The sequence below is a fragment of the Marinitoga lauensis genome (assembly GCF_004135675.1).
Lineage (GTDB): Bacteria > Thermotogota > Thermotogae > Petrotogales > Petrotogaceae > Marinitoga > Marinitoga lauensis.
In genome coordinates this window covers 57,672-173,014 of the sequence record NZ_QHLX01000003.1, presented here as the reverse complement: position 1 = coordinate 173,014, position 115,343 = coordinate 57,672, and the positions used below count along the sequence as shown (strand labels likewise).

At 28.5% G+C, this 115,343-nt stretch carries 112 protein-coding genes, 18 pseudogenes and 1 riboswitch (2 of these 131 cut by a window edge); of the genes and pseudogenes, 51 read left to right on the top strand and 79 right to left on the bottom strand.

The window, feature by feature from the left end; translation table 11 throughout:
* The 3 genes in view from DJ007_RS05955 to DJ007_RS05945 are tightly spaced (at most 2 nt apart) and all read right to left on the bottom strand, a layout consistent with a single transcriptional unit that may run on beyond the window.
* A protein-coding gene (locus DJ007_RS05955) for a lactate utilization protein (RefSeq protein WP_129408748.1) crosses the window boundary here: on the bottom strand, positions 1-554 show its 5' portion. The gene continues 88 nt to the left of window position 1, outside the view; only the first 554 of its 642 coding nucleotides appear in the window; its start codon is at positions 552-554; its stop codon lies beyond the left edge, outside the window.
* Positions 551-1,447 (bottom strand): cation diffusion facilitator family transporter, encoded by an 897-nt coding sequence (locus DJ007_RS05950; protein WP_206076165.1) that lies wholly within the window; start codon positions 1,445-1,447, stop codon positions 551-553. The genes DJ007_RS05955 and DJ007_RS05950 overlap by 4 nt, the downstream gene beginning before the upstream one ends.
* A gap of 2 nt (positions 1,448-1,449) precedes the next feature.
* On the bottom strand, positions 1,450-1,779 hold the full coding sequence (locus DJ007_RS05945) for an ArsR/SmtB family transcription factor (protein ID WP_206076164.1): 330 nt from the start codon (positions 1,777-1,779) through the stop codon (positions 1,450-1,452).
* Positions 1,780-1,920: 141 nt separating this feature from the next.
* On the opposite strand from DJ007_RS05945, the pseudogene alr reads away from it, so the two are divergent.
* The 7 genes and pseudogenes from alr to DJ007_RS05915 all read left to right on the top strand — a co-directional run bounded on the left by alr (position 1,921) and on the right by DJ007_RS05915 (position 7,186).
* Positions 1,921-3,026: pseudogene (gene alr, locus DJ007_RS05940) on the top strand (alanine racemase).
* A gap of 1 nt (position 3,027) precedes the next feature.
* The gene (locus tag DJ007_RS05935) at positions 3,028-4,065 is read left to right on the top strand and encodes a 3'-5' exoribonuclease YhaM family protein (RefSeq protein ID WP_129408745.1); all 1,038 of its coding nucleotides are present in this window, start codon (positions 3,028-3,030) and stop codon (positions 4,063-4,065) included.
* Positions 4,065-4,211: a toprim domain-containing protein gene (locus DJ007_RS15660; RefSeq protein ID WP_206076161.1), complete on the top strand. Its 147-nt coding sequence runs from the start codon at positions 4,065-4,067 to the stop codon at positions 4,209-4,211. Before DJ007_RS05935 ends, DJ007_RS15660 begins: the two co-directional genes overlap by 1 nt.
* Before the next feature lie 29 nt (positions 4,212-4,240).
* Positions 4,241-4,759 carry a DNA topoisomerase gene (locus tag DJ007_RS05930; protein WP_206076159.1) on the top strand — a complete coding sequence of 173 codons (519 nt, stop codon included), beginning with the start codon at positions 4,241-4,243 and terminating at the stop codon, positions 4,757-4,759.
* A 40-nt stretch (positions 4,760-4,799) separates the two neighbouring features.
* A pseudogene (locus DJ007_RS20040) lies at positions 4,800-5,623 on the top strand (DNA topoisomerase); the annotation flags it as partial.
* Between the two features lie 3 nt (positions 5,624-5,626).
* Positions 5,627-6,292, top strand: coding sequence for a topoisomerase DNA-binding C4 zinc finger domain-containing protein (locus DJ007_RS20035; RefSeq protein ID WP_368359573.1), 666 nt, complete (start codon positions 5,627-5,629; stop codon positions 6,290-6,292).
* Positions 6,293-7,186 (top strand): D-alanine--D-alanine ligase family protein, encoded by an 894-nt coding sequence (locus tag DJ007_RS05915; RefSeq protein WP_129408742.1) that lies wholly within the window; start codon positions 6,293-6,295, stop codon positions 7,184-7,186. It begins immediately after the preceding gene.
* Between the two features lie 265 nt (positions 7,187-7,451).
* On the opposite strand, the gene DJ007_RS05910 is transcribed toward DJ007_RS05915, so the two are convergent.
* Genes DJ007_RS05910 through DJ007_RS05900 form a run of 3 tightly spaced genes read right to left on the bottom strand, consistent with a single transcriptional unit; the run spans position 7,452 to position 8,841 of the window.
* Entirely contained in the window at positions 7,452-7,781 is a 330-nt protein-coding gene (locus tag DJ007_RS05910) for a GGDEF domain-containing protein (RefSeq protein ID WP_240739355.1), read from the bottom strand.
* A gap of 20 nt (positions 7,782-7,801) precedes the next feature.
* Positions 7,802-8,302, bottom strand: a complete 501-nt coding sequence (locus tag DJ007_RS05905) for a hypothetical protein (RefSeq protein ID WP_129408740.1) — start codon at positions 8,300-8,302, stop codon at positions 7,802-7,804.
* Positions 8,303-8,343: 41 nt separating this feature from the next.
* Positions 8,344-8,841, bottom strand: coding sequence for a hypothetical protein (locus DJ007_RS05900; RefSeq protein ID WP_129408739.1), 498 nt, complete (start codon positions 8,839-8,841; stop codon positions 8,344-8,346).
* Positions 8,842-9,351: 510 nt separating this feature from the next.
* On the opposite strand from DJ007_RS05900, the gene DJ007_RS05895 reads away from it, so the two are divergent.
* The 4 genes and pseudogenes from DJ007_RS05895 to prfB all read left to right on the top strand — a co-directional run bounded on the left by DJ007_RS05895 (position 9,352) and on the right by prfB (position 13,932).
* The gene (locus DJ007_RS05895) at positions 9,352-10,119 is read left to right on the top strand and encodes a hypothetical protein (RefSeq protein WP_129408738.1); all 768 of its coding nucleotides are present in this window, start codon (positions 9,352-9,354) and stop codon (positions 10,117-10,119) included.
* A 251-nt stretch (positions 10,120-10,370) separates the two neighbouring features.
* A pseudogene (secA, locus tag DJ007_RS18960) lies at positions 10,371-12,094 on the top strand (preprotein translocase subunit SecA); the annotation flags it as partial.
* Between the two features lie 77 nt (positions 12,095-12,171).
* Positions 12,172-12,818, top strand: a pseudogene (locus DJ007_RS20030) (hypothetical protein).
* A 4-nt stretch (positions 12,819-12,822) separates the two neighbouring features.
* A complete protein-coding gene (gene prfB / locus DJ007_RS05885; RefSeq protein WP_129408737.1) occupies positions 12,823-13,932 on the top strand; it encodes a peptide chain release factor 2 in 1,110 nt (369 codons plus the stop codon).
* A 20-nt stretch (positions 13,933-13,952) separates the two neighbouring features.
* On the opposite strand, the gene DJ007_RS05880 is transcribed toward prfB, so the two are convergent.
* Genes DJ007_RS05880 through DJ007_RS05865 form a run of 4 tightly spaced genes read right to left on the bottom strand, consistent with a single transcriptional unit; the run spans position 13,953 to position 16,666 of the window.
* Positions 13,953-14,177: a hypothetical protein gene (locus DJ007_RS05880; RefSeq protein WP_129408736.1), complete on the bottom strand. Its 225-nt coding sequence runs from the start codon at positions 14,175-14,177 to the stop codon at positions 13,953-13,955.
* Positions 14,159-15,301 carry a hypothetical protein gene (locus tag DJ007_RS05875; protein ID WP_129408735.1) on the bottom strand — a complete coding sequence of 381 codons (1,143 nt, stop codon included), beginning with the start codon at positions 15,299-15,301 and terminating at the stop codon, positions 14,159-14,161. Before DJ007_RS05875 ends, DJ007_RS05880 begins: the two co-directional genes overlap by 19 nt.
* Position 15,302: 1 nt before the next feature.
* On the bottom strand, positions 15,303-16,307 hold the full coding sequence (locus DJ007_RS05870) for a bifunctional 5,10-methylenetetrahydrofolate dehydrogenase/5,10-methenyltetrahydrofolate cyclohydrolase (RefSeq protein WP_165974039.1): 1,005 nt from the start codon (positions 16,305-16,307) through the stop codon (positions 15,303-15,305).
* A gap of 20 nt (positions 16,308-16,327) precedes the next feature.
* Positions 16,328-16,666: a DUF1292 domain-containing protein gene (locus tag DJ007_RS05865; RefSeq protein ID WP_129408733.1), complete on the bottom strand. Its 339-nt coding sequence runs from the start codon at positions 16,664-16,666 to the stop codon at positions 16,328-16,330.
* Positions 16,667-16,797: 131 nt separating this feature from the next.
* On the opposite strand from DJ007_RS05865, the gene DJ007_RS05860 reads away from it, so the two are divergent.
* The 16 genes from DJ007_RS05860 (at position 16,798) to DJ007_RS05805 (ending at position 30,820) form a co-directional block, all read left to right on the top strand.
* On the top strand, positions 16,798-19,410 hold the full coding sequence (locus DJ007_RS05860; RefSeq protein ID WP_129408732.1) for an SMC hinge domain-related protein: 2,613 nt from the start codon (positions 16,798-16,800) through the stop codon (positions 19,408-19,410).
* Positions 19,411-19,415: 5 nt separating this feature from the next.
* Positions 19,416-19,565, top strand: coding sequence for a hypothetical protein (locus DJ007_RS14655; RefSeq protein WP_165974038.1), 150 nt, complete (start codon positions 19,416-19,418; stop codon positions 19,563-19,565).
* A gap of 200 nt (positions 19,566-19,765) precedes the next feature.
* Positions 19,766-20,068 carry a hypothetical protein gene (locus DJ007_RS05855; RefSeq protein ID WP_129408731.1) on the top strand — a complete coding sequence of 101 codons (303 nt, stop codon included), beginning with the start codon at positions 19,766-19,768 and terminating at the stop codon, positions 20,066-20,068.
* 26 nt (positions 20,069-20,094) lie between these two features.
* Positions 20,095-20,337 (top strand): hypothetical protein, encoded by a 243-nt coding sequence (locus tag DJ007_RS05850; protein ID WP_240739311.1) that lies wholly within the window; start codon positions 20,095-20,097, stop codon positions 20,335-20,337.
* 248 nt (positions 20,338-20,585) lie between these two features.
* Positions 20,586-21,452, top strand: a complete 867-nt coding sequence (locus tag DJ007_RS05845; RefSeq protein ID WP_129408729.1) for an FAD binding domain-containing protein — start codon at positions 20,586-20,588, stop codon at positions 21,450-21,452.
* Complete coding sequence (locus DJ007_RS05840; RefSeq protein ID WP_129408728.1) at positions 21,452-21,922, top strand: (2Fe-2S)-binding protein; 471 nt, start codon at positions 21,452-21,454, stop codon at positions 21,920-21,922. The genes DJ007_RS05845 and DJ007_RS05840 overlap by 1 nt, the downstream gene beginning before the upstream one ends.
* The gene (locus DJ007_RS05835) at positions 21,922-24,276 is read left to right on the top strand and encodes a xanthine dehydrogenase family protein molybdopterin-binding subunit (protein ID WP_206076157.1); all 2,355 of its coding nucleotides are present in this window, start codon (positions 21,922-21,924) and stop codon (positions 24,274-24,276) included. Before DJ007_RS05840 ends, DJ007_RS05835 begins: the two co-directional genes overlap by 1 nt.
* Before the next feature lie 110 nt (positions 24,277-24,386).
* Positions 24,387-25,619, top strand: a complete 1,233-nt coding sequence (locus DJ007_RS05830) for a uracil-xanthine permease family protein (protein WP_206076155.1) — start codon at positions 24,387-24,389, stop codon at positions 25,617-25,619.
* 11 nt (positions 25,620-25,630) lie between these two features.
* The gene (locus DJ007_RS14650) at positions 25,631-25,801 is read left to right on the top strand and encodes a hypothetical protein (RefSeq protein ID WP_165974037.1); all 171 of its coding nucleotides are present in this window, start codon (positions 25,631-25,633) and stop codon (positions 25,799-25,801) included.
* An 11-nt stretch (positions 25,802-25,812) separates the two neighbouring features.
* Positions 25,813-26,301, top strand: a complete 489-nt coding sequence (locus tag DJ007_RS05825) for an oxamate carbamoyltransferase subunit AllH family protein (protein ID WP_129408727.1) — start codon at positions 25,813-25,815, stop codon at positions 26,299-26,301.
* Positions 26,302-26,303: 2 nt separating this feature from the next.
* Entirely contained in the window at positions 26,304-26,630 is a 327-nt protein-coding gene (locus DJ007_RS15655) for a hypothetical protein (RefSeq protein ID WP_206076153.1), read from the top strand.
* A gap of 11 nt (positions 26,631-26,641) precedes the next feature.
* Complete coding sequence (locus tag DJ007_RS15650; protein WP_206076151.1) at positions 26,642-26,824, top strand: hypothetical protein; 183 nt, start codon at positions 26,642-26,644, stop codon at positions 26,822-26,824.
* 11 nt (positions 26,825-26,835) lie between these two features.
* Positions 26,836-27,843, top strand: a complete 1,008-nt coding sequence (locus tag DJ007_RS05820; RefSeq protein WP_206076150.1) for an AllF/FdrA family protein — start codon at positions 26,836-26,838, stop codon at positions 27,841-27,843.
* A complete protein-coding gene (locus tag DJ007_RS05815) occupies positions 27,840-29,243 on the top strand; it encodes a YlbE family protein (protein ID WP_129408726.1) in 1,404 nt (467 codons plus the stop codon). Before DJ007_RS05820 ends, DJ007_RS05815 begins: the two co-directional genes overlap by 4 nt.
* 11 nt (positions 29,244-29,254) lie before the next feature.
* Positions 29,255-30,049, top strand: a complete 795-nt coding sequence (locus DJ007_RS05810; protein WP_129408725.1) for a cyclase family protein — start codon at positions 29,255-29,257, stop codon at positions 30,047-30,049.
* A 51-nt stretch (positions 30,050-30,100) separates the two neighbouring features.
* Positions 30,101-30,820 (top strand): N-acetyltransferase, encoded by a 720-nt coding sequence (locus tag DJ007_RS05805; RefSeq protein WP_206076148.1) that lies wholly within the window; start codon positions 30,101-30,103, stop codon positions 30,818-30,820.
* Positions 30,821-30,987: 167 nt separating this feature from the next.
* Here DJ007_RS05805 and DJ007_RS05800 read toward each other — a convergent pair whose 3' ends face one another.
* Positions 30,988-32,622 (bottom strand): IS1634 family transposase, encoded by a 1,635-nt coding sequence (locus DJ007_RS05800; protein WP_129407806.1) that lies wholly within the window; start codon positions 32,620-32,622, stop codon positions 30,988-30,990.
* Positions 32,623-32,834: 212 nt separating this feature from the next.
* On the opposite strand from DJ007_RS05800, the gene DJ007_RS05795 reads away from it, so the two are divergent.
* Positions 32,835-33,206: a hypothetical protein gene (locus tag DJ007_RS05795; RefSeq protein ID WP_206076144.1), complete on the top strand. Its 372-nt coding sequence runs from the start codon at positions 32,835-32,837 to the stop codon at positions 33,204-33,206.
* Between the two features lie 14 nt (positions 33,207-33,220).
* On the opposite strand, the gene DJ007_RS05790 is transcribed toward DJ007_RS05795, so the two are convergent.
* The 15 genes and pseudogenes from DJ007_RS05790 to DJ007_RS05720 form a co-directional block, all read right to left on the bottom strand.
* Complete coding sequence (locus tag DJ007_RS05790; protein WP_129408724.1) at positions 33,221-34,375, bottom strand: MFS transporter; 1,155 nt, start codon at positions 34,373-34,375, stop codon at positions 33,221-33,223.
* A complete protein-coding gene (locus DJ007_RS05785; RefSeq protein ID WP_129408723.1) occupies positions 34,376-36,046 on the bottom strand; it encodes a phosphoenolpyruvate carboxykinase (ATP) in 1,671 nt (556 codons plus the stop codon). It lies immediately after the preceding gene.
* Between the two features lie 181 nt (positions 36,047-36,227).
* Positions 36,228-37,304, bottom strand: a complete 1,077-nt coding sequence (locus tag DJ007_RS05780; RefSeq protein WP_129408722.1) for a hypothetical protein — start codon at positions 37,302-37,304, stop codon at positions 36,228-36,230.
* A 12-nt stretch (positions 37,305-37,316) separates the two neighbouring features.
* Positions 37,317-38,144 (bottom strand): glycosyltransferase family 4 protein, encoded by an 828-nt coding sequence (locus DJ007_RS05775; RefSeq protein ID WP_240739310.1) that lies wholly within the window; start codon positions 38,142-38,144, stop codon positions 37,317-37,319.
* A 96-nt stretch (positions 38,145-38,240) separates the two neighbouring features.
* Positions 38,241-39,760, bottom strand: a pseudogene (locus DJ007_RS05770) (polysaccharide biosynthesis protein).
* 329 nt (positions 39,761-40,089) lie between these two features.
* The gene (locus DJ007_RS05765) at positions 40,090-41,358 is read right to left on the bottom strand and encodes a DegT/DnrJ/EryC1/StrS family aminotransferase (RefSeq protein WP_129408721.1); all 1,269 of its coding nucleotides are present in this window, start codon (positions 41,356-41,358) and stop codon (positions 40,090-40,092) included.
* 52 nt (positions 41,359-41,410) lie between these two features.
* Positions 41,411-43,566 (bottom strand): annotated as a pseudogene (infB, locus tag DJ007_RS05760) (translation initiation factor IF-2).
* Positions 43,559-43,894 (bottom strand): L7Ae/L30e/S12e/Gadd45 family ribosomal protein, encoded by a 336-nt coding sequence (locus DJ007_RS05755; protein ID WP_129408720.1) that lies wholly within the window; start codon positions 43,892-43,894, stop codon positions 43,559-43,561. Before DJ007_RS05755 ends, infB begins: the two are co-directional and overlap by 8 nt.
* A gap of 128 nt (positions 43,895-44,022) precedes the next feature.
* Positions 44,023-45,264 (bottom strand): isoamylase early set domain-containing protein, encoded by a 1,242-nt coding sequence (locus tag DJ007_RS05750; protein ID WP_129408719.1) that lies wholly within the window; start codon positions 45,262-45,264, stop codon positions 44,023-44,025.
* Between the two features lie 11 nt (positions 45,265-45,275).
* Positions 45,276-45,659 carry a hypothetical protein gene (locus tag DJ007_RS05745; protein WP_129408718.1) on the bottom strand — a complete coding sequence of 128 codons (384 nt, stop codon included), beginning with the start codon at positions 45,657-45,659 and terminating at the stop codon, positions 45,276-45,278.
* Entirely contained in the window at positions 45,635-46,651 is a 1,017-nt protein-coding gene (locus tag DJ007_RS05740) for a hypothetical protein (RefSeq protein ID WP_129408717.1), read from the bottom strand. The genes DJ007_RS05745 and DJ007_RS05740 overlap by 25 nt, the downstream gene beginning before the upstream one ends.
* Positions 46,648-47,313, bottom strand: a complete 666-nt coding sequence (locus DJ007_RS05735) for a hypothetical protein (RefSeq protein WP_129408716.1) — start codon at positions 47,311-47,313, stop codon at positions 46,648-46,650. The genes DJ007_RS05740 and DJ007_RS05735 overlap by 4 nt, the downstream gene beginning before the upstream one ends.
* Before the next feature lie 294 nt (positions 47,314-47,607).
* Entirely contained in the window at positions 47,608-48,150 is a 543-nt protein-coding gene (locus DJ007_RS05730) for a hypothetical protein (RefSeq protein ID WP_129408715.1), read from the bottom strand.
* A gap of 180 nt (positions 48,151-48,330) precedes the next feature.
* A complete protein-coding gene (locus DJ007_RS05725) occupies positions 48,331-48,693 on the bottom strand; it encodes an enolase-like domain-containing protein (protein ID WP_129408714.1) in 363 nt (120 codons plus the stop codon).
* The gene (locus DJ007_RS05720; RefSeq protein WP_129408713.1) at positions 48,672-49,262 is read right to left on the bottom strand and encodes an enolase-like domain-containing protein; all 591 of its coding nucleotides are present in this window, start codon (positions 49,260-49,262) and stop codon (positions 48,672-48,674) included. The genes DJ007_RS05725 and DJ007_RS05720 overlap by 22 nt, the downstream gene beginning before the upstream one ends.
* 79 nt (positions 49,263-49,341) lie before the next feature.
* Here DJ007_RS05720 and DJ007_RS05715 point away from each other — a divergent pair, with 79 nt between their 5' ends.
* The 7 genes and pseudogenes from DJ007_RS05715 to DJ007_RS05695 all read left to right on the top strand — a co-directional run bounded on the left by DJ007_RS05715 (position 49,342) and on the right by DJ007_RS05695 (position 54,309).
* Positions 49,342-51,072, top strand: a complete 1,731-nt coding sequence (locus tag DJ007_RS05715; RefSeq protein ID WP_129408712.1) for a SpoIIE family protein phosphatase — start codon at positions 49,342-49,344, stop codon at positions 51,070-51,072.
* Positions 51,073-51,101: 29 nt separating this feature from the next.
* Positions 51,102-51,647, top strand: coding sequence for a SiaB family protein kinase (locus DJ007_RS05710; protein WP_129408711.1), 546 nt, complete (start codon positions 51,102-51,104; stop codon positions 51,645-51,647).
* A 12-nt stretch (positions 51,648-51,659) separates the two neighbouring features.
* Positions 51,660-52,036: pseudogene (locus DJ007_RS05705) on the top strand (DUF1987 domain-containing protein).
* Positions 52,037-52,055: 19 nt separating this feature from the next.
* The gene (locus DJ007_RS14645; protein ID WP_165974036.1) at positions 52,056-52,211 is read left to right on the top strand and encodes a hypothetical protein; all 156 of its coding nucleotides are present in this window, start codon (positions 52,056-52,058) and stop codon (positions 52,209-52,211) included.
* Positions 52,212-52,228: 17 nt separating this feature from the next.
* Positions 52,229-52,642: a hypothetical protein gene (locus DJ007_RS14640; RefSeq protein WP_165974035.1), complete on the top strand. Its 414-nt coding sequence runs from the start codon at positions 52,229-52,231 to the stop codon at positions 52,640-52,642.
* Entirely contained in the window at positions 52,633-53,625 is a 993-nt protein-coding gene (locus DJ007_RS05700; RefSeq protein ID WP_206076142.1) for an ATP-binding protein, read from the top strand. The genes DJ007_RS14640 and DJ007_RS05700 overlap by 10 nt, the downstream gene beginning before the upstream one ends.
* A 33-nt stretch (positions 53,626-53,658) precedes the next feature.
* Positions 53,659-54,309 carry a response regulator gene (locus tag DJ007_RS05695; RefSeq protein ID WP_129408709.1) on the top strand — a complete coding sequence of 217 codons (651 nt, stop codon included), beginning with the start codon at positions 53,659-53,661 and terminating at the stop codon, positions 54,307-54,309.
* Here DJ007_RS05695 and DJ007_RS20025 read toward each other — a convergent pair.
* The 7 genes from DJ007_RS20025 to DJ007_RS05670 form a co-directional block, all read right to left on the bottom strand.
* Entirely contained in the window at positions 54,253-54,798 is a 546-nt protein-coding gene (locus tag DJ007_RS20025) for an amino acid--tRNA ligase-related protein (protein ID WP_368359570.1), read from the bottom strand. The genes DJ007_RS05695 and DJ007_RS20025 overlap by 57 nt on opposite strands.
* A complete protein-coding gene (locus DJ007_RS20020; RefSeq protein ID WP_368359475.1) occupies positions 54,750-55,301 on the bottom strand; it encodes an amino acid--tRNA ligase-related protein in 552 nt (183 codons plus the stop codon). Before DJ007_RS20020 ends, DJ007_RS20025 begins: the two co-directional genes overlap by 49 nt.
* A 245-nt stretch (positions 55,302-55,546) precedes the next feature.
* Positions 55,547-57,433: a DNA mismatch repair endonuclease MutL gene (gene mutL, locus DJ007_RS05685; protein WP_129408708.1), complete on the bottom strand. Its 1,887-nt coding sequence runs from the start codon at positions 57,431-57,433 to the stop codon at positions 55,547-55,549.
* Positions 57,434-57,437: 4 nt separating this feature from the next.
* A complete protein-coding gene (locus DJ007_RS17305; RefSeq protein ID WP_240739354.1) occupies positions 57,438-57,800 on the bottom strand; it encodes a 23S rRNA (guanosine(2251)-2'-O)-methyltransferase RlmB in 363 nt (120 codons plus the stop codon).
* 32 nt (positions 57,801-57,832) lie between these two features.
* Positions 57,833-58,156, bottom strand: a complete 324-nt coding sequence (locus tag DJ007_RS17300; protein WP_240739306.1) for an RNA methyltransferase substrate-binding domain-containing protein — start codon at positions 58,154-58,156, stop codon at positions 57,833-57,835.
* Positions 58,157-58,579, bottom strand: a complete 423-nt coding sequence (locus DJ007_RS05675) for a Mini-ribonuclease 3 (RefSeq protein ID WP_129408707.1) — start codon at positions 58,577-58,579, stop codon at positions 58,157-58,159.
* A gap of 135 nt (positions 58,580-58,714) precedes the next feature.
* The gene (locus tag DJ007_RS05670) at positions 58,715-60,802 is read right to left on the bottom strand and encodes a HAMP domain-containing methyl-accepting chemotaxis protein (RefSeq protein WP_129408706.1); all 2,088 of its coding nucleotides are present in this window, start codon (positions 60,800-60,802) and stop codon (positions 58,715-58,717) included.
* A 270-nt stretch (positions 60,803-61,072) separates the two neighbouring features.
* On the opposite strand from DJ007_RS05670, the gene DJ007_RS05665 reads away from it, so the two are divergent.
* Together DJ007_RS05665 and DJ007_RS18945 are read left to right on the top strand one after the other, a co-directional pair.
* Complete coding sequence (locus DJ007_RS05665) at positions 61,073-63,184, top strand: hypothetical protein (protein WP_129408705.1); 2,112 nt, start codon at positions 61,073-61,075, stop codon at positions 63,182-63,184.
* Between the two features lie 22 nt (positions 63,185-63,206).
* Positions 63,207-64,400 carry a flagellin N-terminal helical domain-containing protein gene (locus tag DJ007_RS18945; protein ID WP_129408704.1) on the top strand — a complete coding sequence of 398 codons (1,194 nt, stop codon included), beginning with the start codon at positions 63,207-63,209 and terminating at the stop codon, positions 64,398-64,400.
* Positions 64,401-64,425: 25 nt separating this feature from the next.
* Here DJ007_RS18945 and DJ007_RS05655 read toward each other — a convergent pair whose 3' ends face one another.
* The 4 genes and pseudogenes from DJ007_RS05655 to panC all read right to left on the bottom strand — a co-directional run bounded on the left by DJ007_RS05655 (position 64,426) and on the right by panC (position 67,612).
* A complete protein-coding gene (locus tag DJ007_RS05655) occupies positions 64,426-64,899 on the bottom strand; it encodes a chemotaxis protein CheW (protein ID WP_129408703.1) in 474 nt (157 codons plus the stop codon).
* Entirely contained in the window at positions 64,889-65,836 is a 948-nt protein-coding gene (locus DJ007_RS05650; protein ID WP_206076141.1) for a methyl-accepting chemotaxis protein, read from the bottom strand. The genes DJ007_RS05655 and DJ007_RS05650 overlap by 11 nt, the downstream gene beginning before the upstream one ends.
* 342 nt (positions 65,837-66,178) lie before the next feature.
* Positions 66,179-66,625 (bottom strand): PDC sensor domain-containing protein, encoded by a 447-nt coding sequence (locus DJ007_RS05645; RefSeq protein ID WP_129408701.1) that lies wholly within the window; start codon positions 66,623-66,625, stop codon positions 66,179-66,181.
* A 145-nt stretch (positions 66,626-66,770) separates the two neighbouring features.
* A pseudogene (panC, locus tag DJ007_RS05640) lies at positions 66,771-67,612 on the bottom strand (pantoate--beta-alanine ligase).
* Positions 67,613-67,808: 196 nt separating this feature from the next.
* On the opposite strand from panC, the pseudogene DJ007_RS05635 reads away from it, so the two are divergent.
* A pseudogene (locus DJ007_RS05635) lies at positions 67,809-71,608 on the top strand (glucodextranase DOMON-like domain-containing protein).
* Between the two features lie 91 nt (positions 71,609-71,699).
* Here DJ007_RS05635 and DJ007_RS05625 read toward each other — a convergent pair.
* From DJ007_RS05625 to DJ007_RS20770, 10 genes and pseudogenes are all read right to left on the bottom strand, one after another.
* Positions 71,700-73,154, bottom strand: coding sequence for an NAD(P)/FAD-dependent oxidoreductase (locus tag DJ007_RS05625; protein WP_129408698.1), 1,455 nt, complete (start codon positions 73,152-73,154; stop codon positions 71,700-71,702).
* A 42-nt stretch (positions 73,155-73,196) separates the two neighbouring features.
* Positions 73,197-73,655 carry a hypothetical protein gene (locus DJ007_RS05620; protein WP_129408697.1) on the bottom strand — a complete coding sequence of 153 codons (459 nt, stop codon included), beginning with the start codon at positions 73,653-73,655 and terminating at the stop codon, positions 73,197-73,199.
* A 12-nt stretch (positions 73,656-73,667) separates the two neighbouring features.
* A pseudogene (locus DJ007_RS05615) lies at positions 73,668-74,782 on the bottom strand (NADH:ubiquinone reductase (Na(+)-transporting) subunit F).
* A gap of 9 nt (positions 74,783-74,791) precedes the next feature.
* Positions 74,792-75,388 carry an Rnf-Nqr domain containing protein gene (locus DJ007_RS05610; protein WP_129408696.1) on the bottom strand — a complete coding sequence of 199 codons (597 nt, stop codon included), beginning with the start codon at positions 75,386-75,388 and terminating at the stop codon, positions 74,792-74,794.
* Positions 75,388-75,988: pseudogene (locus tag DJ007_RS05605) on the bottom strand (NADH:ubiquinone reductase (Na(+)-transporting) subunit D). Before DJ007_RS05605 ends, DJ007_RS05610 begins: the two are co-directional and overlap by 1 nt.
* Before the next feature lies 1 nt (position 75,989).
* On the bottom strand, positions 75,990-76,139 hold the full coding sequence (locus DJ007_RS15640) for an FMN-binding protein (protein WP_206076138.1): 150 nt from the start codon (positions 76,137-76,139) through the stop codon (positions 75,990-75,992).
* Between the two features lie 217 nt (positions 76,140-76,356).
* The gene (locus DJ007_RS15635) at positions 76,357-76,527 is read right to left on the bottom strand and encodes a hypothetical protein (protein WP_206076137.1); all 171 of its coding nucleotides are present in this window, start codon (positions 76,525-76,527) and stop codon (positions 76,357-76,359) included.
* Positions 76,518-76,709, bottom strand: coding sequence for a hypothetical protein (locus DJ007_RS15630; RefSeq protein WP_206076136.1), 192 nt, complete (start codon positions 76,707-76,709; stop codon positions 76,518-76,520). The genes DJ007_RS15635 and DJ007_RS15630 overlap by 10 nt, the downstream gene beginning before the upstream one ends.
* A 12-nt stretch (positions 76,710-76,721) precedes the next feature.
* On the bottom strand, positions 76,722-77,459 hold the full coding sequence (locus tag DJ007_RS05595) for an RnfABCDGE type electron transport complex subunit D (RefSeq protein WP_206076135.1): 738 nt from the start codon (positions 77,457-77,459) through the stop codon (positions 76,722-76,724).
* Positions 77,460-77,470: 11 nt separating this feature from the next.
* A complete protein-coding gene (locus tag DJ007_RS20770; protein WP_206076134.1) occupies positions 77,471-77,611 on the bottom strand; it encodes a hypothetical protein in 141 nt (46 codons plus the stop codon).
* A 383-nt stretch (positions 77,612-77,994) separates the two neighbouring features.
* Here DJ007_RS20770 and DJ007_RS15620 point away from each other — a divergent pair, with 383 nt between their 5' ends.
* Positions 77,995-78,204, top strand: a complete 210-nt coding sequence (locus DJ007_RS15620) for a hypothetical protein (protein WP_206076133.1) — start codon at positions 77,995-77,997, stop codon at positions 78,202-78,204.
* A 23-nt stretch (positions 78,205-78,227) separates the two neighbouring features.
* Positions 78,228-78,446 carry an Hsp20/alpha crystallin family protein gene (locus tag DJ007_RS15615; RefSeq protein WP_240739305.1) on the top strand — a complete coding sequence of 73 codons (219 nt, stop codon included), beginning with the start codon at positions 78,228-78,230 and terminating at the stop codon, positions 78,444-78,446.
* A 98-nt stretch (positions 78,447-78,544) separates the two neighbouring features.
* On the opposite strand, the gene rpsO is transcribed toward DJ007_RS15615, so the two are convergent.
* The 14 genes and pseudogenes from rpsO to DJ007_RS05520 all read right to left on the bottom strand — a co-directional run bounded on the left by rpsO (position 78,545) and on the right by DJ007_RS05520 (position 87,221).
* On the bottom strand, positions 78,545-78,820 hold the full coding sequence (gene rpsO, locus DJ007_RS05585) for a 30S ribosomal protein S15 (RefSeq protein ID WP_129408695.1): 276 nt from the start codon (positions 78,818-78,820) through the stop codon (positions 78,545-78,547).
* A 114-nt stretch (positions 78,821-78,934) separates the two neighbouring features.
* Entirely contained in the window at positions 78,935-79,819 is an 885-nt protein-coding gene (locus DJ007_RS05580) for a DUF1385 domain-containing protein (RefSeq protein ID WP_129408694.1), read from the bottom strand.
* Entirely contained in the window at positions 79,797-80,051 is a 255-nt protein-coding gene (locus DJ007_RS05575; protein ID WP_129408693.1) for a hypothetical protein, read from the bottom strand. The genes DJ007_RS05580 and DJ007_RS05575 overlap by 23 nt, the downstream gene beginning before the upstream one ends.
* An 18-nt stretch (positions 80,052-80,069) precedes the next feature.
* A pseudogene (locus tag DJ007_RS05570) lies at positions 80,070-80,353 on the bottom strand (stage V sporulation protein S).
* Positions 80,354-80,711: 358 nt separating this feature from the next.
* Positions 80,712-81,870: pseudogene (locus DJ007_RS18940) on the bottom strand (2-oxoacid:acceptor oxidoreductase subunit alpha).
* Positions 81,863-82,030, bottom strand: a complete 168-nt coding sequence (locus tag DJ007_RS05560) for a 4Fe-4S dicluster domain-containing protein (protein WP_240739352.1) — start codon at positions 82,028-82,030, stop codon at positions 81,863-81,865. Before DJ007_RS05560 ends, DJ007_RS18940 begins: the two are co-directional and overlap by 8 nt.
* Positions 82,031-82,101: 71 nt before the next feature.
* A pseudogene (locus DJ007_RS05555) lies at positions 82,102-83,239 on the bottom strand (sodium ion-translocating decarboxylase subunit beta).
* A gap of 158 nt (positions 83,240-83,397) precedes the next feature.
* On the bottom strand, positions 83,398-83,637 hold the full coding sequence (locus DJ007_RS05550) for a hypothetical protein (RefSeq protein ID WP_129408692.1): 240 nt from the start codon (positions 83,635-83,637) through the stop codon (positions 83,398-83,400).
* Positions 83,610-84,200 carry a type I phosphomannose isomerase catalytic subunit gene (locus DJ007_RS05545; RefSeq protein WP_165974034.1) on the bottom strand — a complete coding sequence of 197 codons (591 nt, stop codon included), beginning with the start codon at positions 84,198-84,200 and terminating at the stop codon, positions 83,610-83,612. Before DJ007_RS05545 ends, DJ007_RS05550 begins: the two co-directional genes overlap by 28 nt.
* A 10-nt stretch (positions 84,201-84,210) precedes the next feature.
* Positions 84,211-85,592: pseudogene (gene aglA, locus DJ007_RS20015) on the bottom strand (alpha-glucosidase AglA).
* A gap of 71 nt (positions 85,593-85,663) precedes the next feature.
* Positions 85,664-85,909: a hypothetical protein gene (locus tag DJ007_RS05535; RefSeq protein WP_206076132.1), complete on the bottom strand. Its 246-nt coding sequence runs from the start codon at positions 85,907-85,909 to the stop codon at positions 85,664-85,666.
* Positions 85,910-85,947: 38 nt separating this feature from the next.
* Entirely contained in the window at positions 85,948-86,463 is a 516-nt protein-coding gene (locus tag DJ007_RS05530) for a hypothetical protein (RefSeq protein WP_129408689.1), read from the bottom strand.
* 47 nt (positions 86,464-86,510) lie between these two features.
* Positions 86,511-86,858 (bottom strand): hypothetical protein, encoded by a 348-nt coding sequence (locus DJ007_RS05525; RefSeq protein ID WP_129408688.1) that lies wholly within the window; start codon positions 86,856-86,858, stop codon positions 86,511-86,513.
* 111 nt (positions 86,859-86,969) lie between these two features.
* Entirely contained in the window at positions 86,970-87,221 is a 252-nt protein-coding gene (locus tag DJ007_RS05520; protein ID WP_129408687.1) for a hypothetical protein, read from the bottom strand.
* 201 nt (positions 87,222-87,422) lie between these two features.
* Here DJ007_RS05520 and DJ007_RS14610 point away from each other — a divergent pair, with 201 nt between their 5' ends.
* A complete protein-coding gene (locus DJ007_RS14610; RefSeq protein WP_165974031.1) occupies positions 87,423-87,581 on the top strand; it encodes a hypothetical protein in 159 nt (52 codons plus the stop codon).
* A gap of 40 nt (positions 87,582-87,621) precedes the next feature.
* Positions 87,622-88,980, top strand: a complete 1,359-nt coding sequence (locus DJ007_RS05515; protein WP_129408686.1) for an HD-GYP domain-containing protein — start codon at positions 87,622-87,624, stop codon at positions 88,978-88,980.
* Here the strand turns inward: DJ007_RS05515 and DJ007_RS05510 are convergent.
* Together DJ007_RS05510 and DJ007_RS05505 are read right to left on the bottom strand one after the other, a co-directional pair.
* Positions 88,970-89,965 (bottom strand): MFS transporter, encoded by a 996-nt coding sequence (locus tag DJ007_RS05510; RefSeq protein ID WP_129408685.1) that lies wholly within the window; start codon positions 89,963-89,965, stop codon positions 88,970-88,972. The genes DJ007_RS05515 and DJ007_RS05510 overlap by 11 nt on opposite strands.
* Positions 89,965-90,159, bottom strand: coding sequence for a hypothetical protein (locus DJ007_RS05505; protein WP_129408684.1), 195 nt, complete (start codon positions 90,157-90,159; stop codon positions 89,965-89,967). Before DJ007_RS05505 ends, DJ007_RS05510 begins: the two co-directional genes overlap by 1 nt.
* A gap of 130 nt (positions 90,160-90,289) precedes the next feature.
* On the opposite strand from DJ007_RS05505, the pseudogene DJ007_RS20010 reads away from it, so the two are divergent.
* From DJ007_RS20010 to DJ007_RS05485, 3 genes and pseudogenes are all read left to right on the top strand, one after another.
* Positions 90,290-90,918 (top strand): annotated as a pseudogene (locus DJ007_RS20010) (purine nucleoside phosphorylase YfiH/LACC1 family protein).
* Positions 90,885-91,091, top strand: a complete 207-nt coding sequence (locus DJ007_RS18915; RefSeq protein WP_129408681.1) for a laccase domain-containing protein — start codon at positions 90,885-90,887, stop codon at positions 91,089-91,091. The pseudogene DJ007_RS20010 and the gene DJ007_RS18915 overlap by 34 nt, the downstream one beginning before the upstream one ends.
* 45 nt (positions 91,092-91,136) lie before the next feature.
* On the top strand, positions 91,137-92,495 hold the full coding sequence (locus DJ007_RS05485) for an MATE family efflux transporter (protein WP_129408680.1): 1,359 nt from the start codon (positions 91,137-91,139) through the stop codon (positions 92,493-92,495).
* A gap of 12 nt (positions 92,496-92,507) precedes the next feature.
* Here DJ007_RS05485 and DJ007_RS05480 read toward each other — a convergent pair whose 3' ends face one another.
* The 7 genes from DJ007_RS05480 to DJ007_RS05450 form a co-directional block, all read right to left on the bottom strand.
* Positions 92,508-94,409 carry an HD domain-containing phosphohydrolase gene (locus tag DJ007_RS05480; protein ID WP_129408679.1) on the bottom strand — a complete coding sequence of 634 codons (1,902 nt, stop codon included), beginning with the start codon at positions 94,407-94,409 and terminating at the stop codon, positions 92,508-92,510.
* A gap of 47 nt (positions 94,410-94,456) precedes the next feature.
* Entirely contained in the window at positions 94,457-96,115 is a 1,659-nt protein-coding gene (locus DJ007_RS05475; protein ID WP_129408678.1) for a methyl-accepting chemotaxis protein, read from the bottom strand.
* Between the two features lie 399 nt (positions 96,116-96,514).
* The gene (locus tag DJ007_RS05470) at positions 96,515-97,525 is read right to left on the bottom strand and encodes a mannose-1-phosphate guanylyltransferase (RefSeq protein ID WP_129408677.1); all 1,011 of its coding nucleotides are present in this window, start codon (positions 97,523-97,525) and stop codon (positions 96,515-96,517) included.
* Complete coding sequence (locus DJ007_RS05465) at positions 97,522-99,171, bottom strand: hypothetical protein (protein WP_129408676.1); 1,650 nt, start codon at positions 99,169-99,171, stop codon at positions 97,522-97,524. The genes DJ007_RS05470 and DJ007_RS05465 overlap by 4 nt, the downstream gene beginning before the upstream one ends.
* 35 nt (positions 99,172-99,206) lie before the next feature.
* Entirely contained in the window at positions 99,207-100,133 is a 927-nt protein-coding gene (locus DJ007_RS05460; RefSeq protein ID WP_129408675.1) for a hypothetical protein, read from the bottom strand.
* Positions 100,134-100,153: 20 nt separating this feature from the next.
* Positions 100,154-100,513, bottom strand: a complete 360-nt coding sequence (locus DJ007_RS05455; protein WP_129408674.1) for a hypothetical protein — start codon at positions 100,511-100,513, stop codon at positions 100,154-100,156.
* 304 nt (positions 100,514-100,817) lie between these two features.
* Positions 100,818-102,239: a hypothetical protein gene (locus tag DJ007_RS05450; RefSeq protein WP_129408673.1), complete on the bottom strand. Its 1,422-nt coding sequence runs from the start codon at positions 102,237-102,239 to the stop codon at positions 100,818-100,820.
* A 367-nt stretch (positions 102,240-102,606) separates the two neighbouring features.
* Here DJ007_RS05450 and DJ007_RS20005 point away from each other — a divergent pair.
* The 4 genes and pseudogenes from DJ007_RS20005 to DJ007_RS05430 all read left to right on the top strand — a co-directional run bounded on the left by DJ007_RS20005 (position 102,607) and on the right by DJ007_RS05430 (position 105,363).
* Positions 102,607-103,813: pseudogene (locus DJ007_RS20005) on the top strand (ammonium transporter).
* Between the two features lie 115 nt (positions 103,814-103,928).
* Positions 103,929-104,327, top strand: coding sequence for a MarR family winged helix-turn-helix transcriptional regulator (locus tag DJ007_RS05440; RefSeq protein WP_129408672.1), 399 nt, complete (start codon positions 103,929-103,931; stop codon positions 104,325-104,327).
* Positions 104,328-104,371: 44 nt separating this feature from the next.
* Positions 104,372-105,049 (top strand): NAD-dependent epimerase/dehydratase family protein, encoded by a 678-nt coding sequence (locus tag DJ007_RS05435; RefSeq protein WP_165974030.1) that lies wholly within the window; start codon positions 104,372-104,374, stop codon positions 105,047-105,049.
* A gap of 17 nt (positions 105,050-105,066) precedes the next feature.
* Positions 105,067-105,363, top strand: a complete 297-nt coding sequence (locus tag DJ007_RS05430; RefSeq protein WP_129408670.1) for a Rossmann-fold NAD(P)-binding domain-containing protein — start codon at positions 105,067-105,069, stop codon at positions 105,361-105,363.
* A gap of 347 nt (positions 105,364-105,710) precedes the next feature.
* On the opposite strand, the pseudogene DJ007_RS20000 reads toward DJ007_RS05430, so the two are convergent.
* The 9 genes and pseudogenes from DJ007_RS20000 to DJ007_RS05395 form a co-directional block, all read right to left on the bottom strand.
* A pseudogene (locus DJ007_RS20000) lies at positions 105,711-106,455 on the bottom strand (acyltransferase).
* Positions 106,452-107,537, bottom strand: a complete 1,086-nt coding sequence (locus DJ007_RS05420; RefSeq protein ID WP_129408669.1) for a Gfo/Idh/MocA family protein — start codon at positions 107,535-107,537, stop codon at positions 106,452-106,454. The pseudogene DJ007_RS20000 and the gene DJ007_RS05420 overlap by 4 nt, the downstream one beginning before the upstream one ends.
* Positions 107,538-107,558: 21 nt before the next feature.
* Positions 107,559-108,899: a nucleotide sugar dehydrogenase gene (locus tag DJ007_RS05415; RefSeq protein ID WP_129408668.1), complete on the bottom strand. Its 1,341-nt coding sequence runs from the start codon at positions 108,897-108,899 to the stop codon at positions 107,559-107,561.
* A 380-nt stretch (positions 108,900-109,279) separates the two neighbouring features.
* Positions 109,280-109,549, bottom strand: coding sequence for a PadR family transcriptional regulator (locus DJ007_RS05410; protein WP_206076128.1), 270 nt, complete (start codon positions 109,547-109,549; stop codon positions 109,280-109,282).
* Between the two features lie 111 nt (positions 109,550-109,660).
* Positions 109,661-110,398, bottom strand: coding sequence for a uridine kinase family protein (locus DJ007_RS17250; RefSeq protein ID WP_240739350.1), 738 nt, complete (start codon positions 110,396-110,398; stop codon positions 109,661-109,663).
* Positions 110,399-110,478: 80 nt separating this feature from the next.
* Positions 110,479-111,114 carry a hypothetical protein gene (locus DJ007_RS17245; RefSeq protein WP_240739301.1) on the bottom strand — a complete coding sequence of 212 codons (636 nt, stop codon included), beginning with the start codon at positions 111,112-111,114 and terminating at the stop codon, positions 110,479-110,481.
* 229 nt (positions 111,115-111,343) lie between these two features.
* Complete coding sequence (locus DJ007_RS15595; protein WP_206076127.1) at positions 111,344-111,532, bottom strand: anion permease; 189 nt, start codon at positions 111,530-111,532, stop codon at positions 111,344-111,346.
* Between the two features lie 73 nt (positions 111,533-111,605).
* Complete coding sequence (locus DJ007_RS05400) at positions 111,606-112,619, bottom strand: ArsB/NhaD family transporter (RefSeq protein WP_206076126.1); 1,014 nt, start codon at positions 112,617-112,619, stop codon at positions 111,606-111,608.
* An 85-nt stretch (positions 112,620-112,704) separates the two neighbouring features.
* Complete coding sequence (locus DJ007_RS05395; RefSeq protein WP_129408667.1) at positions 112,705-113,682, bottom strand: thiamine ABC transporter substrate-binding protein; 978 nt, start codon at positions 113,680-113,682, stop codon at positions 112,705-112,707.
* 69 nt (positions 113,683-113,751) lie between these two features.
* Positions 113,752-113,860: riboswitch (TPP riboswitch) on the bottom strand.
* A gap of 520 nt (positions 113,861-114,380) precedes the next feature.
* Between DJ007_RS05395 and DJ007_RS05390 the strand changes: the two genes are divergently transcribed.
* Together DJ007_RS05390 and DJ007_RS05385 are read left to right on the top strand one after the other, a co-directional pair.
* Positions 114,381-114,965, top strand: coding sequence for a TetR/AcrR family transcriptional regulator (locus tag DJ007_RS05390; protein WP_129408666.1), 585 nt, complete (start codon positions 114,381-114,383; stop codon positions 114,963-114,965).
* A 13-nt stretch (positions 114,966-114,978) separates the two neighbouring features.
* Positions 114,979-115,343 carry the beginning of a radical SAM/SPASM domain-containing protein gene (locus DJ007_RS05385; protein ID WP_129408665.1) on the top strand. The gene runs 1,081 nt beyond the window's last position, so the window shows 365 of its 1,446 coding nt (coding positions 1-365); the start codon lies at positions 114,979-114,981; its stop codon lies off the right edge, out of view.

Below are 115,343 nucleotides of genomic sequence, written 5' to 3'. Positions count from 1 at the left end.
ATTCTCTCAGGAGACATACAATCATCACATTTTCCTGTATAAGTACATGGTGTATCGAAATTTAAACGCTTTGAATTCATAGGTGAAATATATTCAATCCTCTTATTTGCACTTTCAATATCCGGTACTACTTTATTCATTCCTGCTACAATAATTACATGTTTGGGACCAAATATCATAGGAGCTACTCTTGTGCCGTTTCCATCTAATTGCACTATTTTTCCATCCTCGGTAATGGCATTTGCACTACATAGAAAATAATCTGCTCGAAACATATTGTAATAAATTTCTTCTAACTCCTCTTTTGATTTTACATTGTACCTATCTAAGAAATTAAAATTCCCTTCTCTTAAAAAATCTAAAACCCCACATTCTGTTAATGTTAAACTACCACCTACAGCAACTGTTGAATTCTCTTTCATTATTTCCTTTAATAACGGAATGACACCTTCTTTTCTTTCAACAAGATATGCATCATGTTTTTTTCTTTTTAAATTTGAAACAACCTTTTCTCCTAACTTTTGATACTTCCAATCCCATAGTTCTTTTCTCATTTATTTCCCTCCTTACATAAACTCTTCTCAAATTGTATTGTTGTATGACTTATTCCAAACTTTTCATTTAAAATATGATTTAATTCTTTTAAATACTCATCTAAATTATATTCAATATCTTCTTTTAAAGATACATGACATTCAAGATATTTATCCTGACCATCTGTTGTCCAGATATGAATATGATGTGCATCTTCTACATAATTCAATTTTTCTAATTCTTTTTTTATTTCATTTATCTCCATACTTTCTGGAGTACCCTGAATTAAAATATTAGCACTCTCTTTTAATATATGATATCCTTCAAATAAGATGTAAGCACTTATTAACATAGTAAATATAGGATCTAAAATATACCAATTGTATTTATATATAAAAATCGCACCAATAATAATCATTACAGATGATAACGTATCACTGGCAATATGAACAAATGTTGCTTTTACGTTTAAATTTTCCTTAGAATCTTTAAACAATAAAACTGCAGTTATTAAATTCCCAATTAATCCTATTATTGATATAACTAACATTAACTTTCCATTAATGATTTCAGGATTATAAAATTTCTTTATACTCTCAATAATTAAAAATATTGCAATTGCAAACAAAAAAATCGTATTTGTAAAAGCTGCTAAAATTTCTACACGTTTATAACCATATGTTCTTTTTTCATCTTTCGGTTTTTTTGAGATTTTTCGCGCAATATAACTGAGAAGTATAGCCACTGTGTCATTTAAATTATGCAATGAATCTGAAATTAATGCTAAACTATGGGAAAAAATTCCACCAAATATTTCTGACAATGTAATGATAAAATTGAATACCACAGAAAATAATAGCTTCTTATCCGTTAAGTCATTTCCATGATTATGATTATGATGTTCATGTGACATAATTACTCTCCTTTCTCTTTTAAATGTTCAAATACCATACCAATAATTTTTTCTATATGTTCATCTTTTAGTGAATAAAATACATTTTTACCTTGTTTTCTATACTTTACTATATTCATTTGTTTCAATATACGAAGCTGATGCGAAACTGCCGACTGTGAAATCCCAGCCACTTCAACTATTTTTGATACGCAAAGTTCATTCTCCAATAAAGCTAATAGTATTCTTAATCTGGTTTCATCAGCAAATATTTTATACATTTCAACAGCATTTAGAATCATCTCTCTTTCTGGTAATTTATTAATGAAATTAATTCCACTACAATTTTCCATTTTAACACCACCTACATATGAGCATTTATACATATATAAACTATATCATCTTTTTCTATATTTGTCAAGAAGCTCTGTAACTTTTTTTTAATATTTATACATTATTATTATATAGCTTTATTTTAAACAGGGGGTGCAATAATGTTTGACAGAAAAACATTTGCTGAAATAAACATTAAAAATTATTTGTATAATATTCAATTAATTCAAAAAAGAACTAACACAAAGATTATTCCTGTTTTAAAAGCTGATGGATATGGACACGGTGCTGTTCCTCTGGCAAAAGCTGTATCTGAGTATGGAGTTGATTTAATAGCTGTAGCTTTTTAGGAGAAGGCGTTGAAATTAGAAATAACGGAATTAATATTGAAACACTGGTATTTAATTATGCTACACCCAAATCCATTGAAGAAAATATTGAAGGATATATATATACACTGGGTTCATTGGAACAATTAAAAGAATTGATAAATTATTTTGGAAAAAATATTAGTAAAATCAAATTTCATATTAATATAAACACAGGTATGAATAGAATGGGAATAAACACCGAAGAAATTGATGATATTATCAAACTAATTAAAGATTACAATTTAAATATTGCAGGTGCTTATTCGCATTTTGCAACTGCTGATAATCTTGATAACTTTGTTAAAGAACAATATAAAAAGTTTATAACTATTCTAAAATATATAGAAGATTCAAATATCTCTATTCCAGTAAAACATATATGCAACTCTGCTGCTTCTTTATATTTTCCTGAATATGCACTTGATTATGTTAGACCCGGAATTGCAACATATGGATTACAACCTTCTGATATAAAAACTGAAAAAGAATTAAGACCTGTTTTGACCTGGAAAAGTACAGTTGCAAGAATCGGTATTTTAAAAGAAAACGAAAGCGTTAGTTACGGTAGAACATATTTTGCAAGTAAAAATATGCCTACAGCTACAATACCGGTTGGTTATGCTGATGGATATTTCAGGCAGTTGTCCAATAAAGGATATGTATTGATTCAAGGGAAAAAATGTAATATAATAGGTAGAGTATGTATGGACCAATTTGTTGTTGAAACAACACAACTTTCAAATGTAAAAATTGGAGAAGAGGTTGTTTTAATAGGATCACAAAATAATAATTTTATATATGCAGAAGAATTGGCAAAATTAGCGGGAACAATTAATTATGATATTACGTCCAAAATAACAAAAAGAGTTCCACGTATTTATATAGAGGAGGAATAAAATGAAAAATAATGGTGTAAATCTTGGTGACCTGTTAAAAGAAAAAGGGCAAATATTCAATGAAATAATAGAGGAAGTTTATATTTCTGATCTCAAACCAAATGATAATAAGGAAATTGAAGGAAAAGTTTTGAGTAAAAGACTTCAAACAACAAAAGATGGAAAAGAATTTTTACTTTTTACAATAGGTGACAAAAGTGGTACATTAAGAGCTATTGATTGGTTTAATGCTAAAGAAAATTCAGAAAAAATCAATATTGGAGATATTATTAAAGTGAAAGGTAAGATTGTAGTTTTTGAAAATCGATTACAATTAAATGTAGAAAAGAATTATGAGATATGTAAATTGGCAGAAAATGATATAAATCCAGAGAAATTTATTAAATCATCTCAAAAAAATGTTCATCAATTAAAAACCGAGTTAATTTCTTTTATTGAAGCTATAAAAGACGAATATATAAAAGAGTTGTTAAAATATATTTTTTTAAAAGATAAAAAGTTTGCAGATTCATTCTCATATGCTCCTGCAGCTATTAATGTCCATCATGCATACAAACATGGATTGTTAGAACATACTATTGATGTTGCGAAGTTGTGTAACTCTATAGCTGATAATTATAAAAATATAGTAAATAAAGATTTATTAATTGCTGGAGCATTACTTCATGATATTGGAAAAACTAGAGAATACAAAATTACTCCTGCTGGCATTGAAAAAACAGATGAGGGAGAATTAATAGGACATATAGCATTAGGAATACATATGGTTTCTGATTATTCTAAAAAAATAAATAATTTTCCAAAACATATATTAGATGAAATTTTACATATGATTGCCTCGCATCATGGTGAATTAGAATGGGGAAGTCCTATATTACCCAAAACAATTGAAGCGTTTATATTACATTTTGCCGACAATTTGAGTTCGAAAGTTGAACAGGTAAAAAGTCATATTGAAGAATCAAATAATGAACATTGGACAGACTATAATAAAAATCTCGGTAGAAAAATAAAAATAACAAAAATGGAGGATAAATAATGCCAAAAACTGCTAAAAATATCGTAATTGTTGAGTCTCCTGCAAAAGCAAAAACCATTGAAAAATATCTTGGAGCTGATTATAAAGTAGTTGCTTCAAAGGGGCACATTAGAGATTTACCTCAAAAAAATTCGGTGTTGATATAGAAAATGGATTCGAACCAGAATTCGAATTAATGCCGGGTAAAGAAAAAGTCGTTTCTGATTTAAAGAAAATAACAAAGGGTAAAAAAGTATATCTCGCACCTGATATGGATAGAGAAGGTGAAGCTATTGCCTGGCATTTAAGCTATTTACTCGGATTAGATGAAAACGAAGAGAATAGAATAGTTTTTTCAGAAATCACAAAAAACACAATTTTAGAATCCATAAAATCTCCCAGAAAAATTGATAATAAAAAAGTTGGTGCTCAACTGGCTCGAAGAATTCTTGATAGAATTGTTGGTTATAAAATAAGTCCCATATTATGGAGGATATTAAAGGATTATAATACAAGTGCCGGAAGAGTTCAATCTGCAGCTTTAAAATTGTTGGTAGATAGGGAAAGAAGTATTTTTAAATTCAAACCAAAAGAATTTTATAAGATTTTTTTGAAATATATGAATCAAGAAATCCCATTAGTAAAAGTCAATGGAAAAAAATTTAAAAAAGATAGTATTAATGAAAAAAGAAAAATGAAATACTCAAAGATTTAGAAAATGCTTCTTTTTTGTTGAAAATGTTCAAGAAAAGGATATAAAACGAAATCCTCCTCAACCGTTTATAACAAGTACATTACAACAAAGTGCAATATCAAAATTTGGATGGTCGTCAAAGAAAACCATGCAAATTGCTCAAAAATTATATGAAGGTGTTGATACATCTGAAGGCCCTATAGCCTTCATTACATATATGAGAACAGATTCTACCAGAATTTCAGAAGAAGCTCAAAAAAAGCTCATGAATATTTAAATTCTAATTTCGGAAAAGATTATACAGGAACATTTAAGGTTAAAAAATCAAAAAAGAAAATCCAGGATGCCCATGAAGCTATTAGACCAACAGATGTTTTTATCGATCCAAAAAATGCAAAAAAACTTATTTCTGGTGATTTATTAAAATTATACACATTAATATGGAATAGATTTGTTGCTTCTCAATCATCCGCAGCAATATATACAGAAAAAACTTATTCCATAACAGATAGTTCAAAAAAATATACATTCGAAGCAGTTGGAAGAAAAAGAAAATTTGAAGGTTTTGAAAAATTCTGGTCTTCTTCTACCAGTGAAAAAGAATATGAACTACCTGAAAAAGGTGAATTGAAAGATATAGAATTAAAAACAGAAAAAGATGAAACAAAACCTCCAGCAAGATATACAGAAGCATCACTGGTAAAAGAAATGGAAGCAAAAGGCATTGGAAGACCTTCAACCTATGCAACGATAATAACAACTTTACTTAACAGAAAGTATGTTATTAAAGAAAAAAGCAATTTAATTCCTACGCTTGTTGGGTTTATTGTTTCCGATCTATTAGAAAAAAATTTCCCGGAAATTGTTGATATTAAATTTACTGCAAAAATGGAAGAAAGTCTTGATAAGGTTGAATCCGGAGAAATGAATTGGAAAGATTTATTAAATGAATTCTATAATGATTTTCAAAAGTTTCTAACAAATACAGAACAAAAAATGAAAGAAAAAGCACTTGATTTCTATTATAAGTCCAATATAAAATGTAAAAAATGCAATGTAGAAATGGAATTGCAATTTGGAAGATATGGATTATTCTTAAAATGTCCTGAATGTGGCGATAACAAGAGCATTCCAAAAAGCGCTTTAGGTGTTACCATTGATAATATAGTTCATTTAAATGAAGAGGATATTGTAGTTGAAAAAGGTAAAGAAGAAAAAACAGGAGAAAAATGTCCTAAATGTGGTGGAGATTTAATTATAAAAAATGGTAGATTTGGAAAATTCATTGCATGTTCAAATTATCCAGAATGCAAATATACTGCACCGTTACCTGCAAGAGGAAAATGTCCTAAATGTGGTAGTACCGTTCATAAACTTAAAAGCAAAAAAGGAAAAATTTATTTTAAATGCTCTGAATGTGGTGAAATGTTCTGGATGAACCGTCTGATTATAGATGTCCTTCATGTAATGGACCATTATTTTATAAAAAGAAGAATAAAGAAGAAATGTTATATTGCCCAGAAGAAAAGAAATACTTTAAAGAGAGTGAGTTGAATGAATTATAATATTGCTTTAATATTTGGCGGAAATTCAAACGAAAGAGATATTTCTATATTGAGTGCTCAAAATGTTGAAAATGCCATTAAAACACTTGGTTATAACCTTTTTAAATATGATTTAAAATATGATTTAAACAAATTTTTATCTGAATATAAAAATATAAATTTAGTATTTAATGTAGTTCATGGATTTGAAGGAGAAGATGGCACATTACAAAAAAAGTTAGAAACCTTAGGTGTCAAATATATTGGTTCTAATTCAACCGTTTCTGAACAAACATTTGATAAACTAGTTTTTATGAAAAAAATAGAGAAGGATTTCTCTATTCCAGAATACGTTTCAACACAAAAATATATAACTCCGCCTTTTGAATTTCCTTTGATAATCAAACCAAGAAAAAGTGGGTCCAGTTTGGGAATACATATCTGTCATAATATTGAGGAATATAATAAATTTTTAATTGAAGAATTGAAAAATTATGGTGAGATGATCATTCAAAAATTCATAAAGGGCAGAGAAATTTCTGTTAGTATTATAGAAAAAAATAAGGAGATCATTGTACTTCCAATACTTGAAATCAAGCCAAAAAAAGAATTTTATGATTATGAAGCGAAATATACAGAAGGTCTGACAGAATTTGAAGTACCTGCAAGGATCAATAAAGAATTAGAAGAGAAAATTAAAAATGATTTCAAACAAATTTTTAAAGAATTACATTTAAAAGATTTTGCACGTATTGATGCTATCATAAAAGATAATAACTATTATATACTTGAAGCAAATACTATTCCAGGTATGACTGAATTAAGCGACTTACCTCAATCAGCATATGCCTATGGTTTATCTTTCGAGGAATTAATTGATATACTAATAAAAAACAATATCTGACACCTCATTATGGTGTCATTTTTTATATCTGTAAGTTCAAAATATAATATAAGGAAATAAATTATAAAAGGAATAAAAAAATAAAACGAAAGGAGACTCGCAGATTGCCTGAAAAAATCATGAATGGAAGCGGTCAAAAAAACAGGATGTTTTTTTGAGTGAAGCTTTTGCATGGAAGCAAAATCTGAACGACCGCTGGGAATGTATGATTTTTTCAGAAAAGCAATCAAGCGTCTTGAATGAGTTTTATTTTTTATTCCATTGGTTATATTTTAATTAATATTTCTCCTTTAGAAGCTTTTTTTACTTCATATAACAAATCATCAGATTTCTTCAAACATTGATATATTTTAGATGATTCTTTGCATATAGTTCCGCCCGATGAGAATGTATATCCTGTTTCTTTTTCAAATTCATTATTTATTCGGAAAATAATATCAAATAAATTTTCATTATTTATCGAATCAAAAATCAAAACAAATTCATCACCGCCATATCTAAAAGGTTTATCTTCCCTTCTAATATTCCTCAATACAATATTAGAAAAAATCTGTATAATTTCATCTCCTCTGTCATGCCCAAAAGTATCATTAATCTTTTTAAAGTCATCAAGATCTATAAAAACAATTCCATATTTTCTTTAATCGCTAATGTCATTGTTTCTATGTATTTATCAAGGCTTCTTCGGTTATAAAAACCTGTCAAAAAGTCTTTTTCTGCTTCAAATTTTAAAGCATCAATAAATAATTTATTCTCCCATAAAATTACTGTTTGTTTTGAAAAATAATCCAGAATATATAATTGATCTCTCGTAATAGGTTTAAGATTATATCTATTATCTGCTATTAAAAAACCAAAATCTTTGTTTTCACTTTTTAAAGAACAAATTGCACATTCACCAATAATATTTAAAGCATCTGAAACTTCAGCAGGTAAAACGGATACAGGAATATGCATAGCTTTACCAGAGTTTAACATCTCTTCAAATAAAGGATTTTTTGATATAGTATTCTCGCTTATTTTAAATGTTTTTATTTCTTTTTCCAATGAGCTAAAATACTCGCTGTTTTCATAATTTTTTATTTTTTCTTTAAAATCTATATTAGCTTCTTCCATATATTTCCAAATTTCATGTGCTTCTTTTTCATCTTTAAATCCTAATGCTCTGAAAACTTCATAATTTTCTCCTTTTTTTGAAATAATATAGCTCTATTAAAAGCTCCTCCCATATTTACAGTAATTGCAGTTAAATAAATAAATATTAATTTATCTATATTTGTTTCTTTTTTAGCAGCTTCTTCTAAAAATTCTCTTGAATTAAGCATTACATATGATAAGCCACTACCTTTCAATAAGGTTGAAACCATTTCTAATGAAATTAAAGGAGATGCTTTTGAAATAATATGATACATTATTTCGCTTTCAGATTTTAGCAATAATTCATAGTTTAATTTTAAAATTTTTTCTTTATATACTAATTCCACTCGTTGTCTTTTAACTCCTTTTAAAATGGTTATTTTTCTTATTCTAAAAAAATTGAAAATTCCTGATATTCTGATGATTTTGAATAAATTCTCCGGTACAAAATCAGGATTTTCACAAATATAAATATCTACATCTATTGATTCAATAAATTTACTAATGTTCTCAATCAAAAATAAAAACCAATATCAAATTGAGTGTTATTTATATATTTTTCATATAATTTTAATTTTTCCCGAATATTAACCTCCATAATTATCACCTTATTTAAATTGTAATTAAATTTTTAAGACATAAATAATTAAAAAAATTTTTTCTGTTATAATTATTATAACAGAAAATGGGTGATTACATGAAAAAATATTATTATTTCTATTTTTACTATTTCAAATATTCATTTTTTCCTTTAATTTATTAAATAATTATGATTTTTATTTCTATTTTCACAACCCTAAATTATTTTATCACAATTTATATAATAATGTTTCATTTTTTAGATATTTATATTCAAAAGAAGGTGCTGGTCAGGAATCATTATATGAATATTTAACAAAAATCTTAATGAAAATGAAGTAAAAGATGTTCAAAATCTGATCTCATCAGATTTTCTAATTATATCCAATAATTCATTTGATATTCAAAATTTTTTCTGGATAAATCCCATACAGGATATCATTAAATTTTTGAAGAATTTTAATGGTTATATAATAACAGATTACAATAATCAAGAAAAATTAATTAATTTGATAAAAAATCTTTTTAGTTATAAGGTAGAATATATAAATGGAGAATATTTTATAAAAGATCTCAATTTAAAAATATATACTATAGGTGGACATATTATTTTATACAACAATAATATTTCTCTTGAAAAAATATTTAAATTGCTTGATGATTTTAATTCTTTAAAATCAAAGATTAAAGATACTATATACATTTCTTTTAAAAATAATAAGTTTAACTATTTGATAGAACCATTTCAAAAAGCATATATGTCAAAATATTCAGAAAATGATTCTGGTAATGTAAGAATTAATTATTCGAACAAGGAAATAATTATTAATATCAATAGTTCATTAAAAATTATAAATATTTCAAAATTCAATAGTGAGTATAAAATTTTCGGTGATTCATTAATTTTTTTAAGCCTTAATTCGCCATCTGAAATATATAACGTCATTTCAAGGATTTTTGTCCCACAGGACAATTATTCTCAGAATTCTTTAAAATATATTTTATCTGCAATTGAAAATAATGGTAATTTATATTTAAGTGAGTATTTTTCCAGGAAGGGTGATGGGCTATCTATTATTATTCCTGGGAAAGTAAATCTGGAAAAAATAGAAGAAAAAATAAAGCATTGGGTATTAGGAAAAAAGTTCTTGGAAATTATTATTATTATAGTATTTATTATAAAAATATCTATTCCCTTTATATTTATATGTAAATGAAAATAAAATGATTATTTCATCAATATCCCCATCACTAATGAAATATTTAATTGTAAATTCCAGAAAATTCTCAAATATAAAAATATTTAGTTCAAATGATATACCAAAAAATATATTATATATATGGTATTCCAACATTAATTCTTTTTTGAAGAATATATAGGAAATTCTGTTCCTGGTGAATTTATAATAATAAATGCTTCTGATAATAATAAATTTATTGAGAAAATAATATTAAGGTAGGTGTTTAAATGAGTATTTTAACAAAGATTTTCGATAAGAATAAAAGAATTTTGAACAGATACAAAAAAATTGTTGAAAAGATAAATGCTTTAGAAGAAAAATTTGAAAAATTAAACGATGAACAATTAAAATCAAAAACAGATGAATTTAAAAAAAGACTTAAAGACGGTGAAACTTTAGATGATATTTTAATTGAAGCATTTGCAGTAGTACGAGAAACAGCAAAAAGAGTTTTAAAAATGAGACATTTTGATGTTCAATTAATGGTGGTCTGGCATTACATGAAGGAAATATTGCTGAGATGAAAACAGGTGAAGGTAAAACATTAGTTGCAACATTGCCAGTATATCTAAATGCTTTAACTGAAAAAGGCGTTCACTTGGCTACACATAATGATTACCTTGCAAAAAGGGATGCACAATGGATGGGTCCGGTATATGAATTTTTAGGACTATCTGTTGGATTTATTCAGGCTGGCATGGATAATGAGGACAGAAAAAAAGCTTATCAATGCGATGTAACTTATGGAACTGCTAATGAATTTGGATTTGATTATTTGAGAGATAATCTTGTTTATGATCTAAATGATAAAGTACAAAGAGGCCATCACTATGCTATAGTTGATGAAGCAGATAGTATTTTAATTGACGAAGCGAGAACACCATTAATTATTTCTGGCCCATCTGATACACCTTCACACTTATATACAAAATTCGCATCAATAGCCAGAAAATTAAGAAGAGATGAAGACTTTACATTAGATGAGAAAAGCAAGGCTGTAATCCTTACAGATGAAGGAATATCCAGATTGGAAAAAATGCTTGGTATAGAAAATTTATATGATCCAAAAAACATACATTTTTTATTTCATACATTAAATGCATTAAAAGCCTTACATTATTTTAAACGAGATAAAGACTATATCATACAGGATGGAGAAGTTATTATAGTTGATGAGTTTACTGGAAGACTTATGCATGGCAGAAGATACTCTGAAGGATTGCATCAGGCAATTGAAGCAAAAGAAGGAGTAAAGGTTAAAGAAGAATCATTAACATACGCAACAATCACATTCCAGAATTATTTTAGAATGTATGAAAAGTTAGCTGGAATGACTGGTACAGCAAAGACTGAAGAAGATGAATTTAAACAAATATACAATTGTGAAGTTGTAGTTATTCCTACAAATAAACCTGTTATTAGAAAAGATAAAAACGATTTAATATATAAAACCCAGAAAGAAAAATGGAATGCTGTTATCAATGAAATAAAAGAGAGATTTAAAAAAGGACAACCTATGTTGGTTGGAACTACTTCTATTGAAACCAGTGAATTACTAAGTCATATGCTAAAGAAAGAAGGTATTCCACATAATGTATTAAACGCTAAATATCATGAAAAAGAAGCTGAAATAATAGCTCAGGCCGGTCAGAAAGGCATGATAACTATAGCTACAAATATGGCAGGTAGAGGTACTGATATTAAGTTAGGTGAAGGCGTTGTTGAATTAGGTGGTTTATATGTTATCGGTACTGAAAGACATGAAAGTAGAAGGATAGATAATCAATTAATAGGACGTTCTGGAAGGCAGGGTGACCCTGGAGAATCACGATTCTTCCTATCTTTTGAAGATGACCTATTAAGACTGTTTGGTGGAGACAAATTAAAAAATATAATGAACACCTTAAAAATCGAAGATGGACAACCTATAGAACATGGAATATTGAGTAAAATAATAAGAGACGCTCAAAAAGAGTTGAAGGAATTCATTTCTCTATAAGAAAAAGACTATTTGAACTTGATTCTATTATGGATTATCAAAGAGCTTCCATTTATTCTCACAGAGATTGGATTCTTGGTCAGGATGATTATGATGAACACTTAAAAGAAATATTTGAAGATGTTGTAGATAGATTGGTAGAATCATCAATTAACGAAGAAGAGTTAGTGAATAAAGAAGAACTCTCAAAAAAACTATTGGCTTTTGGTGTTGTTGAAAAAATTGATTATGCAAATATAGAAGAATGTAAAGATAAAGTATTTAAAATACTATGGATAAATATCAGTCTAAAAAAGATGAATTTGGAGAAGAATTCCAAAAAATTGCTAAATTCATAATGTTAAGAATAATTGATGAAAGATGGAGAAAACATCTTGAAGCAATAGAACACTTAAAAGAAGCAGTTAGTTTAAGAGCCTATGGTCAAAAAGATCCTGCTATGGAATTTAAAAAAGAATCTTATATTTTGTTTGAAGAATTAATAAATACAATTTATGATGATACAGTATCTTATCTATTGAGGATTATAAAAGTTGATACATCAAAAGAAGAAGAAGAAACAAAGAAAAAAATTAATCAATTAAATTTTGTTCACAATGATGGCAGCGTTATTAATAGAGCAGAAAAAAGAAAAGAAAAGAAAAAAACACATAAAAGAATTAGAGTAAAGAGGTGAAACAATGCTTGATTATGAGGTTAAAGTTAAAATAGAGGAGTTACATGAAAAATTCAATAATTTAAAAAATCTTTTTAATATAGAAAAAACTACCAGAAGAATAAATGAATTGGAAAATACAATGACAGATCCCAACTTCTGGAATGATCAAAAAAGAGCAGAAAAAATTTCAAGAGAATTGCAGCATTTAAAAAATGAAAGAGAGGAATTTAATAACCTCCAGGGATTGTTTGAAGACCTTGAAGTTGCTATGGAATTTAGTGAAGAAGATCCAACAATGGACGAACAGGCACTTGAAATATTACAGGAAATAGAAAAAAAAGTAAAAGAGTTTGAATTAGCCATGTTATTATCCGGAAAATATGATTCAAATAATGTATTTTTAACTATTCACCCGGGTGCCGGTGGAACAGAATCACATGATTGGGCTGATATGCTCTTGAGAATGTATACCAGATGGGCCGAAAAAAACTCATATAAAATAGATATAATAGATTATTTACCAGGTGATGAAGCAGGAATAAAAAGCGTTACAATAAAAATTAATGGTTCTTTTGTATATGGGAAACTAAAGTATGAATCCGGTGTTCACAGATTGGTTAGAGTTTCACCATTTGATGCTGCTAACAGAAGACATACTTCTTTTGCATCTGTTTCTGTAACACCTGAATTAGATGAAGATATTGATATAGAAATAAGACCAGACGATTTAAAAATAGATACATTCAGAGCTGGTGGAGCCGGTGGGCAACACGTTAATAAAACTGATTCTGCAGTTAGAATCACACATTTACCAACAGGTATAGTTGTAGCATGTCAGAATGAAAGATCACAACACCAAAATAAAGCAACTGCTATGCAAATATTAAAAGCTCGTTTATTTGAATTAGAGATGCAAAAAAAGATGGAAGAAAAATTAAAACTCATGGGAGATATGAAGGATATATCCTGGGGTAATCAGATAAGATCTTATGTGTTGTACCCATATAAAATGGTAAAAGACCATAGAACAAATTATGAAACTTCTAATGCTGATGCAGTTTTAGATGGCGAATTAGACGGATTTATAGAAGCAGAACTATTATACTTTGCAAAATTGAATAAAGAAAATTAAAGGCCTCACACAGAGGCCTTTTAAAATTTATATTCAACACCCAGTTTTATATTATAATAAAATTCACTTTCATTTGATGGCTTAAATATCTTCATATCATAATTATCAGTCTCCGCTGTATCAACCAACTCCAATTTATTTTTCGTATATCTCAGGTTTAATCCATTATATATTTTCAACCCATAAATTGAATAATCGATATTTATATTAAAATCATATTTATGTTCTAAAATATCATCATCCAAAAATTTTGTACCCTGACCACCTTCACTCCATGTTGCATATTCACCCATGGATTCGCTGGCGATTTACTTCCTGATATAACATATTCCAATGAACTATTAATAATACTTCCATTCAGATTATTAGAATATGTTCCCATAAACGCTAAATTATTTTCTCCATTATAATATCCTATATAATTTTCTTCAGGTAATATTGTTCTTTCACCATTATAATTATAAGTTACATCTGGATAATATGTATATCCATAATAAAGATTTTGCCCATTTCCAGAAGGTTGGAATGTATATTTTGTTGCTCCTGCACTATATAATCCAAATTCTCCAAAGTTTGTTTTTACTTTTCCTCCAAAACTCCATGCGATTTTATCAGGATTTTGATATGAATCTGGAGCTAATATCCTATTGGTATTAATATCATCAACGAGAATTTGCCCATAATAATAATGACTATTATCTGTATAATCCAATGAAAAACCCATTATTGAATTTGCATTATACCCATGAGTCCATGGTTTACCATATGAAATATTCACATATTGAATAAAAAAGTTTGGAATAACATTGGTAAAATATTCAATATCAAATGACGTATTAACATACACTGCAGATTCTTCATATGCAAATCTAAAATTACCAAATTTTATACCATATGTTTTTAAGTTTGCTCCTCTATCAGGATAACCAATGGTAGATTCCCTATTTAATTCAATATAACGCGTTTCATAGAAAAAATTATCATCTTCATAATTAAAATCAAGTATAACTGCAGGCAAGCCTTTTGAAGAAATAAAAAGCGAATAAGGCGAATCAACAATATCGTAATGCTGTAATCGCCCAAAAGATACTTTATATCTATCAAAATCCAGTATTATCCCACCATTTTTCATATAAAAATAAAAACCTTTATAATACGTTTCACCCATGGAGGATTTATATTTCCCATCATTATATGCGTTAAGTTCTCCTAAAAATGTAAATCCTTTATAATTATGATTTATTTTAAAAGTTATTCCCTGATATGTTTTTACATTGTTTATATTATCATCTATTCTTATAGAAAAATCAAAGCCATATACTATTAAAGAGAATATTATTATTAATGTAATAAAAAATACTTTCTTCAACTCAAATCCCCACCTTTTGAATATTTCTTTCAAATTCTTTTAATTCCACAAGATCTTCTGAAGGTAACTTCCTATTTATAAGATAAAATAAATTAGAAATCAGTCTATGTAATGTCATATCATTAATTCTATTACCTTTTTCCACCAGATTCCATTTTGGAGATATTTTATATACTTTATTAAAAATATCCGGATATTCAAAATTCCCTTCAAAGGCTATATCAAAAACTATAGAATCTTCTGGAATATATTTTGTTGGAATTTTGAATTTTTCTGATGGAACTGCAGAAATTATAATATCTGAAATAGATACGAATTTCAAGATATCATCATAATCTGTATATTTCTGACATACTCTCACACTTGCATTTTCATTTAACATCATCAAAGCCAATGATCGTCCTACTGCCAGTGAATCATTGATAACGACAACTTTTTTACCTTCTAAATTAAATGGATTTTCTTTTAAATTATCAGGATACTTACCATGACTTTTATAATAATTTTCATATACAATATAATTTCTTTTTAAAACATATAATATTCCTTTTGCCGTTGGAGGGATTATTAATTTTCTTAAATTCTCTTTATCACTGTAAAACTCATGTTGAACGAGATACCCCATATATTCATGATTTAATCCCTCCACATCCTTTTCAACAGATATAAGATTCATAAAATATGTGTCTTTTACTTCAAAAGGTGTGGGATACATAACAATAATACCGTCAGTATCCTTATCGTTGTTATAAAAATCTATTTTTTCTTCTAATTCTTTTTTACTCTCACATTTTTCTAAAATAAAATCAACATTATATCTTCTACATATATTTTTTATTCCCTTAGCATAAGAAATACTTCCTGGATCATCAGAAGTAAGAATACAAGTTAATTGTAGTTGTATATTATTTTTTCTATATAGCTTCACATTTCTTTCAAAAATAGGTTTATCAAAGTTTTCAATCAAGAATTTAATATCAAATAACTTTTCTTTATTAAACTCCAACACCCCCATATTTTTAAAAATTAATTTTCATTATTATCTTTTATTTCATCTTCATCATCAATCATTATAAAATCTTCATTTTCATCAATATCAACATCTTCCATAATCTTTTTCCATTCTTCTTCGACCTTTTCCAATTCATCATCATCTTCTACTGCATCAAGAAATAGTTCGCCATTATTTTCGCTAACCTTAAAAGCCACAGTATCTCCTAAAACAATGTCTTCACTATCTTCTTCTTTGAAAGCCTCATAACAAATCCAATACTTTTTACCATCAATTTTTAATTCTTCAACAAACATAAAATTATATTCATTTCCATCTTCACCAGTAATTGTAAAAAATTCTAATCTTTCCATAATTTTCCCTCCTCAGTCTATTATAAACACATTTACATCATACTTTTAATTTTAAAGTATAAATATGAAATTATGGTGTCTAAAAAGTATAAATATGATATAATATAAAAAGATGTAAGGGGGTTATAACTTTGATTTTACTGGAAATGCGTATTAAAGGTTTTAAGAGCTTTGCAAAAAATACCACATTAAATTTAAATTCAAATATTGTCAGTATAGTTGGACCAAATGGTTCTGGAAAATCCAATATAGTAGATGCTATAAGATGGCTTCTTGGTGAACAATCTTCAAAGCAAATTAGAATATCAGAAAAAGCTGATGTTATTTTTAGTGGTTCGGAAAAATTCCCTCCTGCAAAGAAAGCTGAAGTTTTTCTAAAAATAAAAGATGATAATGGAAAAATTAGAAATATAGGAAAAATATTGACCGCTGATGGAAAAACGCAATATAAAATCGATAATAAAAATGCTCGGTTAAAGGATATTTTTGAAATTATCGGAGGCGCTGGAGTAGGAAAATCTTTTTATTCAATAATCTCACAGGATCAGGTAAGAGAACTCGTCTCTGCTTCTTCTGAACAATTAAGAGTAATTATAGAAGACGCCGCAGGTATAAAAACATACCTTAATAAAAAAGAAATTGCCTTAAAAATGTTAAATCAAACAAAAGAAAATCTGGAAAGGTTAAATGATGTATTATATGAAGTTGAAAAAAGGGTTCGTTCTCTTTCAAATAGAGCATCAAGGGCTAAAAAATATGTTGAATATAATGAAGAAATGAAGTCTATTGGAATTAAATATTTTGGCGCAAAAAGTCTTGATATAGACAGGAAAATAAAAGAAATTGAAAATTCTATCAAAGAAAACAAAGAACAGATAAAAATTTATCTTTCTGAAAGTTTTGAAATTGAACGATTATATAAAGAACTAAAGAAGGAAATAGAAGAAAAAGAAGAACAACTCTCTATATATGGCGAAAAGATTGAAAATTTCAGACAACGATTAAAATCTTATGAAGAGATGAAATCAAGATTAGAAAAGGAAATAAATGAATTAAATTCAAAAATCGTTGAAAAAGATTGGGAAAAGAAAAAGTTTGAGGAGGACCTTCAAAAAAACGAAAAAAGATATGAAGAAGTTAAAGATTTACTCAGCAAATACGATACTGAAATCAAAAAATATATTGAAGAAATTAAAAATATAGAAAATGAAAAAAAGAAAATTGAAAATTCAATTTCAGAAGAAATGCATAAATTGACTGAATTAAAAGAAAATATAAAAAAAGCAAATCACCATATGAAGGATTTAGAAAATAAAAAAAATAAATTAATTAATGAATTAGCAGATAAAGAAGAAAGATTAAAGTTTTTAAATACTGAAAAAACAAACCTTGAAAAACGTATAAAATCCTTAGATGAAGAGTTAAGAAAACTTGAAACAGAATTGGACTCAATGAATAAAAAAGAAGAAAATATGAAAACCAGGATATATGAAAAGAAAAATCTCGTTGAAGATTTGCATTCACAGTTGTCAAATACCTATAATTATCTACAAAAATTAAAACATGAAAAAGATTTAACCGAAAGAAAAATACAAAATCTCTCTTTACAAATTACTGAATATGAGGGATTCTCATTTGCTATAAAAAAACTTTTCGAAGCATTTCATAAAGAAGATAATTTAATTGATGTTGTGCTAAATTTAATTGAAGTGCCTGAAGAATTAGAAACCGCAGTAACAATGATTGCAGGATATAGATTACAAAATGTTGTTGTAAAAAATTCAAATCATATATCTTCATATATAAATTATTTAAAAGCAGAAAAAGCTGGTCGAGTTACATTCCTACCGCTTGATTTGATATCTTCCAGAGTTAGAAGATATAAAGAACTGGAAAATGAACCTGGTTTTTATGGTTATATAATTGATCTTATAAAATATAACAAAGAATATGAAAAAGCTATTCATTATGTTTTCAGCAATTCAATAGTAGTTGATAGCTTAAATACTGCTTTAAATATCAAAAATAGATATAGAAATATATCTTTAACTATAGCGACTACAGATGGTGAAATAATCAATACTTCTGGTGCTATTACAGGTGGTATATTAAAAGGAAACAATCCAACATTGTTACTTACAAGAAAAAGAGAATTGAAAAAATTAAAAGATGAATTAAAAGAGCTGAATATTGAAATTAATGAATATGAAGAAAAATTGAAAAAAATAGAATATGAATATAAAAAGAATTCTTTAGAATTAAGAAAACTCGAAGAGAAATTAAATGAAATAAAATATAATAGACTAAATGGAGCAAATTCATATAAAGAATTTAAAAATAATTATGATTCATCTCAAAAAAGATACAATGAAATTATCAGTAGAATAGACTCATATGAAGAACGTGAAGAGGAAATAAATGTAGAATTGAAAAATATAGATATTGAAATTGAAAAAAGTAAAGAACAGATTACATTATTAGAAAAAAATATTGCTAATATAGAAAAAAACAATGAATCTATCCATGAAGAATTACGCTTAAAAATAGCAAAATTAAATGAATTAAATCTTTATAAAAATTCCATCAATGAAAAAATTAGCAATTATAGATATGAATACTCACAAATAAAAAATAACATCAGCACAATAAAAAATACAATAGAATCAATTAATAATCTTCTAAAAGAATTAAAAGAAGATATAAACAAAAAAAGGTGGACCTTAGTGAATACGAAAAAGAAATAAAGTCAATGAATACAGAAATAGAAGATGCATTTAGAATGATGAAAATGAGTAGAGAAGGAAAAAGCGAAAAATTTGATGAACTTGAAAGATATGAATTAAAAAAGAATGAATTAAAAGATAAGATCGATGAGTTAAAAAATTCCTCCACCAATTAGATCTGGACATTCAAAATTTAAAACATGAAAGAGAATTTTTAACGGAAAAAGCCAAAAATATAGGTATTGATCCTGAAGACTTTATTTACGAGGAACTATCAGAGGCAGAAATTTTAGCATTAGAAAGAAGAATATCAGATATTAAAAAAGCTTTAAAACACATTGGAAGTGTAGATCTTGGGGTATTAGATGAATATGAAATGGTAAAAAAAGAACTGGATGATAGACACAAACAAAAAGAAGATATTTTACAATCGATAAAAACATTAAAAGAGGGAATTGAAAAAATAGATAATGAAGCTGAAGAAAAATATTTAAATACGTTTAATCTGGTAAATCAAAAATTTGGTGAATTTATAAAAGAATTATTTGTTGGTGGCGATGGCGTTTTAAAAATGGTAGGCGATGGAAAAGCTTTTGAAAAAGGTGTGGAAATTTCTGTAAAAAAACCCGGGAGAAATTTTCAAAATTGCAACTTTTCTCTGGTGGTGAGAAAGCATTAATAACTTCTGCATTTTTATTTGCACTAATGAATGTAAATCCCAGTCCTTTTTATTTACTCGATGAAATCGATGCACCACTTGATGATATCAATGCTGGAAAATTAGCTAATCTAATAAAAAAACATTCTGACAAAACACAATTTCTAATTATTACCCATAATAAATTAATGATGGAAATTGCAGAGATTTTTCATGGAATCACAATGAGATATGGAGTTTCACAGGTTGTTCCTGTTGACTTTAAGTTTATAGAAAGTTTGGACGAATAATTCAAAAGCGCCTTTATGGCGCTTTTTTCTTTTTTAAAAAAGAAAATGAAAATTTTCTTTTTAATGAGAAATTACAATTGATTAAATAAGATTATACCTGATTATTATTTATAGTTTAAATATTCCTTTATGTTATGTTACTTGTAATATAGAGAAAATAAGCATATAATATATTCATAACAAGTTAATATCCGTTATATAAAAAAACTTTTTTAAGTTTTTGATTTTATTTTAAAAGGAGGGAAATCATGATTACTTTTAGCTATGATTACGTTAAACCTAAAACGCTTAATGAAGCTTTAGACGCGCTTAATGAAGATGATGCATATCCTATTCTCGGTGGAACTGACTTAATCGTAAAAATGCGTGCAGGTAGAGTTAAACCAAAATTAGTTGTAGATTTAAAAAGTATTGATGAATTATTTCATGTTGACTTTTCAAAAGAAAGTGGATTAACTTTTGGTGCTGGATTAAAATTAAACGTCTTAATTGAGGAATTTGATTATGTTAAAGAGTATTATCCTACACTTTATCAGGGAATTCGTGTGGTTGGTGGTTATCAAACACGAAATAGAGGTACTGTTGTTGGCAATTTATGTAATGCTTCACCTGCTTCCGATACTGCTCCTGCTTTATTAACTTACAATGCAGAATTAAACTTAATATCTAAAAACGGAGAAAGAACCGTAAAAATCACTGAGTTCTTTACAGGACCTGGAAAAACTGTCCTTGAAAAAGGCGAAATAGTAAAATCTGTCCATATCCCTTTCGAAGGTGAAAATATAGGAAGATATTACAAAGTTTCAAGAATTAAAGCTGTAGACCTTTCAACAATAGGAATGGCTTTAACGATTATTGATCCAGATGGGACACGAGATATTAGAGTAGCTCTGGCTTCTGTAGCGCCAACACCTATAAGGATATTTAAAGCTGAGGAATTTATAAAGGGTAAAGAACTAACAATGAAAAATGTAGAAGAATTTGCTCAAATTATCCATGATAGCGTTAACCCAATAACTGACGCAAGAGGAACAGCAGAATATAGGAAAAGAATGGCTAAAATATTACCAATAAAATTATTAAGGGAAATGAAAATGATAAAGGAGGGATTATAATGAAAATTACTTTTACTGTAAATAATGAAAATGTAGAAGTGGATGTAAAACCTAACGAAACCCTCCTTGATGTTTTAAGAGAAAAATTATATTTGACAGGTGCTAAAGAAGGTTGTGGAAATGGCGAATGTGGTGCATGTACTGTAATTTATAATGGAAGGCCAGTTAATTCCTGTTTGGTTCTTGCACCAGAAGCTGAAGGTGCAGTTATTGAAACAGTTGAAGGTTTAACAAAAGGAAATAATTTACACCCTATTCAAGAAGCCTTTTTAGAAACAAATGCATTCCAATGTGGATATTGTACTCCAGGATTTATAATGTCAACAAAAGCCATGCTTGAAAAAGTACCTAATCCTACTAAAGAAGTTATTGTTGAAAGATTAGCAGGAAACTTATGTAGATGTACTGGTTATACAGTAATACTTGATGCAGTAAAATTGGCTGCCCAGAAAATGGGAGGTGCAGAATAATGAAATATAAATATCAATCACCAATAAAATTTCAATATGTTGGAAAACCTATGAATAGAGTTGACGGAGTTGAAAAAGTAACCGGACATGCAAAATATGTGACAGATATGTTCTTTCCAAATATGCTATATGCCGCAGTTAAAAGAAGTCCTATTCCTCATGGAATAATTAAAAAAATAGATACATCAAAAGCAGAAGCTTTAGCAGGCGTAAGGGCTATCGTTACCGGAAAAGATGTTCCATATAGACAGGGAATATATTTAGTAGATAGGCCTATTATTACTCCTGATAGAGTTAGATATGTAGGAGAACCTGTTGCTGCTGTTGCAGCAGACACATTAGAAATTGCAAGAAGAGCTGTTGAATTGATAGAAGTTGAATATGAAGAATTACCAACCGTTCAAGATCCAAGAGAATCAATGAAAGGTGAGGTCTTAATACATCCTGATCTTGCAAATTATGAAAGATTACCAATTTATAATATTGAACCAGAGAAAAATGTATTTCATCACCACAAAACAAGAAAAGGTGATGTAACAAAAGGTTTTGAAGAAGCTGATGTTATCGTTGAAGGAGACTACTCTTTACCTCAAATGTATCACGCTCCACTTGAACCACATGCTGCTATATCTTATTGGGAACATGATGGAAAGCTTACAGTCTGGTCAAGTGCTCAATCTCCATTTACATTAAGAAATTTAATTGCATATGCATTTAAATTACCAAGACACAAAGTTAGAGTAATTGCTCCATATGTTGGTGGAGGTTTTGGGGGAAAAGCTGGTATTAACATGGAAGGTATAGTAATAGCCTTATCAGAAAAAGTAAAGGGAAGACATATAAAACTGGTATACACAAGAGAAGAAGATATCTCAACTGTTGTAAGACAGGGAATGTTCGCTCATATAAAAACTGGTGTAAAAAAAGATGGTACTATAGTTGCTATGGAAGCTACTTTAATTTTCGATGGTGGCGCTTATGCAGAATATGGAACTAATGTTGTTAGAGCAGCTGGTTATACATTACCCGGGCCATATTATGTTCCTAACCTCAAAACAGATTCCTATGGTGTTTATACAAATCATTTCTTAGGAGGAGCATTTAGAGGTTTTGGACATGGTGAATTACATTGGGCAACAGAAAGAAATTTAGATGAAGTTGCACAAACATTGGGAATAGATCCTTTAGAATTAAGACTTAAAAATGTTTTAAAACCAGGATTAACAAATTCAATGGGGCAAACAATACACCATGATACAGGCAATGTTGAGGCCTGTTTAAAGAGAGCAGCTGAATTAATAGAATACGATAAAAAATCAGAACAACCAGAAAATTCAAGAAAGGTTAGAGGTAAAGGTATTGCCGGCTTGGTAAAAGCTCCTGCCATGCCTACTAATGCTGGTTCTGCAGTAATAATTAAATTCCACGAAGATGCAACAGTTACATTACAGGCAAGTATTCAGGAAATCGGTCAGGGCTTCAATACTGCTGTTACCCAAATGGCTGCTGATGCCTTACATATATCACCAGATAAGATACATTTTGTTATGCCAGTTGACACAGACGTTAATCCATATGAATGGCAAACTGTTGCCTCAAGAGCATTATGGACAGTAGGAAATGCCTTATATAGAGCTGCTGAAGATGCATTGAATCAAATTAAAAATATAGCTTCACAGGTACTTGGAGTTGCACCATACAATTTGGAAGTCGAGGATGATAGAGTATATGTTAAATATAGACCAGAAAAATATATATTATTAAAAGACATTGTTATGGGATATACCTACCCAGATGGTCATTCGATAGGCGGCCCTGTAATTGGAAGAGGAAGTTTCACTCCTGAAATGCTAACCAATCTTGATCTTGAAACAGGACAGGGGAATGCTGCTGCTGAATGGACTTTCGGGGCTCAAGCTGCCGAAGTTGAAATAGATCTTGATACTGGCGAATTAAAAATGCTTCAATTGGTTGGTGTTTTTGATGCTGGAACAATTATAAATCCAATAACAGCTGGAGGGCAGGTAGTTGGTGGAATGATTCAGGGTATGGGACCTGCTCTATTTGAAGGAGTAAAGTATAACGATAAGGGATATCCATTAACTGTATCCTTCACTGATTACAAAATCCCAACTATTGCTGATATTCCTGATGAAATAAAATACGATTTCGTGCAAACATTCGAAGAATCTTCTCCATTTGGTGCAAAAGGAGTTGGAGAACATCCTATGATTTCTGTTCCTCCTGCAATAGCTTCAGCCATCTATGATGCACTTGGGGTGAATGTAGATGAATTACCATTAACAGCAGATAGAATATTAAAAGCTTTAGAAAAAAAGAAAAATGACAATTAATAAATAAACGTCTATCCAAATCTTTTTTAGGAGGGGAGAAACATGAGCGAAAGCGAATATTTGAACATCGTTCCACAGGAAGACCGAAGTGAGGGTATGGGAGCTGGGGATTGATATTATTGGGCTTGCAACATACCTTCACCATGTTTGGAGCAACTGTATTGGTACCTTACTTGACAGGGATACCTGTTAATGTTGCTTTATTTACTGCTGGACTTGGAACACTATTATTCCACTGGATTACAAAATGGAAGGTTCCTGTATTTTTAGGCTCAAGTTTTGCATATATTGCACCTATTGTTGCTGTAGTTATGCATTATATGAATCAGGCCGGACTTGGATATAAAAATATACAGGATGCTGTAGCTGCTGGTGCTGATTTAAAACCATATCTGGCATATGCTACAGGGGGAATTTTCTTAGCTGGTCTTGTTAAATTTGGTTTTGGTATTTTAATCAAATGGATAGGTATCAGACGATTTGAAAAATTATTCCCACCAGTAATATCAGGAACAATGATTATATTGATTGGTTTAATTTTAAGTCCTGTAGCAATAAACATGGCAAGTGGAAATTGGTGGATTGCAATGGTATCTCTTGGTACTGCAATTATAGTTAGATTATATACAAGAGGATTTAGTAGATTAATTCCTGTAATTTGGGGTATCATTGTTGGATACGTTGTTGCTGCAATAACAGGTAATGTACACTTTGCTGAAGTTGGAACCGCAGGATGGATAGGATTTCCTGATGTATACTTACCAAAGTTCTCATGGTATGCTGCTGCTGCAATTGTACCTGTAGCTATAGCACCATCTGTAGAACACTTTGGTGACGTATTTGCAATATCTGCAGTAGTAGGGAAAAAATTCTATGAAGATCCTGGAATGCATAGAACATTAATGGGTGATGGACTTGCAACATCTTTAGGTGGATTTTTTGGTGGCCCTGCAAATACAACATATAGTGAAAATACAGGTGTATTAGCATTTACAAAAGCTTTCAATCCATGGATAATGAGAATTGCAGCATTTTTCGCTATATTGTTATCTCTCGTACCAAAAGTTGGCGCAATAGTAAGATCAATACCTGTACCAGTAATGGGTGGAATAGAAATATTGTTATTCGGTATGATCGCAAGTATTGGTGCAAAAACATTGATAAACAATCAGGTAAAAGTTGAAGGAAGGAACTTAGTAACGATGTCATTGATGTTAGTAACAGGCTTAGGTGGAGCTGTATTTAAAGCTGGAACTTTTGCTTTAGAAGGTTTAGGTTTGGCTGCTGTTGTTGGTATTATTGTTAATGGCATTTTAGTTTTAACTGGAGCTTCTGATGAATAATATGGTGAAAAATGGTTGAAGTTTCTAAATTGATTTTTTTGAAAGAAAATCATACTGCTAAAGAATTTTTTAAAACCAATCATACAAAATACTTTTTGTTTAATGATGAAGACATTTTTACTTTAACAACTTATGATAATAGGGTTGGGGCACTAGGAATGTCCGCCCTTCCCATTTCTTAAACTTTTCAACATTGAAAATTGAAAATAATAGTTTAATTTTTGATAATACATATTTAGTTGAAAATCCTATAATATATGATCCAAAAATTTCATCTGTTACTTTTTATGAACATACAAAAAACATAATAGAAAAATTAATACCATTGGTTGATAAAAGAATATTAAACAGAATAGATACTCATCTTAAATCCTACAATTTTACAGATTTAATAGGATTTGGCCCTGGATTAACACCGTTATTTGATGATGTATTATCCGGTATATTATTGATTAATTCTATTACAAAAAAAATAGATGATAAAAACATTTTAAATGTTGCAAAGAAAAAAACAAATAAATTATCTTATTTTCAGATGTATTATGCTGCTAAAGGATATGCACCTAAACCGGTAAAACAGTATTTAGAATCAAAAAATATACTATCATTATTAGATATGGGAGCCACTTCAGGTTTAGGTTGGATGTGGGGAATTTCATTTTTCTTTGATTTGGAGGGATAAACGTGGTTTACAAAATGATTAAACCAAATTCATATTATGATTCAGTTACACTTATGCTTATTACTGAAGATATTAAAAAAAGAGATGATGTAGAAGAAGCATTAGTTGGTATGGGAACAGATACAAATAAAGAATTTTTAAAAGAACTAAACATGTTGGATGAAGAATTGGAAAAAACTACACCTAATGACTTACTAATAGTCATAAAGGGTGAAAATATTGATATGGACGAAATCGAAAAAGAAGTAGAAAATCTTCTTAAAGCAGAAACACAAGAAGACGAAGGAGAAAAGTTTTACTCTTCATTAGAAAGTGCTGTAAAAAATTAGATGGTGCAAATATGGCAGTTATTTCTATCGCTGGAGAATATGCCGGATTAGAAACACAAAAAGCTTTAGATTTAGGATTAAATGTTATGTTATTCAGCGATAATGTACCTATTGAAACTGAAATAGAATTGAAAAAATATGCTTTAGAAAAAGGATTATTGGTAATGGGCCAGATTGTGGAACTGCTATTATAAATGGTGTTCCTATGGCATTTTCAAATGTAGTAAAAAGAGGAGAAATAGGTATAGTCGCTGCTTCTGGTACAGGTGCTCAGGAGGTTTCCTCTATAATTTCCAATCTTGGTTGTGGAATTTCTCAATTAATTGGAACGGGTGGAAGAGATGTCAAAAAAGATGTTGGCGGTTTAATGTTTTTAGAGGGTATTAAAAGATTAATAGATGACGATGAAACAGAAATTATCGTCCTTGTATCTAAACCACCTTATCCTGAAGTAGTTCAAAAAGCCGTTGAGCTATTAAAGAAAACCAATAAAAAACATGTTGTTCACTTTGTTAATGGAATAGTTGAAGATCCTACTATTACAGTTGGCTATACTTTAGAAGATGCTGCTATAAAAGCTGCCTTATTATGTCAGGGTAAAAACATTGATAAAAAGGAATATACATACTTTGACTTCCTTGAAACCTTTGATTTTGATAATAAAGTTAAAGAAGAAGCATCAAAAATCAAAGAAGGAAAGTATATAAGAGGTTTATATTCCGGAGGAACTCTTGCTGATGAAACTATGGTTCTGTTGAGTAAAGAAATAGGTCCTGTATATTCTCCAAAACCATTAAATCCAGATTACTTGCTTGAAAATATAAACGAAAGTAAAGAACATACTGTAGTTGATATGGGAGAAGATGAATTTACTGTTGGAAGACCTCACCCAATGATTGATTTTACTATGAGAAAATCAAGATTAATAAAGGAATATCTCGATAAAGATACTGCAATTATAATGGTTGACGTTGTTTTAGGATGGGGTTCCCACATGGATCCTGCAGGTGAAATTGCAGAAGCAGTAAAAACTGCAAGAGAAACGACGGATAAATATAGATGTGTAGTAGCAAATATATGTGGTACCTATGAAGATCCTCAAAAATACTATGATCAAAAGAAAAAGCTGGAAGATGTGGGTGTCATAGTCTTCCCAAGCAATGCAAGTGCGGTAAAATTTGCAGTTAATGTTTGGAAGGAGTTGGGAAGATGAGTTTATTTAAAGAAGAATTGAAAATAGTTAATATAGGCCTAAAATCATTTTATGAAGACTTAAAAAAGCAAGGTGCAAATGTTGTTCATGTAGATTGGAAACCTCCATTAGGCGGAGCAAAAGCCGTTAAATTATTAAATGATTTTTCAAAATTAAATATTGATGTAGATAAAGCTAACAAAGAAGCTGTTGAAAGAATAATGAATTCTCAACCAACACTTGTAGGAATGGGAATTGCTCGTGATGTTGTTCCAGGAATGAAGAATAATATGATATTACACGCAGGTCCTCCAATTACATGGGATAGAATGTGTGGCCCATTAAAAGGTGCTGTTATAGGTGGTTTAATATATGAAGGAAAAGCCAAAAATGAGAAAGAAGCTATTGAGTTGATAGAATCTGGCGAAATAGAATTCGATCCATGGCATCATCACGATGGTGTTGGTCCAATGGCTGGTGTGGCAACACCTTCTATGCCTGTTTTTATAATTGAAAATAAAACTTATGGAATAAAAGCCTATTGTACAATGAATGAAGGATTAGGAAAGGTTTTGAGATATGGCGCCAATGGTCCTGATGTTATTAAAAAATTAAAATGGATGGAAGAAGTATTATATCCTGTATTAAAAGAAGCTATTGAATTAAAAGGAGAAATAAATTTAAAGAATTTAATTGCTCAAGCTGTTCAAATGGGTGATGAATGTCATAATAGAAACAGAGCTGCTACATCTTTATTTATAAGGGAAATAGCTCCTGCTATTTTAGATACAGGTTTTTCAAATGAAGAAAAAAAAGCTGTTATAGAATTTATTAATTCCAATGACCATTTCTTCTTGAACTTATCTATGCCAGCTGCTAAATCAGCAACATTGGCCGCTGAAGGTATAAAAGGTAGTACTATTGTTACGGTAATGGCAAGAAATGGAACGGATTTTGGTATTAGAGTCGCAGGGTTACCTGGCAAATGGTTTGTTGGCCCTGCTCAGGAAGTAGAAGGTCTATACTTCCCTGGTTTTACCAAAGACGATGCTAATCCAGATATTGGCGATAGTACCATCACAGAAACTGGAGGATTTGGAGGATTTGCAATGGCAGGTGCTCCTGCAATAGTTAAATTTGTAGGTGGAACCGTTCAAGAAGCCATTGAAACCACATTAAAAATGTATGAAATAACTGATGCAGAAAATAATACCTATAAAATTCCATTCTTAAATTTCAGAGGTACTCCTACAGGATTAAACGTAAAGAAGGTAGTGGAAAAAGGTATATTACCAAGAATAAATACAGGTATAGCACATAAAGAACCAGGTATAGGTCAGGTTGGAGCAGGTTTAACCTATCCACCTATGAACATATTTATAGATGCATTAGAAGCATTTATTAAAGAATATTTAGATTAAGGGGGAACATCATGGCAGGTATTAAAGTGTATGATTTAACTCAAAAGATAGGTATTACAACACCACCTTGGCCAGGTTATGAGCCAATGAAATTGTGGTATTTCAAAAGAATGATGCTTCAAAAAGTTAACGGTCAAATAGTTCAAACGAGTATGCATAACGGTACTCATCTTGACGGTCAAAGACATTTTATGACAGGTGGAAGAGATATAGCATCATTGCCATTAGATGGTTATTTATTCCATGAAGGTGTAATTTTAGATATTTCTAAGGAAGTTGGAGACTTTGATATTTATACACCAGAAACATTATTAAAGGTTGCAAAAGAAAACAACCTTGAAATTAAAAAAGGAGATATTATAATTATCAATACTGGTTATCACAAATATGCCTGGGATCAACCAGAGGCTAATGAAAATAAATATTATTATTTCCATCCAGGTCCTGATCAAAGATTTGCTGACTGGTTGAAAGAGATGGAAATTAAATGGGTTGGTGTTGACTGTGGCTCTGCAGATCACCCAATGAATACTATATTAAGAGAATACAGACCTGAATTCGCTGCAATGGCAGATAAACATTTCAGAGAAAAATATGGAAAACCACTCGATGAATACTTTAATGATGAAACATATCAATTGATGCATATTGATTTATTCCCACACTTAATTCTTCATGCAGAAAACCTTGGTGGAGAAATTGATAAAGTATTAAATAGAAGAATGTATATTGGTATATTCCCATGGAGATTGGTTGATGGTGAGTCAAGTATTGCTCGTGTAGCTGCTTTTGAAATTGAAGAATAATATTTATAAAACAAAAAACTAAAAATCATATTAAATTTGGAGGGAAAGATTATGTGGAAAGAAATACCAGAAAAAGTATCACAGGAACAAATTACATTTGATGTTAGAGAATTAGAACCTATTTTGTCAGGTCCATCATTAAAATTACCACCTTATGAACCAGAAATGGCAAAATTAAAAGATGGTAGTTATTTATACATAAGACCTTTAGAAAAAGATGAAGTTCCTAAATTATTACCTTTTATAAAGAAATTATTGGATGTAGATCATGACTTTTATGATATTGTTGGTGTAAGGGTATATGGTGAATTATTAGGATGGTACAGAAATAGATTAAAAGATCCATATTTCATGATTGGAACTATTAATGGTAAATTAGCAGGTTTTGCAAATGCAAGAGTTATGAATAATGGCATTCATATCAGTCTTCACTCAATGGCATTTGTTAGAGGTTTAAGAGTTGGAGCAATTATGTATTATGCAAAGGCTAAATATGCATTTGAAAAATTAGGAGCAAAAGAATGGTGGCAACATATGAAAGTTATAACGGATTTAAGAGATGGGTTTAGGTATGGCACAACCATCATACCATGGCCAGATGTACAACACGAACTTGGTGGCGCAAAAGTATATTACGTAACAAAAGAATACTGGGATTTATCAATTAAAGATTATCTAAAACAATTGGTAAAAACAGAACTTGAACCAGCATCTGCAGAAGTTGCTGAAGCCAATAAAGAGTTAATTATTCCAGACAGTCCCGTCGTTTAAATAAAGTGGGCAGGTCATATGGCCTGCCATTTTTTCCTGAGTTTGACACTATTATTATCAACAAAATTCTAAAAAGTAGAATTATTCAAAAAAATAGCTATTGTTAACTTTTTATAAAAAGAGAAATTAGCCACACACATCCTCCTTTTTGGCTTTTCATGCGTGTTTTAGGAGATTATTTTTTTAAATTCATCTAATTCCATCATTTTTTTCGGTTTTTCTATTTTTAATGTTTTTAATATGGCTTTTTGAAAATCGTTTAAATTGGCTCTTAATGCAAATAATTTGTCTTTTAATCTTATTTCAGAGTATTCCATTTTTTTTATAGCTTCTCTTATTTTTTCATGAGAGTATTCAATATTATTTTTTTCCAGTTCTAATTCTAATGTTCTTTGAATTATGTAAGATATGAAACTCATTACAATATGTCCTTTTATTCTTTTCGGTGTCCAATGAAATACCGGTCTTGTTTCAAGATAATTTTTTAATGTTCTGAATGTTTCTTCTACTTTCCATAATGTATGATATTGTTCTAATATTTCTTTTGGAGATAGTTTTGTGTTTGTTATTATTCCATAGTATCCATCGTATTTTTCATCATTTTCTATTTTTTCTATGTCCAATATATAATTTTGTTTGTTCTGTTCTTTTAAATATTTTTTCGCTCCTCTTTTACTTTTTGAATCTATATTTCCTTCTTCTAACATTTTTTTCGCTTTTTCTATTAATCGTAGTCTATCTGCTCTGTCTTTTTTGGCTCTTTCTTCTGAATATATTATGAGTAATCTTTTATTTTCATATTCTACTTCTCTATATTTTATTCCTTTTGCTATTTCTATGAATTCTCCTTCAAATATATTTACTTTTTTTAACTGTTTTATTGATTTTCCTACTATGAATTCATAATTAGAATTTTCTACTACTTCTATATTTTTTTTACTCATCATTCCTCTATCTGCTACTACTATTACTTTTCCTAATTGATATTCTTTTTTCATTTTTTCTATTGAATCTTTAAATGTATGCCCTTCAAATGTATTTCCTGCATATATATCAAAACTAACTGGCATTCTATCCTGATCTATTGACATCCCTAATACTACTTGCGACTCATTAAATTTCTTATCCTTTGAATATCCCATTTGTAATATTTCATTTGTTTGTTGTGTTTCAAACGCTAATGTTGTTACATCGTAAAATACTAAATCTACCGTTGTATTAAACAAACTTATCCTTTGATTATACATATGTTTTTCTATCGACTCTTTATTATCTGCTAATATATCCAATGTTCTGTATAACCAGTGCAACATTACATCTTTTTCTTCCAGGTCTTTTTCTTTTTTAACTTCCACTTTGTTATATCCAAAATACTCTAAATTATTAAATATTCCCAATTTACTCTTCGGTTCTACTATTCTATTCATCACCATTATTTTTAACATTTCTTCTGCATTGTATTTTATTTCTTTATCCAGTCTTTCAAAATATCTTTTCATCTCATATCTTTCAAATATCTTATTTACTATTACTTTGGCTCCGTAATTTCTTCTTGCTATTTCTTCCATTAAATCATCTTCTATTTTTTCATATTCATCTATTTCAAATATTTTAAAAAGACTATCTACAAGTTTTGTTATATCTTTTTTACTATACTTATCTATATTTCCAAAATTTATTACTGTATGCTGTTTCACTTTTCCATTTTCTCTTTTGCTTTCCATTATCCTTAAATATCTTTTTCCTTTCACTTTTGATATTTTAGGATACATTTTAAAACATCTCCTTTCAGTGGTTGTCATATATATTATACCACCAAAAGGACTAATATATTACTAATTATAGTTAATTCTCTGTAACAAAAGTTAGCCACACAATTTTTCGACTTCCTGAAAAATACACGCCTCAAACCCGCATTCTACCGTTCCATTTCACTTAAAATCGCCAAATTGCTGTCAAAGGCAGGATTGGAACTATTAATGGTAAATTAGCAGGTTTTGCAAATGCAAGAGTTATGAATAATGGCATTCATATCAGTCTTCACTCAATGGCATTTGTTAGAGGCTTAAGAGTTGGAGCAATTATGTATTATGCAAAGGCTAAATATGCATTTGAAAAATTAGGAGCAAAAGAATGGTGGGCAACATATGAAAGTTATAACGGATTTAAGAGATGGGGTTTAGGTATGGCACAACCATCATACCCATGGCCAGATGTACAACACGAACTTGGTGGCGCAAAAGTATATTACGTAACAAAAGAATACTGGGATTTATCAATTAAAGATTATCTAAAACAATTGGTAAAAACAGAACTTGAACCAGCATCTGCAGAAGTTGCTGAAGCCAATAAAGAGTTAATTATTCCAGACAGTCCCGTCGTTTAAATAAAGTGGGCAGGTCATATGGCCTGCCCATTTTTTTTAATGAGTATAAAAGTTAATATAATTCCTCCTATACCAAATATCCATAAACTGTTTAAAATGAAGGGAACATTGTTTCCAAAAAAGAAGGAATATATTGTTATTAATACATTTCCCATTGCACGGGTGAATCCCATAAGCGCTCCAGATGCAAAACTCTTATTTTCCGGTAATAATTGTTGTGCATAATGCACATTCACTGACATTGTTAAGAACATAAAAGCATCTGCTAAAATATAGGATACTGCTAAAATCCATATATTTGTTGAAGTAGCAAATAAAAATACTAAAATTGAAAAGGCTGAAAAATAAAGCATATTAACAAATCTCACACTTGTTTTTTCTTCTAATTTTGCTCCAAGCAAATTGGAAAATGTGCCTGCCAGGAAACCCAACGTTACCAATAAACCTCCAACTGTCAAATCATAACCCAACATCCTTGATTTTATAGGGACATAAGATCTGAACATTATACTTATAAATGCCCTATGCACTGTTAAAAACCAAATTGGAGCTATATATTTAAATCCTTTAAAGCTCTCAAAAAATCTGCTTTTTCTATTTTTTGGTTTTAAGTGCTTATGCGTTTTGAAATAATTATAGGCAAAATAAAACAACACTGTATATAACAATATTCCAATTATACCAATATATGTTGCATTTTTTAAATTATAATGACTCACAAAATAGGTTATAAATATTGGTCCTAATGCATATCCAAATGTGCCACCAACCATAAATACAGCGAGTGTTGTGCTTTTTTCCTTTCCTATTGTTCCACTAATACCAGCACCTAACGGTTCCTGTGCAGCACTTCCCATATATCCTATTAAAAATATTATAAATAGAAACCATATACTTTTCACATATCCTAAGAAAAGTATTGGAACCATAGTTATTATTACAGATAAATATAAGAATTTTAATTTCTTATTTGATTTATCTGCTATATATCCGAAAAATATCTGGCTAAAAGATGAGATAAGCGTCAGAATTGACGCCATCATAACAAACACTTTTGGCTCGTTTACATTAAAATATTCCATAAAAAATGGAATTAGTGGTTTAAAATATGATTTAAAAAAACTCGTAAAAAAATTGGTAAATGTTATATATAATGCTAAAGGTTCCATTTATTCCTCCAATATATCCTTTTTATTTTTTTGGCATACATTAATTATTTCTTCTATAGATTCTCTACATTCAGAAGGCAATTTATCTATTCCACCTCTTTCTATTTCACGAGATTTTATAAAATCCAATCTTCTTTTCATCGAATTTATAAAATTATTGATATATTCTTTATCTGCCATATCAGGAACAAAACCCTCTATATCCATTATTTCTATATTATTTGCCCATTCCTTGAATTCTGCTTTACCTTCAACAACAGCTTCAATAACGGATAATGTGATTTCTTTTGTTATTTTTTTATCTATAAAATGACCTGTATTTAATATATAACATTCAACACCTTTTTCAAATAGTTTTTTAAAACTATAATAATCATCCGAAAGTGGGTATGTTCTAAATGGATTTGCATATGGTTCAAATACTAACGCATCTGGATCTACGCCCTCAGCTAGCTTTTCTGCTGATGTTCTTTTGGTAGCTAAAGTTGCTCCAAGTGTAGAAGCTAAAACAGGATCATTGATTTTTAATATTGGCGGTAAAACAGGATCTTTCATTAACCAGAATATTGCATTTATTGGTTCTTCGATTTTATAAACTCTATTTGGTGACCATAGTTTTGATTTTAACGCTCTACCATTTCCATTTCTAATATCTTCTGTTACAGGAATAACTCTCCCCTCTTCATCAAGAGTAGCACCACAATTTTGAATAGTCAACAAATATTTGTTATCCTCTGAATTTACAGGATAATCTGCTGTTTTATCAAAATATGATGGTTCCAATGATATTGTAGATCCATCAGCCATCGAAATTATAAAAGCATCATCGTGCAATACCGTAATTTCATATTTTCCATTATGTTTTGCATGCGTTAATGTGGATTTTCCAGAACCAGATAATCCAAAAAAGGCTGCAACATAACTCTCATTGTCTTTTAAGGTATACTTTTTCAATCCACCATGACAGGCAGCATATCCATTTCTATTTGCAGTACCCCAACCAAGTGTTAATGTACCTTTCTTAAATTCTCCAAAATATCTCATTCCAAGTATTGCAGCACAATTATGTTGAGGATCAAAAAACGATAACCCTAATGGGAAATCAGGATGTTTCCAATCTGGATCTGAAAAAATATATATATCTCCTTCATTTAAAATCCTGGATTTCTCGTATATTTTTATAAAATCTACAGTTAATGGTTGAAAATTCAAAAGCCAATTATATAAGATATTTTCATGACCTTCTGGAATTAATAAATGATTTTTCACTATAAAATCTTCATGTAGTCCTGTAAATGATATTGCATGATACATCTTTTTAAATCTTGTATTATATACTGCTTCTCTAATAATTTCTGCATATTTGTTTTCATCAACCCCAGGTTCTCCAATAATTCTCCTTCCTGCTGCGTATCTTCCTGTAACTGCGCCATCATTAAATATTAATATCTTTGTTCCTTCATCTAAAGCTAATAATTCAGGCTTATAAACATTTATATCTGTTACTATTGTTCCTGGAGAATTTTTAGCAAGTTTATAAGCCTCTTTAGGTGAATCAACTTTTATTACGTTATTTCGGTAAAAAGCTGTCTCAATAGTTGTCCTGATTCTCGAAAACATTGGATTTGTATAGGTTATCTCATCTTTTGTGAAAAAACTCTTAGTCGCCAATTTTCATACCCCTGTGAAAAAATTATCAAAATAAAATAAACCCAGAACTAAATCCGGGTTTATATTATTTGGTTTAAATTCTTTCCTAATTTTTTCATTATTTTTTTATACCATTTTTTATATTCCATAATAATTCCTTCATCTGAGTTTTTCAAATATTCTTCTATTATTTTTTCTATATCTATATTTTTAAAATCTTTTTTAATCTTTCTTTTAATTCATAAATCGTTTCTATTCCATATATTAATATTAAGCTTTTTAATAACTTTTCTTCCTTCTTGTTATCATCTTCATCTAAAACTTTTTTATTAAATACTTCATAACTTTTTTGTATTTCATTGTATATACTTTCTAATTTTTCTTCTTTTGTTAAAATAAAATCCTCATCCGTTTCTTCACCTTCTAACATATTTTTTATTTCCTCTTCTATTTCATCTATTATTTCCCATAACGTTTCGTTTTCATCATTTTCTTCCTCTTCTTCCATAAATATTTCTATATCTACATCGTCATTTTCTATATCTTTTTGTTTTCTCATTTCAGCAATAAAGTTAGTAAATGCCTTAAGAGCTTCATCAGAATTGCTCAAAGACATACTCTTATTTAGATTATTAATATTATATAATTGAAATATATTATCTTCAATATTTTTAAGTTCGTTATAATTCACAATTTTAATTCTTTCTGAGATATGTTTTAAAAATGCCTCCTGATTTATTATTTCTGGTAAAACATTTAATCTAAACTTATTAAATTCATTTATCAAACTTTTATAAAACCTTTTTATTTCTGTCATTGTAGTTTTTACATTTACATCAAAAACACTTTGATAGTCATATCTTGAAAAGATAAAATGATGTTCATAATATCTTCCTGTTTTATTTAAATAAACTGCAGAAAAATCAACACTTTCATTTATAGTATAAACCATTAATTCCTGACTGATAATATTTTCAGTAAGCATTAAAGAATCTGTAGAAAGAAAAGAAAAAATACTTTTCATTCTACTATTAAAATACTTATTTAATCTAAATATAGTTAAAAGTGTTGGTATATATTCCAGTTCCACATCAATAGAATCAGCTAATTCAACACTAAACTCATTTGGCTTCCATACAAAGTCTCCTGTTTTGGCCTTTATTTCAAATATATATTTTTCCTCAACATCTTCATCTATTGAATCAGCAAACCAAAATTTTTTTATTACCCGTGGACTTAACTCAAAGTATGAACCATCAATACCTTTTAATAAGGCCATATTTTACCTCCATTAATTGTAGGAATATAATTTCAAATATATTCCTAAAAATAAAAACTCCATCAATGCCAGGCTCAGTCCTATATAAGGAAAATCCCAGCTGATAACACCTATTATACCAAATAAAAATGAAAAAACATATGTAATCAAGGCCGTTTTTCTAACAGATATATTATATCTTCTTTTTATTTTATCATAAATATGGTCTCTATCGCCTGAAAAAGGTGAACGATTATTTAAAATTCTTCTTAAGAAACTGAAAAACAGGTCTGTATAAAATAAGGCTGAAACTATAACAGAGATGGAAAATCCACCAAATCCATGATTAGATGTCATTATTACCGTCAAATAAAATATAGTATATCCTAAAAAATAAGAACCAGCATCTCCTAAAAAAATCTTTGCTGGATAAAAGTTAAAAAATAAGAAACCTATAATTGCCATTACAATATAAATAAAGATATAATGTTTCGAAATTATACTTAAAAACAAAATTATAAAAAGAGCATTTCCTCCACAAATTCCATCCATTCCATCTATCATATTAACAGCATTTATTAAAGAAACTCCAAGAATTATCAATATTAAAAAATAAATAATTCCAAGTGATGAATAAAAAGGAATAAGAGTTATCAGTATCACAAAAAATTCAAATATCAATCTCAATTTTGGTGATATATTTTTTACATCGTCCAATAATCCCAAAAGCATCATAAGAGAACTAAAAAAAACAAATCTCAAATCATTAATAAAGAAAATACTCGATAAATATATTGCTACTCCTCCAAGATATGGTGTGGCCTTTTCATGTATTTTTAGTTCTTCATCAGGTTTATCCACTATTCCTATTTTTTTGCTATAGGAATCATAATATACGTCACTATAATTGATAAAACAAATACTATAATATATGGAATATATCTCATAATTCACCTCTTAATAAGCTATATCTTTTTTTACTTCTGATTTTGCTTCTGGTATATATTTTTTTATTATATCATTCATTTTATTAAAATCATTCTCTTTAAAGATAACTATTATCGCTTTTAATAATTCTTCTAATTTTTTTAAACTTAGAATTTCATTTTCTTTTAGAATGAATATTCTATCATTTCCTGTTTTTATAAACTCTTCAGATTCTAAAAAAAGCTCTTCATATAATTTCTCTCCTGGTCTAATTCCAGTATACACTACCTTAATATCCTGATCTGGTATATATCCCGAAAGTCTTATCATCTCACGCGCTAACTTATCAATAAGCACAGGTTCTCCCATATTCAAAACAAAAACTTCTCCTTTATCTGCAAATGCTCCGCCTGCAACACAAGAGCTACTGCTTCAGGAATGGTCATAAAATACCTTTTCATTTTCGGATCTGTTACTGTAACTGGTCCACCATTTTTTATTTGTTCTTTAAATATAGGAACTACACTTCCTCTACTTCCCAGAACATTTCCAAATCTAACTATACCAAATTTAGTTTTTGATTTTTGAGCTAATGATCTAATAATTATTTCTCCAAATCTTTTAGATGTTCCCATTATAGATGTTGGATTAATCGCTTTATCTGTAGATATTAATATAAACCTTTTTACATTACTCTCCATTGAATTCTTAGCCAGTATATAGGTACCATATGCATTTACTCTAAAGGCTTCTGATGGATTTTTTTCCATTAACGGCACATGTTTATGTGCTGCTGCATGAAAAACAACATCTGGAGAAAATTTTTTAAATATTTGATTCATTCTATGCTCATTAGTTATATCTCCTATTACTTCAAATATCTTCAAATCTGGAAACTTATTTTTTAATTCTTTGGATATATTAAAAATGCTATTTTCCCCACGACCCAATACTATTAATTCAGAAGGATTTAAAGCAGCAACCTGCCTACAAATTTCAGAGCCTATACTTCCGCCTGCTCCAGTAACCAATATTTTTTTATCAGTAATATAATGTTTTAGTTCGTCAAAATTTACCTTTATTTCCTTCCTTCCAAGCAAATCCTCTATATTTACTTCTCTTAAAAACCCCAATGAAACCTTATTATTTAATATTTCAAATAAACCAGGTAATGTTTTTAATCTTACCTTTTTTGTATCTATCATATCGATAATTTTCTTTAATTGTTCGGAAGTTGCAGAAGGTATTGCTATAATCACTTCATTTATTTTGTATTTTTCTACAAAATGCATTACTTCAGAGGTTTTTCCAAGCACTTCTATGTTTCTTATTTTTCTACCTATTTTTGATTCATCATCATCAAGAAATCCCACAACTTTTCCAAATGATGGATGTCTCAAAAATTCCTCTAAAAGTTCAACACCTGCTTCACCAGCACCGATTATCAATATTTTTTTATCATCGATAATCTCTTCTGTTTTATTTTTGTTTTTTGAAAACCACCATACTCTACTGAAAATTATTAATACCGTACCTAAAAGTGCTGTCATAAATCCTACTGTAATTGGGATTATAAGGTGTGGGAACCACACCCTTCTTAATCCTTCAATAATTAAAAAATTCAATAAATAACCTAAAAACGAAGAATATATTATAGGCTTTATTTCCTTTAAAGTGGCAAAACGCCATATGTTATCATAAATTTTATTAAAACACATTACCATAACCATTATAACCGGAAAAATAATAACAGGAAGAACATATTTTTCCATTTCAACGAAATCCGTTTGAAATCTAAAGAATAAAGCTATAAAATAACTAAGAAAAAATATTAAATAATCTACAATAATAAGAGCATACTTTCGTTTCATATTACCCCCTACTTCTCAAATTTATTTAAAACATTTTCAATAGTTTCTACTACATATTTTTGTTGTTCCAGAGTTAATTCTGTATAAAATGGAATAGCAATAGTAAGTGATGATATTAATTCTGTAACAGGATAATCCCCTTCTTCATAGCCATATAAATCCCTATAAAATTTCTGTAAATGAACAGGCGAAAAATAATTTTTTGATTGAACGCCATTTTTATTTAATTCTTCAATTACGGCATATGTAATTTCCTTTATTTTATCCAGTATTTTTTTCCAGTTATTTCTTTCGTTTTTTGGAAAATATAATGGTAAATCCTTATTTTTTACATATTCTGGTATATCTATAATTTTAAATATCCAATCGAGCGATAACCTAATAACAAAAACAAACCAGCTCATTTTTGTTGTATATTCTTCTATTTTCGGCAAAATGACCCTGTTTTCATTTTTAAATAATTCATAATAATTATTTGCTACATTATCTCTCTTTTCAAGAATTTCATCGAGTCTTTTCATTTGAATATATCCCAATCCCGCAGATAACTCATCCATTCTATAATTATATCCCAATCTTACATGTTCTAACCATTTTCCGGAATCTCCTCGCCCCTGATTTGCCATAGAGCGACATAGCTTTCCTATTTCTAAATTATTAGTGATAATCATTCCACCTTCACCGGTTGTTATCTGTTTATTAGGATAAAATGCAAAAGTGCCTGCTTCACCAAATGTGCCTGCAAATTTATTTTTATATTTAGCTCCTATGGCTTCACATGAATCTTCAATAACCTTCCAATTATTTTTCTTGCACAAATTTAATGCACTATCCCAATCTATAGGTTGGCCAAAAATATCCACACCCATAAAAAATTTTATTTCTTTTAAAGATTTAATGCGTTTCCATAAAGGATGATCTTTATTATTTAAAGTTTTTTCTATTTTATCTATATCGATATTATAGTTATCTGGATTAATATCAATAAAAACCGGGTGCGCTCTCTCAAACAATGCAACATTTGCTGACGAGATAAAGGTAAATGGTGTTACTATCATACCATCATTTTCTTTAATATTCAATGCTCTCAATATTAGATGTAATGCTGATGTACCGCTATTAACCGCCACAGCATCTTCCACATTAAAATAATTTTTTGTCACCTCTTCAAATTTATTTAAATACGACCCCAAAGCCAATCTTTTTCTATCAAATATTTTATTTATTATCTTTTTCTCTCGGTCTGTTAAACTTGCATCTGATAGAGGTACTCTCAAAACATACTCCCCTTTTAATTAAAAGTAAGCTCGCTAAACGCGAGCTTTTTTATTATTCCTCTTTTTTACCAAATTCTAAAGTTCTTTCAACCTGAATATATTTGTAAAATTCCATTTCATCGCCTTCATTTATATCATCGAAGTTTAATATCTTAATACCACATTCTTTTGGCGCATCAATTCTTTTTACTTCATCCTTATAATGTCTTAAAGATTCTATTTTTCCATCATATACCAATTTACCCTGTCTGTATAATCTTACTCCACCATCTCTTTCAACATATCCTTCTTTTAATTGAATACCAGCAATATTACCAACTTTTTTAATCTTAAATACCTGTTTTACTTCTCCTGAACCCGTAATTTCTTCTTTTTCCTCAGGCTCTAACATACCCTGCAATGCCTTTTTCAAATCATCTATTAAATTAAATATTATATCATATCTTTTAATTTGAATATTTTCATGTTCAGCATATTTTACAGCACTACTATCTGCCTTTACCCTAAAACCCAAAATAACCGCATCAGAAGCTGTAGCAAGCATAACATCACTTTTAGTAATTGCTCCTATACCGCCATGAATAACCTGCAATTCAATTTCTGGATTCTCTAATTTTGCTATAGCATTTTTTAACGCTTCTAAAGAACCAAATGTATCTGCTTTTAAAATTATGTTTAATGTTTTTTGTTCTCCATCCTCTTTCATCATTCTTAAAGCATCTTCAAGTCTGATATGTCTTTTTTGTACAACTTTTTCTTCTAAAGCTTTTTTCTTTTCTACATAATCTTTAGCTTCGTGTAATGTCTTAACACCATACAATATAGAATGCATGTCAGGGACTTCTTCGAAACCTAAAATTTGTACTGGATCTGAAGGACCTGCTATTTTAACGTTTTTACCATTTGGATCTATCATCCTTCTAACCTTTCCAAAGGTACTACCAGCCACAAAATAATCTCCAACTTTTAACTTTCCATCCTTTACTATAGTAGTTGCAACTGGACCTAAAAATTTATCCAATTTACTCTCAATAATAACTCCTCTTGCAAGACCTTCAGGATAACATTTTATTTCCTGCATTTCTGCAACTAATAGAATCATTTCTAATAATTCATCTATACCCTGACCAGCTTTTGCTGAAATAGGTACTGTAATCGTATCTCCGCCCCAATCTTCAGGAATAAGATTTAACTTTGCAACCATTTGTTGTTTAGTTAAATCTACATTTGCATTTGGTTTATCTATTTTGTTTATAGCTACGATAATAGGAACATTAGCATTTTTAGCATGGTTATACGCTTCAATTGTTTGAGGCATAACACCATCATCAGCAGCAATAATTAATACAACTATATCCGTTGCCTGAGCTCCTCTTGCTCTCATTTCAGTAAAAGCTTCATGCCCTGGTGTATCAATAAATGTAATTTTTTTACCTTCATAATTAACCTGATATGCACCTATAGACTGAGTAATTCCACCTGCTTCTTTTTCTGCTACCCTTGTATTTCTTATATTATCGAGTAATGTTGTTTTCCCATGATCAACATGTCCCATTATGGTAACAACAGGAGCTCTCTCAATTAATTTATCTTCATTTTCTTCATATATTTTATTCCATCGTTCCTTTAAAACTTCTTCCGGATCATTTTTTTCAGAAGATTTTTCTGTTTTTTTCTCTTTTACCTCTTCAGTTATTTCAAGTAATGCATTAAACATCATGGCAATTTCTTCTGCCTGTTCTTCAGTTAATATTTGACCAGGTCTTAATACTTTTCCTTTCATAAAAAACTCTTTTATAATATCATTTTGACCTTTTCCTAATTTATTTGCAAGAATATCTAATTTCAATTCTGATTTTGTTATTTTTATTTCTTTTATTTCCTCTTCTTCTTTTTTATTTCTTCATTCGTTTTCTTCTGTTCAAAATGTTTCTTTTTTTCATGTTTTTTATTTTTTTTATGTTCAATTTTTTTCTTTTCCTTTACCACTTCTTTTTTTGACAATTCTTTCTTTTCATCAATAACTTTTTCCTTTTTATTTTCATTTAATTTTTCCTCAAAATATTCTTTTATAGTCTTTACTTCTTCTTCTTCCAGAGAAGACATATGACTTTTTAAATTATATCCTAAATCTCTTAATTCCTCTAAAAATTCTTTAGCATGCATTCCAAATTCTTTGGCTAATTGGTATACCCGTGTCTTAGACATTTGAATCACCTCCAGCATTCACTACTTCTAATATTCCTTTAACTATATTTTCATCCAAAACCCCTACCACACTAATCTCATCTTTACCAAGAGAGCGCCCCAATTCATTTTTCGTATATTCTTTTAAAAGAACATATGGAACATGATGAGATCGGCATCTCTTTATAGTATCTTCCTTTATTGAGTCACCAACATCGGAAGCTATAATTATAAATTTTGCTCTTCTTTTTGGATTTCTAATATATTCTCTTATATTATCTTTTCCAAATATTATTTTTCGCATTCGCGAAGCAAAACCCAGCAGGTTTACAACCTTCTGTTCATTCATTTTTTTACCTCCAATTTCTTTTCTAAATTAATTATAACATATAAAATAAGAATAATGAAATAATCTTCATCTTATACCAATAAATAACAAACCGTTAACAAAAAATCCTCCCGAAGGAGGATTTTTTGTTAAAATATAGCTGACGAGGTGATAAATAGATAATAGTTATCAAAATCTTTAGAAAAATCATGGCCTACTTTTAATTTCAAATCTATATTATCTTTTTTCAATTCAAATCCGAGTTTATACCCCAAATTACTACTATTATCATAATAAACGTCAGCCAGAACATTAAATCCTGATTTTATACCAAAAACAAAATCAGATTCAATATTATATATATTATTTTCTAACAAATATCGTCCAGAAAAAGTTACTAATTCATTATAACTTCCATCAAAAGATATGTTTTTATTAATAAAATCGTAAATACTTTCAAAAAATAACGTGCCATTATTATAATCACCTTTAATATATTCAATTCTATTTGAATATTTCGCCTCTACACCGACACCAAATACTTCAGCACGAGCATATATATTCATAGTAGAATCTTCAGTCTTTGGCATATATAATGCACTTAGCAGAATATTATTTAAGTATATATTCGATGAAACAAAGTAGTTCAATTTATTATCCTGTGAATATACATCTATTCCAAATTTAAGTATATTAGTTTTAAAAATACCTAAAATACCTGTTTTATTTTCCTCCGTATTTTCCTTAAAATTAATTAATTCATTAAGTTTAGAATCTTTAAAAATACCAAATGCATAATTTGAATTTTCCCATATTACTTTCAATGAATTTAAATTTAACTGCCATGAATCATTGTTTGCAGATAGAGCCGCTTCAAACTTCATTCCTGATTTTTCAGGAGTTATAGTTAAATAAAAATCATGACTGATTTCTGGAGTTTTTAATGAATAGGTGTCTTTATCTATTTTTGATTTTAAGTTAAATAAATATTGACCTTTTAGCAAACTGTTCTCTTGCTTTTTCGATTTCTCCGGTTTATTTATTTTTAAATTTCCATTTTCCAAAACAATTGTAAAAGCGCCATTCTTTCCCCCAAATCCGTCCGGAACATAATCAGGAGCATCTGGATCTTCTTTCCAATCTGTTCCATTTATTACAAATTTATATTGATAATCTCCAGGTGATAATTTCAAAGAAACTCTCCATAGCCCGCTTTTTATTTTTTTCATTTCCAGTGCCGAAGGATCCCAATTGTTAAATGAACCTGCTAAATATACTTTTGATGCTGTTAAATCCTTATATTCAAAAACCACCATACCATCTTTAATAAATACTTTTGAAAAAGATATTATTGATATTACCAATATTAAAAATAATAAAAATTTCTTCATATAGTCACCTCCTAAAATCCTGTTTTAACTGTTAGAGATATCTGCTTTTTAAATCCCTTTGAAGCTCCAAAATTCCCATCACCTAATCCAATTATCATCTCTATATTTGAAAATCCTGTATATTTGGCTTCTAAATAAATGGTTTTATATCTTTCAACTACTCCATATATATACATTCCTTTTCCAAAAATATTTAAATCTCCAAAACTTTTTGATAATGAACCATATAAAACTTCAGAAAAACCTCCACTATATACATTAGAATTTTCTAAATCCACATTTTTATTTCCAAATATATAGGTTAAATCATAATAATATCCAGATAAATCACCTTTTAAATTTGCCGAAATAGAAAAATCATTATATTTTTTTATATCGCTCCAATTATCTTCCATCCTTTTTTATAAAAAGAAAAGTTAACATTACCTATTTTTGGAATATAAAGTGGAAAATTTATACTTCCTTCTACATCTTTTACATTATATTCTTCAACTGGAATTCCTAAATATAAATAATTATAATTATTGTAATTTAAATATCCTTTTAGATATTTTAAAGAGAAATTATTAAATGATATTTTATTATCTTTAAAATAATAATCAAAGTCCATATTAATATTCCACTTATTTAAACTCAACTCATTTCTAATGTTGTTTACAAAACTATCTGGTAAATATATTCTATTATAGTTTGAAGATATATACTTAAAAAATATAGCGTTGCTTAAATCATTTAAATTAATCCTATTCCCAAGAAAAATAAGGTAATTATCTTCTAAATAAAATTCTCCTTTATCATATGAATAACCAAACTCTCCAAAAAATTGTGTATTATTTAGATCAAGGTTAAAATCAAAAAGTCTCCAGTCTGTATAATTATATTTTGCCAGATACTCTTTTGCATAAATAAAACTGTAATAAAAATCACCAAAAGGCATACCTCTGATATGTGAAATATAAAATGATGATGTTCCTCCATCTTTTTTAAACAAATAATTCTGTATTTGAGCAAAAGAAAAATTGGAATCCATCATTAATCCATTAACCGCTCCTATTTTTTCGTTATTAAAAGCATTTATCCAATCAGTTGTATTAACTTCTTTTCTTTTCCAGAAGGTTTTTAATAAATTATCCTTAAATTTAAAATCGAACTCACCATCTGTCACATAATATTTATTATCATTACCTTTATTGAGGTTTAAGCTTCCGGAAAAGTTAGAATCTTCTGGTTTTATATATAAATCCAATTTAAGACCGTTATAATAAAATTGAGCTGGTGTTGAATCAAATGTATATGTCCATGAAGTTTCTAAATAACCGTTAACATTTACATAAGACATTCCTACAACCGCAATTATTAAAATAATTAGAGTAAAATATTTATTCATTGAGAATCACCAGCCTTAATTTCCTCAATTTCCACATAACTAATTAAAGGATAAAATTTCATCTTAAATCCATTAATATCATTTTGAAATGTATATATTTGATTTTGAGAAGAATCAGAATAAACCTCTCCATTAAATATCATCTGCCATGGTTTCCAATTATTTGAAGCAGGTATTTTATATTCAATATTATCTCCTTTGTTATATGCTTTATCAATTTCTATTTCAAAATAATCATTAACTTTGTTCATTTTTGCAGGTGTCCAATTATTGAATGTTCCTGCTGCATACCAGCTCATGTTTAATTTTGTATCATCACCAACACCTACACCCTTACCATTTTCCAATTTATTCAAATAAAGATAAATTTTAATATTATTCTGACTAAGGGCGGACTTCAATATTGGTATAGAATCCGATACTACATTTCCATCACTTTTTACATAATAAACTTTATAATATCCTATATTAAATTTTTCTCCTCCATTATCTATTTCATTAAATACTATTTCAGAAGCATCTATTGTTGCTTTATATAATTTTAAACTATCATCATATATAAATTTGCTATTTTCAATTAATGTTTTATTTCCCTGCAACCAATTGTTGCCGTCATATCCAACATATAACCCTTCAGGAACAGAAAGGTTCAACACTTTCATTAAACATCCTGAGAATAAAAAATAATGGATAATAGTATTATCATTAATAGATATTTTTTCAAAAATATCACCTCCTATTAAAAAAGCCCAAAAGGGCTACTTAATTATTTCCAAACATAAACCTTATTCCAATAGTTTCATTGCCTGTTACAACAATCCACCTATTTGGTATATCAGTTGTCCCATCAGGCATTAATTCTACATGTGCCCAATCATTATCTAAAACATACTTATATTTATATAATTGATAAGAATTAAGTGTTAATGTAACCTCATATTTCCCATTATTTAGCGTTAAAGGCGTTCCATCCAGGAAGAACTTATTAAATCTCCTCTAATATATACTCCCGAAGCTGAAGGTGTGATATCTGGTACTTCAACAATAAATTTTACTGTTACCGGTGTGGATAATGATGTATAATCTATAGATAAATCAGCAAAATTCCAAATTCTTAAATCCTTTGATACAACTGGTTTTTCAAAAATAACTCTATTGTCTAATTCCTCACCATTGGGGCCTTTTTCTACTCCCGTCCAATCCATTTGATCAGAAAATTTAAACTGAATTGGATATTCTAAATTATCCCAATTCAACTCAATCTTAATCATCTTTTTCCCGTTTTCAGTAACTACATCATATTTGTAATCCTCAGAAAATGTCCAATTATTAAAAGTTCCTGCTAAATAAATACTCGTTATAGTTGAAGGCAAACTATCTGGTAGTTCTACGTTTAACATAATGGGTTCTGGTTGTTCTTCAATCTTCGGCTTAACACAACTGACTAAAACAATAGACATCAAAACAATCATTAAAACGAATACAAAAATCTTCTTCATAAATCTCCCCTCCTGTTTGAATTTTAATTGTTATATTTTTGTTGCAATTATATTATACTATTTCATTCTTTTGCAAGAAAAATGATTTTATATTATTATAAATTATTAATATTGATTATTATTATTTATTTGTTATTAATCTTAAAAATCGTAAAAAAAATAAGGAATCCGTAGGATTCCTTATTTAGAAGTTTTTTCTATATAATGCTCATAATCAAGATCAATATAATCAAAAGACTTCATTATCTTTTTTGCCCATCTTAATGTTATAGGATGCTCTATTCTTGAAGATATCATTGTTTCAAGCCCAAAACTTTCTGCTACTTTTAAATACTCCGATGTTCTTAATAATCCACCAAATTTAGTTATTTCAAAAACAAGCCCTGTAGAAATATCTTTTAATCTCATAATATCCTGAATACCTTTAAATGATTCATCCCAGAATACAGGATATTTTATCAATAAATCTTTTACTACAAATTCACTTCCAACGGGCAACGGTTGTTCAAGAGCTATTATATTTACTCCATCAAATATTTCCAATATTTTCCTGACTTCGTAATGATTAAATAACCCCTGAAATCTATCCACAATTTATATTTAGCAATATTTGGTATTATTTTGCTTAACTCTTTTAAATTCATTTTTTCTAAAAATTCCACTTTTAAAACGCCTTCATCTTTTAATTCATCATATATTGTATAATCCATATCTTTGTATAAATATAACTTTTTCATTTCAAAATTTTCTTCTGATTTTGAAAATAATATTCTGGATAGATCTAAATTTTTAGCATTTAATATGTAATCAGCAACAGCAATTTCAACAGCAGTTTTAGAAGACATATCAAATTTTACTATATTACCCATTTCTTTCTCAAATTCTGCATAATCATTTAAATTATCCCATTCCTCTGTCAACTTTCTCATTTTCTCTATTATTGCCATAGTTGTTTTATATGTTTCACCAAAGTCGGGATTGGGAGTTCCAGCACCTATACCTTCAACACCATTTGAATCAATTTTAAAAACAGCATGTTCTATCCATTCCTTTTTTAAATATTTCAAAACACTTCTTTCCTGCCAGTAATATACATCTCTTTTTCTATTCACTTTATCTCCTCCAGAATTTGATTTTCCGTTTTTTTTTGATATAATTTTATTATAATATTTTATTATTTTGAGGTGAACTATGTCTGTAAAAATTTTAAGAAAAAATAAATTATTAAGTTTATCATTATTATTTTCTTTTCTTTTAATCACCGCAATTAGTATTTTCTCTGTTGTTTATTATTATAATACAAATTTAAATAAATCACAAGACTATATAAAAAGTGAAAATTCTGTAATAGCTACATTTATTGATGATTATTTCACTGAATTAATACATGTTATAGAAACATTTTCAAATGATAATGATTTTATTAACGGTGGTTTTTCAAAAGAAAGCGAAAAAAAGGTGTTAGAAACTTTAAAAAATTATAGAAACGCCAACAAAAATATCGAATTTATTTATACAGGTTATAAAAACAAAAAAATTATTATTGATAATTGGGAAGTACCGCCTGAATACGACCCAACTATACGGCCATGGTATTTAGAAGGACTTAAAAATCCTGAAAAAGTATATATTGGAACTCCTTACAGAGAATATACCAGCAAACAATGGTTAATATCCACCGGAAAAGCTTTGATAAAAGATGGAGAAGTTGTTGGTGTTCTTTCGGCTGATTGTTCTATAAAAGATTTTGTAAATCTTATAAATAGTGACATAAGTTATAAAACCGGACAGTCTTTTGTTATAAATAAAGATGGAATTGTCATACTTCATAAAGATCTTGATTATATAAACAAAAAATTATTTACTGATCTTGATATTTTTAAAGGTAAAAGCGGAATTATTAAATCAAATTTCAATTCAAAAAAATATTATATTGCTTATACAAAATTAGCTTCAACTGGATGGTATGTTATTACGATGGTTGAATCTGCTGAAATACTGGCACCAGTTGTCAAAAGTGTTATTTTATATTCAGTAGTTTTGTCAGCCTTATTAGTTGCCTTTTTATATATTCAAAGTATTTTATATACTAATTTAAAACTTAAAAAAACGCTGGAAGAGAAAAACAAAATACTCGAAGAAACCAACAGGAAATTAACTGATAGCATAACTTATGCCAAGCATATACAAAATTCCATATTACTTTCTGAAGAAACTTTAAAAACTTATTTTAAAGATATTTTTGTTTTCTGGAAACCTGCTAATATCGTTGGTGGAGATTTTTATTGGTTTAAAAAATCTGACGATAACTCTTATTATTTAGCAGTAATTGATTGTACAGGCCATGGAGTTCCTGGTGCTTTAATGACAATGACTGTAAATTCTATTCTTAATAGAATAATTGAAGATTACAATTTATCGAATTTATCAGACATTCTCAACCAATTAAATATTATGTTTAAAAATACTTTAAATTCACATAATGCTGATTTCAGGATGGACGATGGTTTAGAAATTGGCATTTGCCATATAATACCCGAAAAAAATAAATTAATCTATTCTGGTGCTGGAATATCACTATATTATAACAACGATGATAATGAAATAGTAAGAATAAAAGGCAAAAATATTGGTATTGGGTATAAAAGGTCCAAAACTCACTATAAATTTGAAGAATATGAAATAAATATAAAGGAAAATATGAATTTTTATCTTACCACAGATGGCTTTGAAGATCAGAATAATTCTCAAAATAAACGATTTGGAAGAAAAAAATTAATACAATTACTTCAAACAATTCACAATTTACCTATGAATAAACAAAAAGAAATAATTCAAGATGAATTAAAAAAACATATGGATGATGAAGACCAAAGAGATGATATAACTATTTTAGGATTTAAGTTAAAGAGACCTTTTTAACGCGTATTTTTTTACATAGGGGGATTCCATTGTATCCAGAAATGGTTTTAGAACTAAAAAATAAAATAATGGAAAACAATGTAATTATAAGTTTTATTGGCCCTTTCTCTCAGGGAATAATAGAAGAGATTGGTAATGCTTTAAGAGAACACTTAAAAAAGGACAAGTCTTTGAATTCAAGTTCAAATAGTATTTTCTCTGTATTTATTGAGCAAAGTCAGAATATTAAAAATTATGAACGCATCTTGAAAGAATCCGATATTGAAAAAGTACATTCTAATTCTATTCTCTTAATCGGGAAAGAACAGAATAAATATATCATTTGTTCAGGTAATATAATAAAAAAAGAACATATTTCTGATTTAAAATATAAATTGGAAGAAATAAATTCTCTTGATAAATCAGAAATACAAAAAATTTATAAGAAAAAATTAAGAGAGTCCATAATTAGTAAAACTGGTGGAGCTGGTATGGGATTTTTAGAAATGGCAAAACGTTCAACAAGTAAATTTGAATATGATTTTATTCAATTAGAAAATGATTATTATTACTTCGTATTAATAGTAAGGGTTTAAGGAGGTCATAAAATGGAAAAACTTTATATTAAACCAACAAAATCAACTCCAGAAATAAATTTTGATCCAGAAAAAAAATTACTATCAATAAAAGGTGAATCATATCCTGAAAATTCCTTTGAATTTTACAATCCAGTATTTGAATGGTTAGAAAGATTTCTTTCTAATAATTTTGAAGAGGAAGTAACTTTTGAATTTGAAATAAATTATTTAAATACAAGTAGTACAAAATCTATTATGTTCATCTTAGATTTATTAGAGGATTTTATAAAAGAAATAAAAATATAAAAATTAATTGGTATTATGATGAAGATAATGAATTTTCATATGAAATAGCTGAAAGTTTTATGGAAGATTTAGAACTTCCATTTAATATGATTAAAAAATAAGTATTGGAAAGGGATTTCGATGAATGATTCTTTTCAAAATGAAAATTATATTTTAGAAAAATATGAATCAAATTTAAAAAAGAATATCTCATTTGATTCACTTAAAAAAGAATATATGAATTTATTCAAAGAATATAAGCAATTAATAAAACAAACAAAAAAATCGAAAAAATAAGTGATATAAATCATAAAATGCTTAATGAAGCGAAAAAAAATATTAAACTTCTATTGGATAATTCTGGTGAGGGATTTTTATCTTTTGGATCTAATTTTCTTATAGATCCTGAATACAGTAAAGAGTGTTTAAAGTTGTTTGATATTGATAATTTATCCAGAAAAAATGTTTTGACCGTTTTATACGATTCCAATTTCGAGATCGAAAAGAGAATATTAGAACATATTTTTAAAAATTCTGATAAAGAAGATGTATATTTAGACTTACTACCAGATGAAATAAAAATAAATAATAAATATTTGAAAATCAGATACAAAATAATTTATCTTAAATCAGAAAAAAAATTATGTGTATTATTAAAGATATTACCGAAAAAAAACAGCTTGAAGAAAAACTTGAAATTGAGAAAAATAATAATCTTATGTTATTAAATATACTTATCAATAGAAATCTTATAAAACGATATATTGATGATTATTTAAACTATGTTTCAATAGACATTTATAATGATATTAAAAATATGTCTATCAAAGATTTTATTTCTACCTTTTTAAAAAATATACATACATATAAAGGCGTATTTTTGCAATGGAATATGATAAATCTGGGTCATAAGTTAGATAAGCTTGAAAATGAAGTGGAAAGTTTAAAAAACAATCCCGAATTAAATAAAAATTTTCTGATTGCTTTTTTAAAAAATAAAAAAATGGAACATTATGCAGATGTTGAATTAAATTATATAAAAAAAAGACTTGGTAAAAATTTCTTTTCAGAAGAAATTTATTCTATTTCTAAAAAACAACTTTTAGAACTTGAAAAAAAGATAAAAGAATATGTACCTCAAAAATACTCTCAACTTATTATTAGCGAGATTAGAAAATTATATCTTGATGATTTCAAAAAGATATTTGAATTGTATAAAAAATATACTATTAAATTAGCAAAAAAATTTGGAAAAGAAATATCATCTTTTATTATAGATGTTGATTCAAAAATAAGTATTGATGCTGAATTTTATTATGATTTTAATAAAAATCTTATCCATATATTTAGAAATATCGTTATTCATGGTATTGAAACGCCTGATGAAAGATTAAGACTTAATAAAAGCGAAGGTGGAAATATAAAATGTAAGGTGTATGAAGATAATGATTATTTACACATAACTATTTCTGATGATGGAAAAGGTATAAAAATCCAAAATAATAATTCAAACAATGATATCTATACTGTATTTAATGAGGGATTTTCAACTGTCAGCAATTCAAATGAATATGCAGGAAAAGGTTTAGGATTATCTGCAATAAAAGATAATATAGAGAAATATGGCGGAAAAATTCTTTTATCTTCTGAAGAAAATCAAGGTACTACTGTAGAAATCCTTTTACCTAAATATTTTCATAATAAGAATTAAAACAATTACTACCTTCAGCGAGGTGATTTTAATATGTCTAGAATATTAATAGTTGAAGATAATGCACTTATACGTAATGAAATAAAAAAAATTCTGATAAATTTAGGACATACAATTGTTGGTGAAATAGATGACGGCTCTGAAGTTCTTGAAAAATTTGCGTTTCTAAATCCTGATATTGTTACACTTGATCTTGCTTTGAAAAAAATAAATGGAATGATTGCATTAAAAGCTTTAAAAAGGAAATTCCCAAATTCAAAAGTTATTATAATTAGTGTGACAAACAATAAGAAAGATATTTTTAATGCTTTGCAGTTAGGAGCAGATTATTTTATTATAAAACCATTAACTCAGGAAAAAATGAAAAAAGCTCTTAATAAAGTTATTAATTCAGGAATTAAAATTTCTAAAATCAGGTCACTTTATAAAAAGACTGATGAAAGAGAAAATTTTGTTGATATTATAAATGATAATGGTGTTCTTAGAATACGAATAAAGAAAAAACTAAATGGGAGAACTATAGAAAAATTAAATAACATTATAGATAGCTTGTTGATTATCAAACCATTAAAAATAGTATTTTCATATTTTGATGAAAATGAAAAAAAGGAAATAATAAAAAAATCATTAAATGATATAGTAGTGAAAATTAAAAATGCTGGTGGAACGTGCACTATAGAATAAGCGGACTTTTAAATCAAAAGTCCGCTTTAATAATTTATATAGAGTGTTTTCCTGGGTTTTGGCAAATAGCCTTGTTTTTTCAACATGATCCAATGCAAGTATCCATCGTGTAAATCTTTCTATACCTATTCCACAACCCGCAGAATGCCTCAAAATTCCAGCTTTTGCCACTTCTAAATAATCTTTAAATTGTTCTGGTGGTGTTTTCTTTAATTCCATCCTTTTTAATATTTGTTCATATTCATGTTCTCTTTCTCCACCAGAAATAGCTTCTTCATAGCCTTCTGGATATATAAGGTCAAAATCCAGTAATACATCCGGTCTTTCTGGATCCTGCTTATCATAAAATTCTCTTTCTAATAGAGGAATATCTATCATCCAGAATGGTTCTTCTGCTTCTAAAGATGCTTTTTTCTCATAATCATTTCCATATTTTTCTTTTAATTCCTTAACTGTGTATCGTTTAAATGGTTTGGTGGGATCTTTAATGTTGGATGATATTTACTAATAATCTCTGGATATTTTTCTTTTATTGTTTTTATTGTATATATAATAGCATCTTCCATAACATCAAAAACATCTTCTCTGCTTGATTCTAACATTTCCATATCAATCTGGACAAAATCGAATAAATGCCTTCCTGAATCCATTTTATCTTCTGTTTCAAGCCTAACATTTGGTGATACTATATATATTTTTTTATGAACCAATACTGCAACCTGTTTGTGTAAAATCATGGATTTTGTTACAGAATATTTCTGCCCATAGTATTCAAATTCTGCTTCAAAATGTGGATGGTTTAATGGATCAGTAATAGGTGAAACAGTTACCGGTAACAACTCTACAAAACCTTTTTCATCCAAAATCTTCCTTATACCTTTTAAAATTTCATGTTGAATTAATGTTGCATCCTTAAAAACAGAGTTTTCCAAATATTCCTTCACTAATTCTACAGTATCAACTTTTCTTCCTTCTGCCAATTTTTTAGCCATAATACCCTCTCCCTTCAAAAATAATATATTTATAAAATAATATATAAATCTCTCCCTCTCCCTAATATTTTCAAATAAAAAACCGGCGCTGGTATAAAATCTTCCAGCGCCGGTGAATTGTAAACGAAGATTTACCTCGCGTTACACCAACGCTGGTTGATATTATTATTATTGAAATTATTAAATTTTATTGAAATTATTTTTATCATAAGTTACACCACCTATAATAATTTTTTTCTATTATACTATATTTTTTTTGATATGTCAAGTTCTCTCAAAAAACTCATCGATTTTTTTATGGGTAGTTCCATTGAAATAGGGCGTCCATGAGGACAGGTTAAAATTTCATATTCTATAATTTTTGAAATTAGCGTCTCTAATCCTACAGGATCATCACCTGTTTTAACTGCTGCTCTACAAGACATAGTAGCAATTGCGTGTTCAAACACTTTTTCAGGAGATTCTATACCTTCTAATCTTAATTCATCCAGTATTTCTATAATAGTATTTTGAGGATCATTGATTCTAATATTTGACGGCATTCCGGATATATAGTATTCATTATTATTTTTAACAACCTCAAAACCAAGTGATCTAATTCTATCAATATTGTTTTCTAAAATTTCTTTTCTTATAGCATCCAGATTCAATTTTATTGGTAACATCATCATCTGTGTTGTAATATTTCCATTTTCGAAGAATTCTCTTTTTAAATCTTCATAAATAACCCTTTCATGAGCAGCGTGGAAATCTATAAATTGTATAGAATTTTTTAATTCAAGTATTATATATCTATTTGCTACTAATCCAAGTATTTTGTAATAACTTAAATCTAAAGTTTTTTCTTCTTTTTTTATTTCAGGTTTTACATATTTATTGGTATCAATTATATTTTTTGCAATTTTATTAATTTCCATTCTTTTTTGAGATGGGTTATTTTGGAATGGTAATGATTTCTTTTCCACACTTTCCTTTTTTCCTTTTATCATAAAAGTATTATATTTTTCTTCATTTTCAAAAACTTTTGGGATATTCGTTTCCTGTATATTTTTAGATTTTTCAGCATCATTTCTATACACATTTTTTTCATAAATATTCTTCGATATTATTTGACTATCTTCTTGAATATTAATAGCCATTTTAAATTTTGTTTGATTTATAAGTGTTTCTCTTATTAACCTCTTAAATTTGTTATATATAATTCTTGATTCAGAAATTTTAACCTCCAGTTTTTGCGGATGTACATTAACGTCAACCTCTTTGGGATCTATATCAAAAAAGACAATTCCGTACGGATGTCTTCTTGATTCAAGCATTTCACCATAACCCGATTCAAAAACGGCAAATAAATCACCTGAACGAATATATCTATTATTTATAAAAAATATTTGAGCAGTTCTATTATTTCTTGTTACTCTAGGATGAGATATAAATCCTTTAATCTTAAACCATGTTTCTTCAAAATTAATTTCAAAAAAATCTTCTTTTGAAGTTTCTGGAAAAATAATGTTTATCTTCTCCAACAAATCCATATCTTTTGCTACTGAGTAAATAGATTTATTGTCTTTTATATAATTTATTGAAACATCAGTAGCTAAAATAAACTTTTCTATAATTTCAGTAATCATTCTTCCTTCAACTGCAGCTGACTTTAAGAATTTTCTCCTTGCAGGAACATTGAAAAACAAATCCCTTACTTCAATTGTTGTTCCCATTGAAGCAGCAACTTTTTTTATATTTATTGGTTCTCCACCTACAAATTCTATAGAAGTAGCGATATCTTCATCACTTTTTCTTGAAATAATCTTCATTCTCGAAACTCTGGAAATAGCAGCTAAAGCTTCTCCCCTAAATCCATAAGTATGTATTGAATATAAATCTTCAACATTTTTAATTTTACTGGTTGTATGTGGTTGAACAGCTAAAAGAATATCCTCTTCAGACATTCCTATACCATTGTCTGTAATTCTTATATATGTTTTTCCTCCATCTTTTATTTCTATTGTAATATTATCCGCACTAGCATCAAGTGCATTTTCAAATAATTCTTTTACAACAGCAAAAGTACCTGTAACAACTTCACCTGCCGCTATTTTCATAATAACAGACTCTGGTAACTTAACTATAGCCATTTTTTCACCTGCTTTTTTGCTTAAATATTTCAAAAAGCAATATTCCTGCGCTTACAGAAACATTTAAAGAATCAACATTATTTGCCATTGGAATTGATATCAAAGCATCGCATTTAGACTTTACTTTTTCTCTAATTCCGCTACCCTCGTTTCCCATAACCAATGCTACATTTCCTGTTAAATCCATTTCATAATAAACATTATGACTCATATCTGCACCATATACCCAGAATCCCTCTTTTTTTATCATATCAATAAATCTTGATAAATTGGTAACCTTTAAAATAGGAATTCTAAAAGCCAACCCCACAGAAACCTTGATTACAGTAGAAGTAACTTCTACTGAGTTATCTTTTGGAATTACAATTAAATCGCTATTTGACGCAACAGCAGATCTGATTATTGCTCCAAAATTATGGGATCCTGTAGCTGGTCTAAAATAATAATTGTAGCATTTTCTTTTAAATTATCAATAATATCTTCCTCTGCATATTGAAATTCTTTACCAATATCAATTACCACACCTTGATGTTTTGATATGTTTACCATTCTCTGCAACACTTTATCTGGCGCAAATGAATAAGAATAATTATTTTTTTTAGCTAATTCAATTAGATTATTTAATGTTTTATCTGTTTTTTTGCTATCAGTAAAATATATATTTTTCACTGGATATCTGGCATTTATTATTTCCTTTAATACATTTCTGCCATAAACATACATCTATCCTCTCTCCTTTAATGCATTTTTTGATAATTCCAGTATTTCATTTAATCTTGTATAATCTTTTTTTAAAAATAAATAGCCGATTACAGTTTCAAATGCTGTAGCTTTTCGGTAATTTATATCATTACCCCTTTTTTTTGCACCTTTTGAATTTAATCCACGTTTATAAATAGAATTTTCTTCTTCCGTAAAGTTATTTATAATATTATCTACTATTTTTGATTGTGCTGTTGCACTAACATAATTTTTACTCTCATTATGCAATTTACCTGCTTTTTTTCTACCACTATCTATTATATAATTTATAAAATATAAATTTAACACAGCATCACCAATATAGGCAAATGTATCTACAGGAACTTCTTTTAAATCTATTATTTTGCTCTCAAATAATTTGCCTAAAGCATCAAATTCATTCATTACTTATCTCCTTTCAAAACTTCCGCGAAGCATTTCCACTTCGCGGAAGTTTTCGGACTAAATATTATTTATAATAATTCTTATTCCTAAAACACTTCGCGCAGCGAAGCGTTTTTAAACCCGCTCTATTTATAATTATATCTTAAATTTCTTTATTAACTCCATTAATGATTGTGATAACTTATTTCCTTCCTCTGCAGATTCATTCACCTGATGCGAACTTTGTGTTTGCTGTTCAATTGCTAAAACCATATGTTTAACCTGATCTGATATTTCATTAATAACTTTTGAAATTCTATCCATAGCTGCAGCCATTTCTTCTGTTGAAGCACTCTGTTCTTCTGCTGCAGATGAGAGTTCATGAACTTTCATGTTCATCTCTTCTACTTTATCCAAAATTAATTTAAATTGTGAAACAACATTTTCAGATTCAACATCAATATCCTTTATTATATTTACTACTTTATTTGTTGCTTCATTTGCACTTAAGGCTCCCTCTTTAACAGATATTAATATTTTTGCTATTTCTTCTGTTGATGCCTTACTCTGTTCGGCTAATTTTCTTATTTCATCAGCAACTACTGCAAATCCTTTTCCAGCTTCACCAGCTCTTGCTGCTTCTATTGCCGCATTCAATGCCAATAAGTTTGTTTGCTCTGTAATTTGATTTATAGTTTCAACAATACTACCTATATTTTGAACTTTTTCTGATAAACTGTTTACCTTTTCCTGAGTATTATTTGATTCCTTTACTGCATTTTCCACTATTTCGACTATTCTATTTACGGATTTTTCCCCATTTAAAGCTGCTTCAGATGTTTCATTTGCCTTATAAGATAACTCCTCTGCATTTGTTGATATCATTTGAGCAGAACTTGCAACTTCTTCTACTCCTGAAGATACCTCTTCTACAGAGGCAGATGCGTCTTCTGTATTAGACTCAATAATTCTTGATTGTGATGCAAGGTCATCCGAAATAACGTTTTGCTCTTCTGATACTGAAGCCAATGTATCTGATGACAATGATAATTTATTAGAAGCTTCATATATTAACTTCATTGAATCTCTTAAATCATTCGCCATATTATCTAAAACCTGCGCCATTTGTGAAATTTCATCTTTTCCTTTCATTGAAAAGTTAATGGTTAAATCTCCTTTACCAAATGCTTTAATTTTTTTCATTAATTCCTTAATTGGTTTTACAATATTAGCAATAATTGCCCATCCAAAAATAATAGAAATAATAATACCCAATCCTATTGAAGATAGAACTACAATTAACGCTTTTTGAGCTTTAGAAATTGCTTCATTCCCTTTCTGAATAGCCTCAACTTTGTTATAATCAACTATTTTCTTCAATACATTGGCCATATCCTCGAAAAGCGGTAAATTTACGTTTAAACTTTGCTCAGCCATCAGTTCTTTCAGTTTTAATGATTCATCAGCAATCTGATTTATTGTTTCAAATGTGTCAAATATATTTTCAAGATATGGTATAAGAGAATTATTATATACTCTCTGCATTAAAACAATTTGCTTTTCATTTTTTTTCTTTATAACAAGATTAATTGTTTTAGCTGTTTTCAAAAAACCCTCATTATACTTTTTCATATCAACAAACATATCTGCTAAATAGTCATTTTCTGTTTGATAGTTTTCAAGCCATTTACCAAAAGCACTTTTTCGTGGATTTAATTCCTCATTAAATGGTTCTTTTTCTAAAATAGCTTTTTCTATAATCCAGGCTAATCTGTATAATTCACTTTCATATGTTTTTATATCTAATTTTAAAGTTTTAGGGTCCAGTATTTTGGTTTCATCTAATTTTTTGGATATTTCCATAAAACTTGCATGTGCACTTTCCCAGGCATGTAATTTATTTTTATACTCTTTCCAGTATTTTGCTTCTTCGGTATTTAAATTAAACTTTTCATATTCTTTAATCAATTTATTAATTGAATCCCATGTTTCACTTATTTTTTGATATTCATTATCTCTTAATTGCTGATCTGTTAGTCCTAATAATGCCATTTCAGACTTTTCAATAGATGTTTGTAATTGATATAACGATAGTATTTCTTGAACTTTAGGCAAATTATCATTTGCAATATTTAAAACATAATTTTTTATATTATTGGTAGATATCAATCCTAAAGTTCCTATAATAACAGCTATTAACACTATTACAGAAAATCCAAAAATAATTTTTGATTTAATGCTCATCTTAGCACCTCCTGGTTAGTTAAAAAAATATTTACTATTATTTCATCAATAAAATTATAAATTCTCTACATTTTGAATTATATACTTTTATGATTAAAATTCCAAAATAGATTATAAAGAAATACTAACATTTGCATTTAAAAATCATACCTTAATTCAGAAATATTCAAATAAATTCACAATTCATATATTTTAAATATTTTACACTTTTAGGAATTTTATTTCTTTCAAAGAATGATAAATTGAAAGATTATTCCATGGAGGGATTTTATGAAAAATATATCCTATTTGATAATTATCTTATTATTATTTATTTTATCCTCATGTTTAAAACCTGTTGAATCGAGATTCAAAATAACCGTTGAAATCTCTTTTTCATCACAAACAAAAACAATAATGAATAAAGATATTAATGAAGCAAAAGGTGAAGTTATATTAAGATTGGATTCACCACTTGCCAATATTGGCCAGGCCTATTTAAATATAGCAAATACTGATAATAATAAAAATATAAGAACAATTGAATTAAAAGCCATAAACGAAAACACGCTTTCTGGAAATTTCGAATTAACAGAACCAGGAAAATATGAAATTCAGGGAATTTTTTCCATAGGCGGAGAAAACTATACAAGTAAAAATAAATTATATATTAATGTTTACGACTACAAAAAAGAACTGGAACCAGTCTTGAAATTCAAAAACATAGAAACAGGTAAAGTATTGGAAAATAACACTTATGACCCTTACAGGAACTATGCCATTCTAGTCAATGTTGATTCTGACATTGTGTATAATAGTGATTTTTTTTATAAAATCTATTTTGATAATAATCTGGTAGAAAATGGAACTATAAAGAATAAAACTTTCGAATCAACACCACTCTTTTTCCAGAAGAAAAAACATATTATCTCTGTAGAAATATATGATGGTACCAATAATGGTTTTGGAAGAACAACTGTAGAATTAAACCCAAAAAATATAGACACGTCATTTAATTTGATTTCCGAATTACATAAAGGTTCTTATGATGGTCCTACTATAACTAATGATTCAACTTTAACTACTATCGATCCTATTTATGTAATAACAAATGTGAAGGAAAATTATACCTTACCTGCATCGTATTTGTATATATTCTCAGATAAAGATGGAGAAATAATTAAAGAATACACTGATAAGCTTCATTTTAAATATGGTCCTATTTATCTGAATAATGGAGATAATTCTTTAAAATTCTACGTAAAAAATTTAATTACAAATGATTCAACAGAAATATCTTTTGATTTAAAAGTGGAAAAATATGAAGAATTCATTGCAAATCTGGAACTATATAAAAAGGACTATATGGATAGAGATTTAAAAATCGAGGTAAACAGTGAAATAACAAATCGCGACCCTGTTTATTTTAAATCTGTTATAAACAAAAAATATGATTTTTCAAATGAGTTAAATTACTCATTTTTACTAAAAAAGGATGGAATTGATTATAAGAAACTGGATATAACTACAAATAGCACTATTCTTGAAACGAATACTATGTATCTGGACCCTGGTAATTATGAATTAACTCTTACAATTACAAAACCAGATACAAATTATACTAAAAAGCTTTATAAAACATTTAAAGTAATAAAAACTATAAATAATTTTAACCTTAATTATTCTTTAATTCAAAAAAATTCAGATGAAAGTACTAATTTATATTATTTACCTGAAAAAATATACGTAGATCCAGAATCAACCCAGTTGAATGATTTTGACATGGTCTTTAATATCGATGCAAACTATACATATCCATCTACCTACATATATGCAATAAATATAAATGACAATGAACTATTTAGATCAAATCCTGTTCAAACAAGAAATTATAAATATACATCATTTGAATTTCCAAAAGGACATAATTATATTACAATTTTTGCCACGGACACTGAAAATAATTATTCCGTTTCTAAAAATTTTGAAGTATTGGTAAAAGAACATAATCCACCTAAATTATTTAAAGTTTCAATTGAAGGAACTACTGTATATTCAACAGAAAGCACATCGGATTTCTATAAGCTATATATAAGTTCTCCTATAGTTAACCCAACAATAAGCATCGAATTTTATGATGAATCAGAAATAGTTCCAAAAGATGCTATAAATATAAGTTTAACTATTTTTGAAAATAATACAAATAAAACAATAAATATCCCTTTATCGAATCAGACAAATAAACATATTAAGTTTTTTGGAGTTTTAAAGGATATAACTCTTGACTCATCACAAACATGGGAATTTAAAATAGATCCTTCTCAAATAGTTGATGAATTTGGAAATACATATGCAAATGAATTCGAAAACATACAATATACAGTTATTTTTAAAACAAAATAACATAAACATGGAGGTGTAGTTTATGAGAATTTACCACAACATGGAAGCATTAAATGCGTGGAGGACTCTATCCAATGTAAAGGGTAGTATGGGAAAAACATTAGAAAAACTTTCTTCTGGTTTAAGAATCAATAGAGCTGCTGATGATGCTGCGGGATTGGCAATATCAGAAAAAATGAGAAACCAGATAAAAGGACTTGATAAAGCCATCAAAAATGCTCAGGATGCAGTATCGATGATTCAAACTGCTGAAGGTGCTTTAGATGAAGTTCATTCTATTTTAAAACGTATGAGAGAATTAGCTGTCCAATCGTCTACAGAAACAAATACCGATGCTGATAGGGATCAACTACAAAATGAGTTTAAAGAATTAAGAGATGAAATTGACAGAATTGCTAAAACAACACAATTTAATACAAAAAATTTATTGGATGGTTCAATAAAAGGAACAAGAACTGCTGAAGCAAAAATTGTAGCACCAGGCTCTGCCCACTTTGCAGTTGGTGCATATTCATCTAATATTACAGCAAGTGGAAATATAATCATTGAAGTTGGACAGTTTACAGGTGGTGCAACATCACAACTCGATGTAAAAATATCAAGAATTGATTCAAATGGTATTGCTCAGGTAACTATTACAAGTGTAACTTTATCAGGCTCAGCTGTTGCCGTTACCTTAAGCGGTGGAACAGCTACAGTAAGAATCGAATGGGATTCAAATCAGATTGCAAAAATAGCTGATTACGGTGGGACTTTGGCATCAGGAACAAAAGTTGATGGTGGTTCTATAGCTGTATATGGAAATATAACCTCTAATGTTGATCCTATAAAATTCCATATTGGTGCAAATGAAGGGCAGATCATTTCACTTGGGTTCGAAAGTATGAAGGCTGACGATTTAGGTATTACATCTCATGTAAAAATCGATTCACAAAGCGATGCTGAATTTGCCATTAGCGCTTTAGATGCAGCTATTTATAAAGTTTCAGCATTCAGGGCGAAATTAGGTGCTTCTCAAAATAGATTGGAACATACAATCAAAAACTTAGGTGTTGCTGAAGAAAACTTAACAGCTGCTGAAAGTCGTATCAGAGATGCTGATATGGCAAAAGAGATGGCGGAATATACTAAACAACAAATTTTACTTCAAAGTGGTACTGCTATGTTGTCTCAGGCAAACCAATTACCTCAACAGGTTACACAACTTTTAAGATAAAAAATCCGGTCTATGACCGGATTTTTTATTCTTCGTTACTTTTTATTATTTTTTCTGCATTGATAACAAGAACTATATCACCATTGAAAGAAAAAATTTTATCAACAAAATAAAAATCCTGCAGTTCTTCCCCTGCATTATTTAAGGCTCCCTTATCTATAGGAATAATATCTATTACTTCTCTTGTAAAAAAACCATAATTTTTTTTATCATAAACAAAATTTATTACATACATGTTTTTATTATAATCCTGATATTCATCTTTTAATAATCTTTTCAAATCGATTAAAGTAATTGGCTGATTATCTTTGTTAATAACCCCTATAATATAATCAGGAGTATTGGGTAATTCTTTTTTTTCTAAGCTTGGGATAATTTCTTTTACAATATCTGTCTTTAATCCATATAATATATTTTCTACTTTAAATATAACATAATAATCAATTTTATCTTTAAGTAAGATAATTTTTTTTAGTGATTTAAATGGATTAGTCTTCATCTAATTCACTTCCTGCTTCCTCTTTTTTTTCAATTTCTTCTAATTTTTTGAATATTTCCTCTAAATTTTTAGGTGCTTTTTTTGACATAAATATTCTTTTTAATTCTTCATAATTCTTTTCAATTTCTTTAAAATTATCTACAATATTTTCCATAATTGTTTTATTTTTGTTAGTAATTAACTTTAATAAATTAAGAGCATTTTTCACCTGAGCAGAGGATATTGAATATTCTTTAATAAAGTTCTCTATATCTTTGTAATTAGAAGAAACCCTTCTTATTTCAAATATATTAGAGTCTATAGCTTTGAATAAATCGTCAAGCGTACTTTTATATTCATTTAAATTTTCTATTATGTGCAATATATGTGAATGTGTTTTAGAATTATAATCTTTTAAAACATAAGACATATCTCTCATATCCGCAGCAATTACTGCAAAAGTTAAGGAACTTTTTTCTTTTGAAGCTTCTAACGCTGCATTTAAGGATAATATTTCTGCTCTAAAAGATAAATCACTGACTTTTTCGGAAATTTCTGTTATTTTAGAAATTAATTCAGAAAAATATGAAATTTTTGCTTTTGATTTTAATAAATTGTGGCGTAACTCTTCAAGCTCTTTGTCATAAGAAGACAGTTTATTTTTAAAATTTTCAGAAACATTTTGAGAATCATTTACAGATTGAGAGATTGCCTCAAATGTCTTTGATAATTTTTCGATAGTTTCATTTTCTTCATTTAGCCGTGAGATTTCTTCTTTAATTAAATTATCGGTTTGATTAATATTGCCTTCTAATTTATATATTTGATTAGAAAATGAATTGAAGTTTTCCTTTAAATTCATAGCCATTAATTGCAAATTATCTGAAAAATCAATAAACATAGGTTCTTTGATATTTATTTCTATCTTATCAAAATTCATTTCATTAAGCTTCTTCATTTCGTTTTTCATTAAATTAATAGAATTATAGAATCTTTTTCTTATAATTATATGATTAAAAAGAATTTCAAAAAATATAAGCACTGCTAAAAAAACAAATCCAATAAGATAATATCTGGTAAAATCAGGGTAATTAATCTTTTTTCAATATAAAAACCTATTTTCCAATTTATAGAATTAATAGGACTAACAAATAATAAATAATCTTTTTATTCTTTTTTGTTTCCAAAAATCCATTTGAGTTTTTTAAATCACGAATTATATTATCTCTGAAATTTTTTGCAAATGTTCCTGAATTAATACTTCCGTCATTATTAACACTAAAATAAGTCCCAAGGTTGTCTATAAAAATATATTTCCTTCTCTTTTAAATTTAAATGCATTTGAATCCAGAAAAAATTTTTTAAGGTTTAAAGCACCTCCAAAAATATACTTTTTTCCATCAATATAATGTTTAATTACCAATATTATTGCAGCATCACCTGAAATTTTAGATGTAAAAATATCACTAATAGCCCATTCTTTATCATTTGTAAAAATTTCCTGAAAATATCTGTATCTGGATATATTGGTGAAAATATTTGAACTTGAAATACTTTCACCATCAGAATTTGCTATAAAAAACTCTTCAAATTCCGGATATGATTTTAATTGCTTTTTTAAGTTTTTTAGAACTTCACCTGTTTCTGTTGAATTATATGAAAAATTCTTTGGCATTATCTCTAATTTTCTTACTTCATTTTCAAAATAAAGAGATATATAATTTCCTTTTTCATTTAAATTATTCATTATACTCTCTGAAATAGGCTCAGAAATGTTTCTCCAAATTCGTTTTGAAAAAAATATATTATAGTAAACATTGATATACTCAAAAGTATAATCGATACTATATTCAACATTCCCTTCATAGATATCTTAGACATTTATATCTCCCCTATCCTAAAATTACATTATCTATCAATCGTGCCTTACCTACAAAAGCAGCAACTGCTACTAATACTTTATTTTCAATAATATTTACATTTTCCAGATTATATTCATCCACTATTTCTATATAATCTACTTTAACCAGAGGATTTTCATTGAATATTTTTCGCATCTCTGCTTTTATAATATTTGCATTACGTTCACCATTTTCATATAATTCTTTTGCTTTTTTCAATGATTTGCTTAATGCCAGAGCCTGCTTTCTTTCCTCTGAATTCAAATATATATTTCTTGAACTCATTGCAAGTCCATCTTCTTCTCTTATTATTGGCATTTCAACCATTTCAACATCCATATTTAAATCATTAACCATCTTTCTAAGAACTCTGAATTGTTGAGCATCTTTTTGACCAAAATAAGCTCTTGTAGGTCTTATTATATTGAATAGTTTTGTAACTATAGTTGTCACTCCTCTAAAATGCCCTGGCCTTGATTTACCACAGAGAACTTTTGTTAATTTTATCTCTTCCACATATGTTGAATGATCTTTTGAATACATCTCGTTTACATCTGGATGAAAAATATAATCAACATTATATGGTTTTAATAATTCCATATCTCTATTTAAATCCCTTGGATATCTATCAAAATCTTCATTTGGACCAAATTGAGTTGGATTTACAAAAATACTTACAACAACTATATCATTATCTTTTCTCGCCTGTTCCACCAAAGATAAATGACCTTTATGTAAATATCCCATAGTTGGAACAAAACCTATACTTTTTCCTTCTTTAATCATTTTATTTCTAATTTTTTCATTTCAGCTATACTATTTATTAAATTCATTTAATCCCTCCATTCTCTTATTTCTAAAAGAATTTTACCACATCTTAAAAGTTTTTCAAAAACACTATTATTGTAAATATGTTTTTTATTAAAAACTTGAAATTTAAGCATATATTAGTGTATAATCTTAACTGAGTATATATATATAATTACAAACACAAAAATCTTAAACTTTTAAAAGGGGGTTAAGAAACTCATGCAGAAACATTTTTCAAAACTTTTTATGGTTTTCATTTTATCAGTATTATCTATTTTCTTGATTAGTTGTGGTGCTCAACAAAGTTCACCGACACCGGAAGCTCCTTTAATCAATAAGGTTGCACCAGAAAATACAAAAGAAGCAACAAGTGTCCAAAAACCTGTTACACAAACTTCAACAGAAACACAATCTGATCTTGTTACCTTAACCTTTAAAGTAACATTACCTTCAGACACGCCAAAGGACGAAAAAATTTATATTGTCGGGTCATTTAATGATTGGAACCCTGGTGATGAAAATTATGTTCTGAAAAGAAAAGATAATATTGGAACTATTACTTTAAATGTAGAAAAAGATAGTGAATTTGAATATAAATATACACGTGGTGACTGGGGAACCGTAGAAAAAGACGAAAAAGGTGGTGAAATTGCTAACAGAAAAGTTGTAGCAGATAAAAGTAAAACAATAGAAGACACCGTTGAAAGCTGGGCAGATATACCTGCTGAAATTAAAACAAAGGCCCAACCTGGAGAAAAAGCTGTCATTACATTTGAAGTAACATTACCTTCAAACACACCATCATCTGACAATATTTATATTGTTGGTAATTTCAATAATTGGGATCCAGGGCAGCTTGTAATGGATAGAAATGGGAATATAGCTACATATAAACTGGAAATCGAAGTTGGAAAAAGATTAGAATATAAATATACCAGAGGAAATTGGGATACTGTTGAAAAAGATGAAAAGGGTGAAGAAATATCAAATAGAGTTGTAATAGTTGAGGATATAGATCAAATACAAAAAGATACAGTTGCATCATGGAGAGACATACCACCTGAAGCTTCTTTAGAAAATGTAAGCGAAGTTCCAGAAATAAAAAACGTTACTGATGAAGCTATTGAAAATTTCTTATCCAAAATTCCTAAAGGCGATGATAATAAAGAACCTTTGAAAGTAGCAATAGTATGGCATCATCATCAACCTTCATATAAAATTCCTGGTGATTTAAATGCTGAAATGCCATGGGTAAGAGCTCATGCCGTAAATGACTATCCATATATGGCAGATTTAGTTGAAAATTACTTAACAAGTGGAAAAGTCACATTTAATATTACTCCTGTATTATTAATTCAATTAATGGACTACGTAAACAATGGAGCTAAAGACAAATACTTAGAATTATCATTAAAAAATAATTTAACCGATGAAGAAAAAGAATTTGTAAAATGGCACTTCTTTGATATTAACCCACAATTTATTGACTCACACCCAAGATATGCAGAATTAAGAGAAAAGAGAGATAAAAATGAAGAATTTACCTCTCAAGACTGGCTGGATTTAAAAGTAGCATGGAATTTATATTGGATAAACATCGATTATATCAATAGCGATAAAAAATTAAAAGCTCTGGTAGAAAAAGATAGAAACTATACAAAAGAAGATTTAGAATATGTAATATCAAAACATTATGAATTAATGTCACAAATTGTAGAAAAATATAAAAAATTATGGAATGAAGGAAAAGTTGAATTAACAACAACACCATATTATCATCCAATATTACCATTATTAGTTGACATGGGATGGCCAGAAGATGCTAAAGCCCAAATTAAAAGAGGATTAGAATATTTCACATCAATATTTGGTAGAAAACCTGTAGGAATGTGGCCATCTGAACAGGCTGTTAGCTCTCCACTTGTTCCTATGTTCGCAGAGAATGGCGTAAAATGGATAATTACAGATAAACAAATCTTACAAAAGGCTGGAATTAATACAGGTGATCCACATAAATTATATAAACCTTATAAAGTAACTATCGATGGAAAAAGTGTATATGTATTTTTCAGAGATACAGATTTATCAGATAGAATTGGTTTTAAATATTCAAATATGACAAAAGAAGGTGCAGTAAAAGACTTTTTACAAACTCTTCATAATATACAAAAATTAAATGACGAAGGAGATATGATTGTTACTGTTGCTCTTGACGGTGAAAATGCCTGGGAACATTATCCAAATAATGGTAATGATTTCAGAAAATTATTCTATCAAGCTCTTTCAAATGATCCATATATCGAATTAGTTACTCCAGAAGAATATATAGAAAATTATGGAGTTAAAGGTAAATTAAATCAATTACCTAAAGGCTCATGGGTTGGTGGAAGTTTAGACACATGGTATGGTGAAAAGGAAGAAAATGAAGGTTGGGAAAGATTAGCCCAGGCAAGAAAAGTATTAATGGAAAATAAAGATAAACTAACCGATGAAGAATTTAAAAAAGCGTTAGATATATTATATGCTGCCGAGGGAAGTGATTGGTTCTGGTGGTATGGAAGTGACCAGGACGCAGGACCTAACGAAGTATTATTTGATATGCAATTTAAAAAACTATTAATTCAATTATATAGAATGGCAAAAATTCCAGAAGACAAGATTCCAGGATATCTATTTATAGCTAATAAAAAGCCTTCTATGGCTTCAAAAGGAAATATTGGTAAAGTTGAAATAACATTGGATGGTATTATAGATGATAAAGAAATGTCAAAGAGCGGATATTTTGCTGATGATGATTCAGGAATAATGTATAAAGAAGGAGACTTAATTTCTGGCTTTTATGTCGGAAGAGACAATTCAAATATTTATGTTGCAGTAGAACTTAAAAAATCTATAAATGAATTAGCTGGAAAACCATATAAATTAGAAATCTATACTGATATGCCAAATGCAAAAAAATTAAATACAAGAACTGCTTATTCAAAAAGTGGTGAACAAATCACAGACTTAGGTTTTGCTCTGGCAAAAAGGTTTAGCTTTAACCTTCAAAAATATCCGAAAAAAAGTGATTTATATTACTATAATGCAAGTGGTACAGAAAGATGGATGATTGCAGGTAAAAAACCGGGATATATAGCTTCAAAAGAAAACGTTGTTGAATTTAAAATTCCATTTGATTTAATCGGCATAAAAAGTGGTGATGAATTTAATTTAGCAGTAGTAATGGCTTATACGGAAAAAGGAAACTCTGGTGATGTAGACTTTGCTCCTAATTCTGGACCTGTTCATGTTACGATTCCTAAAGAAATAGGAGGAAAATTGATAAAAACATTTGAAGATCCAATTGGTGATGAAGATGGCCCAGGAGGTTATACATATCCTAAAGATGGAGCATTCAAACCTTATAAAGGTTTATGGGATATGGAATGGGTTAAAGTTTATGATGCAGAAGACTCATTGGTATTTAAATTCAAATTTGGTGAAATGACAAATCCATGGGGAGCACCTAAAGGCTTTTCACATCAATTAATAAACATTTATTTAGATACCAAAAATGGTGGGTTAACAAGGACATATAAAGATGGTGCAAGAGTGCAATTTGACTCAAACCATCCATGGGATTATTTTATCAAAGTAGCTGGCTGGCCAAGTTATGGTCAATTATTGGCAACATCAGATGATCAGGAATTACCAGAAGGCGTACAGGTAGAAGCAGATCCTGGAGAAAAAATTGTAACTGTAATAGTAATGAAAAAATTCTTGAATATAGAAAATAACAAAATATATGCTTACTTTATAGTAGGTTCTCAGGATGGATACGGCGCTGATCATTATAGAGCAATTACCCAGAAAATACACAATGGACCCTTGGAGGCTATCCAGCAAACGCAGGAGACTACGGACCATATGTTCTTGACATAATAGTTCCAGAAGGATATGACCAACATAAAGTATTATCAAGTTATGATGCATCACAGGAAAAATACGCAACATTAGTTCCAGTAGAAATAGACTTTTAAATAAGAACTCTGGCTAATTGCCAGAGTTCTTATTTAATTATGTAGTAATAAATCATTACCACATTACTTTAAACGAATAATTTACGGAATATTATATTCCAAGATTTTTAAAATAATTTAAATTTACTTTTTTGGGTATTATTCCAGATCCTTTACCTCTTTGAGGAACTTCATCTTCTGGAATTTTTAATGTTTCAGCTATAACTTTTCTTACACGCGGTCCACAAAATTCTCCCTGGCAAAATCCCATTCCTGCTCTTGTTCTTCTTTTTATTGCATCTATAGATTTTATAGGTATTCCTCTATTTAAAGCGTCTATTATTTCTTTTTTACTTACCAGCTCGCATCTACAAATTATTTGATCAGGTGAGTTAATATTTAACATTTTATTTACTTCTTTATATGTTAAATCCTTTTTTATAATAATTGGTGGTCTATAAGGATCAAAATCCGTTTTTTTTACAAGCTTAATTCCTGATTTTTCTAATATATTAATTACCATTTCTGCTATAGCCGGTGAAGAAGTTAAGCCAGGTGACTCAATTCCCGCTACATTGATAAATCCTTTTTTTGATTCTTCAATAATAAAGTCTCCTGTTGAGGGAGTAGGACGTATTCCGGAAAATGATGTCAGAACTTTCCTCAAATCAATATCAGGAACTGATTTTTTTGCTGTATGTATTATATATTTTAATGCTTCAACATCTGTACTCATATCTTCTTTTTCAACGATTTCCTCCGTATTTGGACCTATCATCAAATTTCCATGATATGTGGGCGTTACCAATATACCTTTACTTTTTTCTGTAGGAGTTTGAAAAATTACTCTGCTTATTATTTCCCCGTAACCTTTATGAAAAATTATATATTGACCTTTTCTTGGCTTTATAAAAAAATTATTTATTCCAACCATACTGGAAATTTTATCACTATAAACACCTGCAGCATTTATAATATATTTTGTGTTATATGTCTCTTTATTAGTTATTACCACATAATAATCAACATATTCAATAATATCTTTTACCTCATTTTCAAGTTTTAATTCCACTCCATTTTTCACAGCATTCTCGGCCAGAGCTATAGTCATTTCGTATGGCGAAGCTATTCCAACATCTTCTGCCAGCAAAGCCACTTTTACTTTTTTGCTTATATTTGGTTCCAATTCTAAAATTTTATCTTTATAAATTATTTCCATTTCACTTTCATTAACACCATTTTTTAATCCGTTTTCATATAATTTTTTTATATTCTCTTCATCTTTTTCATCGAACCCCAAAACAAGAGCACCCGTTTTTTTATATCCAAAATTCAATTCTTCGTTTAATTTTTTATACAATCTACTACCTTTAAAAGCCAGCTTACCTTTCAAAGTTCCATACTTTGTCGCATAACCACCGTGAACAATTCCACTATTTGCTTTTGATGCTCCATTGCTCACATCATCGCTTTTTTCCAGCTGTAATATTTTCAAATTATATTTAGATAATTCTCGTGCTATAGCACAACCAATAACTCCCGCTCCAATTATTGTTATATCATACATAATTATCCCTCCATAAAAACACAATATATATGAGTAATATTTTTATTTACATATTTCCAATACTCTTATTAATTTTGCCGGATCTATTCTGAAAGGAGATCCTTTTCCCTGAAAAAAATGATGTTTCTCAATTAAATGTAATGATAAATCACTAAATATAATGCTTTCATTATTTTCAATATTCACTACTTTTGTCACTACTTTTCTGAATATTCCATCTTCAAAAGGACATGGCAAATGTCCTCTCGCTTCCCCAACTTGAACTTCCCATTTCCCATCAACTGTAATTGGCTCTCCTAATCCTTTTTCCCCTTTTTCTTTTAAGTATTTTAATTTGTTTATTATTGTTTTAATATCACAATTTAAACTGGATAATATCTCCTCGTCTTCTATAATAATATCTATTAAATTTCTATCATCATTCCCCATAAATCCATCTGCAGTTATGACACCTGGTTGCATATTGGCCTGAGCTTTCTGAAATTCAGGAGTCATCTTCATGATTTCACCCCCCTAAGCAAATTTGTCATAGTAAATTTTGTCCTCTGAAATTCCATTTTTTGTCATAACATTAACACATGCATTTATCATTCCAGGACTACCGCATAAATATCCTTCTTTAGGAGTATTTTGATCCATCTTTTCTTTAATATATTTATCCAATACATCTGTAATAAATCCCGTTTCACCTTCCCAATTATCTTCTGGTAAGGGTTCTGACAACGCCGGAACAAAATGAAAGTTTGGCCATTTTTTCTCTAACTCTCTAAACATATCAACATAATATAAATCTCTTAAAGAACGGGCACCAAAAAAATACCACACGTTTCTATTGGTTATTCCTTTTTCATACATATCTAAAATTATTGATTTTAAAGGAGCCATACCCGAACCACCTGCAACCCCTATTACATCTGCTTCAGTGTCTCTTAAATAAAATTCACCAAATGGTCCTATTACTTCCATTGTATCTCCTTCTTTTAAATAATTATGAACATATGTTGTTGCGATTCCACCTGGAACAAGTCGTATTAATAATTCAAATGAATTTTTTTCTGATGGTAAAGAAGATATAGAATAAGCTCTTTGTGTTGGTTCTTTTATTTTTTCATAAGGCGGAATTATAATTTGCATATATTGTCCTGCTTTAAAATTAACTTCTGATGGTTCTAAAAGCTTAAATTTTACTTCTTTAATATCATGGGTTACATCTTTTATTGATTCAACTACTGTTTTATATTTTTTTACATTAAATAGTTCTTCTGGCAGCCATATTTCTATATCTTTTTTTACTTTAACCTGACAGGATAATCTAATATTTTCTTTTATCTCTTCTGGTGTAAGCATGGGGTTTCAGTGGGCAAATGTGATCCAATATCTGATAAAACCTTTACTTTACATGCACCACAGCTTCCTCTACCTCCACATGCAGAGGGAACAAAAATACCTGTTTCAGATAATGTTGTTAAAAGAGATGCACCACCCTTTACTGTTAATTCCTTTTCTCCATTAATATTCACTTTAACTTCTCCATAATTATTGACAATACCATCAACTATAGCAATTATTGCCGCTAAAACTCCACTAATAATCGAGACTACTAAAGGTGCCAATATAATAGGGCTCATAATATCACCTCACTGTACATTGAGCATTCCTGAAAAGCCTATAAATGCCATTGCCATTATCCCTATAATAATCAATGTCACCCCAGGACCTTTTAATGCTGCAGGAACATTAGGACTTTTATCTACTCTTTTTCTAATTGCTGCTAATGCCATAATAGCAAGCCACCAGCCAAGACCTGATCCTAATCCATAAAATATAGATTGTATAAATGTATAATATCTCAATTGCATAAACAAAGAAACTCCTAAAATTGCACAGTTAACTGTAATCAATGGTAAAAAAATACCAAGACTCATATATAAGTTTGGAGATAATCTATCAATAAGCATTTCCAGTATTTGTACTACAGCCGCTATAACAATAATAAAAATAATATATCTTAAATACTCCAGACCCAGAGGCACAATAATTTTATTATATACAATCCAATTTAAAGCTGTTGTTATTGTCATTACCATTGTAACAGCCATACCTAAACCATTTGATGATGTAATATCCTTTGATATAGAAATAAATGAACACATGCCAAGAAAATTTGCGAGTAATATATTGCTTGTAAATATCGATGCAAAAAATAATATGAAAGGATTTATATTTGGAGCCATTATTTAGCCTCCTTTCTCAACATTAAACCTTTTGCAACCCATATGAAAATAGCAAGCATAAAAAATGCACTTGGTGCCATTAGCATAATCGTCCATGATATAAATCCTTCTGGCAAAACTCTATAACCAAATAATGTACCAAAACCCAACAATTCTCTAAAAAATGCAACAACCATTAATACCACAAGATATCCTAGTCCAGAAGTAAAACCGTCCCAAAAAGATATAATAGGTCCATTTGATTGCGCAAATCCTTCTGCTCTACCCATAATAATACAATTGGTTATTATTAATCCAACATATGGCCCAGCGCTTTACTTATTCCTGGTAAATATGCTCTTAAAATAATATCCACAATAATAACATAAAAAGCTATAATTAATGTTTGGACTATCATTCTTACTTTTCGGGGATTAATCCTTTTATTATTGAAATAGTTAAACTCGAAAATGCTGTAACCAAACTTACTGCAACAGTCATAATAAATGTGTTAGTTAAATTATTGGTAACAGCTAATGCAGAACATATGCCCAAAATTTGAACAAAAACCGGATTATTGTACCATACATTTTCTTTTAATACTTTTTTGTATTCACTCATTTTAATTCACCCCTAAGAGGTTTTTTAGAATATCCAGATATTTATTTAACATGGCCGCAACAGCTTCAGATGTTCTTGTAGCACCTGTAATTGCTTCAAATTCACCATTTTCATGATCAAAGTCTCCTTTGCCAGTTCCTCCTATAATCATTTTTATTTTTCCATCTTTTATCTTTTCAAATCTAAATTGGCTTTTAAACCAGGCTTCCTCAATTCTTCCACCTAATCCGGAGTTTCACTTTGTGAAATAAAATCTACTCCTATAATTCGAGTCAAATCTTTATTAACTGCAAGTACTCCCTAATAGTACTCCACAATCCATTTCCAATAAAACAACAGCATAGACATCTTCACCATTTACAGTTGATTTATATACATCTATATCTTTTATTTTTCAATAGATATTTTTTATTAAATAACTCATATGCTTCTTTATCAGTTTTGAAATCGATTCCCATGGCGGATAAAATGGCTTTTCTCTGAAATAGTTCTTCATTTATCTTAACCTTTTCCTTAGTCAATTCATTGGCTAATGCCAATATAAAAACAAAATAAATGAAATAACAAAGGTGAATATAACTACATATAATTTACTTTCTTTCTTCATTTTTCCACCTTCTTTTTTGACATAAAATGTCAAAAATTTATTATAATACCTAATAATATTAAAAACCATGACTTTTTGATTTTCTTGGTCCAAAAGAGATTTTATATAAATCATAAATATTCCCCCTTATTTTCTTTTCTTAATAAGAAGTTCATCCATTAAAGGTGCAAATGTATTTCCCAATAAAACTGCAAAACTTGTACCTTCTGGAAATAACGAGAAGGTTCTAATCAATATTGTTACAACCCCAATTAAAATTCCATAATACCAGTGAGCTTTTTGATTTTTTGGTCCACTAATAGGATCTGTTGCCATAAATACTGTAACAAATAATAAACTACCAGACATTAAGAATTGAAGCGGATAATTTATTAAACCTACAAAATAAAATGCATATATCATACTAACCGAACTTAAAAATGTTGATATTATTATTTTCCAGCTTGCAGTTTTTGTATAAATTAAATAAATTGCGGCAATAATAATTAAAAATATAAAACTTTCTCCCATCGATCCAGATCTAATCCCAAAAAACAACTTTAATAAATTAAAATCCCCTTCTCCACTTCTCATAATTTTCAAAGGCGTTGCCGTAGTAATAGCATTTATTCCAAAATTACCTGGCTCCATCCAACCATACGTCATAATATTTGGAAATGTTATATAGATAAACAATCTTCCAACTATAGCAGGATTAAATGGATTCCTCCCAAAACCTCCAAAAACCTCTTTTCCAAATAAAACGCCAAATATTATACCAATTAATGCTATCCACCATGGAGTTAAAGGAGGCAAAGAAAGAACAAAAAGCATAGATGTTACCAGAACAGCTTCTGATACATTTTTTTTAACTCTTTTCTCCATTATATATTCAGTTAATATCCACCACCAAAGACAACAACACTTAACAATAATAATCTAACTCCATAAAAATATAAAGCAAATAAATATATAGGAGCTAAGGAGTAAAGAACTCGCCTCATCATAGGCTGTTTAAGAAAAAAGTTTTTTTTCACTAAATCACCCCCTAATTTCATTTTCAGATAAATTATATCAGATTTTTATATTAATTACAAATTTAAAATTTATGTTTTTAATAATATAATAAAAGTAATTTTGACTTTTTGAAAATATATTTTATCAATATAAATTATATCATGTAATTTACAAAAAATTGTTATATATGAAAAATAAAATTAATAATTTCTATTATCAATTAATAGTAAAGATTGCTATAATTTTTAGTTAATTTTATATTTAAATACATTATAATAAGCTAATATAAAGAATTATAAAATTTTTATAATTCTTTTGAACTTTTTGAACTCAATAAAAATTTTTTCGTCATATATAATGGAAGTCGATGAAACAGAAAAAATTAAAGAAAAGGAGGGATATCATGAGTGAAATCAAAAAATATGAAAGAGGAAATTTCTTTGAACCATTTGAAACTTTGAGAAGAGAAATTGAAAGGCTATTTGATGATTTTGGAACTCTTGACATTTTTGAAAACTCAAAAGGTTTTGCTATGCCTAATTTAGATATCTATGAGACAGAAAAAGACATAGTAATCGAAGCTGATGTCCCGGATATGATAAAAAAGATATAAACATAAGATTAGATGATGACATTTTGACAATTTCTGCAGAAAAGAAGGATAATAAAGAAGATAAAGGTAGAAACTATATAAAACGCGAAAGATATTATGGAAAATTTGAAAGGTCCATCAGATTACCTGACTATATTGATTATGAAAAAATAAAAGCAAAATTCAAAGACGGTGTTCTAAAAATCGAAATACCAAAATTACCTGAAAAAGCTAAAAAATTCAAACAAATTAATATTGATTAAAATCTCCAGGATAATCCTGGAGATTTTATTTTATTTTATAGATTACTTATTTTAATTAGTATCATATAAAAACAACTCCCTTTCGGAGTTATCTTTTATTATCCTCTAATTCCTAATTTTGAAATTAATTCTTTATAAACTTCTGGTCTTTCTTTTTTCAAGTATTTCAACATTTTTCTTCTTTTACCAACCATTTTCATTAATCCTCTTCTTGAATGGAAATCTTTTGAATGAACTTTTAAGTGTTCTGTTAAGTGTCTAATTCTTGCTGTTAATAATGCAATTTGAACTTCAACCGAACCTGTGTCTTTTTCGTTGATTTTAAATTCTTCAATAACTTTGTTTTTAATTTCTGGATCTAATCCTCTTGACATACTTCTCTACCTCCATATATATATTCCTTTAGCCAAGATAAGGTTTACTCCATTATCTGAGCTAAGGTATTTATATTATATTATATAAAATGTTAAAAGTCAATTGATAATAATTTAAACTTCTACAACTTCTTCGCCGTCAAAATCTTCTTTCAAAGCATATTTTAATGATACAATTGCAACTTCAAGCTGTTTTTCATCAGGTTCAGATGTAGTAATTTTTTGCAATGCCAACCCTGGCCAGGCCAAAATTTTTCCAACCCATGTATCTATTATTTTGGCTGTAAATCTTTGAAATTCATAAGCAAATCCAGCCACTAACGGTAATAATACAATTCTTGTAACAACTTTTGCTAACAATGTTGTGTATCCCAATGCACCTGTTATAGAAAACACTATAATGGAAGCAAAAACTGTTATAATTAAAAAACTAGTTCCACATCTTGGATGCAAAGTTGTATACTTTTTGGCATTATGAACAGCTAATTCTTTACCATCTTCATAAGTATAAACCGTTTTATGTTCTGCTCCATGGTATTCAAAAACTCGTTTTATATCTTTAAATAAAGAAATTACCCATATATACAATATTACAAAAAATGCTCTTATCACACCTTCGACTAAGGAAAACCAGAATTCATTTTGAATGTGAAATAATTTTGTTAAAAACATAGGTCCTAAACCAAAACCACCAATCGCAAATAAAAACGCTAATAATATTGAAACAATCATATCTTTCTTCGTAATTTCCTCTTCACCAGAAACATTCGCAGAATATGAAAGAGCTTCCATTCCAATTATCATTGCTTTTAATAAAACAAAGAAGCCTCTTATAAAGGGGATTTTTTCTAACCAACCAAAAGAACTTTCTCTTAATCTTTTAACCTGAATTTTCCCATCATTTCTTCTTACGGCCACAACAGTATTAATTCCTTTCATCATAACGCCTTCTATTACTGCCTGACCACCTACATATTTAGGCATCTCTCGCTTTTTCATTATTTATCCTCCTCAAAATCTCTTCTGCAACATTACCTTCTGTTATAACAAAATAAAAAGTTAAAGCTTCTTTATCAACGGTTTTTTCTTTTTTTAAAACCATTGAAGCTTTTCTTCTTATTTTTAGTCTATTTTCTTTATTTAATTTAGATATTTCTTCAACTATAGAAAAAAGCCGCGCGTCTTTTGTACACGCGGTAACTATTTCATTGATGATTTTATCATCTATCACTTAGAAAATTCTCCTTGCTTAGGCTTCTGTTTCTTCTTCAGTTATTTCAGCAAATACCCTAAATTTAATTCCTGTTCTCTTTTCTTCTCCTACCGTTACTTCAACAAACCCAGGAACCACAAAAAGCTTTTTACCACGAGTTTCAACGAATCTTCTGGCAATAGCAATAGCTTTTACTGCTTGGTTAACTGCCCCCGCCCTATTGCTTGAATTTCTACTTCATCTGTCTTGCTTAAAACACCTGCTATAGCTCCAGCTACTTTATTTGGTGATGAAGAATGTCCAACTTTCAAAACTTCCATGGATAGTTCAGCCCCTTTATATCGTTTTCTAATTTTAATTTTACCATAAATATTTCATTTTTTCAAATATTTCATTTTTTTAATAAAAAGCCGCATAAGCGGCCTCAAATTGTCGACAAAATAAAATAGAAAAAATAATATGAGCAAATCATTGAAAATTCCTGAAAAAATGTGAATGAAGCCGGTCAATTTTGCATGGATACAAAATTGAGCGAAACCGAGTAAGGATGTGAGTTTGCGCGACTGGCGGGAATGAACATTTTTGAGGATTAAGAATTTTCACCAGATGAGCAAACATTATTTTGATTATTTTATTTTGTACTTGTCTACAAACTGAAGCCGCATAAGCGGCCTTTGATTAAAATTCTATTATTCTTCTCCAAACAGCTGTTATTGAATTCAAAATTTCTCTTGGACTTATTAAATCTCCATCAACTTTATTTACTAATTCAAGATGTTTCCCAAATTTATTAATTCTTGAAATTTCTAATGCCATTTGCCCTAAATTCATTTCCGCTATTATTACTGCTTGAGACTTCTTTAAAATATTTTTCATTTTAGAAACTGGGAATGGCCATATCGAAATTGGTTTAAATAATCCAACTGGAATTCTATCTTCTCTTGCCATTTTTACTGCTTTCATTGCACTTCTTGCAACAGTGCCATATGCGACAACTATTATTTCAGCATCATCTGTCATATATTCATCATATATTGCAATTTCCTCAGCATACAATCTAATTTTAGAATCAAGATGCTTTATAACTTTATCCGCAACCTTGGTTGATCCTACAGGGAATCCTGTTTCATCATGAACCAACCCTGAAACATGAAATCTTGCTTTACCCATTTCAATTAATGGATTAACTGGATAATTCTCATCCTGAAAACCAAATGGGTGAAATAAATCTTCCTCTTCAATAGCTGCTTCTGTCAACCTTTCTATTATTTCTGGATTTTCATCTTCATCACTTAAATAAAAGCTTTCTCTCATATGACCTAATGTTTCATCCATAACTAAAACCACAGGTGTTCTATATGTTTCGGCATAATTAAATGCCTTTATTGTATATTTATAAGCTTCTTCAACTGTAGAAGGGTATAATGCTATAATCTGTTGATCACCATGTCTTCCCATCTTATTTGCATTAAATCACCTTGAGAAGGTTTGGTTGGCAATCCTGTACTTGGTCCTCCTCTCATTACATCGACAAAAACACATGGTGTTTCAGTCATAGTAGCATATCCAGAGCTTCCTGCATCAAACTAAAACCCGGACCACTTGTTGCTGTCATAGATTTTACTCCAGCCAATGAAGCCCCAATTATAGCAGCTGCACTTGCAATTTCATCTTCCATCTGTATAAATTTTCCACCAACCTTTGGTAATTCTCTTGCCATAACCTCAGCAACTTCTGTTGAAGGTGTAATTGGATATCCTGCGAAAAATCTACATCCTGCTTTTATTGCTGCTAAAGCAACTGCTTCATTTCCCTGCATAAATACTATTCTACCCATTATTTTCAACCACCTTTTCTAACTCTTCAACATTTATTGCAATATCCGGACACAATCTTTCACACATCAAACAGCCAATACATTTAGAAGAATCTGCAACAATTGGTTTCCCTAATTCAGCTTCACCTAATGCTTTTGTAGGACAAACGTTGTAACATATACCGCAATTCTTACAAAAGAATAATTAATTTCTATCCTGTAACTTTTTTTAGCCATATATCTTCCACCTCGTTATGAAAGTATTGATAGAAACACACCTGCTGCTACTGCAGAACCTATAACCCTGCAACATTTGGCCCATAGCATGCATTAAAATAAAATTACTTGGATCTTCTGATTGAGCTACTGTTTGAGCAACCCTTGCAGAATCAGGAACAGCTGATACACCTGCTGCACCTATTAATGGATTTATTTTATCTTTAGAAAATACATTCATTAATTTAGCAAATAATATACCAGAAGTCATAGCAATAATAAATGCTACAGCACCCAGAGCAAATATCTTCAAACTTTGTGGTTTCAAAAATATATCTGCTCTTGCAGTACTACCAACAGAAAGCATCAATAATATTGTTACTGAATCTAAGATAAACCTTGAAGCTGCTTCTGCCAATCTTTTAGTAACTCCAGATTCTTTTAATAAATTTCCAAGCATTAACAATCCAACTAATGATACAGCTTTAGGCACCAAAAGAGCTACTACAATTGTTGTAGCAATAGGGAATATTATTTTTTCTTTCTTACTTACATGTCTCATTTTTCTCATTCTTATTTTTCTTTCATCTTTTGTTGTTAATATTTTTGAAACCGGTGGTTGCAATATCGGAATCAAAGCAATATACGAGTATGCCGCTATTGCAATAACAGCTAATAATTCTGGAGAAAATTTAGAAGCTAAATAAATAGATGTTGGACCATCTGCTCCTCCAATAATTGCAATTGAAGCTGCGCTATGTATATCAAATCCCATTAAATTTGCCACAATAAATGTTCCAAAAATTCCAACCTGTGCAGCTGCACCTAAAAAAATTAATCTTGGATCAGCAATCAAATACGAAAAATCAGTTATTGCTCCAATACCTAAAAAAATCAATGGCGGATAAATACCTAAAAACATTCCTCTTTGAATATACCATAATAATCCACCTACTTGATTTGCCGTTGGCGGATTTAACAAACCTGTCACTTCTGGAGGAATATTAGCCAAAATAATTCCGAATCCAATAGGAATTAAAAGTAAAGGTTCAGCATGTTTAACTATTGCTATATAGATTAAAAGCGAACCTATAACCATCATAAGAAGATTTTGCCATGTAAAATATGCGAAACCGCTATTAGCGAAAAAAGCTAAAAAGTTTGAAAAATCCATTTTTTATCCTCCTTGCATGTTTTCTCAAAGTAATTATAAAACTTTATTGAAAATAATTCAAGCAACATATTGGATAATTATATTAAAGTAAAGTAAAAAAAGCAAGGCCTTAATGCCTTACTTTATATCTAATCGCTCTTAGTCGATAATTTTTAAATTTAAAGAAAAAATAACAAACCATCTTCTTTCACTTCAAATTCTAAACCTGCTGGAATAATGCATGTTTTAAAGTCTTTTAACGCTACATATATACCAAAACCTTTTATTTTTTCATTGAAAACTCTTTTTATATTAAAATATTGTGTCTTGAATTCCATTGGCGCATTCGCAATGACAAAAGGACTGTCTTTTAAAACCTTTTTACCTTTTTCTATATGAATTTCTCTTGGTCTCCCCAATCATATAACCTATATGTCAAATCCGATGTTTGTTGTATTTCTAACAGCATCGAATTAGGCCCCAATGTGTGTACAACTCCTGCGGGTATAAATAATAAATCATCTTTTTTTAAATTTATTGGTTTAAATATTTTATCCCAATTTTGCTCCTCAATCGCTTTAATATTTTCTTTAACATTATTAGAAATAAATATTTCATTCTTTTTGTTTAAAAAATACCATGCCTCTGTTTTACCCCAGGGTTCTTTCTCCATTTCTCTGGCAAACTTATCATCAGGATGCACCTGAATAGAAAGCCATTGAGTTGTTGAAATTAATTTTAGTAATAATGGTATTTTGGGAAAATTTCCCCCAATTAATTCTTCAATCATATCTGAAGGATTCCCATAATTCTTTCCACTATTTATCCCTCTAAGTCTTGTTTCATAATTTTTAATACCAGAAAACAACCATACTTCCCCTATTTTGTTCATATTTTCTTTTTTGAATAATTTATTTAATTTTTCATCACCCCAGACTTTTTCAACAAAAATAGGAGATGTTTTTAATACTTCATCAATCACCTTTTTCACCTCATTTCAAATAGTGTTTTTTCATATCCTTATTTTCTGGTAATTCCATTATTTCTTTTAAAACATTTTTTACCTGCTCATATGATGTTGTTCTTCTATCCCTTATTAAAAACTCCTCAAGAATCTTTATATCTCCTGTTAAAAAGCTTCTAATGCCATTTCCATCCTTATCATCCTTGGATACAAATAATATTTAATAATTCTTTTATTTAATTTTGGATATATTTCTTCTGGGTGTATCCCATTTTTATCTACCAGCACAGGAACTTCAACTGCAACGTTTCTCGGAATTTCATTTATTATTTCCGAATTCATTATATTCAACACTAATTTTGTTTTTTTGTCGTTCACTATAGCGTTTATAAATGGAATATGTTGTTCTCCACTTAATTGAGTTGGATTTAATATTTTTCTCATTTCTTCCTCAAAATGCCCTCTAATCTATTACCTGACAACGCTAATTCAAATATTTCAGATAATTTCTTGTTTTTATTTTCTAATACGAGCTTTGCAAAATCTTTGATAATCTTTGTAACTTCTGAAAGCATGTTTTGATACCATTTCCAACCTATTTCAGAATCAGCACCACCCACGGTTCTCCATACCATTTTTTCTTCTCTGCTAAATTATAATGGTATTTCCACGAACTATTTCTCACGGTGTCCCTATTGGGAACATACCATAAAACTTATACATATCTATAGCCGCAGGACTCAATTGATCATTAAATGGATCTTTAGGATTAAATTCTTTATTTTCATTAACCCAGCTTTCTAATAAAGGATATGCATCTTCACCATTATATTCAAATCTATTTAACCATATTGCATGATTAAAACCAGCTACCTGCCAATCTACATTTTCATTATTTAATCCCAGTTTCTCAAAAATATCCAGAGCACCATAATGTCCATGGCAAACCCTATCATTTTAATTGGAATTTCTCTTGAAATTAACGTCGTAATTTCAAAAACAGGGTTAGCCCCTGGATTAACCATGCATCTGGTGACAATTTTTCTATTAATTTTGCTACATTATAAGCGAAATTTAACTGATTATAATTTGATACTGTATAATAATCAGAAACCATATTAAATTCCTGTGTATCTATTCCTCTATAATACCCATATTTTTCTCCAATAGCTCTAACTTTTTCTAAATATTCATGCCGCCAACCATAGCTGTATTTATTATAAAATCCGCATCTTTTATGACCTCTTCCAGATTAGTAGTTTTTTCAAATTTTATATCAGAACCAAATTCTCCTACAATTTTATCCGCCAGCAAATGAACGGCATTTAACCTTTCTTCATCTATATCCATTAAACTAATAACGCTACCAGATAATTCAGGTGTTTTACATATATCTGCTACCAATCTCATAGAAAAAACTGCGCTACCTGCTCCAATAATTCCGATTTTAACTCTCACTTTTACTCCCCTTTAAAATTTATTTAATATACTGAGCAATTTTCTTCTATCTGACCCTTTTCATAATACCAATATGCCAGAGAAACTGGCATTTTTTTTAAAGAATATTTTTCTGTAAAATCCTTTAAAAATTCAGGCAATTCTATTCTGACATTCCATTTTATATCATATCTCGAATAATTTCTGATAAACTCATCTATCATTTGTTTCTGTCTTTTATTTAATTCAAAATATTTAGTTATAAAATTCTCATATTTTGATTTTTTCATTTTTTCAAAAAAATGATTCACCAGAATTTTTCTTGCATCTAAAAATTCATTCCCTTAATCATTTCTATTATAAACCATTTTACGTAAAAATCATCACTAAATTTTAAAATTTTCAAATTATTAAAATTTACATCAGGTTTATCCAAACAACTTAAATATGCACTTATAAAGAGTTTTTCTCTTTCCTCATATTTCATTTTTTCCAAGATTTTTAAGGTTTCATCAAACATATTATTAATATATAATTTTCCATATTCATTTACTATTGATATTGGCGAATAAATATCTGGTATTATATTTAAACCTTTAATAATTTTTCTAATTGTATCTCCTTTAACTTCCTTTACTTTTCCGTTTAAAATTGCAGATAAGCTTTTTCGTGAAACATTTATTTTTTTAGATGTTGTAGATAAATTGGTAATATAGTTTTTTAAATAATTTCTTAATTCCTCTGTATTGTCATAAGTGGATTTTTCAGTAACAATAAACTTTCTTAAAAAACTAAACATCGATTCATAACTTTCCTTAGAATTTCTTTTTCCTTTATCTGGCAATTTTTTCCAGTAATAATAAATAATTGGTGAATATGAATATAAACTTTCTATACTTCCCTTATTAACCTCAAAAAATGTATCAAATATCCAAAACGTTTTTCATTATCTTCAAAATAATACCCTGAATAATACATTAATTCATTTGATAATTTAATGGATTTTTTTAAATTAAATTCCTTCAAATACCATGACCAATTATTTAATGAACTTGTGATTCCAACCCTATGAGGTATTTTTTTTGATAATTCATATGATTTTTCAAAATATCTCCATGCTTTTTCATAATCTTTTTCTTTTATTGCTTTTCTAGCCTTACCTATAGTTATAAAAACTTCTGTTGATGGATCTGTTTCATATGTTTTACTCCATATTCTCGTATTTTTATTCCAACCCATAATATTTCCGCATTTACAAGCACTGAAGATACTATTTTTCTTGCTTTTTGGGAATACTTGAAAAATTTTCTTTTAGATAAATATAAATATTTATTGATTCATTATTTCTCTTTAAATAGTATAAATAATATAATTTTTTGCTAATAACAAAAAATACAATGTCTTTGAATTATCATGTTTTAAACCTTTTCCCACTTCCTCTAATGCCTTTTCTCTTTCATTTTTCCAGCTATATTCCAGACTTTTAAACAGATGTTTCCAACCATCGTGTTTTGCTTTTAATACCATTAGATTTAAAAATGGTTTTGAAAAAGATCCATATGTTGATAAAATTTCAAAAATTGTTTGATTTTTATTTTTCATATTTCAACACCTCTTTTTTCTTTATTATACTATATTTTTATTTAATGAGAAGTTATAATATATATTTTTATAATGTTACTAAATAGCATATTTGAGTACTATTAGAAGTTGGTTATAATACGCGCTTTATATACCGCTAAACTTGAAAGTCATATGGAATCGTGTATAATATAATTGAAAATACGAAAGGAGCGTGAAAATATGAAAAAAATTGCGAAAACGATTGTTATTTTAACCTTCTTATTTATAATATTATTTTCATCAGTCACTTTTGGTGATCCAGATGTTTATTCGGATTCAACCGAAATAACTCAAAATGCTGTTGTATTTACATTAAACGCTTATGATATAAATCAATAAGGGAAGTCATTCCCCTTTTTTTATAAAGGCTGGTGAATCAATGAAAAGAGTTATACTATTAGTCATAACAATTTTATTAGTCATAATAACATATGGTGATGTTAAAAATAATAATAGCACAGGTATCAATAGTGCTACTATGTTTGTTGTTTTAGTTCTTTTTACTTTTATTTCAATACTTCTTACCCTTATAATAGATAGAAAAACTTTAAAAAAAAGATATTTCGAAAAAGAAAAAGAATTAAAGCATCTTAATACAGAACTCAAGGAAACCAATAAAGAACTTGAATCATCCTACAAACAAATAGAGAAATTAAATTCTTCAATTTTAAAAACTTTAGAATTATCTTCTTTTTTTGCTGCACCAAAGTTAATGGAAAAAGATTTCGAAAAGAAAGTTCTGGAATTGGCATTAGAAATAATAGAACCTGCCGAAAATGGTTCTATTTATTTGTTTGACGAAAAAAATAATGCAAAAATGGTTTTTGCAAAAGGTTATAATTATGAAAAAATTAATGAATTAAAACTTCAAAGAAATGATTTAATTATTCCTGAAAAAGCAGAAATAATAAAAAACATTCATAAAATTAATGAAATAAAGATGTCTCCTGAGAAATTCAAAGAATTTGAAATACTTGGAGGAGATTTGAAAGAAACTCTTATAACCCCAATAACATTTAATGATGAATCTTTTGGAATCATAACTCTGGATATTTTAAATAGCGATCATGTGAACAGATTTGAAGATTATCATACACAAATAATGGACTATTTTGGAAAAACCTTCGCTGGTTTTTTAAAAATGTTAAAATTTATAAAACAAGAAGGGAAATTCCATAAAGATATTGCCTTAACTCTGGTAAAAGCTTTAGAATACTATGATAATTATACACGAGGTCATTCTGAAAGAGTGGCAACCTGGGCTTCATTAATTGCAGAAAAAATGAATTTTGATAAACAAAAAATAGAGCAGATATACTGGGCTGGGGTTCTTCATGATATTGGAAAAATATTTGTTCCACAATCAATATTAAATAAAACGGGGAAATTAACTCCAGAAGAATACGAAAAAATCAAACTTCACCCTGTAAAAGGTGAAGAATTATTAAAAGAAGTTGATGGCATGGAAGAGATTTCTAAAATTATTCGCCATCATCATGAGAGATATGATGGAAATGGCTATCCCGATGGACTTTCAGGAGAGGATATACCTTTAGAATCAAGAATATTAGCTATTGTTGATAGTTATGACGCAATGATTAGCAAAAGACCATATAAACATCCTTTAACCAGAGAGGACGCTATTTTTGAATTAAAAAAGATGTCAATGAAACAATTTGACGGAAAGATTGTTTCTGTATTTATAGATATATTGAAAAATGAAGATTTTAATCATTAGTAGTTTTTTTGTATAATTTTATAAATATTTCATCATTCAAAATAGGTTTAAACAACACCTTTAAAAGTAATAATGAAATAAAATAAAAAATTGCACTGATTAAAAACAAATATGAATACCCATTTGATAATGATGTAATATATCCAAACATTAAAGCAGCAAGCGATCTGGCAATGAAATTAAGAAAATTTCTAAAACTGCTTATGGTGGTTATTTTATTTTGTGGTATATAACTCATTATAATTGTAGTAGATACGGGGTTTGTCATGTTCATAAATGAAAATCTGAGAGCATATAATAAAGTAAATATATAGGGATCTCTAACTATAGAAAAAGAAATAATTAAAGGTATAACCAATATATTCATAAAAAAAGTAAATTGATATGCTCCAAATTTTTTTGATAATTTTGAAGAAAAAATTGATCCCAGTGATGCTCCTAACTGAGCGAATGCAAGAGCTACACCGATAATTGTAGGTTTCATATTAAATAAATCCTTAAAAATCACATTTCCAAAATTCACAAATAACCCTGCACCAAAACCAATTAAAAATGTTCTAATCAAATGAATTTTGATTATATGCGTTTGCAAGTTGTTAAAATCTCTTAAGTTAAAAATATCTTTTAATAAGACTTCACTATGATGTTTTTTGTCTTCATGTACTATAAACAAAAAAGTATTAGATAATAAATGTGTTATTCCTGTTATTAAAAGGGCTGTACCAAAACCAAGGAAATCTCCTAATGTCCCGCCTATTAAATTACCAATTAAACCACTTCCCATAAACAAACCAAAATTATATCCAAAATACTTACCTCTATTTTCATGATTTGTAATATCTACAATTAATGAATTCAATAAAATCATTCTTGAAGTTAATACTCCACCATTTATTAATGCTGTATATAACAACATCTGCTCTGTTGGAAATGAAATCCTTAAAAAGGTAATTGTTGCAAATATTACCGAAGAAATTATTAACATTAATTTCTTTCCAAACTTATCCCCATTATTCCTATTAATAATCCCAAAAATGCAGAACCTATCATCTCCAGAGAAGTAATATGACTTATAAATGTATTGTTAAAACCTATGTCTCTTAAAAAGAGATTAAAAACTATTCTGTATATTGATTGTGCAATACTACTAAAAAAAGTATAGTACAACAAATTTCTCATATTATCACTCCATTTTGTTAGTAATACAAACAATATTATACTACAAAAAATAGTTAGTAATATTAACAATTCTAAAATTTTTTGTTTTTAATGATATAATTAAGGAAGTGATAAAAAAGAGGTGAAGAAAATGCAATACTTAAATAAAAAAGAAGACATTTATTATTTTATCTTTCCCATATTTGAAAAGTATAAAAATTTATTTCATTTATTTACTACACGAAAAACTGGATATAACGGAAAAACACTGGATCTCGGCATTAATACAGAAACACCTATAGAAGATATATATAAAAATTATTTAAAACTATGTAATGTATTTAATATTAATCCTCAAAACCTTGTATTATCCGATCAAGTTCATGAAGACAATATATTAATTATAGATGAAACCTATAAATCGAATAATTTCCTTTTTGACAGAAAAGTAAAAAATGCAGATGGATTAATTACAAATAAGAAGAATATATTTCTGGTCACATTATATGCTGACTGTACACCTATTTACTTTTTTGATCCAAAAATAATATTATAGCTCTATCTCATTCTGGGTGGAAAGGAACAATCAAAAAATATCCGAAAAAACTGTTAATAAAATGCAAGAGGTTTTTGGATCAAATCCGAAAATATACTGGTAGCCCTGGACCTTCAATTGGACCAGAAAGTTTTGAAGTACGAGAAGATGTTAAAAATATTTATGAAAAACATTTGAATTTTCTAATGAAATCATTAAAAGGAAAAATAAAGAAAAATATTTAATTGATATATGGAAAACAATTAAATATACATTGATTAAAGCAGGAGTAAAAGAAGAAAATATATTTATTTCAAACATTGACACTTATAAAAATACCGATTTGTTATTTTCATACAGGAAAGAAAAAAATACTGGAAGAATGGCTGCTATAATAGGATTAATTGACAAAGAATAATATCCATGATATAATAGTTAGGAAAACGAATCAAAGAGGTGAACTATGGCAAGTAAAAATACTAAAGTTGATATTTTTAATAATTCTATTATTATGTCACTGTTTCTTTTAGGATGGCCTATGATAGTTTCTAATCTAATGCAGACAATGTACAACATTGTTGATGCCTATTTTTTAGGCAAATTAGGAAAAATTGAATTTTCTGCTACTACAATTACCTGGCCTGTAATTTTTGTTTTTATTTCATTTACTATAGGTTTTTCAAATGCAACTGTTTCTCTTGTTTCTCAATATACTGGAGCTAAAAATAAAAAAATGTCGCAAAAAACTGCAGGACAGGCTTATACCGTTGCAATCCTTCTAGGTCTAACACTTGCTTTATTGGGTATTTTTGTTTCTAATCCGGTAATTACTGCTATTGCGGGTGAAAAAAGTAAAGAGATTGCCCCATATGCGATTAAATATTTTAATATAATAATGGTTGGAATGCCTTTTGCATTTCTATTTAATATTTCTGGCGCTATATTAAGAGGTTGGGGAGACTCTAAATTTTCAATGCATATGATGTTTTATTCCACTATATTAAATACCATTTTAGACCCTTTAATGATATTCGGAATTGGCCCATTCCCAAGAATGGGAGTTATAGGTGCTGCATGGACCACAACAATCGCACGAATATTTATTGGACTGGTTTCTTCTTATCTTGTCTTCAAAGGCGAAAGAGGATTTAAGGTAAAGTTAAAAGATCTAAAACTCGATTGGTTTATTATAAAAAAGATTTTGTCTATAGGCTTTCCAGGCTCTATGAGTTACACAATAACCTCTTTAGGTTTTGTTGTTATTATGAGATTTGTTTCTGCTTTTGGCCCATCAGTAGTTAGTGCCTATGGAATTGGAAACAGAATAATCAATCTCATAACCATGATTTCATTTGGAATTGGTGCAGCCGTTACAACAATGGTTGGTCAATTTTTGGGTGCTAATCAGATTAAAAATGCAGAAAAAACCGTTAAAACTGCTTTCATAACCAATTTTCTAATAGTTACTTTTTTAAGCACATTGACTTTCTTTTTTGGTGCCCATCTAACAAAGTTTTTTATTAATGAACCTGAAGTTATTCAAATAGGTAAAATATTCTTTAGATATGTCTCATTTTCGCTTCCATTTTTCTCCTCAATGAGTGTCTTTGTGAATACACTTGTTGGAGCTGGAAGAACTGGCCAATCCATGATTATTAATATAACAAGATTATGGGGAATTAGAGTTCCTTTAATTGCTGTTATGGCACAAAGTTGGGGATTTATGGGAATTTTTTATGCTATGATTATTAGTAATATTTTAGCAATGATTATTGCATGGTTATTTATTAAATTTGGTAATTGGAGAAAAGCTATAATATAAAAAGAGGAAGGTCTACTCACCTTCCTCTTTTATTATTTTCAAAAATGCTTCAACAACTTCTGGAGAAAATTGAATTCCAGCATTCTTTTTGATTTCTTTCAATGCAATATTAAATTCTAGAGGATCCCTATATGCTCTTCTAGATCTCATTGCATCCCATGAATCTGCTACTGCTATAATTTTAGCTATTAATGGTATTTCATTACATTCCAATCCATCCGGATATCCTTTTCCATCACACCTTTCATGATGATACTTAATTCCATACGCTATTTCTTTTAAATTTTCCACTTTTATTAATGCTTCAAAACCATACACTGGATGCATTTTTATTTTATTATATTCTTCTTCTGTTAGTCTTGATGTTTTATTTAATATTTCGTTAGGAATTATTAATTTCCCAATGTCATGTAATAATGCTGCCCAATATACTTTCTTCTGAGTTTCTTCATCTAAATTCATTTTTTTGGCTATTTTTTTAGACAATTTCGCTACATTTTTCGAATGGTTTTTTGTATATTCATCATGTAATTCCAGAAATGAAATTAATGATTTAATTATATCTTCCCTGAATTTTTCCTCAATTTGCGCTTCATTTTTTATTCTATAGAATGCTTTTGCTAATACTCTAAATGATTCCATTAATTCATATACATATTCTAAATTTATTTCTTTTTCATCTAACTCATGCACAATTTCATATCTTAAATCATCAGAAAGAGTTAATGATGTTTTTAATTTTCTTAATGTTTCTTTTTCTTTTCCAAATTCCACAATAGTTATTTTTTTATTTTTCTCAACCTTTATTACTTTATCATATTTAAACCCTGGAATGATAAATCTTAATGTTTCAACTAATTTTAAGATAAACGAGTCTTCAGAAATATATTCACTTTCACCCATATCAGCCATTAATTTTATCAATAACTTTAATGAATTTTGAAGTTTTTCGTTATGAATATATAAACTTTCCAATTCTTCATTTTGAGCTACGATTTGTTCATTCAAAGACTCCAGTTCATTATTTTTTCTATTAAGTTCTTTATTTATTTCTCTTAATTCTTTTGTTCTTTTTTCTACCAATTTTTTTAAGAAATAATGATCTGCTAAAAAGCCTATAAATATTATTATAGATATATAAATTATCCATTTTACCCAATCAGGTATATTATTTATTTTTTCTACATATAAATATTTATTTATTATTTCATAATATATTGAATTTTTATCTTCTTTAAAACGTTTTAAATCATCATCTATTAAACTAATAATTTCATTTTTCCTTTTATAATCTTTTCTAAACATCATTAATAATTTTATCGGAGAAAAGACTATATCCGTAGGAGAAAGATTATATTTTTCTGCATTTAATAAACCATATGTTCTATTCACAACTCCAGCATCAATTTTGTTTTCTGAAAGAGCATTAAAAATACCATCATATGTATAAAATTCTACAAATGTTGATTTTATGTCAAAATTTTCTAATTTCTTTTTTATACCATATTCATCATCTTCATAGTATATATCTTTTTTCAAAACACCTATTTTCTTATTTTTTAAATCAAAAATATTTGTTATCCCTCTATTATTTTTATTAACATATACCACAGCCCAATCAGACATAAATGATACATCGTTAAAATCATATTTTTTTGCTCTTTCATTAGAAAATCCAACACAGGCTATTGCATCAATCTCTCTATTATCAAGCTTTTTTATCAAATTAGAAAATGTGTCAAAAATATAATTATATTTAATATTTTCCTTTTCAAAAATATAATTAAGTATTTCCGGGAAAATACCTGTTTTACTATCTATTATTTTTGGTGGATTGTAGTATATACCAATTTTTATTGGAAATCCTATTGTTACTAATAGTAAAATTATTATTATGACTATTTTTTTTAGCAATATTCCACCACCATTTCTATAAACTTCCGGAAACTCAACAAATCAATTTAATTTAATTTAAATTGATTTACAATATTCATCAACCTATCCGCAAGTTCTGTCATTTTATTAGCTTCCGCTGTTACATTTTCAATATTTGCCGTTTGTTCTTCTGTTGCTGCATTTATCTCCTGAATAGAACCATTTATTCTTGTTGTATTTTCTGATAATTCTGTCATTGCCGTTGCTATTTCATCAACAGCTGCTGTTTGTTCTTCAACACTTGCAGCTATGCTTTCTAATCTTGTAGTAATATCTTTTATAGCTTTTAATATTTTTTCAAGATTTTCACCTGCTTCATTTGATAGTTCAGAACCTTCTTTAACTTTTTCATTGATAATATTTGACACATTCATAGCCTCATCAGAAACTGTTTGAATACCTTCTACAACCTCTCTTATTTCATCGGCTGCTTTTCTACTTTCTTCAGCTAATACTCTAACTTCATCTGCAACTACAGCAAATCCTTTTCCTGCCTCACCTGCTCTTGCTGCTTCTATTGCAGCATTTAATGCGAGAAGATTTGTTTGTTCTGCTATATTTGCCACGGTATCGACAAAATCACTTATTTTTACTGCACTTTCATTAAATTCCTTAACTACTTTTTCTATTTCTTTAGTTACCTCTGTTATTTCTTTCATTTTATCTATAGATTTTTTTACTGTATTTCCTGCAAATTCTGCTTCCTCAGTGGAAAGATGACCAAACTCTGCTGCTTCCGTGGCGTTATCAGCTATTAATTTTGTAGCAGAAGAAATTTCCTGCACAGATGCTGTTGTTTCTTCTACTGCCGCTGTAATTGTTTCTATTTCTTCAGATATACTATTTACAGCATTTGTAGTTTCTTCCAAAGATTCAGCAGAAATATTCATTTCATTAACTATTTCTTTCATTGATGTGGTTAATGTTATACTTTCATTTTTTATGTGATTCATATCTTTAACTAACTGCATATGCATTTCTTTAAATATTTTTATTAATTGGCCAAATTCATCCTTTGATTTTATTTCAGGAATTTTAACAGTATAATCTTTTTCTGATAAATTTTCAGCATATTTCATCAATATACTTAATGTTCGCATAATAGTATTTATCACTATTATCGAAATAAGTATTCCAACAATTAAAGATGAAATAATAACTATGATTCCATATATTTTAGATTTAGTTATTAATATAAAGTTATCATTAATAATTACATCTGTCTTTTCATTTATTTCTTTTTGTAGTTCATTAAAAGAGTCTATAGCTTTAGCTCCAATATTTCTAAAATTATCTGCATCATTTTTTATGTCTTCTACAGAATTATAGCTTTTCAACAAATTTAAGTACGCAGAGATATCCTCTATAGCTCTTTCTTTTATTGCATTTAAATCATTATCTAAATCCATATTTGATATGCTAGCTATCACTTCTTGCATTTTATTTTCAGCCTTTAATTTTAAATTCTCATCATTAAATGCCAGATATTCAGCTACTATTTTTCGCGCTTCCATAAAATCTGTTGCATATATTCCTATATTTTTCATATTCAAAATGTATTTTTCATCCATTTGTTTTTCTTTATTCAAGATTGCAGAAAAGGAGTAATTAGTTATTAAAAACATAATGATTTGTGATATTAACAAAATTCCTACCAATAACCATATTTTTGTTTTTACTCTCATTTTTTTTACCCCTTTCAATATTTCTATGTTTTATATAGCATTTAAAATTTAATTTTGCTAAAAAATATAGATATAATTTATTTAATATCATATTACAAGAAAATTATATCAAAAAAGCACGGTTTTTTAAAACCCGTGCTCAGACTGTTGACAAAATAAAATAAGAAAAAATAATATGAGCGAATCCTTGAAAATTCCCGAAAAAATGTGAATGGAACCGGTCAATTTTGCACGGATGCAAAATTGAGCGAAACCGAACAAGGATGTGAGTTTGAGCGACCGGTGGGAATGAACATTTTTGAGGAATATGAATTTTCACCGGATGAGCGAATATTATTTGAGTATTTTATTTTGTACTTTGACTAAAAACTAAAAGCACGGGTTTCCAAAACCCGTGCTTTAAAACTCTTCTTTCTTTTTTAATTGTTTTACTATTTCTCTTATATCATTTATTTTATCTTCTTTCGCTATCAATATTCCATTTTCTGTATCTATCACAATTATATTTTCCAATCCCACAATACCTACATTTTTATTTGCTTTAACAAATACATTTTTACTATCAACTAAGTGTACATTCTCATTATTATCTGAATACCCTTCCATTTCTCTAACCGAAACCCAATTCCCTACATCTGACCACTCATATTCTGCTTTAACTGTATATACCTTATCTGACTTCTCCATTAATGCATAATCTATACTAATTCGTCTAATTTTTGGATATATTTCATGTAATTGATCAATATTATTTGGGTTTAACTCGTTCATATCATTATATATATCTTCATTATATTTTTTCATTTCTTCTAAAAAAATATCTTTTTTCCAGAAAAACATACCGCTGTTCCAATAATAATTACCTTCTTGTAAGTATTTTAATGCTGTATTATAATCTGGCTTTTCTTTAAAACTTTTTACTTTCATAATATTATCTTCTAAATCATTACCTGCTTCTATATATCCATATCCTGTCTCTGGTCTTGTTGGGTTAATTCCCATTGTAATTAATCCGTTATATTTTTCTGCTGCATATATACCTTTTTCTACTGTTTTCCAGAATTTTTCTTTATCTGGTATATAATGATCTGCAGGTAAAATAAAAACAACTTCATCATTATCCGCTACTAATGTTCCCAGGAAACATGCAGGAGCGGTATTTCTCGCTATTGGCTCTAACAAAACATTATTTTCTGGCAACTCCGATAATTCTTTTAAGGTATCATTTTTATATTTTTCCGCAGTAACAATATATATATCTTCTGGTTTTAATTTATAAACTAACCTTTCAAAGGTTTCTCTGATCAAAGATTTGTCAGAGAATATTTTTAAAAACTGTTTTGGTTTTTTAGATGTACTTAAAGGCCAGAACCTTTCACCAGATCCACCTGCTAATATTATTGCTTTCATTCTTTTCCTCCTTTAATTATTTTACCTCTTTTTAATATTTTTCCTCTTTCATTTACCCATGTGGGCTCAATATTACCATCAAAAAAGTTATTTATTTCTGTATTTTCTAAATATACATCATTACTTCCATCAATATATATATCTATTTTATTATCCTCAAATTTTGTATTTTTAATTTTTATTTCTTTATCATTTTGAGAATTATATACATAAATTGATTTATCGTTTTTTATGAACTTTGAAGAGTCAATTAAAAGCGATGATTTAAAAATGTCTAATGATATTTTATTATTTATGAATTCACAATTTTCTATAGTTAAATTATTATCTTCTATAGACTTGATTGTCTTATTGTTATTTTTAAATTTACTATCAGTTATATACATATCACTTTTTGATGAATTTATAGATTCAATACTATTTAAAAATGAAGAATTTTTGATTTTCAATTTTGATCCATATATATCTAAATCCAATATAGATTCTGCAATTGATAGATTATATAAATTTACATCAGAAATATAAAATGTAAACGTTGTTTCATTATCAAAAAATAGGGAATTTTTGATTTCAATATTCCCTCCCAGCATCTCTATACCTTTTTTATTATCGTATAGTATTATATTATATGCAGTACCAGAATATTTTTTTCCATATATTCCTGTATTACAATTTTTAATAACTAAATTATATAAATCAAAGTTATTTTTTACTGAAATTCCTATATTTGCATTATATATTTCAACATTTCTTAAAACACCTGTATTTAATACTATTCCATAAAATTGCCCTTTAATCGCTTTAAAAATCAACTTAGAATTATTATTGATATTTCCATTGATTATTATCTTTTTATCAGGAAATACATAAAATTCAACTAAGTCTTTTGAGTTTAGCGAATCTATTACAATATCATCTGAAATAATATAATATTTTTTATTTAAATTTTCTGGTAAGTTTTTATATAACTTTTGTGAGAATAAAAAGTTGTCTTTTATTTTTAGTTTTATAATCTCTGTTTTATACCCTTTAAATTCTCGCCATATACTTAAAGTACCTTCTTTAGTTAATTTTTCTAAAGGAAGATCAAATGTTTTATTGTCTCCTTCAAAAACACCTTCATTTACATAATTATCTAATTCTATTTTATAATAATTGTATTTATATTTATCATATAATTCTAATTTGAACTCTCCCACATTTATATTATCAAATTTTTTTACTTTAGGAAGTTCCGGTGGGGTTATTTTATTATATATCTCTTTCTGAAAATTACCATCTATATATAACAAAAACTTATACTCTTTACCAGGTAAAAAATTAGAAAATGTAAAGTTGCTTATACTTCTTACATTTATCTGTGAAATAATTTTTCCTTCTTCATTTATTATTTTTAACTCACAAAAATCAGCTGGAAACTTTTCATTAAAATGAAATGAGATCCCATTTTTGGATTCTTCGATTTTATATTCTGGATATGGATTTAAATCAATTGTATATATGGAGTTATTACCAAGCTCATCAAATAAGGTTAACGTTGCACTTTTACCAAAAGATAAAAACTCAATATATGAATTATCAAATAAATATGTGCTTTCTTCTGTTATTAATTCAAATGATGATTTCTCATTTGATTTTAATTCCAACCTGTATTTATTATTATATCTTAATTTATATTCCTCTAACTTTGGGGAGTTGAATCAAAATATATTTTTTTATACCACACTGTATAGTCATTTAAAAATATTTTTAACTCATTTTCTCCTTCTTTAAAATCTTCTGGTAAATACTCTTTTCCGTTTAAAAATACTTTTTTATATTTCAAATTCAATGCTTTGTTAATTTTATTCGGAATTTCTGTCATTTTTGGTTTAACTATTTTTATTTTATCCCCTTTATATCCTGTAGGATAAACAGGTATTATTTCATATGTAATCTCATCGTATGAGATTGTGTCTTTGTATATATTATTATCTATTGTTTCTACAAATTTACCGTTTTTATATATCTCATATTTCACAGGAGTTATCATATTATTTTCTAAATTTAATATTATTTCAATATAGTCTCTGATTTCAATTTTATAATCTTTAATTTTAGAAAGGGGTGCTGTTATTTCAAAAGATTTTTCATATATTTTTTTATTTCCAATATATCCTTCTGCTTTTAATATATACCTTTCAAAAGGAGAAATAAATATCTTATACTCCTTTAACGATGTTTTGTATTCATAATTTTTATATTTTATTTTCCAGTAATCCATTTTGTAATTTTTTGAATTCAAATGTAATATTATTTGATCATAATCAACTCTATCATAATCCACATTTATTTCCGGTTTTTCAATATAAATATCATATTCTTTTAATGAAAAGAAAAAGCGGGGAACATATAGTTCCCTCACCAATTTATTCTTTCCAAAAATAATTTCTAATTTATGTTTTCCTGGAATCAACCAACTTTTATCTTTTTTATCTATTTTAATAACAAAATTTATACCTTTTAATTCTTCTGGAAAAATTATATTTACTTTTACTTTAGTTGGTTTAAACCATAATCCAAGGAAAATTATAAGAGTTAATAGAATTACAAAAACAGTTTTTTTCATATTTTACCTCCGTTGGAGTTTTATAATTCTTCAGCTATAACATATACTATTTCTAAATAATTATTTCCATACTTATCAAATTTTAATGCAACCTGGAACCATAGTAATAAATCTCTTAAATATTCCCCTGTATTATTATACAACAATTTTTTACCATCTGTTCTCATCATACCATTTTTTACTGTACCATCTTTATATTTTACAAATAATAATGCTTCTGGACTAAATTTGAACGGCTCAACAAATTTTTGTGTAAATAATCTATATGTTGCAGGTTCAAAAGATACTAATTTACCTCCATAGAATGTCCAGAAGAACATTGTCATATCTTGAGGTTTTTGTATAAATTTTTCTTCAATAATATCCAGATTGATTTTCATCTCAGGTACAAAATAAGCATTTTCACTTGCTTTTAAATCTTCTAATTTTCCATCAATGTCTTTCCAATAAGATATAAAATCACTTTTTTCATTAATATCAACATTTTCCGAATTATTATATAATGCAAGGAAGTTATCTAAAGATTTTTAGTTGCATATTCTCTATTCACATTTAATCTATCAATAACCTTATAATATTCTACTTTACTATTTACATAATCACTTTTTATAGTTTTCGTTCTATAACTATATTCAACTTCTGTTTTAAATACTACACCAATATCATTTGGAATATCTTCCGCTTTTACCTCTTTATGTAATTTTTTATACTTTTCAGGTATCTCAGGAAATCCTTTTTTGCCAATCTTTTCATTTCTGATATAGTTTCTACATCAACTGAATACCATCTTGCTTTTATTTCATTTCCAGATATCTTAAATTTATTTGTTAATTCTAAGTTAGAAGGAATCTTTGCTTTTTTATCAATTGATTCATGATTAATATTTACAATCCATACCCCATTTTCATCCTTTTTAATTGTACCTGAACTTAAAAATTCAAATTTTTTATTATTTGTATCTTTTTCATCTAAGTATTTATATGTCATTGGAAATGTTTTCCCTGTATAGTATTCTTCTTTTTGCCTTATTATTTTTTTCTTTTGAGAGGTATTTTCTACTATATTTTCAACGTAATAATTTGATTTTACAGTTATTTTTGAATTATCCAGAGTAATTAAATCTTCTTTATCTGTATTAAATAATACTATATCATTTGAGAATGTATATGGAATGATTTTTGAGATTTTTGATACTATTGGTTTTCTTACTTCAAATAATACAGGTTCATCTTTAAATGTAGATTTTGGCAAATATGTAATCATATTATTTAATGTTCTAACTGGAATCAAATCATCTCCATTTAATTTTAACGGTTTATTCCCAAATATATATGCCATTAAAGAATAAAAGTATGCTCTGTTAACATATTTATTACCATCTAACACATTATCTCCTTCAAAGATTGGTAATTTAATTACGGGTATTATTTTTCCATCAAATTTAGTTAAAAAGTATCTCTCAAAAACACTTACATACCCTGACTCTTTAAAAGAATACATTCCTTTATCTAAAATAGAATTCAAATATTCAGCATATGAAACAAAATTACCTTCAGCAGGTGAATATCCCCAATTATTATTCATATTTAATACTGTAAATATTTTAACAACTGCTTTAATAACATCCACTTTTTTCAATTTTGTTAAAGGGGAATATTCAATAAGAGGAGTATTTATTTTTTTTAGAAAATAATTATTTAAATATTCTATATATCCATAATTTCTGGAAAAATCATAACCGTCATTTGAATAAGAATTTTCCATTTTTGTTTTTATATCATTAAAAGTAGGAGATGAAAGGGGATATTTTTTTAATATTTCTTTTTCTAAACCCAATATTCTTGCCGCTGAAACTGCAAGTTCTACAGCATATACTTCTTCATCTGGATATAATTCATATGAAAAACGATTATCTAATGAGGAAAAATTATTCTCAGAATCAATGTTCTCATATAATCCTATTTTTAATAAATTCAAAACATTGGAAGGATAATCAGATAATGAATCTTCTACTCTAAAAAACAGCACTGGTTGCTTAGGAGTATTCACTCCAAAAATAATAACTGAAATTAAAAATATTAAAATTATAACACCTTTACTTTTCACAATCCCACCTCCGATTTATAAATATACTGTTATTATAATATATCTAATTTATCTATATATTTATCGAATATAATTTTCTTTTCTTTAATTTTAATATTAATATTTATATGTGTATTTATATATATTTTAACATAAACAATATAAATTCTCAATGTTGAATTTAATAAAATTCCAACAATTTACTAAAATCAATAAAATCAGTTAAAAACTTATATTTCAAGTAATGACAATCAATTTTCAGTTATTAAACAAAATAATTTTTTGAATTCTTATAAATTCAAATTTGATTTGTTCATATATTAGAGCTATAATTTTTCTGCATAAATTTTTCAGGGGGTGGGAAAATTTTTTGTAAAGGGGTGAAAAAATGTTTGATACCGGCAACACAGCTTTCATGTTACTTGCCACAAGCTTGGTAATGCTTATGACTCCAGGTCTTGCATTTTTTTATGGAGGATTGGTTAGTCGAAAGAACGTTTTGACTATTATGATGCAAAGTTTTGTCTCTATGGGATGGACTACCATTTTATGGGTAATATTCGGTTTTACTATGAGTTTTGGTAATGATATTGGTGGAATAATTGGTAATTCAAAATATTTATTCCTTCATGGAATTTCCGTTACAACTCCATTCGGTGCTAATACAGGTATCCCTATGATTGTATTCGTAGCCTATCAGATGATGTTTGCTATTATAACTCCTGCTCTTATCACCGGTGCTTTTGCCGATAGGGTAAAATTTAAAGCATACATGTTATTTTTAACTGTTTGGTTGATTTTTGTTTATTTTCCTTTAGTTCATATGGTTTGGGTGGAGGTTTATTCCAAAAATGGGGAGTTTTAGATTTTGCAGGAGGAATCGTTGTTCACGCAAGTGCTGGAGCAGCCGCTTTAGCTTCGGTATTTTTTGTGGGTAAAAGGAAAAATGCAAACACAAAGCCTCATAGTATCCCTCTTGTTGCTTTAGGAACAGGTTTATTGTGGTTTGGATGGTATGGCTTTAATGCTGGTAGCGAATTAAGAGTAGATGCTGTAACTGCTAACGCATTTTTAAATACTGATGTTGCTGCTTCTTTTGCTGCTATAACATGGTTAATTTTAGCTGTAATTTTTGAAAAGAAACCAAAAATTTTAGGTATGTTAACAGGTGCTGTTGCAGGATTAGCAACTATTACACCAGCTGCTGGATACGTTACTATACAATCTTCAATGCTAATTGGAATAATAGCTTCAATTGTCAGTTATGCTGCTGTTTTTTATAAAAATAAAAAAGGATGGGACGATGCACTTGATGTATGGGTGTTCACGGTGTAGGTGGTTACCTTGGTATCCTTTTATTAGGATTATTTGCAACAAAAGCTGTAAATGCCAATGGAGCTAATGGATTATTTTATGGTAATGCTACCTTCTTCTGGAAAGAATTTATTGCTGTGACATCGGTTTCAATTTATGCTTTCATCTTTACATATGTAGCATTATGGTTAATAAATAAAATAACTCCTATTAGAGTTAGCGGAGAAGCCGAAATAGAGGGTCTTGATAAAGCAGAATTTGGAGAAGAAGCTTACTTTTAATCATAATAATCGGATGGTTACACCATCCGATTTATTTTTAATAAAATTAATTCATTTTTTGAACTATTTATTTTTTTAATAGTCTAAATAATAAACTAAAAGCAGGAGGGATAATATGCCAATAAATCCGGAACAAACATTTGAATTACTTTTTGATTTTATTTCTAATTTTACCAGAATAGTATCAGATTTTTCAGAAGCAGAAAAATTAAAAACACTGGAATTTTATGTTGTATTGTATATTGGATTAAAAGGACCACAAAAAATGACCAATTTAGCAAAAAAATTTTCAACAACAAAGAGTAATATTACAAATATTGTAGATAGTCTGGAAAAAAAGGGATATGTTGAAAGAATACGAAGCAATAAAGATAGAAGAGTAATTCTTATTTCGCTCATATCAAAAGGCGAAAAGGTATTCGAAGAAACACTTAAAAACTTTAAAATAATGTTTAATGATTTTATGTCTAAAGTTTCTAAAAAGACTTTGAAATTATTTCAAAGGGTTTTATAAAATAATGGAAATCTATAATAATTCATCTTCAGGAGATGATTAATATGATTTTAATCACCGGTGCTACTGGACATATAGGGAATGTTCTTGTTAAAAAGCTTTATGACCAAGGAGAAAAAATTCGTATATTTGTTTTACCAGATGAAGATATATCTATTTTCGATGGAATGAATTTAGATATTATTTATGGCGATATAAGAGATTATAATGCCGTAAAAAATGCTTGTAAAAATGTTGAAAAGGTTTTCCATCTAGCTGCAATAATCTCATTATTACCCTGGAAGGATAAACTCGTATATTCAGTGAATATTGGTGGTGTTGAAAATATAATAAAAGCAGTAAAAGATAATCGTGTAGAAAAATTATTATATGTAAGTTCTGTTCATGCATTTGCAGAAATAGAAAAAGGAGCTACAATTGAGGAAGATACTCCTATTAATCCAAAAAGAACCACTGGGGCTTATGGAAAATCAAAAGCTATTGCAACATTAAAGATTTTAGAGGCAATCAGAAGAAAAGAAATAAACGCTACTATTGTTTTTCCCACTGGAATAATAGGGCCATATGATTATAAAAATTCTGAAATATTTAAAGTTTTTAAAGATTATATTGACGGAAAGATTAAATATTGTGTTGATGGAGCTTTTGATTTTGTAGACGTTAGGAATGTCGTCGAGGGTATAATAGAAGCTTCAAAAAAGATAATGAAAAGTATATTTTAAGCGGTGAAAATCTGTCTATGAGAAAGATCTTTTACTATTTAGAAAAAGCAACAGGAAAAAATACAAAGATTAAATTTATTTCACCATCAAATTCCTATATCATATCTTACCTTACTTTTTTTTATTATCTTACAAATACAAAGAAAAATCTCTCCCTCAGTCCATATAGTGTATATACTTTAAACAGATTTTATAAGTTCTCCCACAAAAAAGCTCAAAAAGAACTAAATTACAATCCCCGTCCACTATATGAAGCAATAAAAGATACTATTTCATGGATAAAAAATCAACCTTCTGCAAAGCAGAAGGTTTGAGATTGAAGACAAAGTACAAAATAAAATAATCAAAAAAGGAATAAAATAAAAAATAATGTTTTTTACCCGGTGAATTTTCTTAATCCTCAAAAATAGACTAAAAATAAAACTCATTCAGACGCTTGATTGCTTAAACTCTTCGCGGAGCGAAGGGGTTAAGGATTTTAGAAAATTTTTATTAAATTCTTATTTTTAAACATATTTATCCTTTCGCGAAGCGAAATGATAAGGCAATCTGCGAGTCTTCATTCGTTTTATTTTTTATTCTATTAAATATCTTTGGAATTTTTAAAGATTCGCTCATATTATTTTTTCTTATTTTTTTGTCAACAGTCTGAGGTTTGGCTTTACTTATAATAACTCTGATTTTCCAACAATTGTTCTTCAGGTACATCCTTATAAACCTTCGCAGGACTTCCCATTACAATTTTTCTTGCAGGAACACTTTTGTAACTACTGATCCAGCTGCAACAAGAGCATCTTCCCCTATTTCAATCCCGGGTAAAATAGTGGAATTCGCTCCAATCCTCGCGCCTCTTTTCAACGTTGCACCTTTAAAATATTTTTTTCTATCTTCTGTTCTTCCTAAAAAATTATCGTTTGTAAATGTAACTTCAGGTGCAACAAAACAATAATCCTCAATTGTTGATAATGCTGTAATATATGCATTGGTTTCAATCTTTACTTTTTTCCCAATTTTCGTCTGATTTTCTACTGCAACCCTCTACCAATAATGGTATACTCCCCTATTTCAACATCTTCTCTAATACTTGCTAAATCTCCAACAAAAACGAAATTATTTAATTTTGCTCCTCTGTATATCACACAATTTGCACCTATTGTTACATATTCACCAATTATTAAAGGATCTAATTCCTTTTCTTTAGTTACAGCAGAATTTGATGCCTTAAATGGTTTTTTACCTAAAACAGTATTATCTGCAATTACACTACCTTTTTTTATAATAGTATCTTTTTTAATAACCACATTATTTCCTAATCTTACATTCTCTTCAATTATTACATTTTCTTCAATCTCTATATTATGACCTAATTTCACAGTATCATGAATTTGAGCATATTCAGAAATCATTTTTTCACCTTCTTAAAATATCCTTTCATTTCTTCTGTAGAAAATTCAAATGGGAATTTAACAGGTTTACCTTCTTTTGCCGATTTATATATAGCTAAAACAATTTCAACTGCTCTTTTTCCATCTTCTCCAGAAATATATGGCTTTCTGTCTTTTACAATTGCTTCGTAAAAATCTTTATATAAAGGAACATGGCCTGCACCATATACAGTATCTGGATCAGGTAAATTCTGAAATGGATGTGAATCTTCATTTTCAAATCTCCATGTTTCTATTTTATTAACTGCAAGACCTCCAATTACAACAGTTCCCTTCTCTCCAAATACAGATAATGTTTCCTCTAAATTTTTAGGATAAACATTTGCTGTTCCTTCAATAATTCCAACTGCACCATTTTTAAATTTTATTATAGCGCTTCCAAAATCTTCTGCTTCTATATATGGATGATTAAAATTCTCAATTCTTCCAGATATTTCTTCAATATCTCCAAAAGTCCATTGTAATAAATCGATACCGTGTGTACATTGATTCATTAAAGTTCCACCATCTAATTCCCATGTTCCTCTCCATGGTGCCTGTTCATAATATGATTTGTTCCTATTCCACCTTATTGAAATTTGTCCATGTAATAACTTACCAAATTCACCATTTTCAAGTTTTTTTCTCAATTCTTGAATTGGTGGATTAAATCTATTTTGAAAACAAACACCCAATTTTAAAGCTTTTTCTTTTGATACTTGAATCATATGATCTATTTCTTTAGTAGACAATGCCATTGGTTTTTCTACCAAGACATGTTTTCCGCTATTCATCGCATCTATTGATATTTGATAATGATATCCACTTTCTGTAGCAATAGACACCATATCAATATCTTCTCTTTTTAACACTTCTTTATAATCTTTATATACTTCTGGTCTGTTTAATCCAGCGTTTTCTATAATATTTGCAACATTTTCTGCTTTTTCTTTTACAGGATCTACAACTGCTACAAGCTCAAATAGCTCTTTATTTGCTATTATAGCTTCTGTATGTTTTTTAGTTGCTATTCTTCCACAACCAATTAAAGCTAATCTAATCATAACCGCATCTCCTTTTTATTATTATAACAATATAACTTTTTCTTTATTCTTCTCAATATTCTTAGTTTTATTTTTTGTATCAAATAAAAATGGAGCATGTTCTAACACAAATTCATAATCAACATTTGAGTGTGCTGTTGTTAAAACAACTGCATCAACACTTTCCAATAACTCCTTTGTCAATTCCACACTTTTATATTCTTTTCCATCATGTTTAAATTCTGGAATATATGGATCATGAATAATAATATCCGCATGTTTCTTTTCAAGGTGTTCTATAACCTTTAGCGCTGGAGATTCTCTTAAATCATCAATATCATTTTTATATGCTACACCAAGCAATAAAACCTTAGCTCCATTTAAACATTTCTTTCTATCATTAAGAATATCCTGAAGTCTGGAAACAACATATTCTGGCATTGCGTCATTAATTTCTCCAGCCATTTCAATTAATCGTGTATGATAGTCTACAGCCCTTGCTTTATAAGTTAAATAAAATGGATCAATTGGGATACAATGACCTCCAACACCAGGACCTGGATAGAAAGGCATGAATCCAAAAGGTTTGGTAGCAGCTGCATCAATAACTTCCCATATATTTATGCCTAATTTCTTTGCAACTACTGCCATTTCATTAATTAAAGCAATATTTACTATTCTAAATGTATTTTCCAATATTTTTGCCATTTCTGCTTCTTTAGGAGACGATACTGCAAAAACTTCTGCTTCAAGTACATTTTCATATAATGCCTTCGCATGTTTTGTACATTCTTCAGTTACTCCTCCAACAACTTTTGGTGTATTTTTAGTTTTAAATCTTAAATTTCCTGGATCCACCCTTTCTGGTGAAAAGGCTAAATAAAAATCTTTTCCTACCTTTAATCCTGTTTCTTCTAAAATAGGCAGCATTACTTCTTCTGTTGTTCCTGGATATGTTGTACTTTCCAGGGTAATTAACATATCTTTGTGTAATCTTTTAGCCAATTCTCTGGTTGAAGCAACAACATATTGTAAATCTGGCTGTTTAAATTTATCAAGCGGTGTGGGGACACATATCATTACAGCATCACAATTCGCTAATTCATCAAAATTTGTTGTTGCAGTAATTTTCCCTTCTTTCACTAAAACTTCCAACTCTTCATTAACAACATCTCCAATATAATTAATTCCCTTGTTAACCATTTCAACTTTCTTTTCCTGCACATCAAAACCAATAACAGTATAACCTGCTTTTGCTTTTTCCACTGCCAGAGGTAATCCTACATAACCAAGTCCAATAACCCCAATTTTTGCCGTTTTGTTTTGAATTTTTCCATTAAAGTCATTTAAACCCCTCCAAATATTGAAGTTTTTATTTTTCATTCACTGAGTGAATTATAACATATATTATCCTTTATGTCAACAAAAATAAGTGCCTTTCGGCACTTATTTTAAACTATCAATAAAATAAGAAATAATAATATGAGTGAATCCTAAACATTTCGCGGAGCGAAAGGTTTAAGGTTGTTTTTTTATTTTATAATAAAAATATTTTTCCTAAAACCCTTCGCGAAGCGAAGAGTTTAAGAATTTTCACCGCCTGAGCGAATATTATTTTTAAATACTTTATAAGTAGATAAGTTTGTCTACAAAGTGAAATAAGTGCCTTTCGGCACTTATTTTTCAAATTTCTCAACTCTTTGAATATATATATCAATAATTTTTTAAACTCTTCAAACTCTTTTTTGAATTCTTTAAAAACTTCATTCCATCTTCTGTAATCTTGTATATTTTCTTTGATGGCCCAGAATCAGTTGTGTCCCAATCAGTAACAACAAGCCCATATCTTCTAACTTAGCCAGCGTTCTATATAAATTACCCATTTGACCTATACCACTTAATATAACCCCAAAATCAGATAATTTATTGGCTATTTCATAACCATGTGCAGGTTCTTCTGCTATTATCAAAAGAACAAAAGATTCAATCCACCCTCTTCTAAATCTTCCCTGTCCTCTTCCATAACCCGGCATATATAACCCTCCAAAATCCTTTTAAATTTTTTACAAATAATTAAAACAATTTTTGTCTTATATTTCAATTATATCATACATATATAAAAATATCTTGTACATTAGACAAACTTAATATTCAAATGCACTGTCTCCAATAAACTCTCTTAAAACAGATATTCTTGGCACTTCATTAATTGCAGGTAATGGCAAGAAATAGTCTAAAAATCTCAGCAATCGTTTTGCTTCTGTATATTCAGATAAAGTATTGTCAATTTCCAATAGCAATGGCTCTGCAAACAATTTTAATATAGGAAGCTCATATATTAAATATGAATTAAACATTATATCTGCTTCTTCCTGATATGGGAAAATATTTTCTTCTTCACCCTTTCTTACTTCTGGCCACAATTGTAGAGTCCTTAATGCTGTTGCACCCCTAAAATTATAATCTCTAACTATCCTTCTAATTAATCTTGTATCTGTAGTTGGAATTCTATTCATTTCATCAAGATTCATTTGAATTAATGCGCTTACATATACTTTAAACTTTTGATCTCTGGGAATACTTTCTGTCAATTTTTCATTTAACCCATGAATACCTTCTATTATAATAGGCTGATTTTTGCCCACTTTCACCTTTTTTCCAGTCCATTCTCTTTTTCCAGTAATAAAGTTATAATATGGTAATTCAACTTCCTTTCCCTCTATTAAATCTTTTAAATTTCTATTTAGTAAATCAAGATCTAAAGCTCTCAATGATTCAAGATCCTTTTTGCCTTCAGGAGTTAATGGTATTTTTTCATAATCCATATAATAATTATCCAACGATATTTGCAATGGTTCCTTTCCATGAACTTTTAATTCCAGAGCTATTCTTTTGGCACTTGTAGTTTTTCCTGAAGAAGAAGGACCCGCTAAACATATTAACCTGACATGTTTTCTTTTAATTATTTCATCTGCAATGTTTGCATATTTTTTTCGTGTAAAGCTTCTGAAATTCTAATTAATTCCCCACTTTTTTTTACACCTTTAGCTATTAATGAATTTAATTCTCCAACGCTTTTTATATTTAATATATCAAGCCATTTTTTGTATTCTATAAACGTTGCTGACAACTTGGGTAATGGCTTAAATTCAGGTATTTCATCTGGATTTATATTGGTTGGGTGTAATAGTATAAATCCTTTATCGTATGAAATAATATCAAATTTATCAATATACCCTGTCGATGGTGGCATATATTCATAAAAATAATTTATATACTCTCCACATTTATAAACTTTTACTGTTGTTTTTTTTCTATACTTAAATAGTAATGCCTTATCATGTTCTTCAACCTCTTCAAAATACCTTATAGCATCAAATTTGCTCAATGTGATTTTCTCAAAAAGTATATTTTCATTTATAATTTTTCTCATTTCTTCTTTTAAGTTGTTTATATTTTTTACAGTATTTCTCATACCTTTAATTTCAAAATACAGACCTGGTCCAATAGCATGATGAACTACCAAACGCCCTTTTTTATGCAATCTTTTTAAAGCAATATATATAATAAATAACAAAGCCCTTCTGTATATTCTCATACCTTCATTAGATGTAATATCAATAGCTTTTGCATAACCATTATCATGAATTTTTTTCCATAACTCTTTGATCTCATTATTAAATTTTATAGCTAGAATTGTGTGTTTGTTATTTTTTTGTAATTCATCTGCTATTTTAAAAAACTGTTCCCCTTACTTATTTTAATAGTTCCAAAATCAGTCTTTACAACATATCCCATTCTTTCACCCCTTTTTTACAATATAAAATTTATATTTTTATCAATATATATAAGTACAATGATGAAAGCAATAATCCTAAAATGGCTATCTTCATTCCAATTTTCATAAAATCAAAAAATTTAATCTTTCTATTAAAATTACTTTCTATCATTCCTATAATAACCATATTTGAAGCCGCTCCGCTTATAGTACCATTACCTCCAAAACTTGCTCCCAAAGCTAAAGACCACCACAACAATTCACTATGGGAAAAGCTCCCATTAAAGCCCTAACAATAGGAATAAAAATTGTTACCACTGGAACTGCACCATAAAGGCTGCTAAAAGTCCTGATCCCCATAATACTATTATCAATAAAATATACGGGTGGGAAGTAAAATTATATATCAAATTTGTTACATCTTCTATAACATGAACATCTTCAAGCGCCTTTACTATTGCAAAAAGTCCTACAAAGAAAAACAGTGTATCCCATTCTACTTCGCCTGAAATTTCATCAAAATCCTTTTTTGATAATAATAACATAACCGCTCCACCTGTTAATGCTATTAATGCGGCTTCATAATCCAAATATTCATGTATAAAGAAACCCAATATTACCAGTCCAAACACAAACAATCCTTTTTTTAATAATGCATAATCTACAATAGCCTTTCCTGGATCGGCTTTCATTAAATTATCTAATTTCTTTCTTTCTATTACTTTTAATTCTTTATGAATGGATAAAAAATATATTATAGATAAAAAAAGCGCTATGAATGAAGGTATGGACATTATGAGTAGAAATTCCAAAAAGCTTTTTCCTGAAGCACTGCCAACTAAAATATTTGGAGGGTCGCCTATCATTGTTGCAGTACCACCAATATTGGCTGAAAATATCATAGGAAATAGAAATGTTTCCGGTTTAATTTCTATTTCCTGACAGATATATATAATAACTGGCGAAAAAAGTATTAATGTAGTTACATTATCCAGAAAACTGGAGAGTATAGCAACTACAAGCATTGTAAAAATAAATATTGATATAACATTTCCTTTTGACTTTCGAACAATGTATATTGCTATTGCTTGAAATAAACCTGTTGTCTTCAATATTCCTACAACAATCATCATTCCAAGTAAAATTCCAAGAGTATTAAAATCTATAAAATCCCCTACATTCGAAACACGCAAAGTATCAGAAACCTTTACAAGAGAAACTAAAAGACCCATACTAAAAGCAATTACTGCTTTATTTCCTTTTCCAAAAATAATCAAATAATAAGTAAAGAAAAAAATAAGTAATGATATTATTTTAGCTATCATAGCATCCCCCTGCCTCTATACCTCTATTATACTCCAAATATTAATAATGTTGCAATAAAAAATGAGGCCTTTTGGCCTCATCTTTTTATTGCAACATTATTTCCTCCCATTCTTCAATCCACTTCTCCATATTTTTATCAATATCCTGAGCATTTACTGTAACTATTTTTTCTGGAATTATTGCATAATTAAAAGCTTCAGGTAATTCAACTTTTGTTACAGGAAACATCCATTGGTTTAATGGTATCTCTTCTTGAAAATCATCAAATAATAAAAACTCTATAAACCTTTTAGACAATTCCAAATTTTTTGTACCTTTTACAATTCCTGCACCCTCTATTTGAACATATGCACCTTCTTCTGGAATAAATGCCTTATATTTTGTTGATTTATAATAATAGTATGAATATGCTCCATCAGTGGCATAACTCACCATCATTGGAGCTTCACCAGATTCAAATTTTGCAAAGGCTTCACTCCAACCTGGAGTTACTGTTAAAATAGCAGGTTTTAATCTTCTCCAGAAATCTTTCCACTGATTTTTGTAAATAGCAATTGTCCATAATAAAAATGCCTGCCCTGTACTCGATGTTCTTGGATCTTCAATAATAAGCTTTTTCTTCATATTAGTTAAATCTTCAAAACTTTTAGGAACAGTATTTAATTTTTCTGGATCATAAACAATTGCAATGGCTCCATAATCATATGGAATTAAATGATATGTTTTATCATAAATCAAACTAGTATCTTTGATTTTATTAATATTCAATGGCTTATATGGAATTATCAAATCTTCATTTATAGCTAAAACAGATAATGATTGATCCAATCCAATTACTACATCAGCTTTGGGATTCTTTTTTTCCAGTTTTAATCTTGCTAACACATTTCCACCATCACCTAAAACAACAATATTCACCTTTACTCCATACATACTTTCAAATCTTTGAATAGTTCCTTTCTTTATCCAATCTAAACTATCATAGACATATACAGTAAGAGTATTTGCCATAACTATACCTACAACTAAAACACTGATTAAAATCATTAAAGCTTTTTTCATTCATCTTACCTCCTTAAAAATTTTTATAAAAAAATACGCCTTCCGGCAATGGAAGGCGTTAATTAAATCTTCATTTATGCTCCGCTCTCCCTACGCCGGTATTACCCGGATCAGGTGCTGGGGTCTAAGGCTTCCGCCTTAATCTCAGCTCCGGACTAGGAGCTCCCCGGCGGTTATCCATCCATAATTATATCACTAAAAAACACAAAAATCAATAATATATTGATTCAAACTGTCGATAAAGTATTAAAAAATAATGTGAGTGAAGGCTTGAATTTTCCCGAAAAAAATATGAGTGAAATTAGTCAATTTTGCATGGATGCAAAATTGAGCGAAACCGAACATGGATGTGAGTTTGAGCGACTAATGAAAACGAATATTTTTTGAGGATAAAGAAAATTCACCACCTGAACGAATATTATTTTTAATTTCTTTATAGGTAAATAAGTTTGTCCACAATCTGAATCAATATATTATTTATTATTATTTTTGCGTAACAATCTTTTTGCGATTATGTTATATATTTGACTAACCAGTCAGTCAGTTTTTTTGCTTACTAAAAATTGTTCAATTTGCGGGTTCAATAAAACATATTAATGACAGTTCAATTTTATGACTTTATTTGTCATATTTGAAACGAAATGTGAATTGTATTATAATGTTATTGACTAACCAGTCAGTCAAAGAGGTGATCATAAATGGTATCGGATACAAAAAGTAAAAAAAGTACATATAAAGCACAAAAAAAGAAAAAAATAGCAGAAAATGCATTGGATTTAATTTTGACTAAAGGATTATCTCATTTCACCATGGATGATGTTGCCAGAGAAACTGGTGTCTCAAAAGGAACATTATATCTATATTTTGATAGCAAAGATACTTTAATAATAACCGCATTTGGTATATTGGTAGAACGCTTAAAAAATTATATCAGTAATCTTTTACCTGAAGAAACACCAAAAGAAGAAAAAGCAAAAGCTATTATTAAATTATATTCAAAAATAATTAAGGAATTTCCTTCAGACGATCTTTTAAGGCTTTTTGAAATTTTAATAAATTCTATTCATGATAAAAAACGGCTGAAAGAACTCGGTGACTTATTTCATGATTATTATTCACAGCTATTTGACTTATGGTCTGAATTTGTTCCAAACAAAACAACAGCAATTATATTGCAGGCAATGATTGATGGAATTGGTATTTATAAATCTGTAGGCGTTAATTTTAAAGAAGGGGAATTATGTACATCTTTAGAATATATAATAGGAAAAATTATATCATAAAGGAGGGGTTTTTATGAAAATCCTTGATAGCATGAAAACAATGATGTTAAAACAAGCATCCAAACTCGTAACCAACGTTGTAAGAAATTCAGAAGTAGAAGATTTAGCAAAACTTTTGAGAACACTTTCCAACTTAGCAAAAGAACCAGCAAAAAGTGGTTTAAGAAAATTAGCAGAAGGTGCAGAAAATAGAGATCCAATGCTTGTTAACTGGTCAAACTTATTTAAAAGATCCAATCCAAAAGTTGTAGAAAAGGTTATAAACAATTTGATTATCAATGAATTTGCAATAGGAGAAAAAGTAAGACAGGAAAAGATGCATGAACATAAAGTAGTATTACCAAAATTAGCAGTTATCAGTCCAACATATGCATGTAA

What these genes read in the sequence shown, in the direction of transcription:
- DJ007_RS05950 (WP_206076165.1), bottom strand. Translation starts at nt 1,447, where the DNA reads ATGTCACATGAACATCATAATCATAATCATGGAAATGACTTAACGGAT.
- DJ007_RS05945 (WP_206076164.1), bottom strand. Translation starts at nt 1,779, where the DNA reads ATGGAAAATTGTAGTGGAATTAATTTCATTAATAAATTACCAGAAAGA.
- DJ007_RS05935 (WP_129408745.1), top strand. Translation starts at nt 3,028, where the DNA reads ATGAAAAATAATGGTGTAAATCTTGGTGACCTGTTAAAAGAAAAAGGG.
- DJ007_RS15660 (WP_206076161.1), top strand. Translation starts at nt 4,065, where the DNA reads ATGCCAAAAACTGCTAAAAATATCGTAATTGTTGAGTCTCCTGCAAAA.
- DJ007_RS05930 (WP_206076159.1), top strand. Translation starts at nt 4,241, where the DNA reads ATGCCGGGTAAAGAAAAAGTCGTTTCTGATTTAAAGAAAATAACAAAG.
- DJ007_RS20035 (WP_368359573.1), top strand. Translation starts at nt 5,627, where the DNA reads ATGGAAGAAAGTCTTGATAAGGTTGAATCCGGAGAAATGAATTGGAAA.
- DJ007_RS05915 (WP_129408742.1), top strand. Translation starts at nt 6,293, where the DNA reads ATGAATTATAATATTGCTTTAATATTTGGCGGAAATTCAAACGAAAGA.
- DJ007_RS05905 (WP_129408740.1), bottom strand. Translation starts at nt 8,302, where the DNA reads ATGGAAGAAGCTAATATAGATTTTAAAGAAAAAATAAAAAATTATGAA.
- prfB (WP_129408737.1), top strand. Translation starts at nt 12,823, where the DNA reads ATGCTTGATTATGAGGTTAAAGTTAAAATAGAGGAGTTACATGAAAAA.
- DJ007_RS05865 (WP_129408733.1), bottom strand. Translation starts at nt 16,666, where the DNA reads ATGGAAAGATTAGAATTTTTTACAATTACTGGTGAAGATGGAAATGAA.
- DJ007_RS14655 (WP_165974038.1), top strand. Translation starts at nt 19,416, where the DNA reads ATGAATACAGAAATAGAAGATGCATTTAGAATGATGAAAATGAGTAGA.
- DJ007_RS05855 (WP_129408731.1), top strand. Translation starts at nt 19,766, where the DNA reads ATGGTAAAAAAAGAACTGGATGATAGACACAAACAAAAAGAAGATATT.
- DJ007_RS05850 (WP_240739311.1), top strand. Translation starts at nt 20,095, where the DNA reads ATGAATGTAAATCCCAGTCCTTTTTATTTACTCGATGAAATCGATGCA.
- DJ007_RS05845 (WP_129408729.1), top strand. Translation starts at nt 20,586, where the DNA reads ATGATTACTTTTAGCTATGATTACGTTAAACCTAAAACGCTTAATGAA.
- DJ007_RS05840 (WP_129408728.1), top strand. Translation starts at nt 21,452, where the DNA reads ATGAAAATTACTTTTACTGTAAATAATGAAAATGTAGAAGTGGATGTA.
- DJ007_RS05835 (WP_206076157.1), top strand. Translation starts at nt 21,922, where the DNA reads ATGAAATATAAATATCAATCACCAATAAAATTTCAATATGTTGGAAAA.
- DJ007_RS14650 (WP_165974037.1), top strand. Translation starts at nt 25,631, where the DNA reads ATGGTTGAAGTTTCTAAATTGATTTTTTTGAAAGAAAATCATACTGCT.
- DJ007_RS15650 (WP_206076151.1), top strand. Translation starts at nt 26,642, where the DNA reads ATGGCAGTTATTTCTATCGCTGGAGAATATGCCGGATTAGAAACACAA.
- DJ007_RS05820 (WP_206076150.1), top strand. Translation starts at nt 26,836, where the DNA reads ATGGCATTTTCAAATGTAGTAAAAAGAGGAGAAATAGGTATAGTCGCT.
- DJ007_RS05815 (WP_129408726.1), top strand. Translation starts at nt 27,840, where the DNA reads ATGAGTTTATTTAAAGAAGAATTGAAAATAGTTAATATAGGCCTAAAA.
- DJ007_RS05810 (WP_129408725.1), top strand. Translation starts at nt 29,255, where the DNA reads ATGGCAGGTATTAAAGTGTATGATTTAACTCAAAAGATAGGTATTACA.
- DJ007_RS05805 (WP_206076148.1), top strand. Translation starts at nt 30,101, where the DNA reads ATGTGGAAAGAAATACCAGAAAAAGTATCACAGGAACAAATTACATTT.
- DJ007_RS05800 (WP_129407806.1), bottom strand. Translation starts at nt 32,622, where the DNA reads ATGACAACCACTGAAAGGAGATGTTTTAAAATGTATCCTAAAATATCA.
- DJ007_RS05795 (WP_206076144.1), top strand. Translation starts at nt 32,835, where the DNA reads ATGAATAATGGCATTCATATCAGTCTTCACTCAATGGCATTTGTTAGA.
- DJ007_RS05790 (WP_129408724.1), bottom strand. Translation starts at nt 34,375, where the DNA reads ATGGAACCTTTAGCATTATATATAACATTTACCAATTTTTTTACGAGT.
- DJ007_RS05780 (WP_129408722.1), bottom strand. Translation starts at nt 37,304, where the DNA reads ATGGCCTTATTAAAAGGTATTGATGGTTCATACTTTGAGTTAAGTCCA.
- DJ007_RS05755 (WP_129408720.1), bottom strand. Translation starts at nt 43,894, where the DNA reads ATGAATGAACAGAAGGTTGTAAACCTGCTGGGTTTTGCTTCGCGAATG.
- DJ007_RS05750 (WP_129408719.1), bottom strand. Translation starts at nt 45,264, where the DNA reads ATGAAGAAATTTTTATTATTTTTAATATTGGTAATATCAATAATATCT.
- DJ007_RS05745 (WP_129408718.1), bottom strand. Translation starts at nt 45,659, where the DNA reads ATGGAAGATAATTGGAGCGATATAAAAAAATATAATGATTTTTCTATT.
- DJ007_RS05740 (WP_129408717.1), bottom strand. Translation starts at nt 46,651, where the DNA reads ATGAATAAATATTTTACTCTAATTATTTTAATAATTGCGGTTGTAGGA.
- DJ007_RS05735 (WP_129408716.1), bottom strand. Translation starts at nt 47,313, where the DNA reads ATGAAAGTGTTGAACCTTTCTGTTCCTGAAGGGTTATATGTTGGATAT.
- DJ007_RS05730 (WP_129408715.1), bottom strand. Translation starts at nt 48,150, where the DNA reads ATGAAGAAGATTTTTGTATTCGTTTTAATGATTGTTTTGATGTCTATT.
- DJ007_RS05715 (WP_129408712.1), top strand. Translation starts at nt 49,342, where the DNA reads ATGTCTGTAAAAATTTTAAGAAAAAATAAATTATTAAGTTTATCATTA.
- DJ007_RS14645 (WP_165974036.1), top strand. Translation starts at nt 52,056, where the DNA reads ATGAATGATTCTTTTCAAAATGAAAATTATATTTTAGAAAAATATGAA.
- DJ007_RS14640 (WP_165974035.1), top strand. Translation starts at nt 52,229, where the DNA reads ATGCTTAATGAAGCGAAAAAAAATATTAAACTTCTATTGGATAATTCT.
- DJ007_RS05700 (WP_206076142.1), top strand. Translation starts at nt 52,633, where the DNA reads ATGTTATTAAATATACTTATCAATAGAAATCTTATAAAACGATATATT.
- DJ007_RS05695 (WP_129408709.1), top strand. Translation starts at nt 53,659, where the DNA reads ATGTCTAGAATATTAATAGTTGAAGATAATGCACTTATACGTAATGAA.
- DJ007_RS20020 (WP_368359475.1), bottom strand. Translation starts at nt 55,301, where the DNA reads ATGGCTAAAAAATTGGCAGAAGGAAGAAAAGTTGATACTGTAGAATTA.
- mutL (WP_129408708.1), bottom strand. Translation starts at nt 57,433, where the DNA reads ATGGCTATAGTTAAGTTACCAGAGTCTGTTATTATGAAAATAGCGGCA.
- DJ007_RS17300 (WP_240739306.1), bottom strand. Translation starts at nt 58,156, where the DNA reads ATGTATGTTTATGGCAGAAATGTATTAAAGGAAATAATAAATGCCAGA.
- DJ007_RS05675 (WP_129408707.1), bottom strand. Translation starts at nt 58,579, where the DNA reads ATGAATGAATTTGATGCTTTAGGCAAATTATTTGAGAGCAAAATAATA.
- DJ007_RS05670 (WP_129408706.1), bottom strand. Translation starts at nt 60,802, where the DNA reads ATGAGCATTAAATCAAAAATTATTTTTGGATTTTCTGTAATAGTGTTA.
- DJ007_RS05665 (WP_129408705.1), top strand. Translation starts at nt 61,073, where the DNA reads ATGAAAAATATATCCTATTTGATAATTATCTTATTATTATTTATTTTA.
- DJ007_RS18945 (WP_129408704.1), top strand. Translation starts at nt 63,207, where the DNA reads ATGAGAATTTACCACAACATGGAAGCATTAAATGCGTGGAGGACTCTA.
- DJ007_RS05655 (WP_129408703.1), bottom strand. Translation starts at nt 64,899, where the DNA reads ATGAAGACTAATCCATTTAAATCACTAAAAAAAATTATCTTACTTAAA.
- DJ007_RS05650 (WP_206076141.1), bottom strand. Translation starts at nt 65,836, where the DNA reads ATGAAGAAGCTTAATGAAATGAATTTTGATAAGATAGAAATAAATATC.
- DJ007_RS05645 (WP_129408701.1), bottom strand. Translation starts at nt 66,625, where the DNA reads ATGAATAATTTAAATGAAAAAGGAAATTATATATCTCTTTATTTTGAA.
- DJ007_RS05625 (WP_129408698.1), bottom strand. Translation starts at nt 73,154, where the DNA reads ATGTATGATATAACAATAATTGGAGCGGGAGTTATTGGTTGTGCTATA.
- DJ007_RS05620 (WP_129408697.1), bottom strand. Translation starts at nt 73,655, where the DNA reads ATGAAGATGACTCCTGAATTTCAGAAAGCTCAGGCCAATATGCAACCA.
- DJ007_RS05610 (WP_129408696.1), bottom strand. Translation starts at nt 75,388, where the DNA reads ATGGCTCCAAATATAAATCCTTTCATATTATTTTTTGCATCGATATTT.
- DJ007_RS15640 (WP_206076138.1), bottom strand. Translation starts at nt 76,139, where the DNA reads ATGATTATAGGAGGAACTGGCAAAGGAGACTTTGATCATGAAAATGGT.
- DJ007_RS15630 (WP_206076136.1), bottom strand. Translation starts at nt 76,709, where the DNA reads ATGATTTATATAAAATCTCTTTTGGACCAAGAAAATCAAAAAGTCATG.
- DJ007_RS05595 (WP_206076135.1), bottom strand. Translation starts at nt 77,459, where the DNA reads ATGGAGAAAAGAGTTAAAAAAAATGTATCAGAAGCTGTTCTGGTAACA.
- DJ007_RS15620 (WP_206076133.1), top strand. Translation starts at nt 77,995, where the DNA reads ATGAGTGAAATCAAAAAATATGAAAGAGGAAATTTCTTTGAACCATTT.
- rpsO (WP_129408695.1), bottom strand. Translation starts at nt 78,820, where the DNA reads ATGTCAAGAGGATTAGATCCAGAAATTAAAAACAAAGTTATTGAAGAA.
- DJ007_RS05580 (WP_129408694.1), bottom strand. Translation starts at nt 79,819, where the DNA reads ATGAAAAAGCGAGAGATGCCTAAATATGTAGGTGGTCAGGCAGTAATA.
- DJ007_RS05535 (WP_206076132.1), bottom strand. Translation starts at nt 85,909, where the DNA reads ATGAAAAAATCAAAATATGAGAATTTTATAACTAAATATTTTGAATTA.
- DJ007_RS05525 (WP_129408688.1), bottom strand. Translation starts at nt 86,858, where the DNA reads ATGGGTTGGAATAAAAATACGAGAATATGGAGTAAAACATATGAAACA.
- DJ007_RS05520 (WP_129408687.1), bottom strand. Translation starts at nt 87,221, where the DNA reads ATGAAAAATAAAAATCAAACAATTTTTGAAATTTTATCAACATATGGA.
- DJ007_RS14610 (WP_165974031.1), top strand. Translation starts at nt 87,423, where the DNA reads ATGAAAAAAATTGCGAAAACGATTGTTATTTTAACCTTCTTATTTATA.
- DJ007_RS05515 (WP_129408686.1), top strand. Translation starts at nt 87,622, where the DNA reads ATGAAAAGAGTTATACTATTAGTCATAACAATTTTATTAGTCATAATA.
- DJ007_RS05510 (WP_129408685.1), bottom strand. Translation starts at nt 89,965, where the DNA reads ATGTTAATAATTTCTTCGGTAATATTTGCAACAATTACCTTTTTAAGG.
- DJ007_RS05505 (WP_129408684.1), bottom strand. Translation starts at nt 90,159, where the DNA reads ATGAGAAATTTGTTGTACTATACTTTTTTTAGTAGTATTGCACAATCA.
- DJ007_RS05485 (WP_129408680.1), top strand. Translation starts at nt 91,137, where the DNA reads ATGGCAAGTAAAAATACTAAAGTTGATATTTTTAATAATTCTATTATT.
- DJ007_RS05475 (WP_129408678.1), bottom strand. Translation starts at nt 96,115, where the DNA reads ATGAGAGTAAAAACAAAAATATGGTTATTGGTAGGAATTTTGTTAATA.
- DJ007_RS05470 (WP_129408677.1), bottom strand. Translation starts at nt 97,525, where the DNA reads ATGAAAGCAATAATATTAGCAGGTGGATCTGGTGAAAGGTTCTGGCCT.
- DJ007_RS05460 (WP_129408675.1), bottom strand. Translation starts at nt 100,133, where the DNA reads ATGAAAAAAACTGTTTTTGTAATTCTATTAACTCTTATAATTTTCCTT.
- DJ007_RS05455 (WP_129408674.1), bottom strand. Translation starts at nt 100,513, where the DNA reads ATGAAAATCAATCTGGATATTATTGAAGAAAAATTTATACAAAAACCT.
- DJ007_RS05440 (WP_129408672.1), top strand. Translation starts at nt 103,929, where the DNA reads ATGCCAATAAATCCGGAACAAACATTTGAATTACTTTTTGATTTTATT.
- DJ007_RS05435 (WP_165974030.1), top strand. Translation starts at nt 104,372, where the DNA reads ATGATTTTAATCACCGGTGCTACTGGACATATAGGGAATGTTCTTGTT.
- DJ007_RS05430 (WP_129408670.1), top strand. Translation starts at nt 105,067, where the DNA reads ATGAGAAAGATCTTTTACTATTTAGAAAAAGCAACAGGAAAAAATACA.
- DJ007_RS05420 (WP_129408669.1), bottom strand. Translation starts at nt 107,537, where the DNA reads ATGATTAGATTAGCTTTAATTGGTTGTGGAAGAATAGCAACTAAAAAA.
- DJ007_RS05415 (WP_129408668.1), bottom strand. Translation starts at nt 108,899, where the DNA reads ATGAAAAATAAAAACTTCAATATTTGGAGGGGTTTAAATGACTTTAAT.
- DJ007_RS05410 (WP_206076128.1), bottom strand. Translation starts at nt 109,549, where the DNA reads ATGCCGGGTTATGGAAGAGGACAGGGAAGATTTAGAAGAGGGTGGATT.
- DJ007_RS17245 (WP_240739301.1), bottom strand. Translation starts at nt 111,114, where the DNA reads ATGAGAATATACAGAAGGGCTTTGTTATTTATTATATATATTGCTTTA.
- DJ007_RS05400 (WP_206076126.1), bottom strand. Translation starts at nt 112,619, where the DNA reads ATGATAGCTAAAATAATATCATTACTTATTTTTTTCTTTACTTATTAT.
- DJ007_RS05395 (WP_129408667.1), bottom strand. Translation starts at nt 113,682, where the DNA reads ATGAAAAAAGCTTTAATGATTTTAATCAGTGTTTTAGTTGTAGGTATA.
- DJ007_RS05390 (WP_129408666.1), top strand. Translation starts at nt 114,381, where the DNA reads ATGGTATCGGATACAAAAAGTAAAAAAAGTACATATAAAGCACAAAAA.